This is a genomic window from Xanthomonas graminis pv. graminis (genome assembly GCF_030168915.1).
GTDB classification, from domain to species: domain Bacteria; phylum Pseudomonadota; class Gammaproteobacteria; order Xanthomonadales; family Xanthomonadaceae; genus Xanthomonas_A; species Xanthomonas_A translucens.
Genome location: NZ_CP076255.1, coordinates 1,543,543 through 1,658,062, shown reverse-complemented (window position 1 = coordinate 1,658,062; position 114,520 = coordinate 1,543,543). Strand labels below are relative to the sequence as shown.

100 protein-coding genes and 4 pseudogenes (2 of these 104 running past the window's edge) are annotated in these 114,520 nt (G+C 69.6%); 55 read left to right on the top strand and 49 right to left on the bottom strand.

Going from position 1 to position 114,520, the window contains the following annotated elements; all coding sequences use genetic code 11:
* The 7 genes from KHF85_RS07210 to KHF85_RS07180 all read right to left on the bottom strand — a co-directional run.
* A protein-coding gene (locus KHF85_RS07210) for a J domain-containing protein (RefSeq protein WP_284569054.1) crosses the window boundary here: on the bottom strand, positions 1-213 show its start. 945 nt of this gene lie to the left of the window's left edge; 213 of the gene's 1,158 nt are visible here — the first part of the coding sequence; the start codon lies at positions 211-213; its stop codon lies off the left edge, out of view.
* The gene (rsfS, locus tag KHF85_RS07205; protein ID WP_284569053.1) at positions 206-616 is read right to left on the bottom strand and encodes a ribosome silencing factor; all 411 of its coding nucleotides are present in this window, start codon (positions 614-616) and stop codon (positions 206-208) included. Before rsfS ends, KHF85_RS07210 begins: the two co-directional genes overlap by 8 nt.
* Positions 617-675: 59 nt before the next feature.
* A complete protein-coding gene (gene nadD / locus KHF85_RS07200; protein ID WP_409976669.1) occupies positions 676-1,512 on the bottom strand; it encodes a nicotinate-nucleotide adenylyltransferase in 837 nt (278 codons plus the stop codon).
* Positions 1,509-2,543, bottom strand: coding sequence for a DNA polymerase III subunit delta (gene holA, locus KHF85_RS07195; protein ID WP_284569051.1), 1,035 nt, complete (start codon positions 2,541-2,543; stop codon positions 1,509-1,511). The genes nadD and holA overlap by 4 nt, the downstream gene beginning before the upstream one ends.
* An 83-nt stretch (positions 2,544-2,626) precedes the next feature.
* Entirely contained in the window at positions 2,627-3,229 is a 603-nt protein-coding gene (locus KHF85_RS07190; protein ID WP_237653460.1) for an LPS-assembly lipoprotein LptE, read from the bottom strand.
* Positions 3,230-3,371: 142 nt separating this feature from the next.
* Positions 3,372-6,014 carry a leucine--tRNA ligase gene (gene leuS / locus KHF85_RS07185; RefSeq protein ID WP_284569050.1) on the bottom strand — a complete coding sequence of 881 codons (2,643 nt, stop codon included), beginning with the start codon at positions 6,012-6,014 and terminating at the stop codon, positions 3,372-3,374.
* A 265-nt stretch (positions 6,015-6,279) separates the two neighbouring features.
* Entirely contained in the window at positions 6,280-6,903 is a 624-nt protein-coding gene (locus tag KHF85_RS07180; protein ID WP_284569049.1) for a DUF998 domain-containing protein, read from the bottom strand.
* A gap of 199 nt (positions 6,904-7,102) precedes the next feature.
* Between KHF85_RS07180 and trxA the strand changes: the two genes are divergently transcribed.
* From trxA to KHF85_RS07155, 5 genes are all read left to right on the top strand, one after another.
* On the top strand, positions 7,103-7,966 hold the full coding sequence (trxA, locus tag KHF85_RS07175; RefSeq protein ID WP_284569048.1) for a thioredoxin: 864 nt from the start codon (positions 7,103-7,105) through the stop codon (positions 7,964-7,966).
* A gap of 147 nt (positions 7,967-8,113) precedes the next feature.
* The gene (locus KHF85_RS07170) at positions 8,114-8,563 is read left to right on the top strand and encodes a DUF4442 domain-containing protein (protein WP_284569047.1); all 450 of its coding nucleotides are present in this window, start codon (positions 8,114-8,116) and stop codon (positions 8,561-8,563) included.
* Positions 8,564-8,732: 169 nt separating this feature from the next.
* Positions 8,733-9,410 (top strand): DUF502 domain-containing protein, encoded by a 678-nt coding sequence (locus KHF85_RS07165; RefSeq protein WP_284569046.1) that lies wholly within the window; start codon positions 8,733-8,735, stop codon positions 9,408-9,410.
* Positions 9,411-9,415: 5 nt separating this feature from the next.
* Entirely contained in the window at positions 9,416-10,189 is a 774-nt protein-coding gene (locus KHF85_RS07160) for a queuosine precursor transporter (RefSeq protein WP_409976668.1), read from the top strand.
* 291 nt (positions 10,190-10,480) lie between these two features.
* On the top strand, positions 10,481-12,370 hold the full coding sequence (locus tag KHF85_RS07155; protein WP_284569045.1) for a DUF885 domain-containing protein: 1,890 nt from the start codon (positions 10,481-10,483) through the stop codon (positions 12,368-12,370).
* A 164-nt stretch (positions 12,371-12,534) separates the two neighbouring features.
* Here KHF85_RS07155 and mmuM read toward each other — a convergent pair whose 3' ends face one another.
* Positions 12,535-13,488 (bottom strand): homocysteine S-methyltransferase, encoded by a 954-nt coding sequence (gene mmuM, locus KHF85_RS07150; protein ID WP_284569044.1) that lies wholly within the window; start codon positions 13,486-13,488, stop codon positions 12,535-12,537.
* A gap of 219 nt (positions 13,489-13,707) precedes the next feature.
* On the opposite strand from mmuM, the gene gloA2 reads away from it, so the two are divergent.
* The 16 genes from gloA2 to KHF85_RS07070 all read left to right on the top strand — a co-directional run bounded on the left by gloA2 (position 13,708) and on the right by KHF85_RS07070 (position 28,366).
* Positions 13,708-14,097 (top strand): SMU1112c/YaeR family gloxylase I-like metalloprotein, encoded by a 390-nt coding sequence (gene gloA2, locus KHF85_RS07145; RefSeq protein WP_284569496.1) that lies wholly within the window; start codon positions 13,708-13,710, stop codon positions 14,095-14,097.
* A gap of 253 nt (positions 14,098-14,350) precedes the next feature.
* Positions 14,351-14,803: a DUF2147 domain-containing protein gene (locus KHF85_RS07140; RefSeq protein WP_284569043.1), complete on the top strand. Its 453-nt coding sequence runs from the start codon at positions 14,351-14,353 to the stop codon at positions 14,801-14,803.
* Positions 14,804-15,000: 197 nt separating this feature from the next.
* Complete coding sequence (metG, locus tag KHF85_RS07135; RefSeq protein ID WP_284569042.1) at positions 15,001-17,073, top strand: methionine--tRNA ligase; 2,073 nt, start codon at positions 15,001-15,003, stop codon at positions 17,071-17,073.
* Between the two features lie 79 nt (positions 17,074-17,152).
* On the top strand, positions 17,153-17,743 hold the full coding sequence (locus tag KHF85_RS07130; RefSeq protein WP_284569041.1) for an HAD family hydrolase: 591 nt from the start codon (positions 17,153-17,155) through the stop codon (positions 17,741-17,743).
* A 43-nt stretch (positions 17,744-17,786) separates the two neighbouring features.
* A complete protein-coding gene (gene rnfB / locus KHF85_RS07125; RefSeq protein WP_284569040.1) occupies positions 17,787-18,227 on the top strand; it encodes an Rnf electron transport complex subunit RnfB in 441 nt (146 codons plus the stop codon).
* Positions 18,228-18,477: 250 nt separating this feature from the next.
* Entirely contained in the window at positions 18,478-19,266 is a 789-nt protein-coding gene (locus KHF85_RS07120) for a hypothetical protein (RefSeq protein ID WP_284569039.1), read from the top strand.
* Positions 19,267-19,354: 88 nt separating this feature from the next.
* On the top strand, positions 19,355-19,726 hold the full coding sequence (locus KHF85_RS07115) for a DUF4345 domain-containing protein (protein WP_284569038.1): 372 nt from the start codon (positions 19,355-19,357) through the stop codon (positions 19,724-19,726).
* Positions 19,727-19,784: 58 nt separating this feature from the next.
* A complete protein-coding gene (locus KHF85_RS07110) occupies positions 19,785-20,342 on the top strand; it encodes a sigma-70 family RNA polymerase sigma factor (protein ID WP_284569037.1) in 558 nt (185 codons plus the stop codon).
* The gene (locus tag KHF85_RS07105) at positions 20,339-21,121 is read left to right on the top strand and encodes an anti-sigma factor (RefSeq protein WP_284569036.1); all 783 of its coding nucleotides are present in this window, start codon (positions 20,339-20,341) and stop codon (positions 21,119-21,121) included. The genes KHF85_RS07110 and KHF85_RS07105 overlap by 4 nt, the downstream gene beginning before the upstream one ends.
* A 387-nt stretch (positions 21,122-21,508) precedes the next feature.
* The gene (locus tag KHF85_RS07100) at positions 21,509-22,492 is read left to right on the top strand and encodes an acyl-CoA desaturase (RefSeq protein ID WP_284569035.1); all 984 of its coding nucleotides are present in this window, start codon (positions 21,509-21,511) and stop codon (positions 22,490-22,492) included.
* Entirely contained in the window at positions 22,489-23,751 is a 1,263-nt protein-coding gene (locus KHF85_RS07095; RefSeq protein WP_284569034.1) for an NAD(P)/FAD-dependent oxidoreductase, read from the top strand. Before KHF85_RS07100 ends, KHF85_RS07095 begins: the two co-directional genes overlap by 4 nt.
* Positions 23,748-24,611 (top strand): DUF1365 domain-containing protein, encoded by an 864-nt coding sequence (locus KHF85_RS07090; protein ID WP_409976667.1) that lies wholly within the window; start codon positions 23,748-23,750, stop codon positions 24,609-24,611. Before KHF85_RS07095 ends, KHF85_RS07090 begins: the two co-directional genes overlap by 4 nt.
* A complete protein-coding gene (locus KHF85_RS07085) occupies positions 24,608-25,939 on the top strand; it encodes an SAM-dependent methyltransferase (RefSeq protein WP_284569033.1) in 1,332 nt (443 codons plus the stop codon). The genes KHF85_RS07090 and KHF85_RS07085 overlap by 4 nt, the downstream gene beginning before the upstream one ends.
* A complete protein-coding gene (locus tag KHF85_RS07080; protein ID WP_284569032.1) occupies positions 25,936-26,487 on the top strand; it encodes a DUF2878 domain-containing protein in 552 nt (183 codons plus the stop codon). The genes KHF85_RS07085 and KHF85_RS07080 overlap by 4 nt, the downstream gene beginning before the upstream one ends.
* On the top strand, positions 26,484-27,266 hold the full coding sequence (locus tag KHF85_RS07075; RefSeq protein WP_206711754.1) for a DUF1295 domain-containing protein: 783 nt from the start codon (positions 26,484-26,486) through the stop codon (positions 27,264-27,266). Before KHF85_RS07080 ends, KHF85_RS07075 begins: the two co-directional genes overlap by 4 nt.
* A gap of 23 nt (positions 27,267-27,289) precedes the next feature.
* Entirely contained in the window at positions 27,290-28,366 is a 1,077-nt protein-coding gene (locus tag KHF85_RS07070) for an SAM-dependent methyltransferase (protein WP_284569031.1), read from the top strand.
* Here KHF85_RS07070 and KHF85_RS07065 read toward each other — a convergent pair.
* From KHF85_RS07065 to KHF85_RS07055, 3 genes are all read right to left on the bottom strand, one after another.
* Complete coding sequence (locus KHF85_RS07065; RefSeq protein ID WP_284569030.1) at positions 28,345-28,575, bottom strand: hypothetical protein; 231 nt, start codon at positions 28,573-28,575, stop codon at positions 28,345-28,347. The genes KHF85_RS07070 and KHF85_RS07065 overlap by 22 nt on opposite strands.
* A 236-nt stretch (positions 28,576-28,811) precedes the next feature.
* Positions 28,812-29,156, bottom strand: coding sequence for a RidA family protein (locus KHF85_RS07060; protein ID WP_284569029.1), 345 nt, complete (start codon positions 29,154-29,156; stop codon positions 28,812-28,814).
* Positions 29,153-29,746: a DUF998 domain-containing protein gene (locus KHF85_RS07055; protein WP_284569028.1), complete on the bottom strand. Its 594-nt coding sequence runs from the start codon at positions 29,744-29,746 to the stop codon at positions 29,153-29,155. The genes KHF85_RS07060 and KHF85_RS07055 overlap by 4 nt, the downstream gene beginning before the upstream one ends.
* Before the next feature lie 373 nt (positions 29,747-30,119).
* Here KHF85_RS07055 and mprF point away from each other — a divergent pair, with 373 nt between their 5' ends.
* Positions 30,120-32,684 carry a bifunctional lysylphosphatidylglycerol flippase/synthetase MprF gene (gene mprF, locus KHF85_RS07050; RefSeq protein ID WP_284569027.1) on the top strand — a complete coding sequence of 855 codons (2,565 nt, stop codon included), beginning with the start codon at positions 30,120-30,122 and terminating at the stop codon, positions 32,682-32,684.
* Between the two features lie 93 nt (positions 32,685-32,777).
* Here the strand turns inward: mprF and KHF85_RS07045 are convergent, their stop codons facing one another.
* The 5 genes from KHF85_RS07045 to KHF85_RS07025 all read right to left on the bottom strand — a co-directional run bounded on the left by KHF85_RS07045 (position 32,778) and on the right by KHF85_RS07025 (position 36,542).
* The gene (locus KHF85_RS07045) at positions 32,778-34,184 is read right to left on the bottom strand and encodes a virulence factor family protein (protein ID WP_409976696.1); all 1,407 of its coding nucleotides are present in this window, start codon (positions 34,182-34,184) and stop codon (positions 32,778-32,780) included.
* Between the two features lie 175 nt (positions 34,185-34,359).
* Positions 34,360-34,548 (bottom strand): oxidoreductase-like domain-containing protein, encoded by a 189-nt coding sequence (locus tag KHF85_RS07040; protein WP_284569026.1) that lies wholly within the window; start codon positions 34,546-34,548, stop codon positions 34,360-34,362.
* A gap of 70 nt (positions 34,549-34,618) precedes the next feature.
* Positions 34,619-35,224, bottom strand: a complete 606-nt coding sequence (locus KHF85_RS07035; RefSeq protein ID WP_284569025.1) for an HD domain-containing protein — start codon at positions 35,222-35,224, stop codon at positions 34,619-34,621.
* A complete protein-coding gene (locus KHF85_RS07030) occupies positions 35,221-35,862 on the bottom strand; it encodes a 2'-5' RNA ligase family protein (protein ID WP_284569024.1) in 642 nt (213 codons plus the stop codon). The genes KHF85_RS07035 and KHF85_RS07030 overlap by 4 nt, the downstream gene beginning before the upstream one ends.
* A gap of 224 nt (positions 35,863-36,086) precedes the next feature.
* Positions 36,087-36,542 (bottom strand): PA2169 family four-helix-bundle protein, encoded by a 456-nt coding sequence (locus KHF85_RS07025; protein WP_284569023.1) that lies wholly within the window; start codon positions 36,540-36,542, stop codon positions 36,087-36,089.
* A 671-nt stretch (positions 36,543-37,213) separates the two neighbouring features.
* Here KHF85_RS07025 and KHF85_RS07020 point away from each other — a divergent pair.
* Complete coding sequence (locus KHF85_RS07020; protein WP_284569493.1) at positions 37,214-39,454, top strand: methyl-accepting chemotaxis protein; 2,241 nt, start codon at positions 37,214-37,216, stop codon at positions 39,452-39,454.
* Between the two features lie 881 nt (positions 39,455-40,335).
* Here KHF85_RS07020 and KHF85_RS07015 read toward each other — a convergent pair.
* Positions 40,336-40,617 carry a hypothetical protein gene (locus KHF85_RS07015; protein ID WP_284569022.1) on the bottom strand — a complete coding sequence of 94 codons (282 nt, stop codon included), beginning with the start codon at positions 40,615-40,617 and terminating at the stop codon, positions 40,336-40,338.
* Here KHF85_RS07015 and KHF85_RS20600 point away from each other — a divergent pair.
* Positions 40,537-41,136 (top strand): tetratricopeptide repeat protein, encoded by a 600-nt coding sequence (locus tag KHF85_RS20600; protein WP_409976695.1) that lies wholly within the window; start codon positions 40,537-40,539, stop codon positions 41,134-41,136. The two genes, KHF85_RS07015 and KHF85_RS20600, sit on opposite strands and share 81 nt — an antisense overlap.
* On the opposite strand, the gene KHF85_RS07005 is transcribed toward KHF85_RS20600, so the two are convergent.
* Positions 41,133-42,341, bottom strand: coding sequence for an MFS transporter (locus KHF85_RS07005; protein WP_284569020.1), 1,209 nt, complete (start codon positions 42,339-42,341; stop codon positions 41,133-41,135). The two genes, KHF85_RS20600 and KHF85_RS07005, sit on opposite strands and share 4 nt — an antisense overlap.
* Before the next feature lie 330 nt (positions 42,342-42,671).
* On the opposite strand from KHF85_RS07005, the gene KHF85_RS07000 reads away from it, so the two are divergent.
* Positions 42,672-43,760 (top strand): alkene reductase, encoded by a 1,089-nt coding sequence (locus tag KHF85_RS07000; protein ID WP_284569019.1) that lies wholly within the window; start codon positions 42,672-42,674, stop codon positions 43,758-43,760.
* Positions 43,761-43,815: 55 nt separating this feature from the next.
* Here KHF85_RS07000 and KHF85_RS06995 read toward each other — a convergent pair whose 3' ends face one another.
* The gene (locus KHF85_RS06995) at positions 43,816-44,157 is read right to left on the bottom strand and encodes a zinc ribbon domain-containing protein YjdM (RefSeq protein WP_284569018.1); all 342 of its coding nucleotides are present in this window, start codon (positions 44,155-44,157) and stop codon (positions 43,816-43,818) included.
* A gap of 171 nt (positions 44,158-44,328) precedes the next feature.
* Here KHF85_RS06995 and KHF85_RS06990 point away from each other — a divergent pair, with 171 nt between their 5' ends.
* The 8 genes and pseudogenes from KHF85_RS06990 (at position 44,329) to KHF85_RS06955 (ending at position 49,555) form a co-directional block, all read left to right on the top strand.
* Complete coding sequence (locus KHF85_RS06990; protein ID WP_284569017.1) at positions 44,329-44,799, top strand: FKBP-type peptidyl-prolyl cis-trans isomerase; 471 nt, start codon at positions 44,329-44,331, stop codon at positions 44,797-44,799.
* Positions 44,800-44,995: 196 nt separating this feature from the next.
* Positions 44,996-46,354 carry an Hsp70 family protein gene (locus KHF85_RS06985; RefSeq protein WP_284569016.1) on the top strand — a complete coding sequence of 453 codons (1,359 nt, stop codon included), beginning with the start codon at positions 44,996-44,998 and terminating at the stop codon, positions 46,352-46,354.
* 239 nt (positions 46,355-46,593) lie between these two features.
* Positions 46,594-47,274, top strand: coding sequence for a class I SAM-dependent methyltransferase (locus KHF85_RS06980; RefSeq protein WP_284569015.1), 681 nt, complete (start codon positions 46,594-46,596; stop codon positions 47,272-47,274).
* A complete protein-coding gene (locus tag KHF85_RS06975; protein ID WP_009583597.1) occupies positions 47,271-47,603 on the top strand; it encodes a YkgJ family cysteine cluster protein in 333 nt (110 codons plus the stop codon). The genes KHF85_RS06980 and KHF85_RS06975 overlap by 4 nt, the downstream gene beginning before the upstream one ends.
* Positions 47,604-47,619: 16 nt before the next feature.
* Complete coding sequence (locus KHF85_RS06970; protein ID WP_064539716.1) at positions 47,620-47,820, top strand: hypothetical protein; 201 nt, start codon at positions 47,620-47,622, stop codon at positions 47,818-47,820.
* A 100-nt stretch (positions 47,821-47,920) separates the two neighbouring features.
* The gene (locus tag KHF85_RS06965; RefSeq protein WP_284569014.1) at positions 47,921-48,715 is read left to right on the top strand and encodes an EAL domain-containing protein; all 795 of its coding nucleotides are present in this window, start codon (positions 47,921-47,923) and stop codon (positions 48,713-48,715) included.
* A 75-nt stretch (positions 48,716-48,790) separates the two neighbouring features.
* Positions 48,791-49,126, top strand: a pseudogene (locus KHF85_RS06960) (mechanosensitive ion channel family protein); the annotation flags it as partial.
* 156 nt (positions 49,127-49,282) lie between these two features.
* Complete coding sequence (locus KHF85_RS06955) at positions 49,283-49,555, top strand: DUF2789 domain-containing protein (RefSeq protein ID WP_009583593.1); 273 nt, start codon at positions 49,283-49,285, stop codon at positions 49,553-49,555.
* Positions 49,556-49,588: 33 nt separating this feature from the next.
* On the opposite strand, the gene KHF85_RS06950 is transcribed toward KHF85_RS06955, so the two are convergent.
* Together KHF85_RS06950 and KHF85_RS06945 are read right to left on the bottom strand one after the other, a co-directional pair.
* Entirely contained in the window at positions 49,589-49,855 is a 267-nt protein-coding gene (locus KHF85_RS06950) for a DksA/TraR family C4-type zinc finger protein (protein WP_284569013.1), read from the bottom strand.
* A gap of 312 nt (positions 49,856-50,167) precedes the next feature.
* On the bottom strand, positions 50,168-50,701 hold the full coding sequence (locus KHF85_RS06945; RefSeq protein WP_053835133.1) for a DUF2058 domain-containing protein: 534 nt from the start codon (positions 50,699-50,701) through the stop codon (positions 50,168-50,170).
* A gap of 105 nt (positions 50,702-50,806) precedes the next feature.
* On the opposite strand from KHF85_RS06945, the gene KHF85_RS06940 reads away from it, so the two are divergent.
* Positions 50,807-51,313, top strand: a complete 507-nt coding sequence (locus KHF85_RS06940) for a YgjP-like metallopeptidase domain-containing protein (RefSeq protein WP_284569012.1) — start codon at positions 50,807-50,809, stop codon at positions 51,311-51,313.
* Between the two features lie 70 nt (positions 51,314-51,383).
* Positions 51,384-52,094 (top strand): rRNA pseudouridine synthase, encoded by a 711-nt coding sequence (locus tag KHF85_RS06935; RefSeq protein ID WP_284569011.1) that lies wholly within the window; start codon positions 51,384-51,386, stop codon positions 52,092-52,094.
* 276 nt (positions 52,095-52,370) lie between these two features.
* On the opposite strand, the gene KHF85_RS06930 is transcribed toward KHF85_RS06935, so the two are convergent.
* Both KHF85_RS06930 and KHF85_RS06925 read right to left on the bottom strand, forming a co-directional pair.
* Positions 52,371-53,174: an SGNH/GDSL hydrolase family protein gene (locus KHF85_RS06930; RefSeq protein ID WP_284569010.1), complete on the bottom strand. Its 804-nt coding sequence runs from the start codon at positions 53,172-53,174 to the stop codon at positions 52,371-52,373.
* 192 nt (positions 53,175-53,366) lie between these two features.
* Positions 53,367-54,503: a sensor histidine kinase gene (locus tag KHF85_RS06925; RefSeq protein ID WP_284569009.1), complete on the bottom strand. Its 1,137-nt coding sequence runs from the start codon at positions 54,501-54,503 to the stop codon at positions 53,367-53,369.
* A 392-nt stretch (positions 54,504-54,895) separates the two neighbouring features.
* Here KHF85_RS06925 and KHF85_RS06920 point away from each other — a divergent pair, with 392 nt between their 5' ends.
* Entirely contained in the window at positions 54,896-56,635 is a 1,740-nt protein-coding gene (locus KHF85_RS06920) for an outer membrane protein assembly factor BamB family protein (protein ID WP_284569008.1), read from the top strand.
* 176 nt (positions 56,636-56,811) lie between these two features.
* Here the strand turns inward: KHF85_RS06920 and KHF85_RS06915 are convergent, their stop codons facing one another.
* The 5 genes from KHF85_RS06915 to KHF85_RS06895 all read right to left on the bottom strand — a co-directional run bounded on the left by KHF85_RS06915 (position 56,812) and on the right by KHF85_RS06895 (position 67,538).
* On the bottom strand, positions 56,812-57,558 hold the full coding sequence (locus KHF85_RS06915) for a FadR/GntR family transcriptional regulator (protein ID WP_284569007.1): 747 nt from the start codon (positions 57,556-57,558) through the stop codon (positions 56,812-56,814).
* 243 nt (positions 57,559-57,801) lie between these two features.
* Positions 57,802-61,020 carry a glycoside hydrolase family 2 TIM barrel-domain containing protein gene (locus KHF85_RS06910; protein WP_284569006.1) on the bottom strand — a complete coding sequence of 1,073 codons (3,219 nt, stop codon included), beginning with the start codon at positions 61,018-61,020 and terminating at the stop codon, positions 57,802-57,804.
* A 140-nt stretch (positions 61,021-61,160) separates the two neighbouring features.
* Positions 61,161-63,020: a glycoside hydrolase gene (locus tag KHF85_RS06905; protein WP_284569005.1), complete on the bottom strand. Its 1,860-nt coding sequence runs from the start codon at positions 63,018-63,020 to the stop codon at positions 61,161-61,163.
* 53 nt (positions 63,021-63,073) lie between these two features.
* Entirely contained in the window at positions 63,074-64,516 is a 1,443-nt protein-coding gene (locus KHF85_RS06900) for a tryptophan halogenase family protein (RefSeq protein WP_284569492.1), read from the bottom strand.
* A gap of 205 nt (positions 64,517-64,721) precedes the next feature.
* A complete protein-coding gene (locus KHF85_RS06895) occupies positions 64,722-67,538 on the bottom strand; it encodes a TonB-dependent receptor (protein ID WP_284569004.1) in 2,817 nt (938 codons plus the stop codon).
* A 456-nt stretch (positions 67,539-67,994) separates the two neighbouring features.
* Between KHF85_RS06895 and KHF85_RS06890 the strand changes: the two genes are divergently transcribed.
* The 3 genes from KHF85_RS06890 (at position 67,995) to KHF85_RS06880 (ending at position 70,724) form a co-directional block, all read left to right on the top strand.
* Positions 67,995-69,395 (top strand): trypsin-like serine peptidase, encoded by a 1,401-nt coding sequence (locus KHF85_RS06890; RefSeq protein ID WP_284569003.1) that lies wholly within the window; start codon positions 67,995-67,997, stop codon positions 69,393-69,395.
* A gap of 136 nt (positions 69,396-69,531) precedes the next feature.
* The gene (locus KHF85_RS06885; RefSeq protein WP_164914505.1) at positions 69,532-69,684 is read left to right on the top strand and encodes a hypothetical protein; all 153 of its coding nucleotides are present in this window, start codon (positions 69,532-69,534) and stop codon (positions 69,682-69,684) included.
* 551 nt (positions 69,685-70,235) lie between these two features.
* Complete coding sequence (locus KHF85_RS06880) at positions 70,236-70,724, top strand: pyridoxamine 5'-phosphate oxidase family protein (protein ID WP_064539706.1); 489 nt, start codon at positions 70,236-70,238, stop codon at positions 70,722-70,724.
* 292 nt (positions 70,725-71,016) lie between these two features.
* On the opposite strand, the gene KHF85_RS06875 is transcribed toward KHF85_RS06880, so the two are convergent.
* The 4 genes and pseudogenes from KHF85_RS06875 to KHF85_RS06860 all read right to left on the bottom strand — a co-directional run.
* Positions 71,017-72,114: an HDOD domain-containing protein gene (locus tag KHF85_RS06875; protein ID WP_284569002.1), complete on the bottom strand. Its 1,098-nt coding sequence runs from the start codon at positions 72,112-72,114 to the stop codon at positions 71,017-71,019.
* 236 nt (positions 72,115-72,350) lie between these two features.
* A pseudogene (locus KHF85_RS06870) lies at positions 72,351-72,956 on the bottom strand (methylmalonyl-CoA mutase family protein); the annotation flags it as partial.
* Positions 72,957-72,962: 6 nt separating this feature from the next.
* Positions 72,963-73,919, bottom strand: a complete 957-nt coding sequence (locus KHF85_RS06865; protein WP_284566649.1) for an IS1595 family transposase — start codon at positions 73,917-73,919, stop codon at positions 72,963-72,965.
* Positions 73,920-73,959: 40 nt separating this feature from the next.
* A pseudogene (locus KHF85_RS06860) lies at positions 73,960-77,055 on the bottom strand (methylmalonyl-CoA mutase family protein); the annotation flags it as partial.
* Positions 77,056-77,285: 230 nt separating this feature from the next.
* Here KHF85_RS06860 and KHF85_RS06855 point away from each other — a divergent pair.
* The 3 genes from KHF85_RS06855 (at position 77,286) to KHF85_RS06845 (ending at position 79,761) form a co-directional block, all read left to right on the top strand.
* Positions 77,286-77,603: a YXWGXW repeat-containing protein gene (locus tag KHF85_RS06855; protein WP_053114485.1), complete on the top strand. Its 318-nt coding sequence runs from the start codon at positions 77,286-77,288 to the stop codon at positions 77,601-77,603.
* 243 nt (positions 77,604-77,846) lie between these two features.
* The gene (locus KHF85_RS06850; RefSeq protein WP_284569000.1) at positions 77,847-78,395 is read left to right on the top strand and encodes a hypothetical protein; all 549 of its coding nucleotides are present in this window, start codon (positions 77,847-77,849) and stop codon (positions 78,393-78,395) included.
* A gap of 265 nt (positions 78,396-78,660) precedes the next feature.
* On the top strand, positions 78,661-79,761 hold the full coding sequence (locus tag KHF85_RS06845) for a Glu/Leu/Phe/Val family dehydrogenase (RefSeq protein ID WP_284568999.1): 1,101 nt from the start codon (positions 78,661-78,663) through the stop codon (positions 79,759-79,761).
* Between the two features lie 328 nt (positions 79,762-80,089).
* On the opposite strand, the gene KHF85_RS06840 is transcribed toward KHF85_RS06845, so the two are convergent.
* Positions 80,090-82,933 (bottom strand): S8 family serine peptidase, encoded by a 2,844-nt coding sequence (locus KHF85_RS06840; protein ID WP_284568998.1) that lies wholly within the window; start codon positions 82,931-82,933, stop codon positions 80,090-80,092.
* 191 nt (positions 82,934-83,124) lie between these two features.
* On the opposite strand from KHF85_RS06840, the gene KHF85_RS06835 reads away from it, so the two are divergent.
* The 12 genes and pseudogenes from KHF85_RS06835 (at position 83,125) to pdeM (ending at position 97,722) form a co-directional block, all read left to right on the top strand.
* On the top strand, positions 83,125-84,300 hold the full coding sequence (locus tag KHF85_RS06835; RefSeq protein ID WP_284568997.1) for a thiolase family protein: 1,176 nt from the start codon (positions 83,125-83,127) through the stop codon (positions 84,298-84,300).
* A 123-nt stretch (positions 84,301-84,423) separates the two neighbouring features.
* On the top strand, positions 84,424-84,768 hold the full coding sequence (locus KHF85_RS06830; protein WP_009583424.1) for a hypothetical protein: 345 nt from the start codon (positions 84,424-84,426) through the stop codon (positions 84,766-84,768).
* Positions 84,769-84,976: 208 nt separating this feature from the next.
* Positions 84,977-86,665 (top strand): molecular chaperone HscC, encoded by a 1,689-nt coding sequence (locus KHF85_RS06825; RefSeq protein WP_284568996.1) that lies wholly within the window; start codon positions 84,977-84,979, stop codon positions 86,663-86,665.
* Positions 86,662-88,185 (top strand): J domain-containing protein, encoded by a 1,524-nt coding sequence (locus KHF85_RS06820; RefSeq protein WP_284568995.1) that lies wholly within the window; start codon positions 86,662-86,664, stop codon positions 88,183-88,185. Before KHF85_RS06825 ends, KHF85_RS06820 begins: the two co-directional genes overlap by 4 nt.
* Before the next feature lie 90 nt (positions 88,186-88,275).
* The gene (locus KHF85_RS06815; protein ID WP_284568994.1) at positions 88,276-88,635 is read left to right on the top strand and encodes a hypothetical protein; all 360 of its coding nucleotides are present in this window, start codon (positions 88,276-88,278) and stop codon (positions 88,633-88,635) included.
* A 200-nt stretch (positions 88,636-88,835) separates the two neighbouring features.
* A pseudogene (locus KHF85_RS06810) lies at positions 88,836-90,545 on the top strand (diguanylate cyclase).
* A 204-nt stretch (positions 90,546-90,749) separates the two neighbouring features.
* Positions 90,750-91,295, top strand: a complete 546-nt coding sequence (locus tag KHF85_RS06805) for a bactofilin family protein (RefSeq protein ID WP_284568993.1) — start codon at positions 90,750-90,752, stop codon at positions 91,293-91,295.
* Positions 91,292-91,660: a hypothetical protein gene (locus KHF85_RS06800; RefSeq protein ID WP_064539695.1), complete on the top strand. Its 369-nt coding sequence runs from the start codon at positions 91,292-91,294 to the stop codon at positions 91,658-91,660. Before KHF85_RS06805 ends, KHF85_RS06800 begins: the two co-directional genes overlap by 4 nt.
* Before the next feature lie 288 nt (positions 91,661-91,948).
* Positions 91,949-92,953 (top strand): ligase-associated DNA damage response exonuclease, encoded by a 1,005-nt coding sequence (locus tag KHF85_RS06795; RefSeq protein WP_284568992.1) that lies wholly within the window; start codon positions 91,949-91,951, stop codon positions 92,951-92,953.
* The gene (locus KHF85_RS06790; protein ID WP_284568991.1) at positions 92,950-94,542 is read left to right on the top strand and encodes an ATP-dependent DNA ligase; all 1,593 of its coding nucleotides are present in this window, start codon (positions 92,950-92,952) and stop codon (positions 94,540-94,542) included. The genes KHF85_RS06795 and KHF85_RS06790 overlap by 4 nt, the downstream gene beginning before the upstream one ends.
* Positions 94,539-97,082, top strand: a complete 2,544-nt coding sequence (locus KHF85_RS06785) for a ligase-associated DNA damage response DEXH box helicase (RefSeq protein WP_284568990.1) — start codon at positions 94,539-94,541, stop codon at positions 97,080-97,082. Before KHF85_RS06790 ends, KHF85_RS06785 begins: the two co-directional genes overlap by 4 nt.
* Entirely contained in the window at positions 97,072-97,722 is a 651-nt protein-coding gene (gene pdeM, locus KHF85_RS06780; RefSeq protein ID WP_284568989.1) for a ligase-associated DNA damage response endonuclease PdeM, read from the top strand. Before KHF85_RS06785 ends, pdeM begins: the two co-directional genes overlap by 11 nt.
* A gap of 100 nt (positions 97,723-97,822) precedes the next feature.
* On the opposite strand, the gene KHF85_RS06775 is transcribed toward pdeM, so the two are convergent.
* The 9 genes from KHF85_RS06775 to rlmD form a co-directional block, all read right to left on the bottom strand.
* Positions 97,823-98,779: an IS1595 family transposase gene (locus KHF85_RS06775; RefSeq protein WP_284566649.1), complete on the bottom strand. Its 957-nt coding sequence runs from the start codon at positions 98,777-98,779 to the stop codon at positions 97,823-97,825.
* A 164-nt stretch (positions 98,780-98,943) separates the two neighbouring features.
* A complete protein-coding gene (locus KHF85_RS06770) occupies positions 98,944-100,221 on the bottom strand; it encodes an FAD-dependent oxidoreductase (RefSeq protein ID WP_284568988.1) in 1,278 nt (425 codons plus the stop codon).
* A 98-nt stretch (positions 100,222-100,319) separates the two neighbouring features.
* Entirely contained in the window at positions 100,320-100,526 is a 207-nt protein-coding gene (gene cspE, locus KHF85_RS06765; protein ID WP_003488188.1) for a transcription antiterminator/RNA stability regulator CspE, read from the bottom strand.
* A gap of 89 nt (positions 100,527-100,615) precedes the next feature.
* Complete coding sequence (locus tag KHF85_RS06760; protein WP_409976666.1) at positions 100,616-101,362, bottom strand: S-methyl-5'-thioinosine phosphorylase; 747 nt, start codon at positions 101,360-101,362, stop codon at positions 100,616-100,618.
* Between the two features lie 74 nt (positions 101,363-101,436).
* Complete coding sequence (locus KHF85_RS06755) at positions 101,437-101,991, bottom strand: hypoxanthine-guanine phosphoribosyltransferase (protein WP_003479260.1); 555 nt, start codon at positions 101,989-101,991, stop codon at positions 101,437-101,439.
* Positions 101,991-102,998 carry a beta-N-acetylhexosaminidase gene (gene nagZ, locus KHF85_RS06750; protein WP_284568987.1) on the bottom strand — a complete coding sequence of 336 codons (1,008 nt, stop codon included), beginning with the start codon at positions 102,996-102,998 and terminating at the stop codon, positions 101,991-101,993. The genes KHF85_RS06755 and nagZ overlap by 1 nt, the downstream gene beginning before the upstream one ends.
* Before the next feature lie 151 nt (positions 102,999-103,149).
* Complete coding sequence (locus KHF85_RS06745) at positions 103,150-103,827, bottom strand: DsbA family oxidoreductase (RefSeq protein WP_284568986.1); 678 nt, start codon at positions 103,825-103,827, stop codon at positions 103,150-103,152.
* Between the two features lie 97 nt (positions 103,828-103,924).
* Positions 103,925-104,419 (bottom strand): CYTH domain-containing protein, encoded by a 495-nt coding sequence (locus KHF85_RS06740; protein ID WP_284568985.1) that lies wholly within the window; start codon positions 104,417-104,419, stop codon positions 103,925-103,927.
* A 341-nt stretch (positions 104,420-104,760) separates the two neighbouring features.
* Entirely contained in the window at positions 104,761-106,092 is a 1,332-nt protein-coding gene (rlmD, locus tag KHF85_RS06735; RefSeq protein WP_284568984.1) for a 23S rRNA (uracil(1939)-C(5))-methyltransferase RlmD, read from the bottom strand.
* A gap of 278 nt (positions 106,093-106,370) precedes the next feature.
* Here rlmD and KHF85_RS06730 point away from each other — a divergent pair, with 278 nt between their 5' ends.
* A complete protein-coding gene (locus KHF85_RS06730; protein ID WP_409975869.1) occupies positions 106,371-107,087 on the top strand; it encodes a response regulator transcription factor in 717 nt (238 codons plus the stop codon).
* 145 nt (positions 107,088-107,232) lie between these two features.
* Here KHF85_RS06730 and recO read toward each other — a convergent pair whose 3' ends face one another.
* The 7 genes from recO to KHF85_RS06695 all read right to left on the bottom strand — a co-directional run.
* On the bottom strand, positions 107,233-108,042 hold the full coding sequence (gene recO / locus KHF85_RS06725) for a DNA repair protein RecO (RefSeq protein WP_284568983.1): 810 nt from the start codon (positions 108,040-108,042) through the stop codon (positions 107,233-107,235).
* A gap of 210 nt (positions 108,043-108,252) precedes the next feature.
* The gene (era, locus tag KHF85_RS06720; protein ID WP_009583235.1) at positions 108,253-109,155 is read right to left on the bottom strand and encodes a GTPase Era; all 903 of its coding nucleotides are present in this window, start codon (positions 109,153-109,155) and stop codon (positions 108,253-108,255) included.
* Entirely contained in the window at positions 109,152-109,832 is a 681-nt protein-coding gene (gene rnc, locus KHF85_RS06715; RefSeq protein ID WP_009583233.1) for a ribonuclease III, read from the bottom strand. The genes era and rnc overlap by 4 nt, the downstream gene beginning before the upstream one ends.
* A complete protein-coding gene (locus tag KHF85_RS06710; protein WP_284568982.1) occupies positions 109,822-110,199 on the bottom strand; it encodes a DUF4845 domain-containing protein in 378 nt (125 codons plus the stop codon). Before KHF85_RS06710 ends, rnc begins: the two co-directional genes overlap by 11 nt.
* 23 nt (positions 110,200-110,222) lie before the next feature.
* Entirely contained in the window at positions 110,223-111,023 is an 801-nt protein-coding gene (gene lepB / locus KHF85_RS06705) for a signal peptidase I (RefSeq protein ID WP_009583229.1), read from the bottom strand.
* A gap of 94 nt (positions 111,024-111,117) precedes the next feature.
* The gene (lepA, locus tag KHF85_RS06700) at positions 111,118-112,908 is read right to left on the bottom strand and encodes a translation elongation factor 4 (protein WP_003479232.1); all 1,791 of its coding nucleotides are present in this window, start codon (positions 112,906-112,908) and stop codon (positions 111,118-111,120) included.
* A gap of 214 nt (positions 112,909-113,122) precedes the next feature.
* Positions 113,123-114,520, bottom strand: the 3' portion of a protein-coding gene (locus KHF85_RS06695) for a DegQ family serine endoprotease (RefSeq protein ID WP_284568981.1). The gene runs 171 nt beyond the window's last position; 1,398 of the gene's 1,569 nt are visible here — the last part of the coding sequence; the start codon falls outside the window, past its right edge; its stop codon occupies positions 113,123-113,125.

The window sequence follows — 114,520 nt, the reverse complement described above, 5'->3', positions numbered from 1 at the left end:
CGGCTCCACCTGCTCGTGATAGCGCTGCTCCCAGCGCGGCAGCGCCTCGCGCCATGCCAGCAGTTCCAGACGGTAGCGCTCCAGGCGCCGGACCAGCGTATCGAAGCGCTTGCGCGCAGGCGTCATAACGCTTTGCGCCGCGTCCTGCGCGCGCAGTTGCATGGACTGCGCAGCGCCGCGGTCGGCGCTCGCGGCATCGTGCCGCTCAGGCATCGCGTTCGTCGTCCGCGTCGCTAGGCGGCTGGTCGCCGACCGTCCACAACCGCTCCAGCGCATAGAACTCGCGCACCCGCGGCAGCATCACGTGCACCACCACGTCGCCGAGATCGACCAGCACCCACTCGGCCTCGCGCTCGCCTTCCACGCCCAGCGGCATCACGTCCAGCTTCTTGGCGTGCTTGATCACTTCGTCGGCGATCGACTTGACGTGGCGGGTGGAGGTGCCGGAGACGACGATCATGTAGTCGGTGACGCTGGACTTGCCGCGCACGTCGATTTCCACCGCGTCCTTGGCCTTGAGCTCGTCGAGCGCGTTGCGGACATGGGCGAGCAGGACCGGCAACGACGGCGGCGGGCTGGGCAGTTGGGTCTTGATGACGTGGGCTTGAGTGGACAAAGGCGCGAACTCGATGGAATGGGCGAATTATAGGGAACTACGCGAAGACGCGTATTCAGCTAGCCGGCGCGGGGGGCCGCAGGGGCCGCGGCATACAGTCCGGCGGCACGGATGTAGTCCGCGACCGCGGCCGGCACCAGCCCGGCCCAGTCGCCGCCGGCGGCGATGCGCGCGCGCACCTGGCTGGCCGATTCGCTGCGCAGCGGCTGCCGCAGGCACCACAGCAGGCCGCCCGGCGCGCCCGCCAGCGCCTGCGGCGAGGCGGCCCAGCGCCCGGCCAGCGCCTGCGCCAGCTCGGCCGGCAAGGCGCGCTCCCAGCCGCTGCCGGCACGGTCGGCCACGACCAGATGCGCCGCGTCGAGCAGGCTGCGCCACTCGCGCCAGCCATTGAAGCCAACCAAGCTGTCGGCGCCGATCAGCAGCGCCAGCGGCGCGGCGGCGCCGAGCTCGGCGCGCAGTTGGCGCACCGTGTCGATGCTGTACGAGGCCACGCCCGGCTGCGCCAGCGCGCGCTGCAACTCGTGCCGGTCCAGCAGCAACCCGGCCTCGCCGGCGATCGCCAGCGCCAGCATCGCGCAACGCTGCCGCGCATCGGCACCGGGCGCGTCGCGATGCGGCGGATCGGCGGCCGGCATCAGCCGCACCGGCACCGCGAACGCATCGCGCGCGGCCCGCGCGATCGCCAGATGGCCGTTGTGGATCGGGTCGAAGGTGCCGCCGTAGATGAGGTGGAGTTGGCGGGACTCGGGACTCGGGACTCGGGACTCGGAAAAGCCGGGCGTCGGCGACAACGCCGGTCGCAGAGACTGCTCCGCGCTGCCGCCCACAACGCCCGCACTCGCCGCGATCTTGCCGTTACGAGTCCCGAGTCCCGAGTCCCGAGTCCCGGACTTCATACCACCAACAACCGCACCGCCCGCGCCTCGGCGATCGCCAGCAGCAGGCGCTCCAGTGCGATCCAGGCGTCGCCGTCGGCGCGACCCTTGGCGATGCGGTCGATGCGCCCGGCTTCGGCGGCGAAGCGCTCCCAGCGGCGCGGTTCGGCATGGCGCTGCAGCGCGCGCTTGAACGGCGCCTGGCGCGACTCCCAGATGCCCTGCCCCTTCATCTCGGCGGCCAGGTTGCCGCCGGCCGCCTGGACCTTGGCCAGCGCCGCGGTGCGCAGCAGTTCCTTGATCAGGATCGGCAGCAAGGCCGCCACCGCTTCGCCCTCGGCGCGCAGCCCGGCGAGCATGCGCCCGACCGCCGGCGCCTGCCCGGCCAACGTGGCCTCGGCCAGGCGGAACACGTCGTAGCGCGCGGCGTCGGCGACCAGCGACTCCATCGCCGCCACGTCCAGGCTCTGCCCGTCGGCCAGCAACGCCAGCTTGTCGATCTCCTGCGCGGCGGCCAGCAGATTGCCTTCGACCCGCTCGGCCAGGCGCTGCACCGCGCCGGCATCGGCGCGCAGGCCCTTGCCGCGCAGGCGGCGCTCGATCCAGTCGCCCAGTTCGTGCGGCTTGATCGCCCAGGCCACCGCGATCACCCCGAGCCGGCCGACCGCGTCGGCCCACTTGCCCTGGTGCGCCTTGCTCCATTCGTTGCAGGTGATCAGCAGCACCACGTCCGGCGGCGGATCGGCGCAGAACGCGCTGATCACCTCGCCGCCTTCCTTGCCGGGCTTGCCGCTGGGCAGACGCAGTTCGATCAGCCGGCGCGGGCTGAACAGGCTCGGCGCATTGAAGCTGGAATACAGCTGGCTCCAGTCGAAATCGCGGCCGTCGGCGTCGAACACCTCGCGCTCGCCGATGCCTTCGGCGCGCGCGCGGGCGCGCACCGCGTCGGCGGCCTCGAGCACGCGCAGGGTTTCCGGGCCGGCGATCAGATAGACCGGATGCAGCGGCTGCGCGGCCGGCTGGGTGGCGAGTTGTTCGGGACGCAATTCCATGGCGGCAAGCTAGGCCCTGTTGCGCGCCGCCAGCGGATCGCCCGCTACGGGCGAGCGGCGGGCGGCGGGCGGCGGCCGAGGGATCAAGGCTGCGGCGTGGTCGCCGGCGGCGTGCCGGGGTCCGGCGTGCCTTCGACCGGTGTGCCGGTGGCGGCGGGCGGCGCTGCGTTGACGTTCTTGCCGTCGCGCACTTCGGCGCGCACCACGCTGTCGATGCGGCGCAGCATCGAGGCCGACATCTCGCGGCGCAGCTCGTCGGCGAGGATCTCGCGCTCGGTGGTGGTGCCGGTGGCGTCGGTCGGCGGCGACACGTAATCGCGCGACAGCTCGATCACCTGCTGCGGCACCAGCACGCTGCCGTCGGCGCGGCGGAACACGAAGATCGCCGCGTAGCGCAGGCTGTATTCCTGGGCGCGGCCTTCGGCGTCGAGCGCGATCGGCAGGTCGCCCCAGCGCTCGGACAGCACTTCCAGGCGCGCCACGCCGGTATTGACGTCCTTCGGCGCGATCTCCGCGCCGGCGGCGCGCAGGCCACGCTCGAGCAGCTTCACCAGCTCGCTGTACGGCGCCGAGGAGACCACCTTCACCGAGGGCGTGCCGGCCGGCAGGGTCAGCTTGTCGCGCAGGTGGAAGCCGCAGGCGGTCAGAGTCGTCGCGAAGACGAGGGCGAGCAGGAATCGGGTCATGGACACAGTCTGGAGGAGCCGGCTGGGCGCGGCAACAGGCGGCTAGCCTGCCCGATGCCGCGTGAACGAGGGTTGAGACGTGCCGCAGCGCGGGCCGCCGGCGATCGCGGCGGCGTGTGGCATGCGCCTGCGGCGGTGCGGTTCACGCCGCCACCAGGTTCACGATCTTGCCCGGCACGATGATGATCTTGCGGATGCTCAGGCCTTCCAGGAACTTGGCGGTGTTCGGCTCGGCCTGGGCCAGCACCTCGATCTGCTCGCGCGGGGTGTCGGCCGCGACCTCGATGGTGCCACGCAGCTTGCCGTTGACCTGTACTGCCAGGGTCAGCGCGTCGCGCACCAGCGCGGCCGGGTCGGGCTGCGGGAACGGCAGGTCTTCCAGCAACGTCGGCGCGTGGCCCAGCGCCTGCCACAGCGCATGGCTGGCATGCGGGGTGATCGGGTTGAGCAGCAGCACCGCCGCTTCCAGCGCTTCCTGGCGCACCGCGCGGCCCTGGTCGCCTGCGTCGTCGAACCTGGCCAGCGCGTTGGTCAGCTCCATCACCGCGGCGATGGCGGTGTTGAAGCTGTGGCGGCGGCCGTAGTCGTCGGCGACCTTGCCGATGGTCTCGTGGGTCTTGCGCCGCAGCGCCTTGTGTTCGGCGCCCAGCGCGGCCGCCTCTAGCGCCGGGGCGGCACCGTCGGCGACATGCTTGTGCACCTGCGCCCACAGCCGGCGCAGGAACCGCGCCATGCCGTCCACGCCGGCCTCGTTCCACTCCAGCGACTGCTCCGGCGGCGCGGCGAACATCGAGAACAGGCGCACCGTGTCGGCGCCGTACTTGCCGACCATCGCCTGCGGGTCCACGCCGTTGTTCTTGGACTTGGACATCTTCTCGGTGCCGCCGATCTGCACCGGCTGGCCGTCGGCGATCAGGCTGGCGCCGACGATGCGGCCGCGCTCGTCGCGCTGCACCTCCACCTCGGCCGGATTGATCCAGTCCTTGGAGCCGTCGCCGTTGTCGCGGTAGTAGGTCTCGGCGATCACCATGCCCTGGGTCAGCAGGTTGGTCGCCGGCTCGTCGCTGTCCACCAGGCGCGCGTCGCGCAGCAGCTTGTGGAAGAAGCGGAAGTACATCAGGTGCAGGATGGCGTGCTCGATGCCGCCGATGTACTGGTCCACCGGCAGCCAGTAGTTGCCGCGCTTGTCGACCATGTCCTTGGCGCCGGGCGAGGTGTAGCGCGCGTAGTACCAGCTCGACTCCATGAAAGTGTCGAAGGTGTCGGTCTCACGCTCGGCCGCCGCGCCGCATTGCGGGCAGGTGGTCTTGCGCCATTCCGGATCGGTCTTCAACGGCGAGCCGGTGCCGCTCAGCGCCACGTTCTCCGGCAGCAGCACCGGCAGCTGGTCTTCCGGCACCGGCACCGCGCCGCAGCTGGGGCAATAGATCACCGGGATCGGGCAGCCCCAGTAGCGCTGGCGGCTGACGCCCCAGTCGCGCAGGCGGTAGTTGATGCGGCGCTGGCCCTGGCCCTTGCGCTCGAAGCGCTCGGCCAGCGCCTCGAACGCGCCCTGGTAGTCCAGGCCGTCGAACTCGGCCGAGTTGACCAACTCGAACTCGCGGCTCTTGTCGGCGTACCAGTCGCGCCAGACCTTCGACTCCCAGGTGCGCTCCTCGTCGTTCTTCGGCGCCGTCAGGGCGATCACCTGGCGGATCGGCAGCGCGTACTTGTTGGCGAACTCGAAATCGCGCTGGTCGTGGCCGGGCACCGCCATCACCGCGCCGGTGCCGTAGCCCATCAGCACGAAGTTGGCGACCCACACCGGGACCTGCTCGCCGCTGACCGGATGCACCGCCACCAGGCCGGTGTCCATGCCGCGCTTTTCCTGGGTCTCCAGTTCCGCCTCGGAGACGCCGCCCTGCTTCAGCTCGGCCAGCAAGGCGGCCAGCTGCGGGTTGGACCTGGCCGCGTGCAGCGCCAGCGGATGCTCGCTGGCGATGGAGACGAAGGTCACCCCCATCAGCGTGTCCGGGCGCGTGGTGAACACGCGCAGCGGATCCAGCGCCGCGCCGGCGGCGTCGCGCACCTCGAACTGGATCTCCAGGCCTTCGGAACGGCCGATCCAGTTGCGCTGCATGGTCTTGACCGACTCCGGCCAGCCCGGCAGCTGGTCCAGGCCGTCGAGCAGTTCCTGCGCGTAGTCGGTGATGCGCAGGAACCACTGCGGGATCTCGCGCTTCTCCACCAGCGCGCCCGAGCGCCAGCCGCGGCCGTCGATGACCTGCTCGTTGGCCAGCACGGTCTGGTCGACCGGGTCCCAGTTCACCACCGCGTTGCGGCGGTAGGCCAGGCCCTTGCGCATCAGCCGGGTGAACATGCGCTGCTCGTGCACGTAGTAGTCGGGACGGCAGGTGGCGAATTCGCGCGACCAGTCGATCGCATAACCCAGCGACTTCAGCTGGCTGCGCATGTGCTCGATATTGGCGTACGTCCACTTGGCCGGCGCGGTCTTGTTCTTGATCGCGGCGTTTTCGGCCGGCAGGCCGAACGCGTCCCAGCCCATCGGCTGCAGCACGTTCTTGCCGTTCATGCGCTGGTAGCGGCTGATCACGTCGCCGATCGTGTAGTTGCGCACGTGGCCCATGTGCAGCGCACCGGACGGGTACGGCAGCATCGACAGGCAATAGAACTTGGGCTTGTCGGAGGTCTCGTTGACCTCGAAGGCGCGGGTGGCGTCCCAGAACTGCTGGGCGGACGATTCGACCAGCTGCGGGTCGTAGGCGGTGGGCTCGACGGCGGACATGGAAACGGGCAAGGGCCAGGCGGCAACAAAGCAGACAAGGGTACCGCAGCGCAGCAGGCGGCTCCAATCGCGGCGACGAGCGGTGCCGGCGCCGCTCGCTTGCGCCTGGCCGGGGGAGCCGCGTGCGGATCGCGGCCAGCGCGACGGATACGGGGAAAACCGCGCTCGCCAGGCCGGCCGGCGCGGCGGAAAGACCGCGTAACGGCCTCGCACCAGCCGGGTTCGATGCTGCCGGAACGGCGCCAATTGCGCGGCAGCGGCCGTCTCAGCCGCGCCGCGGCAACGCCTGCGGCCCGCGCCAACAGGCCAGCAGCGCCAGCCAGGCCCACCACAGCGCGAACACCAGCCGCTGCGCCAGCGCCGCCGACAGCAGCGCATCCAGCGCAAAGGCGCCGAGCGCGGCCAGCACCGCCACCGCCAGCGCGGCCCACGCCCAGCCGCGCGCGCCGGGCTGGCGCCAGGCGCCGACGCCCAGCAGGCTGGCCGCCGCCACCAGCGCCACCACCCACAGCAGCCAGGCGCTGGCATGCAACTGGGTGGCGCGCGATTCCAGGTCGGCCGGGTCCAGCGGCAGCAGGCCCATGCCGGCGAAGGCCAGCCCGGCCAGCAACAGCAACTGGCCGCCGACGCGCAGCGACCAGGGCGCAGCACGGCCGCTGCGCTGCAACAGGCGCAGCGCCAGCGCCACCGCCAGCGCTCCGGGCAGCACGAAGGCCAGCAGGTCGAACACCCAGGCGTGAGGGATGCCGCTGGCACCGAGCAGCGCCAGCGGATGCGACCACGGCAGGTAGCCCGGCAGGGCCAGTCCGAAGCCCGCCACCGCGCCCACCGCGACCAGCGCCAGCAGCGGCCCCGCGTAGCGCAACGCCTGATCGTATCGGTTCGCCATCGTGTCTCCCGGCCGCTGTGCCGCCACGCCACCGCGGCGCGCCAAACGCCTATTGTCGCCGTTACCGCCGCGGCTGGCACGCTGCGCACCCGGCACGGCACGAAGGCCGCGTGGCGCCGGCGTCGGCCTGTGCACCCTTGCGTCGCCGCCGGTCTGCCACCATAGAACTGACTCTTCTTCGCCAGCCACGATGCCCCCCATGTCCGACATGCCCCACGTTTTCGACGCCAAGACCGAGACCTTCGAAGCCGAGGTGCTGCAGAAATCGTTGCAGACGCCCGTGCTGGTGGACTTCTGGGCGCCCTGGTGCGGCCCCTGCAAGACCCTGAGCCCGATCCTCGAGAAGCTGGCCGCCGAGTACCACGGCGCGTTCGAACTGGCCAAGGTCGATGTGGACCAGGAGCAGCAGATCGCCGCCGCGTTCCAGATCCGCTCGGTGCCGACCGTGTTCCTGGTCAAGGACGGGCAACTGGTCGACGGCTTCCCCGGCGCCATGCCCGAGGGCCAGCTGCGCGAGTTCCTGACCCAGCACGGCATCGCGCCGCTGCCGGCGCCGGCCGAGGTGCAGGAGGACGCGCCCGCCGCGCCGCTGGATCCGCATGCCGAGGTGCTGCGCCTGCGCGAGGCGGTGGCCGCCGAGCCGGACAAGGACGAACTGAAGCTGGACCTGGCGCTGGCGCTGGTGAAGACCGGCGCTGCCGCCGAGGCGGAGACGCTGATCGACGCGCTGCCGGCCAACCTGGCCACCGACGAGCGCGCGGCGCGCGCGCGGGCGCGGCTGGGCTTCGTCGGCGCGCTGCAGTCGGCGCCGCCGCTGGAGACGCTGCAGGCCACGCTCGCGCAGAATCCGGCCGACCTCAAGGCGCGCTACCTGCTGGGCGTGCGCCAGCTGATCGCCGGCGACGACGCGGCGGCACTCGAACACTTCCTGGAGATGCTGCGCCAGGACCGCAGCTTCGAAGACGGCCTGCCCAGGAAGTCGCTGATCGACGCGTTCCGGGTGATCGAGGACGAGGACCTGGTCGGCCGCTACCGGCGCAAGATGTCGGCGCTGTTGTTCTGAAGCGCGCGCGCAAGACGCCGCCCGTGCCTGCGCGCCAGGGCGGGCGGCCGCTGCCGGCGTTGCGGGCAGCGCAACGCCGCGCCCGGCACTCGCCATACCCATGCGGATGGTAAGCTCGCCCTCCCCTGGCGCTGCCCACCGTCCGCAATGAAAGCCTCCCTGTTCCGCCTGGGCCTCAACCTGTGGCCGCCGTTCCTGTTCGCCGGCATCCATCTGGTGGAGCTGAGCCCGGACTACCGCTACGCGCGGGTGGAGCTGCGCATGCGGCCATGGAACCGCAACTACGTCGGCACCCATTTCGGCGGCAGCCTGTTCGCGATGACCGATCCGTTCTGGATGCTGCTGGCGATGCAGAACCTGGGGAGCGCCTATTATGTCTGGGACAAGGCCGGCAGCATCGAATTCGTGCGCCCCGGGCGCGGCAAGGTGAGCGCGCAGTTCCGTCTCGACGATGCGCTGCTGGACGAAATGCGCGCCGCCACCGCCGGCGGCGACAAATACCTGCGCTGGTTCGACAACGAGATCCTCGACGCGCAGGGCGAGGTGGTGGCGCGCACGCGCAAGCAGCTGTACGTCAGGCGCAAGCCGGCGCGGTAATGCGGGCGAGATCGATCGCTGCGGCGCGCGCGACACGATGCGTGGCACGCACGATGCCCAGCCATTTACCGCGCCTTGCCACACCGCTTGCCCCATCGCATCTGCACGGAGTGCACATTCTTGGCCACCGGCCGCAGCGCCAGGCGCAGCGCGCCGCTACACTAGGCGGATGTCGCCCGATACCCCCGCTCCGCACTCCCGCCCGTCCCTGCAACGGCTGTTCTTCACCGGCCTGCTGACCCTGCTGCCGATCTGGCTGACCTGGGTCGTGGTCAAGTTCGTGTTCGTGCTGCTGTCGGGCATCAGCAGCCCGTGGGTGGTGCCGCTGTCGGCGCGCATCGCCGCCTCGTTCCCGCACGAGATGTGGTGGGTCACCGCGCTGTGGGTGCAGAACACCATCGCCCTGGCCGCCACCCTGGGGGTGATCCTGCTGGTCGGCATCCTCAGCCGGCGCGTGATCGGGCAGCGCCTGCTGCGCTGGTTCGAGGCGGTCATGCGCCGCATCCCGCTGGCCAGCGTGGTCTACGACAGCGCGCGCAAGCTGCTGGACATGCTGCAGACCCAGCCCGGCAGCACCCAGCGCGTGGTGCTGATCGACTTCCCGCACCGCGACATGAAGTCGGTGGGCCTGGTCACCCGGGTGATGAAGGAACAGGGCACCGGCCGCGAACTGGCCGCGGTGTACGTGCCGACCACGCCGAACCCGACCTCCGGCTACCTGGAGATCGTGCCGGTGGAGCTGCTGACCCCCACCGACTGGAGCGTGGATCAGGCGATGAGCTTCATCATCTCCGGCGGCGCGGTGGCGCCGGACAGCGTGCCGTTCACCCGCACCGTGGATCGCTGACGCGCATGCGCAACGGCACGCTCGACGATCGCGCGGTTCGCCTGTTCATCGGCCTGGCGGCGTTCTTCTGCGTCAATGCCGCGCTGGCCGAATTCATCGGGGTCAAGATCTTCGCGCTGGAAGACACCCTGGGCATCGCGCCGCTGAACTGGAACCTGTTCGGCCAGACCGGCTCGATGAACTTCACCGCCGGCACCTTGCTGTGGCCGCTGGTGTTCATCCTCACCGACACCATCAACGAATTCTTCGGCCGCCGCGGGGTGCGCTTCATCTCCTGGCTGGCGGTGGCGCTGATCGGCTACGGCTTTCTGTTCGCGTTCGCCGCGATCGCGCTGGCGCCGGCCGCATTCTGGGTCGGCGCGGCGCAACAGCAGGGCGTGCCGGACTACCAGGCCGCGTTCGCGGCGGTGTTCGGCCAGGGCCTGTGGACCATCGCCGGCTCGCTGGTCGCGTTCCTGGCCGGGCAGCTGATCGACGTGGCGGTGTTCCACCGCATCCGCAACGTCACCGGCGAAAAGCACGTCTGGCTGCGCGCCACTGGCTCCACCGCCGCGTCGCAGCTGATCGACAGCTTCGTGGTCATCTACATCGCCTTCGTGCTCGGCCCGCAACACTGGTCGATCCCGCTGTTCCTGGCGGTGAGCACGCTCAACTACATCTGCAAGATGCTGCTGGCGGTGCTGCTGATCCCGCTGCTGTACCTGATGCGGCGGCTGATCACCGACTACCTGAGCCCCGAACGCGCCGAGCAGCTGCGCGAGGAAGCCGCGGCCGACTGAGTGCGCGCCGCGGCCGCGCCGGCGCAGCGGCGGCCGGATCTGCGCATGTCGGCGCGTACGCTGTGCGCGCCAGCGACATCGCGGCGGCGGCGGTGCGGCCGCCGAGGCAGCGCCCGCGCAGGTGCCGCAGAGCACCGCCCGGCCTGGCCCGCGCCCTGCCGCACGCGTGCCGCAGCGGCGGCGGCCGCCATCGGCCTCACCGTCTTTTGGCTGACCGCCGGTACGACGGTGGGTGGCCTCCACGATGCGGATCGGGCAAGCTCGCGTGCTTGCTTGTCGTTGGAGCCCGTAATGCCGCCCAGCTTTCCCCGCCTGTTGTCGCTCGCCATCGCCACCGTGCTGAGCCTGTCGCTGGCCGCACCGGCGGATGCGGCCAAGAAGAAGACCGCCAGGCAGCAGACCGCGCAGACCCGCGCCAAGGCCAGCAAGGCCAGGCAGGCGCGGCCGGCGCCAGCGCCGGTGGTGCTGAGCAAGGCGCAGCAACTCAACCGCCTCTATGACGACTACTGGGAAGCGTCGCTCAAGCTCAATCCGCTGCAGGCCACGTTCCAGGGCGACAGCCGCTACAACGACCAGCTGCCGAACTTCCTATCGGCCGCGTTCCGCCAGCAGTCGCACGATTTCACCGTGCTGTGGCTGGGCAAGGCCGAGGCGATCGGCAAGGACGGGCTGAGCGGGCAGGACCTGCTCAGCTACGAGATCTTCGTCAGCGATGCGCGCACTGCGCTGGAAGCGGAGAAATACCCGAGCTGGATGCAGCCGGTGAACCAGTTCTACAACATCGGCAGCATCATGGTGATGCTCGGTTCGGGTACCGGCGCGCAGCCGTTCCACACGGCCAAGGACTACGACAACTGGTCGCGGCGCGCGTCGGGCATCCCCGCCCTGTTCGACCAGGCCATCGCCAACATGCGCGAAGGCATGAAGGCCGGCGTGGTGCAGCCGCGCGCCTTGATGGAAAAGGTGCTGCCGCAGCTGGACGCGATCATCAAGCCCACCGCCGAGGAAAGCTTGTTCTGGGGCCCGGTGCGCAACCTGCCGGCGGACCTGCCGGCGGACCTGCCGGCGGCCGACAAGCAGCGCATCAGCGCCGACTACAAGCGCCTGATCGAGTACCGGATCATGCCGGCCTACCGCGCGCTGCGCGGCTTCATCGCCTCCGAATACCTGCCGGCCACGCGCAGCACCGCCGGCGTCGGCGCGCTGCCCGGCGGCGCGGACTGGTACGCCTACAACGTGCGCCAGAGCACCACCACCACGCTGAGCCCGGCGCAGATCCACCAGATCGGCCTGGACGAGGTGGCACGCATCCAGGCGCAGATCCAGGGGGTGATGAAGCAGGTGAAGTTCCGCGGCTCGATGCCGAAGTTCTTCAAGTTCATGCAGACCGACAAGCGCTTCACCTTCAGGAGCGAAGACGAACTGCTGAGCTATTACCGCGGCCTGGAGTCGCGGGTGAATGCCGCGGTGCCGCGCCTGTTCGCGCTGAAGCCCAAGGCTGCGTTCGAGATCCGCCCGGTGGAGCCGTACCGCGCGCAGACGGCGGCCGGCGGCTCGTACATGCGGCCCAGCGAGGACGGCACGCGCCCGGGCATCTTCTACGTCAACACCTACGACCTGCCCAGCCGCAAGACCTGGGATGCGGAAGACCTGTACCTGCACGAGGCCATCCCCGGCCATCACTTTCAGCTCGGCCTGCAGCAGGAACTGAGCAACCTGCCCAAGTTCCGCCGCTTCGGCGGCGAGACCGCCTACATCGAAGGCTGGGGTCTGTACACCGAATCGCTGGGCAAGGAACTGGGCCTGTACCAGGATCCCTACAACTACTTCGGCTACCTGCAGAACGAACTGTGGCGCGCGATCCGCCTGGTGGTGGACACCGGCCTGCACAGCAAGGGCTGGAGCCGCGAGCAGGCGATCGACTACATGCTCGAGAACTCGGCCACCAACCGCACCGATGCCGAAGCGGAAACCGAGCGCTACATGGCCATCCCCGGGCAGGCGCTGTCCTACAAGATCGGCGAGATGAAGATCCTGCAGCTGCGCGACTACGCCCGCACCCAACTCGGCGCCAAGTTCGACATCCGCGAATTCCATGCCGAGATCCTGAAGGACGGCTCGGTGCCGCTGGACGTGCTGCAGGAGAAGATCGAACGCTGGGTGGCGAGCAAGAAGGGCTGACGCAACGGCACAGCGCCTGCAGGAGAGGCTCAGCCCCGACCGGGCGTTACCGGTAGAAGCGGTCGGGGCTGAAGCCCCTCCTGCATTGGATTGCCTGCGCTGCGAGCCAGCCTGCATTGCGCCCGCAGAGCCGACGCCGGCACAGCGACGACGCGCTCGCCGGATCAAGCATCCTGCAACGCGTTCGCACGCAACCGCTGCGCCAGCTGCGCGATATCGCGGGGCGTGGTGCGGCAGCAGCCGCCGATCAGGCGTGCGCCGGCAGCGCGCCAGGCATCGACACGATCGACCAGACCGCAGGCATCGGCGCCGGCGCCATCCCAGTGCTTGACTGCGGCGTCGTAGTGCTCGCCGGAGTTCGGATACACCACCAGCGGCAACCGGGTCAGCGTGGCCAGATGCTGCAGCGCTGCGCTGCCCAGTTCCGGCGCGATGCAGTTGACGCCGAGCGCGACGACCTGCGGATGGCCGTCGAGCAGCGCCACCACCTCGCGCAACGGCGTGCCGTCGCTGAGGTGCATGGCATCGCGCAGGGTGAACGAAAACCATGCCGTGCTCTGCGGAAATTCCTGCAGCAACGCCAGCAGCGCGACGATCTCCGCCGCCGACGGCTGCGTCTCGCAGGCCAGCAGGTCCACGCCCGCTTCGACCAACGCGGCGATGCGCGGACGGTGGAAATCCAGCATCGCCGCCTGCGGCAGCGCGTAGTCGCCGCGGTATTCCGAGCCGTCGGACAGATAGGCGCCGTAAGGCCCCACCGAGCCGGCGACCAGCAACGTGCCGGCATCCGCATGCGTGGCCAGATAGGCATCGCGGGCCTGCAGCGCGAGCTGCGCGCTGCGTGCGATCAGTTGCCGCGACTGCGCCGGATCGATGCCGCGCGCAGCGAACCCCAGCGGCGTGGCCTGATAGCTTGCGGTGATCGCGCATTGCGCACCGGCTTCGAAATAATCAAGGTGCACTTGGCGGATCAGCTGCGGCTGCTCGATCAGCACCTTGGCCGACCACAGCGCATCGCCGAGGTCGCAGCCATGCGCTTCCAGCTCGGTGGCCATCGCACCGTCGAGGACGATGCAACGGCCGTCGGCCAGCAACGCGGTCAAGGGATTGTGCGGCATGATCGCGACCTCGGAGGGCAAACGTGATGCCGCCATTGTGTCAGCACCAGCCACAGCGCGCGACAACGCAGACGCACGGACAGCGTGTCGCCTCGCAGCCATCCCCGACAGCCGCCATGCCGGGCGCAACATGACTGCAAGCCGGACGCTGCGCTATGCTCCGCGCATGGCTTGCCCCCCTTTCTTCCTGCAGTTCGGCCAGGCGCTGTGCCGATGCCGCTGACCCTGCGCGGCGTGCACCACGTGGCGATCATCGCCTCAGACTACGCGCGCGCGAAGGACTTCTACTGCCGCATCCTCGGCCTGCGCGCGATCGCCGAGGTCTACCGCGAAGCGCGCGACTCCTGGAAACTGGACCTGGCCCTGCCCGACGGCACCCAGATCGAACTGTTCTCCTTCCCCGCACCGCCGCCGCGGTCCAGCCGCCCGGAAGCCTGCGGCCTGCGCCACCTGGCGCTGCGCGTGGACGACCTGGACGCCGCCGTCGCCCACCTGCAGGCGCACGGCGTGGTCACCGAACCGATCCGCATCGACGAATACACCGGGCGTCGCTTCACCTTCTTCGCCGACCCGGACGACCTGCCGCTGGAACTGTACGAGATCGGGTAAGCGACGCAAGCCCGCGTCGATTCGACTGCGTTCTCCTATTGCGCTGGAGTTGCGTCGCCCTCTACGCAAGCGACGTCCAGGGGCGCAGCGACCACGTAGCGGCAACCCGGTGTCGACTGTCGGATCTGAAGGGCGCCGGCGACCCGCTGAACCGCCTGCAGCCGGCGATTCCCAGCGCCATACGCCTGGGTATACAGTCGGTCCCAGGTCGGCATCGCGCCGACCGCTTCGCACACACCCTGGGAGGGGACACATGCGCACCACCTTCAAGACCCAGATGCTGGCCCTGCCGCTGAGCCTGGCCGCGTTCGTCGCGCAGGCCGCCGACACCTCGCCGGTCGGCCGCTGGCGGACCATCGACGACGAGACCGGCAAGCCCAAGTCCATCGTGCAGATCGAGCAGGCCGGCAACGGCACGCTGAGCGGCAAGGTGATCGAGATCCTGCAATCGAACAAAGGTCCCAACCCGCTGTGCGACAAGTGCGACGGCGCGCAGAAAGGCAAGCCGATCAAGGGCATGACCATCCTGTGGGGGCTGAAGCCGGACGGCACCGCGGTGTGGAGCGGCGGTTCGGTGCTGGACCCGGCCAAGGGCAAGACCTACAAGGCCAAGCTCACCCTCAGCGACGGCGGCAAGAAGCTGCAGATGCGCGGCTACATCGGCATCGAGGTGCTGGGGCGGACGCAGATCTGGATCAGGGAATGAGGCCGGGACCCGGGACCCGGGACTCGGGACTCGGGACTCGGAACAGCCGCTTGAAGCAGGCGCTGGCGACGCAGTTCCAAAATCAAAAAAGGCGCCGCAAGGCGCCTTTTTTGATCCCGAGTCCCGAGTCCCGAGTCCCGAGTCCCCGCTCCAAGACTAATGCGATAATCGCGATCCCCCACGGATCGCCGTTCGCCATGACCCGCACCGCTCTCGTCACCACCGCCCTGCCTTACGCCAACGGGCCGCTGCACCTGGGCCATCTGGTCGGCTATATCCAGGCCGACATCTGGGTGCGCGCGCGGCGGCTGCGCGGCGACCGCACCTGGTTCGTCTGCGCCGACGACACCCACGGCACGCCGATCATGCTCGCCGCGGAGAAGGCCGGGGTCACCCCGGAGAACTTCATCGCCAACATCCAGGCCAGCCACGAGCGCGACTTCGCCGCGTTCGGCGTGGCCTTCGACCATTACGACTCGACCAACTCGGCCGCCAACCGCGCGCTGACCGAGGCGTTCTACGCCAAGCTCGAGGCGGGCGGCCACATCGCGCGGCGCTCGGTGGCGCAGTTCTACGATCCGGCCAAGGGCATGTTCCTGCCCGACCGCTACATCAAGGGCATCTGCCCCAACTGCGGCAGCGCCGACCAGTACGGCGACAACTGCGAGGTCTGCGGCGCCACCTACGCGCCGACCGAGCTGAAGGAGCCGAAGTCGGTGATCTCCGGCAGCACGCCGGAACTGCGCGACTCGGAGCACTTCTTCTTCGAAGTCGGCCGCTTCGACGGCTTCCTGCGGCAGTGGCTGGCCGGCGACGTGGCCCTGCCCGGGGTCAAGGCCAAGCTGATGGAGTGGCTGGACAGCGAGGGCGGGCTGCGCGCCTGGGACATCTCGCGCGACGCGCCGTACTTCGGCTTCGAGATTCCCGGCCAGCCGGGCAAGTATTTCTACGTGTGGCTGGACGCGCCGATCGGCTACCTGAGCAGCTTCCAGAACCTGTGCGCGCGCCTGGGCGAAGCGTTCGAACCGCACCTGGCCGCCGGCACCGCCACCGAACTGCACCATTTCATCGGCAAGGACATCGTCAACTTCCACGGCCTGTTCTGGCCGGCGGTGCTGCACGGCACCGGCCACCGCGCGCCGACCCGGCTGCACGTCAACGGCTACCTGATGGTGGACGGCGCCAAGATGTCCAAGTCGCGCGGCACCTTCGTGATGGCGCGCACCTACCTGGACGTGGGCCTGGAACCGGAAGCGCTGCGCTACTACTTCGCCGCCAAGTCGTCCGGCGGGGTCGACGATCTCGATCTGAACCTGGGCGACTTCGTGACGCGGGTCAACGCCGACCTGGTCGGCAAGTTCGTCAACCTGGCCAGCCGCTGCGCCGGCTTCATCGACAAGCGCTTCGGCGGCAAGCTGGCCGACGCGCTGCCGGACCCGGCGCAGTACGCGCGCTTCGTCGCCGCGCTGGCGCCGATCCGCGAGGCCTACGAGCGCAACGACGCGGCCAGCGCGATCCGCCAGACCATGGCCCTGGCCGACGAGGCCAACAAGTACATCGACGCGCACAAGCCGTGGGTGATCGCAAAGCAGGACGGCGCCGACGCGCAACTGCAGGCGGTCTGCACGCAAGGCCTGAACCTGTTCCGGGTGCTGGCCGGCGCGCTGAAGCCGGTGCTGCCGCGCACCAGCGCCGAAGCCGAAGCCTTCCTGTCCGCGCCGCTCACCGCCTGGGACGACCTCGACGCGCCGCTGCTGGCGCACGTCATCCAGCCCTACGCGCCGCTGTTCACCCGAATCGACCCCAAACTGATCGACGCCATGACCGACGCCTCCAAGGACACCCTCGCCCCCGCCCCGACCGCGCCGATGCCTGCAGCGAAACCCGCGCCCTCCGCTCCTGCTGCTGCCGGTCCCGGGTCCCCGGTCCCCGGTCCCGCCACCATCGGCATCGACGACTTCGCCAAGCTCGACCTGCGCATCGGCAAGGTGCTGGTCTGCGAATGCGTCGAGGGCTCGGACAAGCTGCTGCGCTTCGAACTGGACGCCGGCGAGCTGGGCAAGCGGCAGATCTTCTCCGGCATCCGCGGCAGCTACGCCGAGCCGGAAAAGCTGGTCGGCCGCAGCGTGGTGTTCATCGCCAACCTGGCCCCGCGCAAGATGCGCTTCGGCCTCAGCGAAGGCATGATCCTGTCGGCCGGCTTCGACGGCGGCGCGCTGGCGCTGCTCGACGCCGACAGCGGCGCGCAGCCGGGCATGCCGGTGCGTTGAAGGCCGGGAATGGAGCATCGGGAATCGCAGAACGCCTGCTACTGCGATGCCCATTGCCGTTTCTCCATTCCCCATTCCCATGCACTTGGCCCTCTTCGACTTCGATCACACGGTCACCACCACCGATACCTATGCGCGGTTCCTGCGTCGCGTGGCCACGCCGCAGCAATTGGCGCGGGCGAAGTGGTCGGTGGGGCCGTGGTTGGCCGGCTATCGGCTGGGCCTGGTGTCGGCGCAGTCGATCCGCAGGCGGGTCACGCGGATCGTGTTCGCCGGCCGGGCCGCGGGAGAGATCGCCGCGCAGGCCCGGGCCTATGCGCACGAGGTGCTGCCGACGCTGCTGCGGCCGCAGATGATGCAGCGCATCGCCTGGCACCAGGCGCAGGGCGATAGCGTGGTGCTGGTGTCCGGGTCGCTGGACCTGTACCTGCAGCCCTGGTGCGAACAGCACGGGCTGGCGCTGATCTGCAACCGCCTGGAAGCGCGCGACGGCCAGCTGACCGGGCGCTATGCCGATGGCGATTGCGGGCCGCACAAAGCGCGTCTGATCCGCGCGCGCTACGATGTGGCCGCCTATCGGCGCGTCTACGCCTACGGCGACAGCCGCGAAGACCGGCCGATGCTGGCGCTGGCCCACGAGCGCTGGTACGGCGGCCGCCGCGTCGCCTGACCCTCGCCCTGCAGCGCGCCGCATCCGACGCGCCGAATCCGCCATGAAACCCGCCCACGACAACCTGCTCGAACGCCTCGATCGCCTGCTGCCGCAGACCCAATGCGGCCAGTGCGGCTTCGACGGCTGCCGCCCGTACGCCGCAGCGATGGCGCGCGGCGCGGCGCAGGTGGACCGCTGTCCGCCCGGCGGCGACGCCGGCGCGCGCGCGCTGGCGCACGTGCTCGGCACGCGGCCGCTGCCCTACGACCGCAACCGCGGCACGCACAAGCCGGCGCAGGTGGCGTTGGTGATCGAGGCCGACTGCATCGGCTGCACCAAGTGCATCCAGGCCTGCCCGGTCGATGCCATCGTCGGCGGCGCCAAGTACATGCACACGGTGCTGGCGCCGCTGTGCACCGGCTGCGAGCTGTGCGTGCCGGCCTGCCCGGTGGATTGCATCGCGCTGCGTCCGGTCCAGGGCATGCCCTCCATTGCCGAGTAGGCTGCGTCGGGTCTGTCAGGCCGCCAGCGGCTGCCGCGTGGCGCAGCGCCTGACGGCTGGCCAGGTCACGCCGCACGGTGCCGGCTGGCGGTCAGACCGTAGCGCCACGCCTGCGCGTGCACGCTGCCGTGAACCCGCATGCACGGCAGTGGCGCGAGCGGCTCGGGGAGGGATGCCACGCACCAAGGCGCATCCGGATCGGCGCCAGCCGCGTATCGCTAGCTGTCACCCTCCTGCGGAAACGCTGCGCATGCCCACGCCGATCGCCCCTGCCCCGCTCGCCCGCGCGCGCCTGCCGCTGGCGGCCAGCCTATGCATCGCCGTGCTCGGCGCGGCCGCCCCGGCGCAGGCCATGCTGCACTACGACGGCCTGGCTTATGCGCCGGACGGCCAGCAACTGCTGTACCGCGAGAGCCACTGGCTGCGCGACGACGGCGCGCGGCTGGTGCTGTACCGCTGCGCCGACGGCAGCGCGTTCGCGCGCAAGCGCATCGCCGACGGCAGCATCGCTCCGGATTTCGAACTGGTCGATGCGCGCAGCGGCTACCGCGAAGGCGTGCGCCATGCCGGCAAAGGCCGGGTCATGTTCAGCCAGCGCGACGGCCAGCCCGAGCGCAGCGCGCCGTTGCCGGCGACGGCGGCGCCGCAGGTGATCGATGCCGGGTTCGACGCCTATCTGCGCCTGCACTGGGACGCGTTGGGCCAGGGCACGCCGCAGCGCGTGGCCTTCGTGCTGCCCAGTACGTTGCGCACGCTGGATTTCCAGATCAAGCCCGCGGCGGCGGACGCCGGCGTCCAGCGCTATACGCTGTCGGTGGACGCCTGGTACGGCGGCGTGCTGCCCAACATCGCCGTGGCCTATACGCGCGGCGATCGCCGCCTGCTCGAGTTCCGCGGCATCGGCAATGTCCGCGACGCGCGCGGCCGCTATACGCAGGTGCGCATCGAATTCCCCGAGCGCCTGCGCGGCCAGGCCGACGACGACGCCTGGAACCAGGCGGTGCAGCAACCGCTGGTCGCGCAATGCGCCGCGCGCTGACCCGCGCCGAGCGCGCATTCACGCCGGCCTCCGGCGCGGACGCTACAAACATGCAGCGGCATCGCCCCTCCCACGACAAGGAACATCCATGGCCAAGGCTTACCTGTGGTTCAACGCCGCGCTGTACGCGGTCCTGGCGATCTGGTGCACGCTGCTGCCGGCGCAGACCGCCGCGGCGGTCGGCTATATCGGCCTGGACCGCTCCGGCCAGTCCGAGTACTTGGTCATCTATGGCGGCCTGCAACTGGGGATGGCATTCCTGTTCGGCTATTTCGCGCGCAGCGGGCAGATCCGCACCGGGCTGCTGCTGGCGCTGGCCTTCTACGTGCCGATCGTGCTCTACCGCAGCGCCAGCCTGCTGTGGCTGTGGCCGGTCGGACCGACCACCACCGGCCTGGCCGGTTTCGAAATCCTGCTACTGCTCGCCGCGCTCGCCCTGTGGCGCGGGCAGCGCCGTTGAGCGACGCGCGCGGCGAAAGCCTGTAGCATCGCTGCCACCTTCGCCACCGCTCCCCGGCATGACCGAGACGCCCGATCACGACGAAGCAGGACAGTTGCTGGTCGCCACCGCGGCCGGCGACAGCGCCGCGTTCGAACGCCTGTACCGCAGCACCGCGCCGCGCCTGTTCGGCGTCTGCCTGCGCATCGTGCCGCAGCGCGGCGAAGCCGAAGACGTGCTGCAGGAGGTGTTCACCTCGGTCTGGCGCAAGGCCGCGCAGTTCGATCCGCAGCGCGCGCGCGGCCTGACCTGGCTGACCATGATCGCCCGCAACAAGGCCATCGATCATCTGCGTGCGCGTGCGCCGGCGCGGCAATCGGTGGCGCTGGACGACGCCGGCGAACTGCACGACGACGGCCGCGATCCGCTGGCCGAGACCGAATGGCGCGTGGCCGGGCGGCGCCTGGACGTGTGCATGGGCGAACTTGAGCCGCCGCGCGGCGAGCTGATCCGCACCGCGTTCTTCGAAGGCATTACCTACGAGGAACTGGCGCAGCGCAGCGGAACGCCGCTGGGTACGGTCAAGAGCTGGATCCGGCGCGGCCTGGCCAAGCTGAAGGCGTGCCTGGAACGATGAACGCATCCGTGCCCGATCCGCAGGAAACCCCGCCGCCGCGCGACGTGCTGGCCGGCGAATACGTGGTCGGCGTGCTCGACGCGCCCGAGCGCCGCGCCGCCGAACAGCGCATCGACAGCGATGCCGCGTTCGCCGCGGCGGTGACGCAATGGCAGCAGCACCTGATGCCGTTGGCCGACGAAATCGCGCCGGTCGCGGTCCCCGAGCGCGTGTGGGTGCGCATCCGCGCGTCGCTGGGCCTGGATGCGCCGGCACCGCGCGCGCCGACGGCGGCGCCTGGCTTCTGGGAAAGCGTACGCACCTGGCGCTGGCTGAGCGCCGGCGGTTTCGCCACCGCCGCGGCCTGCATGCTCGCCTTGATGGTGGCGCGCCCGTCGCTGCGGCCGCAAACGCCCACGCCGCCGGTCGCCACCGCGCCAGCGGACAGCGGCATCGCGATGACCTCGACGCTGATGCAGGACGACGGCAAACCCGGCTACGTGGTGCTGATGGACGCCGACAAGCAGCGCATCACCCTGACCCCGCTGGCCGGTAGCCACGACGCCGCGCGCGTGCCAGAGCTGTGGCTGATTCCTGCAGACGGCAAGGCACGCTCGATGGGCGTGTTCGACGACGCGCAGGCGCGCGCAGCGCGCATTCCCGACGCGCTGATGCCGCTTCTCAGCGACGGCGCGTTGCTGGCGGTGACGATGGAACCGCCCGGCGGTGCGCCCGGCGGGGTCGCCACCGGCCCGGTCGTGGCCAAGGGCGGCATCAGCACGCTGCGTCTGGCGCCGTAGACAACTTCCCACAGGGCGCACTGCATCCCGTCTCCTTTCGGACCGCGAGACGCTTGACGCCGGCCCCTCACCTCAACCCCGCTCCCGGTGGCAGGGGTTGAGGTTTCTCGCGCTGCGCGTGCGGCACATGCGGCAACGCGCACCCGCACATTCACCCGGCCACCACTCGCGCGTAGGCAGCATCGCCGCAGCCGTCGCACATGCGCCGTGTAGCCGATCCTCCGACGATTCCGACCTGCGTGAACGCTGCCTCCGGCGGCGACCGCGATGCGCTGCCACGGCCCTTCATGCCGTGCCTGCAACGCCGCGCAGCGACGCCGCGGCGCGAGTGCATCCGTCTTCCGGCTTTGTCCGTATCGCTATCCGAATCCCCCACGAGATGCGCTTGTGCCGAGCCCCGTTCCGGACCATCCCCGCACCCCCGCCGCAGCACTCGCACCGCAGCGCGGCCGCGTGGCGCGCACGCTGCGGCGCTGGTTCGACACCAGCGCGGAGATCGAACTGGAGGAGGCCCGCGCCGATCGCATCGACTGGCTGCGCGCCGCGCCCTATTTCGGACTGCACCTGGCCTGCCTGGGCGTGTTCTGGGTCGGCGCGTCGTGGTTCGCGGTGGGCATGGCGGTGGCGATGTACGCGGTGCGGATGTTCGCGCTCACCGGTTTCTACCACCGCTACTTCGCACACCGCGCATTCAAGACGTCGCGCGTGGTGCAGTTCCTGTTCGCCGCGCTCGGCGCGACCTGCGTACAACGCGGCCCGCTGTGGTGGGCCGCGCACCACCGCAACCACCATCGCCACACCGATACCCCGGCCGATCCGCATTCGCCGCGCCAGCATGGTTTCTGGTGGAGCCATAGCGGCTGGTTCCTGACCCCGCGCGGCTTCCGCACCGACTGGGAGGCGATCCCGGATCTGCGCCGCTTCCCGGAACTGCGCTTCCTCGACCGCTTCGATCTGCTGCTGCCGGTGCTGCTGGCGCTGGCGCTGTTCCTGCTCGGCGGCTGGCTGCAACGCCACTATCCGCAACTCGGCACCGACGGGCCGCAGTTGCTGGTGTGGGGCTTCTTCGTCTCCACCGTGGCCCTGTTCCATGCCACCTTCACCATCAACTCGCTGGCGCACCGCTTCGGCAGCCGCCGTTTCGACACCCGCGACGATAGCCGCAACAATGCCTGGCTGGCGCTGCTGACCTTCGGCGAGGGCTGGCACAACAACCACCACTTCTTTCCGGGCGCGGCGCGGCAAGGCTTCCGCTGGTGGGAAATCGACCTGACCTGGTATGGCCTGAAGGCGCTGTCGTGGACCGGCCTGATCCGCCAGCTGCGGCCGGTGCCGGCGGGGCTGGTGCGGGCGCAGGCGCGCGCACGATGAGCCGCATCGCGGTGGTGGGCTCGGGCATCGCCGGGCTGGGCTCGGCATGGCTGCTGTCGCAACGGCACGATGTCACCCTGTACGAGGCCGCCAACTACCTCGGCGGGCACACCCATACCCATGCGCTCGAACTGGGCGGCGTGGCGTACGCGGTGGACAGCGGCTTCATCGTGTTCAACCCGCAGCATTATCCGCTGCTGAGCAAACTGTTCGCGCAGCTCGGTGTGGCCGCGCAGCCGACCACGATGAGCTTTTCGGTGCACGAGGCGCGCAGCGGGCTGGAATACAACGCCGGCAGCCTCGGCGGGCTGTTCTGCCAGCCCGGCAATGTGGCCAGCCCGCGCTTCTGGCGCATGCTGTGCGATCTGCGCCGCTTCTACCGGCAGGCGCCGCAGGTGCTGGCCGACGACGCGCAGGCGCAGCTGACGCTGGGCGAGTTCCTGCAGCGGCACCGCTATTCGCAGGTCTTCCGCGACGCGCATCTGGTGCCGATGGCGTCGGCGTTGTGGTCCTCGCCGTCGCAGCAGATCCTGCAATTTCCGATGCGCCAGCTGATCGGCTTCATGGCCAACCACCACATGCTGCAGGTCAGCGGCCGGCCGCAGTGGCAGGTGGTCGCGGGCGGCTCCAGCAGTTATGTGCACGCGCTGCGCAGCCGCTGGCGCGTACACGAGCGCATCGGCACGCCGGTGCGTTCGGTGCAGCGGCTGTCGCAGGGCGTATCGGTGCTGACCGATGCCGACAGCGACGCCGATGCCCAGCACTACGATCATGTGGTGCTGGCCTGCCACGCCGACGACGCGCTGCGCCTGCTCAACGACGCCAGCGCCGCCGAGCGCGAGATCCTCGGCGCGATCGCCTACCAGAACAACGACACCGTGCTGCACACCGATGCCCGCGTGCTGCCGCGCAATCGCCGCGCCTGGGCGGCCTGGAACGCGCACGTGCCGGCCGATCCGGACGCGCCGTGCACGGTCAGCTACTGGATGAACGCGCTGCAATCGATCGCCTCGCCGCAGCCGTTCATCGTCAGCCTCAACCGCAGCGACGACATCGATCCGGCCAAGGTGCTGCGGCGCATGCGCTACCGGCATCCGTTGCAGACCCATGCGTCGGTGGCGGCGCAGGCGCGCAAGGGCGAGATCCAGGGCCAGCGCGGCACCTGGTTCGCCGGCGCCGGCTGGGGCTTCGGCTTCCACGAAGACGGCCTGCGCAGCGCGGTCGACGTCGCCGCCGGGCTCGGGGTACCCTGGCCGTGAACCTGCTGCGCAGCGCTACCGTGTCCGCCCCGCCGGCTGGCGCCGTCTCGACAACGCCGGCGGCGGCGGGCACGACCACGCCGGGACTGCACAGCGCGCTGTACGGCGGTTGGGTCCGGCACCGCCGCTACGCGCCCAAGGCGCTGGCGTTCCGCTATCCGATCTTTCTGATGTACCTGGATCTGGCCGAACTCGAGCAGGTGTTCGCGCGGCGCTGGTTCTGGTCGGTCGGCCGCCGCAACCTGGCCGAATTCCGCCGCACCGACTACCTGGGCGATCCGGCGCAAGCGCTGGACGAAGCGGTGCGCGACCGCGTGCAGCAGCACTGCGGCGAACGCCCGCTCGGCCCGGTACGCATGCTGACCCACCTGCGCTACTTCGGCCACTGCTTCAACCCGGTCACGTTCTACTACTGCCACGACGCGCAGCAGCGCCTGCACAGCATCGTCGCCGAGATCACCAACACGCCGTGGAAGCAGCGCCACGCCTACGTGCTGCCGGTGGCCGCCGCGCGCAGCCACGGCAGCGTGCACGCCTGGCGTTTCGACAAGCGCTTCCACGTCTCCCCGTTCATGGCGATGGCGCACGAATACGCATGGCGCTGCAGCGAGCCCGGCGCGCAGTTGCGCGTGCACATGGACGTGCTCGACCCGCAACCGGCAGCCAGGCGCTTCGACGCCACCCTGGTGCTGCAGCGGCGCGAGATCTGCGGCGCCAGCCTGGCGCGCGCGCTGCTGCGCTATCCGGCGATGACCGTGCAGGTCGTGGCCAAGATCCACTGGCAGGCGTTGCGCCTGTGGCTGCGCGGCAATCCGGTGCACGACCACCCCGACCATTCCCTTCCGCGAGAACGCCGATGAACGCTCCGCACGCGCCCTCCTCCGCTTCCGTCGCGCTGACCCCGGCCGCGGCGCCGCTGCGCGGCCTCGACCGGGTGCTGCGGCGGCGCCTGCTGGTCACCCTCGACGGCTTGCGCGACGGCCAGCTGCGCATCGAGGAAGCCGGCGCGATCACCACGTTAGGGAGCGCCACCTTGGGCAGCGCCACCCAGGCCGATGGCGCACTGCACGCGCACCTGCGCATCCACGATCCGCGCTTCTACCGCCAGGCCGCGCTGAACGGCAGCGTCGGCGTCGGCGAGGCGTACATGGACGGGTTGTGGGAATGCGACGACCTGGTCACGCTGGTGCGCCTGCTGGTGCGCAACCGCGAGCGCCTGGACGCGATGGAGACCGGCCTGGCGCGCCTCGGCGGCATGGCGATGCGCGGCCTGCACGCGCTGGCGCGCAACACCCGCGCAGGCAGCCGCCGCAACATCGCCGCGCACTACGACCTGGGCAACCCGCTGTTCGAACTGTTCCTGGACCGCAACCTGATGTATTCCTCGGCGATCTTCCGCGACGAAGACGCCACGCTCGGCGATGCCGCGCTGGAGCGCGCCGCCGAACGCAAGCTGCAGCGCATCTGCGCCAAGCTTGACCTGCAGCCGCACCACCACGTGGTCGAGATCGGCAGCGGCTGGGGCGGTTTCGCGCTGCATGCGGCCAAGCATCATGCTTGCCGCGTCACCACCGTGACCATCTCGCGCGAGCAATACGACCTGGCGCGCCAGCGCGTGGACGCGGCCGGCTTGTCCGAGCGCGTCGAGGTGCTGCTGCGCGACTACCGCGACCTCGACGGCCGCTACGACCGGCTGGTCTCGATCGAGATGATCGAGGCGATCGGCCACCAGTACCTGGACACCTATTTCGGCAAGGTCGGCAGCCTGCTCAAGGACGATGGCCAGGCGCTGATCCAGGCCATCACCATCGAGGACCACCGCTACGCGCAGGCGCTGAAATCGGTGGACTTCATCAAGCGCCACATCTTCCCCGGCAGCTTCATTCCCTCGGTGGCGGCGATGACCGGCGCGATCGCGCGGGCCAGCGACCTGCGCCTGTTCAACCTGGAAGACATCGGCCCCAGCTATGCGCTGACCCTGCGCGCCTGGCGCCAGCGTTTCATGGCCAACTTGCCGCAGGTGCGCGCGCTGGGCTACGACGAGCGTTTCATCCGCATGTGGGAGTTCTACCTGGCCTATTGCGAAGGCGGCTTCCTGGAACGCTCGATCGGCGACGTGCACCTGTGGCTGAGCAAGCCGGGCGCGCGCCCGGCGCAGTTCGCGCCGGCGTTGGCGCACGACGCATGAGCAACCTCGCCAACTACGTCGCGTTGCAACTGCTGTGGCTGGCGGCGGTGATGGGCGCCGGGCACGGGCTGGCCTGGGCCGGTCCGGCGGCGTTGGCGCTGTTCGCGCTGTACCAGTTGCAGCCGCGCCGCCGCGCGCGCGGCGATGCGGCGCTGATGGCGCTGGCGTTGCTGCTCGGCGCCGGCGTCGATACCGCGCTGGCCGCGGGCGGTTGGGTGCGCTACGCCGCAGCGCTGCCGCCGGCGCCGTGGGCGCCGTTGTGGATCCTGGCGCTGTGGGCCGGCTTCGCACTGACCTTCAACCATTCGCTGGCCTGGGTCATGCAGCGCCCGTGGCGCGCGGCGCTGTTCGGCGCGGTGTTCGGCCCGCTCGGCTATGTGCTGGCCGCGCGCGGCTGGCAAGCGGTGACGCTGGGCGCGCCGCTGCTGCACGCGGTGCTCGCGCTGGCGCTGGCCTGGGCCGTGGCGCTGGCCGTGCTGAGCGTGGCGACGCGGCGCCTGTCCACGACCGCGCAGCCCATACGCCGCATCGCCGGAGCTGCGTCATGAACGCCTGGCCGCTGTTGCATGTGGGCGCGTTCACCGCGCTGGCGATGCTGGCCGGCTGGGCCTGGCAGCGGCGCAGCCGCAACGCCGGCGTGGTCGATGTGCTGTGGGCGGCATGCATGGCGCTGGCTGCGCTGTACTGCGCCTGGCGCGCCGACGGCGCCGCGTTGCCGCGCGTGCTGACAGCGGCGATGGGCGGGCTGTGGGGCGCGCGCCTGGCCTGGCACCTTGGCGTGCGCGTGTTCGGCGATGCGCATGAGGACGGCCGCTACCGCGCGCTGCGCGAACACTGGCACGGCGACCAGCGCCGCTTCCTGCTGTTCTTCCTCGGCCAGGCGCTGGTGGTGGTGCTGTTCGCGCTGCCGCTGTCGATCGCCGCGCACAATCCGCTGCCGCAGTGGAGCGTGTGGACCACGCTGGCGCTGGCGACCTGGCTGCTGGCGGTGGGCGGCGAAAGCCTGGCCGACCGCCAGCTGGCCGCGTTCCGCGCCGATCCGGGCAACAAGGGCAAGACCTGCCGCCGCGGCCTGTGGCGCTACTCGCGGCATCCGAACTACTTCTTCGAATTCGTGCATTGGTTCGCCTACGTGTTCCTCGCCGTGGGCAGCGGCGCGCTGTGGGTCGGCGTGGCCGCACTGGGGCCGCTGCTGATGTTCGCGTTCCTGTACCGCGTCACTGGCATTCCCTACACCGAACAACAGGCGCTGCGCTCGCGCGGCCAGGACTACGCCGACTACCAGCGCAGCACCAGCGCCTTCTTTCCGTTGCCGCCGCGGCAATGACCCCGTTTCCAGGAGATCCGCCGATGTCCAGCGCCCTCGCCACTTCGCCTCCCCCCGTGCTGCCGGCCGAACCGTTTGCCACCCGCGTGGCCGAATCCGGCCTGCTGCCCGACGCGCTGCTGCGCGCGGCGATGCGCAAGCTGTGCGCGCAACGCCTGCGCGATGAGCGCAGCGGCGGCGCCGACGCCGCCTGGGAACGCCAGCGCGTGTTCGTCGAGGCCTTGCGCGGCAGCGCCATCGCGATCGAGACCGAGGCCGCCAACCGCCAGCACTACGAACTGCCGCCGCGCTTCTTCGAGCTGTGCCTGGGCAAGCGCCTGAAGTACAGCAGCTGCTACTGGGACGCCGGCACCAAGGACCTCGACGCGGCCGAGGAGCGCATGCTGCACCTGTACGCCGAACGCGCGCAGCTGCGCGACCGCCAGCGCATCCTCGAACTGGGCTGCGGCTGGGGGTCGCTGACCCTGTGGATGGCCGAGCACTACCCCGGCGCGCGCATCACCGCGGTGTCCAACTCGCGGCCGCAGCGCGAGCACATCGAGGCGCAGTGCCGCGCGCGCGGGCTGCGCAACGTGGAGGTCATCACTCACGACGCCAACACCCTGAGCCTGCCGCATGCGAGCTTCGACCGCGTGGTGTCGATCGAGATGTTCGAGCACATGCGCAACTACCGCGAACTGCTGGCGCGGATCGGCCAATGGCTGATGCCGGGCGGCCGGCTGTTCGTGCACATCTTCTGCCACCGCGACCTGGCCTACCCGTTCGAGGTGCAGGGCGAGGACAACTGGATGGGCCGGCACTTCTTCACCGGCGGACTGATGCCGGCCGCCGACACCTTGCTGCAGTTCCAGGACGACCTGACGCTGGAACGGCGCTGGCTGCTGTCCGGCGAACACTACGAAAAGACCGCCAACGCCTGGCTACGCAACCAGGACCGGCATCGCGCCGAACTGATGCAGGTACTGCAGGGAACCTACGGCGCCGACGCGAAGATCTGGTGGCAACGCTGGCGCATGTTCTGGATGGCCTGCGCGGAACTGTTCGGCTACGAACAGGGCCAGCAGTGGGGCGTGGCGCATTACCGGTTCGTCAGGCGCTGAGGCGGCGGGACTCGGGACTCGGGACTCGGGACTCGGGACTCGGGACTCGGGACTCGGGACTCGGGACTCGGGACTCGGGACTCGGGACTCGGGACTCGGGACTCGGGACTCGGGACTCGGGACTCGGGACTCGGGACTCGGGACTCGGGACTCGGGACTCGGGACTCGGGACTCGGGACTCGGGACAGCAGGATGATGTCCCGGTGCATATCGATGTCAAGCGATTTGATGCAAAAAGGGCCAATTTTTTTTAAAAAAAAGCGGCTTTTTTTGCAGCTCCGTCGCAGCTGCTTTTTTGTAGGAGGGGCTTCAGCCCCGACGCCTTACCGGTAACGCGTCGGGGCTGAAGCCCCTCCTACAGAAAGGCACAAAAGCTGCGAACTTGCGAAAATCCCGAGTCCCGAGTCCCGAGTCCCGAGTCCCGAGTCCCGAGTCCCGGCCCCACTCACACCGCCGCCGTGATCACGATCTCGATCTTCCACTCCGGGTTGGCCAGCCTGGCCTGCACCGTGGCGCGCGCCGGGGTGCTGCCCGGGCAGACCCAGGTTTCCCAGATCTTGTTCATCTCGGCGAACTCGGCCAGGTCGGTCATGTAGATCTCCGCGCGCAGGACCTTGCTCTTGTCGGTGGCGGCACGCGCCAGCAGTTCGTCGATCGCCGCCAGGACCTGGCGGGTCTGGCCGGCGATGTCGGCGCTGGCGTCGTCGGCGATCTGCCCGGCCAGGTAGGCCACGCCGTTGTGCACGGTCATTTCCGACATGCGCGGGCCGGTATCGAATCGCTGGATCATGAGGCAGTGTCCTGAAGAGGGGAAACCCGGGCATTGTCGCGCGATTGCGCCTCGCCTGCAGGCCGCCACAGCCGGTAGGCGACCAGCAGCAGCCAGGCCAGAATCAGCGCGATCGCCAGCTTCTGGGTCAGCCCGCGCGGCGGCGCGCGCCACAGCACGTGCACCCACAGCGCCACGAACGCCGCCACCGCCAGGGCCGACAGCGTGCCGGCACGGCCCTGCCACGGCGCCTGCCGGCGCAGCCAGGCGCTCTGCAGCAGCATCGCGCTGGTCGCGCACAGGAACGCGGTCTGCGCGAACAGCCCGTGCAACAACGGCGCCAGCAACGGTGCGCGCTGCGGCAGGTAGCTGTCGCCGATCGCCACCCCGCACAGGCCCAGTGCGGCGACCGCGAACAGCAGCAGCGGCGCGGCGCTGCGTGCCCGCGGCGGCGCCTGCGCATACAGGCCGGCGGCCAGCGCGACGATGCTCGCCGCCAGCAGCACGTAGACAATGCGCAGCAGCAGTCCGCCGGGGCCGTGCAGGTACAGGCTCAGCGTCGCCTGCTGCCAGTGCAGGTCCGCGCGCAGCAGTTGCAGCGCCAGCGCCACGCCGAGGAACAGCAGGCATAGCAGCGTGGCGAGGGCGCCGGCGGCGCGCGGCCAATACGGCGGCGCGGAGGCGGGGCCAGGGGCGAGGGCATGGGATCGGCTCCGGGTCGTAGCGGGAAACACGATGCGCAGCGCGCATCGACGCCGGCACCCTGCACGCACGCCGACGCGGTGCCGACGTGCGATTCCACTATGATGCGCGTCGCCGGTGCCGCCGGTACAGCCCCAGGCCAGCCGATATCGCGATGCACCAACCCCTTTCCGCCTGCCGGCGCACCACCGCGATGACCCGCACCGCCAACGCCGTAAGCCGGCGCGATGCCGCCGGCGTCTGCGCACAGTTCCCACCCTTCTTCGCTTACGCTGCCCTGCAATGACCGACACCGCATCTCCCGCGTCCCCCTCTCCTGCCGGCTGGCGCCGTGCGCTGCCGGTGGTGTTCAGCCTGGCGATCCTGGCGCTGGCGCTGCGCGCGCTGGCCACCGAGTTCAGCACCCACGGCTACGCCGCGATCCGCCATGCCTTCAACCAGCTCGGCGTCGGCCAGATCGCACTGACCCTGGTACTGGGGCTGAGCAGCTATGCCTGCCTGATCGGCTTCGACGCGGTCGGCCTGCACCGCAGCGGGCGCAAGCTGCATCCGATGCGGATCGGCGTCACCGCGTTCCTGGCGCATGCGGTCGGGCAGACTCTGGGCTTCGCCGCGCTCACCGGCGGCGCGGTGCGCCTGCGCGGCTATGGCCGGGCGGGGCTGGGCCTGGCCGAGATCGGCCAGGTGGTGCTGATGAGCACGCTCGGCTTCGTGTTCGGCGCCTGGCTGTTGCTGGCCTTGGCGCTGACCCTGGAACCGACGTCGGCGGCGCTGGCGCTGCCGCTCGGCGGGCAGGCGGTGCGCGCGTTCGGCATCGCGCTGCTGGCCGGCTTCGGCCTGATGCTGCTGCTGGCCGGGCGCGAAGGCCGCACGCTGCGCTGGCGCAGCCACGAACTGTGGTTGCCGGACCGGCGCACCGCGCTCGGCGTGACCGCGCTCAGCGTGGTCGAACTGGGCCTGGCCAGCGCCGCGTTCTACGTGCTGCTGCCGAACGAATCGGGGATCGAGTTCGTCGGCTTCGTCGGCCTGTACCTGGTCGCGGTGGTGGCCGGGTTGATGTCCACCGTGCCGGCCGGGCTGGGCGTGTTCGAGTGGAGCCTGCTCAAGCTGCTGCCCGGCGTGGCCCCGGCCGCGGTGCTGGCGGCGGCGCTGATCTACCGCATCACCTACTACGTGGTGCCGCTGCTGCTGTCGGTGCTGATGGCCGCGGCCTCGGGCCTGCGCCGGCCGCTGGCGGCCAGCGCCGGCGGGGTGCGCGTGGCCTGGGGCACGCTGCGCCCGTGGCTGCCGCAGATCATCGCCATGGCGGTGTTCGCGGTCGGCGCGGCGCTGGTCATCGACGGCACCCTGCCGACGCCGAAACGGCGCCTGGGCATGGCACCGCTGTCGATCGTGGAAACCTCGCACCTGCTGTCCAGCCTAGGCGGCGTGGTGCTGCTGCTGATCGGCCAGGGCCTGCAGCGGCGCAGCCATGCGGCGTGGGTGCTGGCGATCGGTATCTGCGTATTGCTGCCGCTGCCGGCCTGGCTGCGCGGCGGCCACGCCTCGGTGGCGCTGTCCTCGCTGGTGGTGGCGGCCGGGCTGTGGGGCGCGCGCCGCGAGTTCTACCGGCAGGGCGCGCTGCTCGACGAGGCCTGGTCGTGGCCATGGATCCGCAACCTGGGCCTGGTGCTGATCGCGACCATATGGCTGCTGTTCTTCGTCTACAGCCACGTCGAATACCAGAACGAGTTGTGGTGGCAGTTCGCCACCTCGGCCAATGCGCCGCGGGCGCTGCGCGCGGTGCTGCTGGTCAGCGTGGCGGTGGTGGTGTTCGGGCTGGCGCGCTTGCTGCACAGCACGCGCTCGCCGCTGCCGGCGGCCGATACGGCGCAGTTGGACGCGCTGGCGCCGGTGCTGGCCGTGGCCACCGATACCCAGGCCTGCCTGGTGCTGACCGGCGACAAGGCGCTGTTGCCCGACGAGAGCGGCCAGGGCTTCGTGATGATGCAGCGCTACGGCGGCTCGCTGGTGGCGATGGGCGATCCGGTGGGGCCGCCGGAGGTCGCGCGGGCGCTGATCTGGCGGTTCCGCGAGGAAGCCGACCGCCTGGGCCTGCGCCCGGTGTTCTACCAGGTCGGCGAGCAGCACTGGCAGACCTACCTCGACCTGGGCCTGACCCTGGTCAAGCTGGGCGAGGAAGCGATGGTGTCGCTGGAAGACTTCCACCTTGAAGGCCGCGACCGCGCCGACCTGCGCCAGGCCTGGAACCGCGGCAAGCGCAGCGGGCTGAGCTTCCGCATCGTGCCGCTGGAGGAGATCGACACGCTGATGCCGGTGCTGGCCGACGTGTCGCAGCAATGGCTGGAGGAAAAGGCGGGCGAAGAGAAAGGCTTCTCGCTCGGCAGCTTCGACCCGGCCTATCTGCGCCGCTTCCCGATCGCAGTGGTCGAGGCCGAGGGCAAGGTCGTGGCCTTCGCCAACCTGTGGCAGGCGCCGGCCGGGCATGAGCTATCGGTGGACCTGATGCGGCACATCGCCGATGCGCCGAAGGGCACCATGGATTTCCTGTTCATCGAGCTGTTCCTGTGGGGCCGCGAACAGGGCTACAAGCGCTTCTCGCTGGGCATGGCGCCGCTATCGGGCCTGGCCCAGCACCGCCTGGCCGGGCGCTGGAACCGTTTCGGCAACCTGATCGTGCGCCACGGCGAGCGTTTCTACGGCTTCACCGGCCTGCGCCGCTTCAAGTCCAAGTTCGCCCCGGCCTGGCGCACCCGCTACCTGGCCGCCCCCGGCGGCATGCACCTGCCGGCGGCGTTGCTGGACGTGACGCGGCTGATTTCGCTGGATCCGAGGAAGCCTGAGTAGACGGGACTCGGGACCCGGAAAAGCAACAGCAAAAGCGGTTGGCCTTACCGAGAAACGTTCTCCCGGTCCCGAGTCCCGAGTCCCGAGTCCCGACTATTTCGCCCCGATCCGCTGCACTATCTGCCTGGCCAGTTCCGCGTAGTCGCCCTTGAAGTGGTGGTCGCCGGGCAGCTTCACCAACTGCGCGCCGCCGTGCGGCAGGTCCGGGCAGACGCTGTCGTCATCGTCCTCGCCGTAGATGCACAGGGTCTGCGCGGCCGGCATCTTCGCCACGTCCGGGGCGATCGGCAGGCCATCGTCGCCGGAACTGATCCAGTTGGAGACGTGGAATTCGTAGTCGGCGGTCTTGCCCAGCGACAGCAGCGCGGTGGTCTGCACCTGGGCGCGCATCGTCGGCGGCAACTGGTTGTAGGCGGCCGGCAAGACGTCGGCGCCCTGCGAGAAACCGATCAGCACCACCCGCCCGCGCTGCCACAGGTGGCTGTAGTGGCGGTAGATGCGGTCCAGGTCGGTGGCGAAGCCCTGCGGGGTGCGCTCGCTCCAGAAGTAGCGCAGCGAATCCACACCGACCACCGGGATGCCGGCCTGGGCCAGCGCGCCGGCGACCTGCTGGTCGAGTCCGGCCCAGCCGCCGTCGCCGGAGATGAAGATCGCGAACACCTGGTCGTGGTCGTTGTCGGCGGCCGCGGCGCCGGCGGCGGCAGGCACCTCGACCACCGGCAGCCCGGCCAGATCGACCGGCGTCGGCGGCAGGCTGACCCCGCGCTGCGCGCCAAGCGAGCGCACGGCCGCACGCAGCCCTGGCAAGGCATCGCCGCTGGCGCTGCGGCGGAACTGCTGCGCCTGCGGCACCTGCTGCACGAACGCATCGCTCTGCTGGGTGCAGCGGCCCTTGCCCGGCGCATCGATCGCGCTCAGCCACGGCAGCGGCAGCGCCGCCGGCTGCAGCGCACGCGCCGGCGCGGTGATGCCGGCACCGCAGATCTGGTCGTCGAGCACCTGCACCGGGCAGAAATCCTCGGTGACCAGGCCGGCCAGCAGGTGCTTGGGCGCCTGCGCCGCGACCGCATAGGCCAGCGCGGCGCCGTCGCCATCGCCGACCAGCAGCGGCAGGCGGTAGGTCGGCACGTGGTAGTAGGCCTGCACGTAGCGCGAGAAATTCTCCACGTCGCCGGCGGAAAAACCGCAGGTGCCGGGGATCTTGGCCAGCACCGCCTGCAGGTGCGCAGCGTCGATCACCACCACCATCGCGCCGTCGTCGCGCAAGGCCTCGATCTGGCGCATGCGCGCGGCCGCGCCGTGTTTGCCGCCGGCGAACCACAGCACCACGCGCTGCGCTTCGCCCTGCGGCAGCAGCACCGGGACCTGTTCGAAGCGACCGTGGCTGAGTTTTTCCGGGACCGCGGGCGGTGTCGCCGCTGGCGCGGCAGGCGCCGCCGCGGCGGCGGCCATGGCGGTCAGCCCGGCCAACGCACATCCCCACATCCATCCGCCACGCATTCGCATCATCTGGCAATCCTGAAAAGACATGTCAAAGATAATCCCGAACGGCGGTCGCGCGAAGCACGGCGCGGACGCCGGTTCATGCGGGGTACGTCGGAAGCTCGCCGGCCGGCCGCCGCAACTCGCGCAGATAGCGGCGCCAGCGCAGGCTGCGGCAACCCGCGGCGGGCGCTCACGCGCCCGGGCCGGCCTCGGGATGGCGCAGCCGCCACGCCGCCAGCGCCTGCCGATAGCGCGCCACTTCGTCGTTGTACAGGTCGTGCACGCACAGCGGACACCCGCTGTTGCAGCAATCGCTGGGCAGCGGCGGCTGCGGCGCTTGCGGGCACGGATCGGCAGGGGCGGAATCGGGATCGGACATCACGGTGCGCAGCGGGTGGCACGCCAGCGGCGTGAACAGGCGCGCATTGTAGAACGCCGGCCCGGCCGGCTCAGCCGACCGCCTGGCCCAGATTGGCGCGCGCCGCCGCGTCGTAGCGCGCATGGAACCAGTCGCTGAGGAAGATGCGCGGCTGCGCCAGCACCGTCTGCAGGAACGCGCGGCGCTTGCGCCGGTACAGCCAGCCCGGCACCACGCCGCGGTACTCCTCGGCGATGGCGCGATCGTAGGCGGCGAATCCGGCGGGATCGGCGCCGAGGATGGCCATGTCGCAGTCCAGGAACAGCGCCGCCTCGGCGTCCACCGCCGCGGCGGACAGTCGCCCGTGACGCGCGGTCAGTTCGATCAGCGCAGCCACGCGTGCCGCATCCAGCCCGGCGTCGGGCAACCACTGCGCGATCGCCGCCTGCGCCAGGCGCGCCGACTGCGCCTCGTTGTCGCTGCGCCAGGCCTGATACACCGCATCGTGATAGAGCACCGCCAGGTAGACCTCGCGCGGCTGCAGCCAGCCCAGCACTGCGGCGACCTCGGCGTAGTGGCCCAGCACCGCCTGCACGTGGCCGAAATGGTGGTAGGCGCGCGGCGGCGTGGCATAGGCCGCCTGCAACTGTTCCCACTGCGCGGCGGGCAGGGCCAGCGGCGGCGCCGGTTCGCTCATCGCATCGCCCTGCCGCCGGCAGACGCAGGCCCGGCCGCATCCGCCGACAGCGGCCAGGTCGCTTCGTGCGCATAGCGCCCCTGCCCTTGCACGCTGCGGATCAGGCTCAGCGTGGCGACCGTGCAGCGCAGCTCCGGCACGGTTTGCGGCGGCACTGTCTGCTCGTCGTAGCTGAGGGTGATATGCGGGAGATAGGCCGCGTCGGCGCGCGTGGCCACGCCCTGGCGGGCTAGTTGCTGTTGCAGCGCCTCGCGCAGTCGACGCAGCGCGGGCGGCTCGCCGTCGCCAAGCAATACCAGCGGCCGCGTGCGGGCACGGCCGCCGAAGCTGGCGACCCGATCGAAACACAGCTCGAACGGCGCCGCCGTCAGTGCCTGTCCGGCCGCATGCGCCTGCCGCAGCAGCTGCGGCGGAATGCCGGCGTACTCGCCGAGATAGTGCAGGGTCAGGTGCAGACGTTCCACCGGCAGCGCGCGACCGCGCAGGCCATGTTCGGCACGCAGGCGCTCGCCCAGTGCGAAGGCGCGCTGTGCGGTGGCCGGGTCCGGCAGCACAGCGAAGAACAGGCTCTCGCGCGGCGCCGGCACAGCGAAGCCGAGCGAGAACTGCGCGTTTGCGGAAGAAGGATCGTGGGCCATCGGCAGAGGGCGAAAGCCGCGGGCGCTGCGGCGACGGGACAGGGACCGTCATGGTAGCAAGCGCGTTGCGCCAGGCGCGCGACCGCTCGCTTCGAAAACGCAAAAGGCCGACCGGACGGAATCCGGTCGGCCTTTGCGCCTTTCAGCGTCGGCAAGTTGCGATCCGCGCGAATCGCAACGTGCCTTGCCGTCGATGACGGCCGGACGCGAGTCCGGCCTGCGGCTCAGGCCGCGTTCTTCATCGCCAGCTTGCGGTTGCGCATCACGTCGTGACACGCGCGCACTTCCGGCAGCAGCTTGGTGGCGGCATCGCGTGCGGCGACCGGGGTATCGCTGTCGGCGATGGTCTCGTTGAACGCCTTCAACAGGCGATCCTCGGACTCTTCCAGCTCGGCCACGTAGCCGTACTTGGTGTCGCCCAGCGTCGCGCGCACCTTGCCGTACATCTGCTGCATGCCGCCGACCAGCGTGCCGTGCTCGTCGGGCTTGCCGCCGACCGCCTGGACCACCGCGCTCAGGCTGCTGACGATGTCGGACTTGACCCCGGCAATGCGCAGGAACAGCGCCGACAACTCGGTATCGCCGACCTTCTGCGCCGCTTCTTCGTAGAACTCATTGCCGTCGCGGGAGATGGCGATGAGGTCGTTGAGGCTGTGGGTGGTCTTGCTCTGAATGCTCATGGATGGAACTCCTTCTGCAATGGGCCGGCGAACATCGCGCAACGGGCAAGTCGGGTCGTGTTCCCTGGATTTCGCTCGGCCGCGGTATGAAGAGTCTTGCCGCGTTGCGTCGTGGGAAGGATGCTGGACGCCTGGGCATAAAGTGCACGTGAGCCGAAACGCTTGCGTCCTCACGCGGTGCTGGCAGGCATGAACAGGCATTCATCGCCGATGCGCAGACGACGCCACGCTGCATGCAGGCATCCGTTCGGTGCTGGGCGCGTCTTCTGCAGCTGCTCGCAGAAGCGAGCTTGAGGTCGGGATCACAGGTGGCATCAACGCCAATGCCGCAGTACGCGACAGTATGGCGAATCCTGTTACTGCCCGATTCTCGCTAGATTCCGGCGCGTTTCGGCCCAAGCCGCAGCGCTTCTGGCCACGCGCCGAGCAGTGCGCAACGTCGCCCGGCAACGATGTCGAAGAACTTATCCATTAAGAATCGAACATGGCCGCCGTTATCTTGTTTAAGCCTCGACAAGACGCAGTGCGCACCGAGACTTGGCCTTGCCAGTCGCTGCAATGCCGCCGCTGCGAGTCTCTGCACCCGCCGTCGCCCGTTATGTCCGAGCTCGGCTCACGCGACTTCCGGGTCGCCGCGCACACCTCACCTCACCCTTTTTTGGGAACTACGAATGAACGGACTCCTCCAGCGCTACAACGTCGGCACGCGCCTTTCCTCTGGCTTCGGCCTGCTCATCCTGCTTTCCTGCGCACTCGTCGTTGCCGGCCTGGTGACCCTGGCGCAAGCGCGCGAGCGGCTGGACAGCATCGCCAATCGCAACATCACCATCCTTCAATACACCAACGACATGCTGCAGGCCAGTTCGGTCATCGCCGTCAACCTGCGCAACATCGTGCTGCCGACCACGCAGGAGCAGAACATCCAGTTCGCCAAGGTCGTCGAGCAGCAACTGAAGGGTTACGACGAAGTCCACGATCGGCTCTATGCGATTCCGGCCACCAACCCGATTGGCCAGGAAATGCGCAAGCAGATCGATCTCGCCTACGCGCAATCGCGCGCGGCCAACCAGGAAGTGTTCGACCTGGGGATGAACGGCAAGTCCGACGAGGCGCTGTCTGCACTGATGAAGCGCGCCGCTCCGGCGACCCAGAAGTGGCAACACGCCCTCACCACGTTTTCGGATCGGCAGCGCGCGCTCGCTGCCACGGCGTATGCCGAAGCGAATACGGCGATGGACCACGGCCGTGCACTGCTGATCGCCGGTGGCCTCGCGGTGGTGCTGGTCAGCATTGCGCTGGCGCTGCTGATCACCCGCAGTCTGGTGTTGCCGCTGAACCGAGCCACCCGCGCTGCCGAGGCCATCGCCGGCGGCAAGCTGGACAACGATGTGCAGACCCAGGCCACCGACGAAACCGGCCGCCTGCTCGGCGCGATGCATGGCATGCAACAGCAGATGCGCAGCCTGATCGCCGCGCAGATGGACATGGCCAAGCGCCACGAGGCGGGCCAGATCAGCTATCGCATGGACGCAGCCGCCTTCCCCGGTGATTACGGGCGCATGGCGGCGGAAACCAATGCCGTGGTCGGCTCGCATGTCGAAGTGCAGCTGCAGCTGGCGCGGATCATGGGACGCTATGCGGTCGGCGACCTCAGCCACGACATGGACCGCCTGCCCGGCGAGAAGGCGACGTTCACCCAGACCATGGACGAGGTGAAGGTCAACCTCTCGGCGATGAATGGCCAGATCAAGCAACTGGCGCAGTCCGCCGCCGACGGCGACTTCAGCGCCCGCGGCGATGCCGAGCGCTTCCAGTTCGATTTCCGGGTCATGGTCGAAAGCCTCAATCAGCTGATGACTACGGCCGACGGCAACCTGCAATCCTTGTCGGCCTTGCTGCAATCCATCGCCGCCGGTGACCTGACCGCGCGCATGCACGGCGAGTTCCATGGCGTGTTCGCGCAGATGCGCGACGACGCCAACGCCACCGCCGAGCAGCTGTCGGAGATCGTCGGCCGGATCAAGCATTCGGCGGTGTCGATCAACGCCGCGGCCAGCGAGATCGCCGCCGGCAACGACGACCTGTCGCGCCGCACCGAACAGCAGGCCGCCAGCCTGGAAGAGACCGCCGCCTCGATGGAGGAATTGACCTCCACCGTGAAGCAGAACGCCGAACATGCGCGCCAGGCCAATCAGCTCGCAGCGGGCGCCGGCTCGGTCGCGTCGCAGGGCGGCGAGGTAGTCGGCCAGGTGGTGACCACGATGAGCGGCATCGAGGCCTCCTCGAAGAGGATCGCCGACATCATCAGCGTCATCGACGGCATCGCCTTCCAGACCAACATCCTGGCCTTGAATGCGGCGGTGGAAGCGGCGCGTGCCGGCGAGCAGGGCCGCGGCTTCGCCGTGGTCGCCTCGGAAGTGCGCACCCTGGCGCAGCGTTCGGCCAGTGCGGCCAAGGAGATCAAGGAACTGATCGACGACTCGGTCAGCCGCGTCGCCGAAGGCTCGGCGCTGGTCGGCCAGGCCGGCAAGACCATGCACGAGATCGTGTCCTCGGTGCAGCGCGTCACCGACATCATGGGCGAGATCTCCGCCGCCTCGCAGGAGCAGTACGCCGGCATCGAGCAGGTCAACCAGACCGTGACCCAGATGGACGAGAGCACCCAGCAGAATGCGGCCCTGGTGGAAGAGGCCAGCGCCGCGGCGCGCTCGATGGAGCAGCAGGCGACCGAACTGACCCAGGCGGTGGCCCTGTTCAAGCTGGATGAACGCACCGCGCCGGTGCGCGCGACGCGCGCCGCGGCAACAGCGACGCCAAAGCGTGTCGCCCGTACGGACGCGGCGCCGGCCGCAGCGCGGCGCCTGCAGTCCGTCCCCGCGTTGGCCACGGACAAGGACTGGCAGGAGTTCTGATCGGCGAGCGCCGCATTGGCCGCCCTCCGCCGCGAGGGCGGCCATAAAGGGGCATACGCGGCACCTGCGTCTGTTCTATGCCGCGCCTGGAGACCGGGCCGGGACGGGACGGAGCGGGCAATCGGGAACCGGGTGTAGCGCCTGTTTTCGCCACTGGCAGGCACATGCCTTCGCGAGGGCGTCTACCGAACGCTTCCGCAGCACACGATGCCGCGTGCTGCAGCGGCTCCGGCCGGCCTTGCGCCGCTGCCCACGACAACGCGACCGAAACGGCACACGGACGGCCTGGCGATATTTTCGCCAGGCCGTCTGCGCATACTGGCACAGCACGCTGCAGCGAGGTTATCCACATCCTTGCCGCGCATCCATCCACAGCCGCTGTGGATGAATACGCGGCATCGGCCTGCCGCAAGCCGCGTCGCGATCGACTGCGTCTTCCGGCAGATCCAGCGCGCCGGCAAAGGGCGATAGTTGCGCCGCGACCCTCCCATTCCGGGTCGCCGCGAGTGCGCCATGTTCGGTTGGACCGCGTTCGCCCTGGTCGCTGCCACAGCGATCGCGCCACCACCCGCGCCGCCCGCGGCGGACCAGATCATGCGCGTCCCGCCTGCGCTGCATGCGCTGATGCGACAGCGCGTCGATCTGCGCGTCCCGTGCGAGCAACGCCGCAGCAACTGGTGAAGTTCGCCTTCGATGCCGACGCCCTGGATCTGCAGTACGACGCCAAGGCCACCCACAGCATCGCCGAGACCTACGCCACGCACCGCGTCAATTGCCTGTTCTTCACCCTGCTGTTCGTGGCCATGGCACGCGACGTCGGGCTGGACGCGCAGGTGGAAGAAGTGGGCCGGGTGCTGAGCTGGTACCAGGACGGCTATGCGCTATACAACGCCGGCCACGTCAACGTCGGCGTGCGTCTCGACGGACGCCATGCCAGCATCGACCTGGACCGCAGCGTGCTGATGGACCGGCGCGGCCCGCAGCCGATCTCCGACCGCCGCGCGCTGGCCCACTACTACAACAACCGCGGCGCCGAACTGATGGCCGACGGCGACCTGCCCGCCGCGCAACAGCATCTGGCGATGGCGCTGCAGATGGACCGCGACTTGGCCGCGGCCTGGAACAACCTCGGCGTGCTGGCGCTGCGCCAGGGCGATGGGCAAGCGGCAGCGCAGGACTACGCGACCGCGCTGGCGGTCGACCCCAACCCTGTATCCGCACTGTCCAACGCCGCCATCCTGTACCCCGGCGCCTGGGCGATCGCCGGCGCGAGGCGGCGATGCTGGCGCGCCTGCAACGCGTGCAGCCGACCGACCCGCTCCATCAGTATCTGCTCGGCAACGAGGCGGAGCGGCACCAGGACTACGCTGCGGCGATCGGCGACTACCGGCATGCGCTGCGGCTGTACGACGGCGCGGACCTGCGCTATTTCGCCCTCGCCCGCGCGTATCTGCTCAACGGCGATGCGCGCCGCGCGAACACGGCGCTGCAGCAGGCGCTGGCGCACGCCGACAAGACCGCGCAGCCGCGCTATCAGGCCAAGCTGGATGCGTTGCGGCGGCTGTCGCACAACACGCAGGCGCAGCGCTGAGCCACGCCTAGCGCGTCAGGCACGGGCGACCGCGTCGCCCGTGCAAGCAGTCAGGCGCGCGTCAAGTCGAAACGCGCACTTACTCGCTTAGCCAGCGGTCGCCAAGCGCTGCGCACGGCGCGCGTCGTGGCGCGCCCACAGGTACACCAGCAGGCCGCCCAGCGCCGCCGCCGCGCCGACGTAGCCGGTCGAGGTCCAGCCCAGCCCGGCGCTGATCGCAATCCCGCCCATCCACGGCCCCAGCGCGTTGGCCAGGTTGAACGCGGCATGGTTGGAGGCCGCGGCCAGGGTCTGCGCTTCGCTGGCCACATCCATCAGCCGGGTCTGCAGCACCGGCGCCAGCGCGCCCATCGTGCCGACCGCGACCACTGCCGGCAGCACCGCCCACGGCGAGTGTGCGGCCAGCGGCCAGGCCAGCAGCACGGCCATCGACCACAGCAACACCAGCGGCACCGCACGGAACTGCAGCCGGTCGAACAGCCAACCGCCGGCGAGATTGCCGAGCAGGCCGCCGAAGCCGAACGCGCACATCGCGAACGGGATCCAGCGCTCGGACACGCCGGTGACCTGGATGAGGGTCGGCGCCAGATAACTGAACACGCAGAACATGCCGGCGAAGCCGACCGAGCCGATGCCCAGCGCCAGCCACACCTGCGGACGGTTGAACGCGCGCAGCTCGCGCAACGGCCGCTGCCGCGGCTCGTGCGGATCGGCCGGCAGCAGGCGCATGACAAGCACCACGGTCAGCACCGCGATCGCCGCCACCAACGCGTACGCGTAGCGCCATTGCGCCACCTGGCCGAGCCAGGTCGCCAGCGGATTGCCGATCAGTACCGCCAGGTTCAGCCCAAGCAGCACCCGGCTCACCGCCGCGCCGCGCTGGTCGGGGCGGCTGATCGACGCGGCGACCAGGGTGGCTACGCCGAAATAGGCGCCATGCGGCAGCCCGGCGATGAAGCGCACCAGCAGCATGCTGTGGTAATCCGGCGCCAGCGCACTGGCCAGGTTGCCGACCGCGTAGAAACCCATCAGCGCCAGCAGCAGGGTGCGCCGCGGCCAGCGCGCGCCGACGATCGCCAGCAGCGGCGCGCCGACCACCACGCCCAGCGCGTAGGCGCTGATCAGGTGCCCGACCTGCGGCGCGTCGATCGCCAGCCCGCGCGCGATGTACGGCATCAGGCCCATCGTGGAGAACTCGCTGGTGCCGATCGCGAAGCCGCCCATCGCCAATGCGAACAGGATCAGCACGTAGCCGCGGCGCGACAGCGGCGCCTGGGGAGTGACGGGAGTGGACATGCCCGGGACCTGGTCGAGGGCCGCCCATTATTGTGCATCGCAGCATGCAAGGGCACCCATGCGCGTGCAACAGCGCGTTGCGCGCGGTCGTCGCCTGCGTCGCGCTGACCGTATCAGCCGTCCGCCTTCGATCTGGCGCGCCAGCCGCCGCCGGCCGCGCAGCGCCTCCAACACGGCGCCGCCTTTGCTGGCGAGCCTGCCGCCAGCAACGCACTGTCCCATCGCGGCCACGCGCAACCGCGGTGACCATCCCCATGTTTAGCGGGAGACGACCGGCGCCTTCGGCGCTGCGCTGTCCCTGCCCCCATTCCTCGTTCGAGACACGTACCGATGACCGCTACCGCTTCCCCCTTGTTCGCCCCGCTGCGCCTGGGCGCGATCGCACTGGCCAACCGCATCGTGATGGCGCCGCTGACCCGCAATCGCGCCGAAGGCGAAGGCCGCATCCCCTCGCCGCTGGCACCCGAGTACTACGGCCAGCGCGCCAGCGCCGGACTGATCGTCGCCGAGGCCACCCAGATCAGCCCGATGGGCCAGGGCTACAGGGATACGCCCGGGATCTACAGCCAGGCGCAGGTCGCCGCCTGGAAAAACGTCACCGCCGAGGTGCACCGCCGCGGCGGCAGGATCGTGCTGCAGCTGTGGCACGTCGGCCGCATCTCCCACGTCAGCCTGCTGCCGGACGGCGCCGCGCCGGTGGCGCCGAGCGCGCTGCGCGCCAACGCCAAGACCTTCACCGCCGAAGGCTTCAGCGACGTCTCCGAACCGCGCGCGCTGCGCCTGGACGAGATTCCGGCGCTGCTCGAGGACTTCCGCCACGCCGCGCGCAACGCCATCGCCGCCGGCTTCGACGGCGTGGAAGTGCACGCTGCCAACGGCTACCTGATCGACCAGTTCCTGCGCGACGGCAGCAACCGCCGCGACGACGCCTACGGCGGCAGCATCGAGAACCGCACCCGGCTGCTGTTCGAGGTGGTGCAGGCGGTAGCGCAGGAAATCGGCGCCGAGCGCACCGGCGTGCGCCTGTCGCCGGTGACCCCGGCCAACGACGCGCACGACAGCGACCCGCAGCCGCTGTTCGAGCGCGCGGTCGAGCGCCTGGATCCGCTCGGCCTGGCCTTCCTGCACGTGATCGAGGGCGCCACCGGCGGCCCGCGCGACAACATCGCCTTCGACTACGCCGCGCTGCGCGCCAGGTTCCGCGGACCGTGGCTGGTCAACAACGGCTACGACAAGGCGCTGGCCGAACGGGTCATCGCCGCGGGCACTGCCGACGCAGTCGCATTCGGACGCCCGTTCATCGCCAATCCGGACCTGGTGGAACGGCTGCGCCGCGATGCGCCGCTCAACCCGCTGGATGCGGACACGCTCTACGGCGGCGGCGCCAAGGGCTACACCGATTACCCCACGCTGGACTGAGCCGGACACGCGGCGGCGGCTGGTATCTGCCGTCGCCGCAACCCGCGCCCACGGTTCAGGCCTTGCGCAGAAAGCAGGTCTTCAACACCAGGCCCTTGATCTTGTCCGAGTTGCCTTCGATGTGCTCGGCATCGTCCTCGACCAGGCGGATGCCGCGGATCACCGAGCCCTGCTTGAGCGGGATCGACGAACCTTTGACCTTCAGGTCCTTGATCACCACCACCGTGTCGCCGGCCTGCAGCACGTTGCCGTTGCTGTCGCGCACCACCGTTTCCGCAGTGGAGGCGGTATCGGCCGTCGCCGGCCACTCGTAAGCGCAATCGGCGCAGGTCCACAGCGCGCCATCCATGTAGGTGTTGTGCAGGGTGCATTGCGGGCAGGCGGGTGCGGCGGACATGGGGTTCCTTGCTGCTGCGACGACGGGGCGAACGGCCATTGTAACCGCCCGCTCCGCTGCACCGACTTGCGATCCGCCGGCGCTTTTCGTTAGGGTATTCGGGTAGCACCTTGCATCGCGCTGTGACTGTGCCGGCGTATCCCACTTCTAAATGAATGAATGAGGTTTCCCATGGAGATCGCCAACGGTCTTGTCGCCACCATCCACTACACCCTGACCGACGATGCGGGCGAGGTGATCGATCAATCCTCGCCGGACAATCCGCTCAGCTATCTGCACGGTGCCGGCAACATCGTGCCGGGGCTGGAAAAGGCGCTGACCGGCAAGCGCAGCGGCGAGCGCGTGCAGGTCGACGTGATCCCGGACGAAGGCTACGGCCCGCGCCACGAGCAACTGCAGCAGGAGGTGCCGCGCAGTTCGTTCCCGGACGCGGACAGCCTCGCCGCCGGCATGCAGTTCCAGGCGCAGACCGACCAGGGTCCGCTGCTGGTCACGGTGGTCGAGGTCGGCCCCGAGCTGGTGACCATCGACGGCAACCATCCGCTGGCCGGGCAGGTGCTGCATTTCGCGGTGGAAGTGGCCGGCGTGCGCGAGGCCACCGCACAGGAAACGGACCAGGGCCACGCGGGCGCGGCGCTGTAACCGCCTGCATCCCGGCTGCAACCGCACGAGGCCCGCAATCGCGGGCCTCGTGCGTTGCGCGGGGATACCGGCCATACCCGCAACGACGCTGCCCGAGCGCTGCCACGCATGCTGATGCAGCACCGGCGCCGGCCGGCTTGCGCCACGCAGCGGCTTGCCGCACAGTGCCCGGCCCCCTGCCCGGCCCCGCAGCGACATGAGACTCGGCATCGATTTCGGCACCAGCAACTCCGCCGCCGCCGCGGTGATCGATGGCCGCGTGGTGCCGATCGGCTTCGGCGACCAGCACCAGTTCCGCACCACCGTGTACTTCCCGGAGGTGATGCGCGACCCGTCCGATTTCGAGCTGACCCCGGCGCTAGAGCGGCAGGTGGACGAGCTGATCGAATCCGGCCGCCGCGATGCGGCCGCCGCCGGCCGCACGCGCAGCCGCGACGACTTGCGCCGCGACGCGATCCGCGTGGTACGCCGGCAATGGATGGAAGCGCAGATGCGCGAGCCGCGCAGTTCCGCGGCGCTGCTGCAGAACGCGGTGTACGGCGACGCCGCGCTGGATGCGTATTTCCTCGAAGGCGAAGGCAGCCTGGTGCAGAGTCCGAAATCGATGCTCGGCTACAACCTGCATCCGCGCGCCAGGCAGACCATCACCGGCATCGCCACCCACATTCTCGAACACATCCGCCTGACCGCCTCGCAGCAACTGGGCCTGCAGGTGCGCAGCGCGCTGCTCGGGCGCCCGGTGCAGTTCCGCAGCTCGATCGGCGAGGCCGGCAACGCGCAGGCGCTGGAGATCCTGCACAGCGCCGCGCTCGCCGCCGGCTTCGACGATATCGCGTTCCTGGAAGAGCCCGCCGCCGCGGCGATGCACTACCACGCCGGCAGCGAAGCCCGCCACGACGCGGTGGTGGTGGACATCGGCGGCGGCACCACCGACATCGCCCACGCCAGCGTCGGCGGCGACGGCGCGCCGCAGGTGCACCGCGCCTGGGGCATCGCCCGCGGCGGCACCGACATCGACCTGGCGCTGAGCCTGGCCAGCTACATGCCGCTGTTCGGCCGCGGCAGCACCCGCGTGCCGGCGCACCACTACGTCGAGGCGGCGATGGTGCAGGACACCACCCGCCAGCGCGATTTCCGCCAGCATCGCTACGACGAGGTACCGCGCCCGTACGACACGCGGCTGCAGGCGCTGCAGGACACCGGCAACACCGCGCGCCTGTACCGCGCGGTGGAACGCAGCAAGATCCGCCTCAGCGACAGCGAGCAGCACGCGGAGCCGCTGGACTACATCGAAGCCGGGCTGCAGGTGCAGGTGCGCGCCGACGAACTGACCCATGCCGCACGCAGCTATCTGGAAGCCTTCGGCGAACTGCTGGCGCAGGTGCGCAGCGACATCGGCCGCGAGCCGGCGGCGGTATTCCTGACCGGCGGCATGTCGCGCGCCGGCTACATCCAGCAGATCGCCGCCGCCGCGTTCCCGCAGGCGCGCCTGGTCCACGGCGATCCCTCGTTCGGCGTGGTCCAGGGCCTGGCGCTGGCCGCCGCGCAGCGCTGAGCGCCGCAGCCCCGCACCGCGACGTGCGACCGCGGCGCGCACCGGCGCGACCCGGCAGACACAGGCGCTAGCGCAGCTTCCGTTCATACGCAAGAGGGGCGACTGGCGTAATATGCGCGGTCACGCTTCAGCGCCACGTTTTTACACGCGTCTCGTCCGGCCGTTCTCTGTCGCCCGACTCGCCCCTCTTCTTGCGCCAGCCTCCGTCCCGCTTCGGGCCGGACCCACCGGGAGCGCCTGTGTCCGGCTACACCACCCAGATCAACACGCTCAACCTGGGCGGCCAGGACTATCGCATCCGTTCGCTGCTCGATACCCAACAGTTCTCCGATCCCGACGCGCAGGCCGAAGCGGCCGGCATCTCCTCGGCGCAATGGAGCCTGTTCGGCAACGTGTGGCCGGCCGGGCGGCTGCTCGCCGAAACCATGGCGCTGTTCGACATCGCCGGCAAGCGCATCCTCGAGATCGGCTGCGGCCTCGGCCTGGCCAGCCTGGTGCTGCGCCGCCGCGGCGCCGACATCGTCGCCAGCGACCGCCACCCGTTGACCGAAGTGTTCCTGGCCTACAACGCCGCGCTCAACGAATTGCCCGCGGTGCCGTACCGCCGCCTCGACTGGGACCAGCCCAATCTCGAACTGGGCCGTTTCGAGGTGATCATCGGCAGCGACGTGCTGTACGAACACCAGCATCCGGGCATGCTCGCCGAACTGCTGGCGCGGCACGCCACGGCGAGCGCGGAAGTGCTGATCGCCGATCCGGGCCGCGGCAACAGCGCCGCGCTGACCCGCGCGCTGACCACGCAGGGCTATGCGCTCAGCGAACAGCGCGAGCTGCAGCTCGGCCCCGACGACCTGCCGCCGTATCGCGGCCGCGTGCTGCGCTTCCAGCGCACCGCCACGGCCATCGGTGACGCCGCTTGAACGCCCAATCGACGCCCCGCGCCACGGCCGAAAAATCGGTCAGCTGCGATCGCTGCGACGCGATCTGCTGCCGCCTGACCGTGCTGCTGATGCCCGACGACAAGGTGCCCGAGCATCTCACCGAGCACACCGCGCAAGGCCTGCACGTGATGGCGCGCGACGAGGACGGCTGGTGCGTGGCGGTGGACAGCAAGCGCATGTGCTGCTCGATCTACGAACAGCGCCCGGCGATCTGCCGCAAATTCACGATGGCCGGCCCGTATTGCCGCGACATCCGCCGCATCCACAACGATCAGTTGGCGCGCGGCATTCCCCTGACGATGTACTGACTGCAGGAGATTCACCATGGCACGTCCCACCAGCAAGACCCCGCCCCCGACCGCCAAGACCGCCCGCAGCGGCGCCGGCGGCGACAAGGCGCAGAAAGGCCTCAGCCGCGAGCGTATCGAGGCCGACATGGCCGCGTTCCGCAAGGCCGGCGGCCGCGTCGAAGTGCTCGGCACCACCCGCGTGCTGAAGAAAGTCGACGAAGCCGAAGCCAGCTGAGTCCGCGCGTCGCGGCAGCGCCGCACGCGATGTCGGCGCCGTCTTCACGGCGCCGGCCGATACTCCTACTCCAGACCTCTTCCTGCGGTAGCCGCACTGCATGCTCCTGCGATCCCTGTCCGCCGAACTGGGCCAACCGGCCTGCGGCAATTGCCGTGATGGCGAACTGCTCGACTTCGGCGTGCGCATGGCGTTCCAGCCGATCGTCGATGCCGATGCGCGTACGGTCTACGCCTACGAGGCGCTGGTGCGCGGCGAGGACGGCAGCGGCGCGGCCGCGGTGCTGGCACGGGTGCGCCCGCAGCAGCTGTACCGCTTCGACCAGACCTGCCGGGTGCAGGCGATCGCCACTGCGGCACGGCTGGGCCTGCGCACCCGGCTGTCGATCAATTTCATTGCCAATGCGGTCTACGATCCGGCGACCTGCATCCGCCTGACCCTGGCCGCGGCCGAGCGCTACGGCGTGCCGACCGGCGATCTGATCTTCGAGATGAGCGAGTCCGAGCGCATCCGCGACCTACCGAAGGTGGTGCGGATCCTGCGCGACTACGCGCAGCGCGGCTTCCTGACCGCGATCGACGATTTCGGCGCCGGCCACTCCGGGCTCAACCTGCTCGCCGATTTCCAGCCGCATCTGCTCAAGCTGGACATGGCCCTGATCCGCGACATCGATAGCAGCGCACCGCGCCGGCATATCGTCGCCGGCATCGTCGGCATGGCCGCGGCGCTGGGTTGCCGAGTGCTTGCCGAGGGCGTGGAAACGCCGGCCGAATACCGCGCGTTGCGCGCGCTGGGCATCGGCCTGTACCAGGGTTTCCTGTTCGCGATGCCGGCGCTGGAAGCGCTGCCGGAGATTCCCGCCGAACGCTGGGACAGCCTGCAACAGGATCCTTGAGCGGCGCGACCCGCACCTGCCCGATACCGCGACGACTGCGGCCATCGCGCCTCACGCGCCACGCCGACACCGCCGATGTCCTCGCTCCACGCCATGCTGCCGCCCTGGGCCCACCGCTGGCTGGATCGGATCGTGCCAGGTGCGCAGATCGCACTGATCGTGCTCGCCGTGTGGTTGTTGCGCACGCGGCGGCGGCGGCGCCTGAGCGAGCACCCCGCATTGCCGCCCGAACTGACGATGCTGGCGCGCCGCGGCAGCGGCTTGGCGATCTACAGCACGGCGCTGCTGCTGATCCTGGATCGGCTCGGCGTGTCCGGCACGGTGCTGTGGACCGCGTTCACCGGCTGCGCCGCGGTGGCGGCGCTGGCGTTCTTCGCGGCCTGGAGCGTGCTGTCCAACATCTTCTGCACCCGGTGCCGCCGGGACTCGGTTAGCGCCGATCGACAGGCGGCAGGCACGGCGCAAGCGCACGTCCTAACAAGACACTGATCGCGCGGACGCTATGGTGTCCGGCCACGCACGCCGCCGCAGCGCGACGCGCGCCCTCCCCCGCCGACAAGGTGACCCATGGAACAACCTGTCCACCCGTTCGCCGAACTGTTCGCGCAATTGGGCCTGCCCAATACCGAGACCGAGATCCGCCAGTTCCTCGCCCGCCATTCGCCGCTGCCGGACACGATGCGGCTGGAAGAAGCGCCGTTCTGGACGCCGGCGCAGGCGCAGCTGCTGCGCGAGGAGCGCCTCGACGACGCCGACTGGGCGATGGTGGTCGACCAGCTCAACATCGCCCTGCACGCGCGGCCGGTGCCGCCGGTCAGCATCGCCGCCAACGACGACTGATCCCCAGGGCGCGCCAGGAATCGGCGACATGCCTTAGCGCAGCTGGCTGTCCTTGCTGCCGCGGCGGTTGTAGCCGCTGTGCTCGTGCTGCTCGCGGTCCTGCGCTTCCTGGCACGCCACGCACAGGCGCACGCCGGGCAGCGCCTTGCGCCGCGCCTCGGGAATCGGCGCATCGCAGGCCTCGCACTGCGCCGGGCTCGGTCCCTGCGGCAACTGGCGGCGCGCACGCTTGATCGCATCTTCGACGGTAGCGTCGATCTGCTCCTGCACCGCGCCGTCGTTCGCCCAGCCTGTGGCCATGATCGTCTCCAAACGATTCGTCAGGTCCCGATGATGCGGCCGCGGCCGGCAATTGCAATGCACACCGGTTTCACATTCGCCGGCATGTTCATGACCGGCGCGCGGCAACGCCATTGGCCGAGCAGGAGCGCCAGCGTTGCAGGGCCTGGTCCGCGAACAGGGGACACAGGCGCGCGCAGAACGCCTCGGACGGGCGAGGCCGGCGCACGCCGCCTGCAGGCGCTGCGGTGGCGGTGGCGCGCAGCCGCTGGCGGCGCGTAGTGCGGGTGCAGGCACCGCTGTGCAGCGCTCGCAAAACCGCAGCGCAGCCGGCTACCAGATCAGGTCGTCCGGCACCTGGAAGCGGCTGTAGTACGGATCGTCTTCGCCGCTGGCGGCCGCCGCCTGGGTGGTGTCGAGCACGATCGCAGCCGGATCGCGGCTGGCCACCTTCTCCACCACCGCACGCGGGATCGGCGCATAGCCGGCGTCCAGCCGCGCGATTGCCACCGCGCCGCTGATCAGCTGCGCGCGCAGCGCCGCATCCACCCGCAGCCGCTGGATCTTGCCGGCGTCGGTGAAGTGGTAGTCGATCTCGCCATCGGCCTTGAGCTTGTGGCTGTCCACGATCTGCCGCGCCTGCGCGCGCTGCTCCTGCGCGCGCGCCTGCGCGTTGCGCTCGGCGGCCAGCGCGCGGTCGCGCTCCACCCGCTCCAGCCGCAAGCGCTCGCTCTCCAGCTGCTCGGCGCTGGGCGGCGGCGGCGCCTTGCCGTGGCGCGCCTTGGCCTGCTCGCGCGCGACCTGCGCCACCTGGTTCTTCTTCACCAGGCCGGCCTTGAGCAGCTGTTCCTGCAGGGGATTGCGCATCGGGAAAATCCAGTCGATCCAAGACGTTGGCCGCTATCTTACCCGCTGCGGCCGCCCCCTGGCCGCGGCCGTGCGGCGGCGGCCACGGCGCGCTATCGTGGCGCCATGCAAGCGCTGAAATACCTCGTCGGCTATCCGCCGCATGTGCAGGACCAGGTCCGCGAACTGATCGCGCGCGATCGCCTCGGCGAATGGCTGCGCAAGCGCTACGACACGCCCAATCCGGTGCGCAACGACCGCCAGCTGTACGCCTACACGCTTGCCCTGAAGGACCGCCACATGCGCAGCTCCGAGCCGCTGCACAAGGTGATCTACGACAACCGGCTGCAGGCGGTGAAGCACGCGCTCGGCACCCATACCAGCGTCTCGCGGGTGCAGGGCAGCAAGCTCAAGGCCAGCCGCGAGATCCGCATCGCCGGCGTGTTCCGCGACGCGCCGGCAGCGTTCCTGCAGATGATCGTGGCGCACGAACTGGCGCACCTGAAGGAAAGCGCGCACAACAAGCCGTTCTACCAGCTGTGCACGCACATGGCGCCGGACTACCACCAGCTGGAATTCGATCTGCGCCTGTACCTGACCCAGCTCGATCTCGCCGGCGCCGCGCCCAGCTGAGCGGCCTGGCGCGTGGCCGTGCGGCGACGCCTGCACGTACACTGCCCTGCCCTGATCGCCGAGCCATTCGATGTCCGCCCCTACCCGCCTCGACAAATACGTGGCCGCCATGCTGCCGTGCTCGCGCAGCGAAGCGCAGCAGTACATCGAGGGCGGCTGGGTCAGCGTGGACGGCGTGGTGGTCGAGGAACCGCAGGCGGCGGTGACCACGCAACAGGTGACCCTGGCCGCCGATGCGCAACTGGGCGCGGTCGAGCCGGCCACCTTGCTGCTGCACAAGCCGGCCGGGCTGGACCTGGACGCCGCCCTGGCCCTGGTCGGGCTGGACACGCGCAGCGCGTTGGACATGGCCAATGTCCGCGTGCTGAAGCGCCACTTCCTGCGCCTGCACGCGCCGCTGCCGCTGGAAGACGCCGCCAGCGGCCTGCTGGTGCTGAGCCAGGACGGCCGCGTGCTGCGCCGCCTCACCGAAGACGCGACCTCGATCGAACAGGAATTCGTGGTCGAGGTGCGCGGCGAACTGCGCCCCTACGGCATGCTGCGGCTGGCGCACGGCCTGGTCTACCGGCAGCGCAGCCTGCCGCCGTGCAAGGTCAGCTGGCAGAACGAGGACCGCCTGCGCTTCGCGATCAAGCACGTGCAGCCCGGGCAGCTACAGCACATGTGCGCCGAGGTCGGGCTGGAAGCGATCAGTCTGCGGCGCCTGCGCGTGGGCCGCATCCCGCTGGGCAAGCTGGCACCGGGCGAATGGCGTTATCTGCCCGGCGGCGAGCGCTTCTGAGCAACGGCATTCGGGACCGGTGACGCGCCGACCCACGGCGCGCGCAGCCGTACCGCCGCGCACGATTGAGCCTGGCGGCGCGAAGCCCCCCGTCTTGCGGCCTATTGCGCGCGTCGCGGCTGGCGGCAGACACTCGCCGCGGGCATAAGGGGACGGACATGATCGCAACGATGCTGGTAGCGGCACTGGCCTTGGCGCCGACCGATGCAGCGGCGGCGCGATCAGGATCAGGATCGAGCCATCCGAGCGTGTCGAGCGCGCCTGTGCGGCAACGCGCTACGGCTGCGCCAACGCGCGCTCCACCGCTTGCTGCGCCAACGGCGCCATCATCGCGTAGCCGGCGACGGTGGGATGCACGCCATCGTAGGCCAGCGCCTTGTCCATGCCGCCCTGCCGGTTGCGCAGCTTGCTGTGGTAGTCCAGGTACACCGCGCCGTGGCTTTGCGCGTACTGCTTGATCCAGGCGTTGAGCGCGCGGATCTTTTCCGCCGGCTGCAGGCCCGGCCGCCATGGGTAGTCGCTGACCGGCAGCACCGAGGCCAGCACCAGCTTGATGTGGTTGGCCTGCGCCAGTTCCGCCATCGAGCGCAGGTTGTCCTCGATCATGCGCTGCGTGGACAGGCCGGTGTTGCCGGCCAGGTCGTTGGTGCCGGCCAGGATCACCACGGCCGCCGGCTTCAGGTCGATCACGTCCTGGCGGAAACGCACCAGCATCTGCGCGGTGGTCTGCCCGGAGATGCCGCGGTTGACGTAGGGCTTGCCGGGAAAGAACGTCGTGCCTTGCATGCGTCCCCACGCGTCGGTGATCGAATCGCCGTAGAACACCACGCGCTGTTCGCCCGCAGCCGGCGCCGCCAACGCGGCGTTGTCGGCGCGGTAGCGGCCCAGCTGCGCCCAGTCCAGCAGGCGCTGCTGCAATTCGGCCACCTGCTTGGCCTGCACGGTGTCCGGCGCTTGCGTATACAGCGCATCCACCTTGCCCTGCAGCGCGTCGGCGGCAGGCGCGGCGGTTTGCGCGAACGCGGGAGCGACGGCACTCAGGCACAGCGACAACAGCGCTACATGCGACGACTGTTTCACGATCCACCTCCAACTCAGGGAAACGCATCACCCTAATCCAAATCGGGCGCAGCCGCGCGCACCCCACTTCCGCGCGACGCTTCGCGCCGGACCCTCGCCCCTCTCTCCCCCCGGGGACTTCCTTCGGTCGCCGGAGGGAGAGGGGCTTCATGGCTGCGGTGGGAGGGCTGCTGCGAGCCGGTCCGATCTCGCTCAGCCGCTGGCGGGTGCGTGCCGCGGTAGCGTCGCCAGGAAACGGGTGCCTTCCTGCTGCGAGGAGCTGACCTCGATACGCCCGCCATGCGCGCCGACGATCCGGTCGACGATGTACAGGCCCAGGCCCAGATTCGCGCCGGCAATCTGTGGCGTGCCGTCGGCGTGCGCGGTCGTGGTCAACGGCTCGAACACCGAGGCCAGCATCGTCTCGGGAATCGGCGGCCCCAGGTTGTGCACGCTCAGGCCCACCTCGTCCGCCGCCAGGCCGTTCAATGCGATGGTGATCTGCTGATCGCGGCTGCCGTACTTCAATGCGTTGCTCAGCAGGTTCGCGATCACCCGGCGCAGCCGCATCGCGTCCCAACTGCCGTGCAGATCGCCGACCGTGATCACCTGCATCGCCCGTTTCGGATAGATCGTGGCCATCTCGTCGACGACGTCCTGGGCCAGCGCCTCCAGGCTGGCCGCTTGCGGGCGTACCGCCACCGACATGCCCAGATTGTCGCCGGTGAAGTCCATCAGGTCGTCCAGGATCGCCTTCATCTGCATGGCGCTGCGCAGCAACACGCGCGCCTGCGGCGCTTGTTGCTCGCCTTGCCCCAGCATCAGCTCCGCGCAACTCATCACCGCCGACAGCGGGCCGCGCAGGTCGTGGCCGAGGATGCCCATGAACAGGTGCTGGGTCTGCGCCACGCTCTCCATGAAGGCGCGCACCGAATCGGCCAGGATCTGGTCCAGCGCCTCGTTGAAGCGGCTCATGTCCGGCACATCCTGCACGCCGGGGGTATGTTCGGACCGACTCCACAGGCGCATCACGCTGGCGCGCAACGCGCGGAATTCCGACACCAGCTGCATCATGCCGAAGCCGTGCTTGACCCGTTGCCGGGCATGCAGGCTCGCGGCGCCGTCGGTCTCGAATTGCTCCGAGCCGGCCTCCAGCGACCTGAGCCGCAGCTCCGTCGCGCTCATCGGCGCGCGCATGTCGGCGACGATTTCGGCCAGCAGTTGCGCGGCGTGATCGCGCAACTGGAATGTGCTCATCGCCTCGCCTTCGGCACCGCGGCTACGCGCGAACGCGATCCAGTCGTCGCACAACGGCCCGATGTTGGCCTCGATGAAATCGGCCAACTTCATGCCCACACCCTCGCACGCGGGCGGCCGCACCATCGCCGCCGAGCGCGCCCATTCGCCGCGAGCACGGCCCCCGCGCCGCTCGCCGTGGTCGCCGCGCGGCCTTCCAAGCAAAACATCCCCATTGCGTCAGCCCCCAGCGTCGATACGCCAGCTTAAGCATTCCAGTTTGAATGCGTATACCTGGACCGTACGGGAACGGGCGAGGCGATGCCATGCGTGGTCGCCACCGCCTGCGCGACGCCATGCGCGCGATTGTTTTTCGCTATTCATGCAACTTTTTCGCGGTCCCTAACTTTTTTGTGCGTACATGACACGCGCGTTGTTTCCTACCTACCATTGCGTCGGTAGCAAAGGGGGGGGGGGTCTCCACTCCAAGCCCCGAAGGACACCGCATGAACAGGCATTACGCGCACCGGAAACTCTCTCTGCTTTGGCTGGCGCTGGCTCCCGGATTGATGCTCGCCAGCGCGGCGTCGGCACAATCCGCAAGCACTGCCCCGGCGCAGGCTCCGAACGACAGCGCAGCGTCCGCCAGCCCACAGGGCGGCAGCGGCAGCGACGGCGACAATGCAAGCTCCCGGTCCACCGCTGCCGATGGCACGGCGCTCGGCGGCGGCGCGCCATACGCCACCGGCAGCAGTTGGGAAAACGCCGGTGGCGGCTATCGCAACACCCGCTTCGCCCCGGCCGAGTGGCAGATCAACCCGTTCAACGCGGCGCGGCTGAAGACCGCCTGGACCTTCACCACCGCCGGCGACGTGTCCGCCACGCCGACCGTGCAGGGCAGCGCGCTGTACGTGCCCGACTGGGGCGGCCAGCTGTATCGCATCGACACCACGCTGGGCAAGGCGGTGTGGCAGGTGAAACTGTCCGACTACACCGGCAATGCGGCCTCGCTGTCGCGCAACAGCCCGGCGATCACGCGCAACAGCGTCCTGGTCGGCGACCAGGCCAGCGGCACGGTCGTGGCGATCGACAAGAACACCGGCAAGCTGCTGTGGAAGACCCTGGTCGAAGCCAATGCGCAGGCGCGCATCACCGCCTCGCCGGTGGTCTACGGCGATCGCGTCTATGTCGGGGTGTCGTCCGGCGACTGGGGCGGGCTGAGTCGGGGCTACACCTTCTCCTTCCGCGGCAGCGTGGCCGCGCTCGACCTGAAGACCGGCAAGCTGCTGTGGCGCTTCCAGACCGCGCCGGAAGGCTATACCGGCGCCTCGGTGTGGGGCACGCTGGCGCTCGACCCGCAACGGCAGCGCGTCTACGCCACCACCGGCAACAACTATTCGGTGCCGCTGGACGTGGCCCGCTGCGTCAAGAACGCCAATGGCGACAAGACCGCACAGCTGGCCTGCCTGGCGCCGGACAACTACGTGGACTCGGTGCTGGCGCTGGACATGCGCAGCGGCAAGCCGGTGTGGACGCGGCGCCTGCAGGGCGCCGATGCGTGGTCGCTGTCGTGCCTGATCGCACCGACCGCCGGCGTGTGCCAGGAACCGCAGGGGCCGGATTACGACTTCAGCGGCGGCGGCGCCAACCTGTTCACCGCGGTCCGCAACGGCAAGCCGCAGGCCCTGGTCGGCGCCGGGCAGAAGAGCGGCGTGTACTGGGCGTTCGATGCCGACAGCGGGCGCACCGTGTGGTCCACCCAGGTCGGTCCGGGCGGCACCGCCGGCGGCATCGAATGGGGCTCGTCGGTGGATCCGCTCAAATCGCGCGTGTACGTGGCCATCAACAACAGCAACCACACCAGCTACACCCTCGCTCCCGGCAATACCGAGACCTGGAACGCCGGGTCGTGGGCGGCGCTGGACGCGGCCAGCGGCAAGATCCTGTGGCAGGTGAAGGTGCCGGGCGTCGATCCGGTGCAGACCGCGTTCGGCGCAGGCGGCCGCGGCCCGCTCGCGTCCTCGCCCGGCCTGGTCTATGCGGGCGCGATGTCCGGCGCGATGACGGTGCTGGACGCCGAGACCGGCAAAACCCTGTGGAGCTTCGATGCCGGCGGTTCGGTGTCGAGCGCGCCGGCGGTGGTGGACGGTGCGGTGTACTGGGGCGCGGGTTATAGCCGCTTCAACTTCGGCACCGGCATCCACAAGCTGTACAAATTCGTCCCGGCCACCTCGCGCGGCCACTGATCGCCCGGCAACGCGGCAGCGACAGGCTTGCCCCGACAGTTCCTCCTGCGCATGCAGGAGGGCTGTTTTTGTAGACAATGCATCTGTTGCCAGGCCGCAGGTCGCGGCAGCAGGGGTGCAGTGGCGCTTCCGATCGGCACGCACCCGCGCGGCCAGGCAGCGCCTGCGCTGCGGCGTTACGTCGGCTTCTTTTTCGCTTCCCGGCTTTCTTCGCCGGCAATCAACGACAGCACATCGTGGATGATGATGAACATCGCCGCCTGCGCCTTGTCTGCATCGCCGCTCTTGATCGCCTGCAGCACGCCCCGGTGCGCCGGGATGCTTGCGGTATGCCCGCGGATGCGGTTGGTGAACTGGATCGAAAAACTCAACGCGGTGTTCACCAGTTCGTGGAACTGCATGTAGAACGGATTGCCGGTCGCGTCGAGGATCGCGACATGGAAGGCCACGTCCGAGGACAGGTGATCGTCTTCGCCGCGCTCGGCCGCGATCATGCGTTGCAGCGCGTGCTCGATCTTGCCGATCGCCTCGGCATTGCCCTGCTGCGCGGCCAGCTTGGCCGCCATCGGCTCGATGCCCTGGCGCATTTCGGTGAACGAACGCAGCAGGCTGTGCGAGAACTTGCGTTCCAGCATCCAGCGCAACACGTCCGGATCGAGCAGGCTCCAGGTCTGCTCGGGCCGGACCACGATGCCGCTGCGCGGGCGGGCGGAAAGCAGGCCCTTGGCGGTCAGCATCTTGATCGCCTCGCGGGTGACGCTACGGCTGGTGGCATACGCCGAGGAGATCTCCGCCTCGGTGGGGAAACTCTGCAAACCGTAGATTCCGGCCACGACATCGCGCCCAAGCGCATCGAGCAATTGCGAGCTGAGCGTGGTGCTTCCGAACTGTCGCCCTCCCTTGCCCAGATCGTGCGGTTTCATTGCAGGCAGCCGTTTTTACCAGGAAAGATCGAGAGTAGCACGGCGATTTCGGCGCGGAAGTCTTGATTTTTTCACGGTAAATCTGCTGTCCCGCGAGATGCGCGACCACGTCCTTGACAGCGCGCGGACACGCGTGACGGCGTCCGCCCGGCGGCCCACGGCGATCGTCAGGAAGCGGCCAGGACATGCCAGGCGACGGGCGCGCAAGAGGCGCCTTGCAGTGCTGCGTCGCCCGGCCTTCGCTCATTCGTCGCGCCCGGGCGCCGCCTGCTCGGCAAGGCTGTCCGGCGTCGCGGTCGGCTGCAGGCGGAACTGATAGCTCGCCGGCTGCAGCGCGATGCGATACGCCGCGTGCGGCTGGCCCCATTTGCTCCACTGGTCGTCGCCACCCAGGCCGATCTGGCGCTCGTCGATCAGCAACGCCACCCGGCCATGGGCACGCAGATCGGAACTGTGCGCGCTGCCGACCGGCCTGCGCTCCAGATCGGAATACGGGAACGCAAGCGCGTTGACCGACAACGGCGTGGGCCCGCTCACCGTCAGCGCCGCGCCCTGCTCCGGCGCCAGCCGCAGCCAGCGCACGCCGACCTTGTTGCCGGTTTCCTGCGGGCGGATGTAGTCGTGGTGCTGCTCGGCGATCTTCCCCGCATAGAGTGCGATCTCGCCGCTGCTGTAGCGATCGGCATAGGTCTCGTGCGGCCCGCGGCCATACCAGGCCAGATCGACGAACCGGCTAGGCATGGTGAACGCCAGCCCCACGCGCAAGGGATCCGGCAGGCCGACATAGCGCGGGTCGAAGCGCGCGGTGACCTGCACCGAGCCGTCGCGCGCCATCAGGTAGGCCACGTCGTAGCGCACGTCGGCGGTTGCACCGTCGCCGCCGAGATCGAAACCGACGTCGATCCTGGCGCTGCCGTCATCGCGCTTGCTGGCGACCACGGAACGGACCCGGCGCGTTTCCGACAAGGTCTTCCACACCAGATGCGTCGCATACAGGCCGGTGCCGATGTCGTTGTCGGTCGGCGCGCGCCAGAAGTTGGGCGCACCGCCCTGCAGCAATTCCTGGTCACGATAGGCATAGCGCGCGACCAGCCCGGTGCCGCGGTCGATGCGCAGTTCCGCACCCGCCGCGCGCAGGCTCAGCTCGCCCGCCGTTTCGCGCAGCACGACCGCGGCGCCGTCCGCGCGCGGCACGGCCGGCGCCGGCGGCGACGCCAGCGCGAACTGCTCCCAGGCCACCACATGCCCGGCAGGCACCAGCGGGATCGTGCCGGCGCGCGCGTGGGCGCGCACGCTGATCAGGTACTCGGCGCCGGCTTTTTTCTGGAATGCGGGCAGGTCCAGCTGCAGCTCGCCGGCGGCGCCGGCAGCGATCGCCAGATCCGGCGCGCGGCCCTCCTGCACGACCCGCCCGTCCTGGCGGATCTGCCAGTCGAAAGCGAATCCCGACAGGTCGATGAAGGCATGCCGGTTGCGCACCAGGAAGCGCCCGCGATCGGCGTCGATGGCTTCGAACTGGATCGGGCCGTAGACCTTGGCCAACTCGTGCAGATGCGGGTTCGGGGTGCGATCCGATTGCAGCAGGCCGTCGCCGAACTCGATCGCGCTCTGGCCCGAGGGGTTCGGCCCGTAGTCGGCGCCATAGCCCCAGTACGGCCGGCCGTCGGCGGTCTTCAGCAGCGTGCTCTGATCCACCCAGTCCCAGATGAAGCCGCCCTGCAGGCGGTCGTGCGCATAGATGGCGTCCCAATAGGCTTTCAGGTCGCCCAGGCTGTTGCCCATCGCATGCGCGTACTCGCACATGATCAGCGGCTTCTGCGCATACTCGGTACTCGTCGCGTAATCGACGATGCGCGCCACCGAGTCGTACATCGGCGCGTAGATGTCGGCATAGGCGTTGGGCGCGTGCTGCGCGTACAGCGTGCCCCAGCCCAGGTAGCTCACCAGGCGGGTCGTGTCGCGCGCGTGCAGCCAGTTGGCGGCCTTCTCGAAATTCGGGCCGATGCCGGCCTCGTTGCCCAGCGACCAGAAGATGACCGACGGATGGTTCTTGTCGCGCTCGAACATCCGCTGCACCCGCTGCAGGTGCGCCTGTTCCCATGTCGGGTCGTAGCCGAGCTGCACCTTCTCGCGCGGGCGCATGCCCTCGTTGCCGGCCTCCATGTAGGCATGCGATTCGATGTTCGCCTCGTCCATCACGTACAGGCCGTATTCGTCGGCCAGGGCGTACCACAGCTCCGCGTTCGGATAGTGCGAGGTGCGCACGGCGTTGATGTTGTTCTGCTTCATCAACGCGATGTCGCGCCGCATCGAGGCTTCGGAAATCACGTGGAAGGTCTGCGGATCGTGCTCGTGCCGGTTCACGCCGCGGATCTTGACCGGCTTGCCGTTGACCTTGACCAGCCCGTCCTTGATTTCGACGGTGCGGAAGCCGATGCGGCTGGCGCTGGCCTGGAGCAGGTGCGCGTCGGCGTCGTGGACCTCCAGCAGCAAGGTGTACAGATTCGGCGTTTCCGCGCTCCACGCACGCACTTTGTCGATCGCCCCGGACAGCGTGAGCGCCTGCTCCTGTTTGGCCGCCGTCACCGTCGCCTGCCGCACCAGCACCGGCGTGTCGCCGTCCAGCAGCGTGGCGGTGACCCGCGTGCCCTTGGCCGCATGCAGCAGGCCGACATCGACATCGAGGGCGCCGCCGACGTAGCGCGCATCCAGCGTGGCGCGGGCGAAGAAATCGCGCAGCCAGGTCTGCGGCGTGGCCAGCAGGTAGACATCGCGCTCGATGCCGTTGACCCGCCAGAAATCCTGGTCCTCCAGATAGCTGCCATCGGACCAGCGATAGACCTCGATAGCGACCGAGTTGCGGCCCGGACGCAGCTGCGCGGTCACGTCGAATTCGGCCGGCAGCTTGGAATCCTCGCTATAGCCGACCCGCTGTCCGTTGACCCAGACGTAGTAGGCCGCGCCGGCCGCACCGATGTGCAGCAGTACCCGGCGCCCGTCCCAGCCTTGCGGCACCTCGAACTCCCGCCGGTAGGAGCCGACGCTGTTGATGGCGTGGGCGATGAACGGCTGGTTGGCCGGGAATGGGTACTGGATGTTGTTGTACAGCGGCTGCCCGTAGCCCTGCGCCTGCCAGTCGGACGGCACCGCAATGGTCTTCCAGGCCGACACATCGTAATCGTCGCGGTAGAACTGCGCCGGGCGCTGCTCCGGCGTGGGCGAGAACATGAAGCGCCAGTCGCCGTTGAGCGAGAGGTGGTAACGCGAGTCGGCGATCCGGCCGGCCTTGGCCAGTGCCACCGATTCGTACGGGAAGGACGTGGCCCGCGCCGGCAGCCGGTCGATCTCGTTGATCTCCGGGCGCTCCCACTCCGGTCGCTGGGCGTCGCCGGCCCAGGCCGTGGCCATGTGCAGGCCGAGCAGCAGCAAGACGCTTGCGTTGGCCAGGAGTCGTTGTCGCACTGTCGGTTTCATCGAAAGCCCCTCATGTACAAAACAGCCGATCGGGTTGCACTGCAGCGGCGATTCCCGGTGTCGGGACGCAGCCGCCGGCACTGCAACGCGTGAACGTTTGCGGCCACGCGCCTGGGCGCGGGCCGCCCTCATTGTTTGCGCAAGACCACGGTGACCACCGACTGCGGCGGCGGCAGCGCCGCTTGCGCACCGGGCACGGCCGCGCGGCGGCAACCGGTTTCGGCGCGCAGCGCGGCCGAGGTGACCACCACCTGTTGCGACCACGCGCCGGCGCCCAGCGTCTGCGGCGCGATCGCCAGCCGCCGCGCCACCAGCCCGGCGTTGACGTGCACGAACACCAGTTCGCGCCCATCCGCCGACAGCGCCGCCACCGTATCCGCATCATCCACCTGCAGCAGGCGCATGCCCGGCCGCAGATAGCGGCTGAAATTGGCCATGGCCCAGTACTTGCGGGTCACCTGGAAGGGATGCTCCGCCACCGCCGCGGTGCTCAGGTCCATCCGGATCAGGCCCCAATGGCCAACCGCACCGGGCTTGTCGGCCGCGGAGGTCTCGATCGCCTGCCAGAACACCCACGCCGACGGCTGCAGGCGCTTGAGGTCCAGGACCATGTGCTCGGCCAGCGCCAACGCCGGGCGCATATCGTCCACGTCTCCCGCCACCTTGGGCGGCGCCAGGTCGCTTTCCGACATCCACAGGCGAATGCCGCTGGCGGCGGCGATATCGCGCACGCCGGTCTGCCCGGTGCTGTCGTAGCTGTGCACGTTGAGCTGGCCCAGTACCGCCTTGGTGGCATCCGCATAGCCGGCCCAGTTGTGGATGAAGCCCAGCGCGCTGGTTTCGTCCATCGCCGCGACCCGGGTGCGCAGGCCGCGCGCGCGCAGCGCGCGGTCGCTGGCCTGGAGGATGCGTTCCTGCGCCGGCACGCTCCAGTGCGCGCCTTCCTGGGTGTTGCTGGCGAACCAGTAGGGCGTGCCCGGCTCGTTGACCGGCGACAGGGTGCGGAAGGCGATGCCGTGGCGACGCTGCAGTTCGTCCACCACCCGCGCCAGATACGCCGCGAACGCCGCCTCCTGCCCGGGCCGCAGATTGTCGTCCAGCCCATGCTCGGCGCCGGAGACGCGCCCGCTCACGGTCATGAACCACGGCGGCGAGTTGGAGAACGCCTCGAAGATGCGCAGGTCCGCGGGCACCCGCGCGCGGATCGCGTCCAGCCACCAGCGCTGGCCCTGGTCGGCCGACCAGTCCCACAACGCCGGATCGTCCGCACGCCACCAGTCCCTGCCCGATGCGCCCGCCGGCTGCCGCCAGAACCCCGGTATCGCCGCACCGGGGCGCAGATACGGCGGCGTGTCCGCCGCATTGCCGCCGCCGATGTTGTAGCGGGCGATCACCCAGCCCAGGCCGTCGCGGCCATACAGCAGATCGGCCAGGCGGTTGCGCAGCGGATCCGGATAGGCGCCGGTCACGTTGGCGAACCAGGCCAGGGCCGTGCCGAAGCCCTCGAAGCGCGTCTGCGGCGATTGCAGATCCGCGTGCAAGGTGACGCTGACCGGCGCGTCGGCGTCGCACTGTGGCGCGCCCAGGCACGGCAGCGCCAGCGTCGCGACTGCGATGCCGCCGAGCCAGCGGCGGCGCAGCAGCGCACGCCACGCGCCCGGCATGCGCAGGCGATGTTGCGCCCTGCCGCGCGCGCCTAGCTTTTCCGCGAACGCCAGGTTGGCGTTGGCGCCGGTGACCAGGAACCGCTCAGGCCCCACTTCGGCGACCAGCACGCGGCCGTTCGGCGCCGCGTTGCCCTGCCCGCGCTGCCCGCCGTAGCCATCGCGGCCCTCGCAGAAGCGCACCGCGACATCCCGGAGGTACAGCGGCAGGTCGTAGGCGGCCTTGCCCGCCGCGGCGACCGCCTGGATAAGGACCCGCACGAACGCACTGCAGTGCAGGCGGCGCCAGAAGCGCATGCGGGTCGTGTTCGTGGCCGATGGCATCTGCATGGCGTGCGTGCGGTCTCCGGGTCGATTCGGTGGGGGCCTGCCGGCGCTCAGGTCGCGGCGCAGTGGGCGCGGATGAAGTCGGCGTGCGTGGGCATCCGCTCCACCGCCATCGCCGCCGCCGCAGCGACGCGTTGCAGCCGCGCCGCGGCCTCCGCGTCCGGCATCGCCGCCGCCAGCGGATCGAACCCGCGCGCGCTCAGGCCCTGTCCCTGCATCACCGCCAGCCAGCTGGTCTTGCTGAAAAGCTCGTCGGCCTCGCGGAACACCCGGCCCGAGTGCGCGAAGATCTGCAGGCGTTCGGCCAGGCTGTCGGGGATCGGCATCGTGCGCGCACGTTCCCAGTACGCGCCGGGCCGCGCGGTGGCGTGGAAGTGCAGGATGATGAAGTCGCGGATGCTGTCGAATTCCTGCGCCATCAGCCGGTTGTAGCGGCCGATGTCGGCCGGGTTGCCGGCGCGATCGGGCAGCATCTCCAGGAAGCGGGCGATGCCGGCCTGGATCAGGTGGATGCTGGTCGATTCCAGCGGTTCCAGGAACCCTGCCGCCAGCCCCAGCGCCAGGCAATTGCCCGACCAGAACAAGCCGCGCCGGCCGGCACGGAAGCGCAGCGTGCGCGGCTCGGACAGCGCCTGCTCGTCCAGGTTGGCCAGCAGCGTCGCCGTGGCGGCATCGTCGGACAGGTAGTCGCTCGAATAGACGTAGCCGTTGCCGGTGCGATGCTGCAACGGAATCCGCCATTGCCAGCCCGCTTCGCGCGCGGTCGATCGGGTGTAGGGCATGAACGCCGACGCACGCGCCGATGGCACCGCCACCGCACGGTCGTTGAACAGCCAATGCGACCAGTCGACAAACCCGGCGCCGGGCGCGTCCTCGATCAGCAGGCCGCGAAAGCCGGAGCAGTCGATGAAGAAATCGGCGTCGATGCGCGTGCCGCACGCGAGCACGATCGAGGCGATGGCGCCGTCGGGCGAACGTCGCAGCACCTGCTCGACCTTGCCCTCCAGCCGCGTCACGCCGCGGCCCTCGGCGTACTCGCGCAGCAGCCGCGCATACAGCGCGGCGTCGAAATGGAAGGCGTAGCCCAGCCGCGACAGCAGCGCATCGCCTTGCTGCGGCCGCATGAAGCGCCCGCGCATCGCCGCCAGGGTATTGAGCGAATACGCCGCCAACGGCGCGGCCTGGCCGTCGCGGTGCATGCGCCGCCACAGGCCGTCGAACGGCACGGTGCCGAAGTCGGCGCCATAGGTGCCGAACGGATGGAAGTAGCGCTGTCCCGGCTGCAGCCAGTCGACGAATTCGATGCCCAGCTTGAAGCTGCCCTGGGTCGCGCGCAGGAACGCGTTTTCGTCGATGCCGAGCAAGGCGTTGAACAATGCGATCGGCGGAATCGTCGCTTCGCCCACGCCGACCGTGCCGATCGCCTCGGACTCGACCAGGGTGATGCGCGTGGCGCCTGCGCCGAGCACGCGCACCAGGGCCGCGGCGGCCATCCAGCCCGCTGTGCCGCCGCCGACGATCGCGATGTGGCGCAACGGCTCGCCGGCATTCACGTGCGCGGCCACCGGCGGCGCCGCGCGGCCGAGCGTGAGGGCATGTGCGTCGCTCCTTCCCCGCGCATCGGTTGCAGCGGCCCGGCCCATGCAGGCATGGGCCGGAGGCAGCCCGCTTCAACCGCCGAAGCGGGCGCCCAGCGCATCAATACGTGATCCGTGCCGAGAACCCATAGCGGCGGTCGTTGAGTTCGTACCGCAACGGCGCGCTCGCCGTGCCGATGTAGACCTCGTTCATGCGATTGTTCAAGTTCACCGCATCGAACGACAGCGCGACGTGGTCGTTCACGTTGTAGCTGACCGAGGCATCCAGCGACGCGTAAGGCTTCTGGTACTGCGGAATGCCGTTGGCGCCGCTGCCCTGAGTGGTGTCCAGGTACTCGCCACGCCAGCTCCAGGCCAGGCGCGCGGTGTAGCGGCCCTTCTCGTACAAGGCCACCGCGTTGTAGCTGTGCTTGGACAACTTCTCCAGCGGCACCATGGCCGGAATGTCGGACCCGGCGGTGGCGAAGGGATTGGACACGCTGCTGTCCACGTAGGTGTAGTTGAACTGGAACCCAAGGCCGCTCAGCCAACCGGGCAGGAAATCGTAGAACTGCTGGTAGGCGAATTCGGCGCCGCGAATGGTGCCGTTGCCGGTGTTGAGCGAGGTGCTGATGTCGTAATCCACGCCATTGTAGTTGCGCACCACGGTGCCGCTGGCCAGGAAGCCGTTCACCTTCTTGTAGAACACGCCGGCGGTGAGCGAGCCGGCAGGCGCGAAGTACCATTCCAGCGTCGCATCGTAGTTGTCCGACTGCACCGGACGCAGGAACGGATTGCCCGAGGAGCCGCCGGGTCGCCCGGTGATCGGATTCAACTGGTTCGACGCGCCCAGCGAGACATTGGTCGACATCTGGTCGAAGTTGGGCCGCGCGATCAGCTGCGAATAGGCCAGGCGCGCCTGCAGGGTGTCGCTCAGGTGCGCGCGCAGGTTGAAGCTCGGCAGCACGTCGTTGTAGGTGCGCTCGACCGACAGCGGAGTGACGCCGCCGCCATCCATGAACACCGCGCCGTCCGAGCCGGTGGTGGTCTTGAGCAGGCGCACGCCGATGTTGCCGTCCAGGCGCAGCCCGGCCAGCTCGGTGTCGTAGTCGGCGGTGAAATAGCCGGCCCAGGTCTTTTCGGTCTGGTGGTTGAGATCGCTCGGCTTGAACGCGGTCTGCGGCGCGAAGCCGAACAGCGCCTCGGTGCGCGTGGTGCGGTCGAACAGGCCATTGCCGCGGGCGAACTCCGGATACAACACGCCGCCGGTCAGGGTCTTGCCGTCGAAGAAGTCGGGCGACGGCCCGCTGCGCACCATTTCCGGATGCGCCGAGACCGACGGATAGACCAGGCTCGTGCCGCAGTCGGGATCGGGCCCGTCCACGCCCAGGCAGGCGGCGTTCCAGGTGCCGCGCAGGTCGATGCTGCTGTCGGCGTAGCGCACGCCGGCGCTGAGCTTGGTGAACAGACCGCCCTCGGTGAAGTATTCCACGTCCGATTGCAGCGCCAGCTGGTCGGCGTCGTTGCGGGTCAGCGCATCGGCGATGTAACTGAAGCCGTAGTTGTTGGGATTGGCCAGCAGCGCCGGATCGCGCACGTTGAAGCGCGGGTTGCCGCCGCGCAGGTCGAAGTCGGCGATCGAGCGGTTGAGCGCCGTGCTGCTGTCCTCCGAGGCGCGGTCGTAGAGCGAGACCACGAAGCCGTTGCGATCGGCATCGTAGTTCGAGGTCAGGTATTGCGCGTCGAACGTCACCGCCAGCTTCTCGCTGGGATTCCAGCGCAGGTTGACGCTGTAGTTGGTATTGGTCGAGGTGAGGGCCTGGTCGTAGCGCGCCGACTCGAACATCTGGTTGTCCAGCGCGCCGGAGGTGGCATAGCCGTTCTTGTCGAAGGTGAAGTCCGCGCCCGCCAACGGCGAGGCCGCTTCGCGCCGGTTGGCCTGGTAGAAGTACTTGCCCTGGCGGTAGAAGTCGTAGGTCGTACGCAGGAACTGGCCGGTGACCAGCACCGTATCGGACGGTTTCCACTGCAGCGCGGCCGCCGTGCCCAGGCGCTTGCGATCGCCGCCATCGTCGTAGATCTGGAAGCCGGAGGGAATCTGCGCATTGCTCGGCGCGCCGGCGATGATGCCGTCCGGCACTGCGAAGAACGGGCCGGTCAGGATGCCGTCCTGGCGATAGCTGGAGCGGCCATAGCCGACGTTGAACAGTACGCCGACCTCGCCGAGGTCGGTAGTGAAGCGGTCGCTGTACAGGCCCGAGGCCGAGCCGCCGGTCTTGTCGGCGCGGTCGTAGTAGTTGCCTTTGGCGGTGGCGCTGATGACCCGGCTGGGCGCGTCGAACGGCAGCCGGGTGCGCAGGTTCACCACGCCGCCAACGCCGCCCTCGATGAGGTTCGCCGGCGGATTCTTGTAGACGTCGATCCCGGACAACAGTTCCGGCGGAATGCCTTCCAGGTCCAGGGTGCGGCCGCCGGACGCGGAGAACGTATCGCGGCCGTCCAGGAAGTTGCGCACCTGGGTCAGGCCGCGCACGGTCACAGCCGGCTGCGTGCGGTGATCGAAATCGGTGGCGCCCTCGCCGTAACGGCGCTGGATCTGCACGCCGGTGATGCGCTGCAGCGCTTCCACCGTATTCGCATCCGGCAGCTTGCCGATGTCCTGGGCCTGCACCGAATCCACGATCTGCGTCGCGTCCTGCTTGATCGCCTGCGCCGAGCGCAGGCTTTCGCGCACGCCGGTGACCACGACGCTATCCAGCGTCTTGACGTCGCCGCTGGCCGGCTGCGCAGCGCCGTCCTGCGCGCTCTGCTCGGCCGCGGTGGCGGGCTGGGCTTGTCCCCACGCCAGAACCGGGGTCAGCATCGCCAGCCCCAGGGCGCTGGCGAGGGGATTCCTGTGCTTCGGGTACTTACGTTTGAAGGGCGCACGACGTGTCATTGCGAATTCTCTCCGGTACTGACGAAATTGACCCTCGTATCGACACCGACAGCGGCCTTGAAACTGCGCGCGATGGACAGCGACGTTCATGCCGGCGTTGGCGACGACTACAGCGAAAGCACGCGAGGACGTTTCAACTTATGTTCATATTTATATGACAATTAGGCAGGACGCACGTTGCATCGCAACACGGTCTCTGCGCCGGCGTACGCAACGTCGTGCACCTCCAGCAGGCGTCGGCGCAGCCTCGCAGGCCTGAAAGGCCGGCCCGCAAGATGCGGGGGACGGCGCAGCGCAACGCCGCGCATGTTTACAAAATCGGCCACTCCAGTGTGACACAACGCACGCAATCGCTGTGCCGGCAATCGTACCCTCGGCATGCACCGTGGAAGTGAGTGCAACCGCATCCGGTCCCCTGCCGGATGGTCCAGTCGTCTTCTAGCAAAAGGAATATCCATGCATTGCAAGAACGCGCTGTATCTGGCCTTGTTCGCCGGCATCTCCGGCCTTTCCCCCATCGCCATGGCCGCCAATCCCCCCGCGGCGCAGATGGACTCCGTTCCCGTCGAAGCCAGCCCCAATGCCGCCGCACTCGGCGGCGCCGAACTGCGCAGCCTCGCCACCGGCAGCGCGCATGCGCCGCGGCTGATCGAACTGGGCGCGCCCGATAGCGCCCAGGCCACGACGATGAAGCAGTTGCGCGGGCAGCAGGTCAAGCACGGCCAGCCGCTGCAGATCGGCTTCTCACGCATCATCGCCAAGCCGGCGATCAACCTGCGCCGGCTCAGTTGGCACAGCCTGCCCAACGGCGCCCAGGTCACCAGCTTCGAGATCGTCTCCACCGGCGCGGCAGCGCTGCGCGCGGCATTGCAGCTCAGCGGCAGCGGCGCCCAGCCGGGCGATCCGGGCAAGGCCACGCTGCGCTTCGCCGGCGACGACGGCCGCGTGTTCGAACAGAGCGGCGCCGACTTCGCCGGCAGGGCGCCGGGCTGGTCCGCGGCGGTGTCCGGCGCGCGCCTGGTGGTGGAGATCGAACTGCCTGCCGGCCAGTACCCGCAGGACTTCGCGCTGAAGATCCCGCAACTGTCGCACATGGACATCAATCCCGCCGCCAGCGAGCAAATGATGCGGCCGATGATCGGCGAGAGCGATTCGTGCGAGCACGACATCGTCTGCCGCGCCAACCCCAGCAGCGGCTTCACCTCGGCCGCCAAGTCGGTGGCGCGGATGGTGTTCAGCACCAGCAGAAGCACCTACATGTGCACCGGCACCTTGCTCAACAACAGCAACTCACCGAAGAAGTACCTGTTTTGGACTGCCGCGCACTGCATCAGCACCCAGGCCTTGGCCAACACCCTGCAGACCTACTGGTTCTACGACGCCGCCACCTGCAACGGCTCCACAGTCAGCGCGGCCGCCACCACGCTCAACGGCGGCGCCTACCTGCGCTATGCCAACACCACCCGCGACACCGCGCTGCTGGAGCTGAAGACCGCCCCGCCCAGCGGCGCCTTCTATTCCGGCTGGAGCAGTTCGCCGATCGGTGCCACCGGTACCGCGATCGAGGGCATCCACCACCCCGCCCGCGACGTGAAGAAATACTCGCTGGGCAGCGTCACCGCGCTGTCGTCCTCGGTCGACGGCAAGTCGCCGCTGTACCAGGTGGTCTGGAACACTGGCATCACCGAACCCGGCTCCTCCGGTTCGGGCCTGTTCACCGTCAATAGCAGGGGCGCCTACCAGCTGCGCGGCGGCCTGTACGGCGGCACCTCGTACTGCAGCGCGCCCAGCGCCCCGGACTACTACTCGCGCTTTTCCGACGTGTATTCCACCATCCAGCCCTACCTGAGTCCGTAAGCCCAAGCCCGGGAGGACCGTACTCCCGGACCCGGGCAGGCCACGCCGCGCGCGTGGCCTGCCCGTAAGGCCCGCCACCGCCCCGGCACGCAGGGGTTACACTGGGGGCCCCTTCTCACATACGGCAGGCATCCACTTGGCAAAGCCCAACTATTCCTTCGAAAAACGTCAGCGCGAAATCGCCAAGAAGAAACAGCAGGACGAGAAGGACGCGCGCAAGCGCGAAGCGCGCGAGGCGGCCAAGGCCGCAGCGGACGCCGAAGCGAAGACGCCCGACAGCGGCAACTGAGCAGCGCCGGCGGAACCGGTCCCGCGCCGGCTCCCGCCAATGCGTGCGGTTTTACAAGCCGACGGCCGCCGATATGCCGGCCTGTCGATGCGCGGCAGCGCATGTACATGGCGGCTGCGCGAGGCAGTGTCGATGCACCACGATCACCCACTCGCCATAGCGCCGCAGCGCGCGATCTGCGCGGGTCGTCGAGCGTATCGTCGGCGCTGCCAGGCAGCGCTGCAGGCGCCGGATGTGCAACGTGGCGGGCACTGGCGGCTTGCCTGCGCCACTCAACGGCACCAGCGTTGAAATGGAAGGCGCACGCAGACCGCGCGCACCAGGCCTGTAGTTGGCATTGGCGGGCGTGACAGGTATTCGATCCCGATCCCATAACCGCCACACGGCCACGCTTGATCTACCGCGGCGAGCAACCGCGCGCATGCTCGCCGCCGCCATCGGGCGGCACCATCCACCGTGCCCTACACGCTTCGTCAACGTGTCCGTCACGGCGCGCGCGCGCGTGTCGCGGCACAGTGGCGACAGACATTCACGCCCGATCGGAGATCCGCATGGCCAGCCCGCAGGAACTGGAAGAAAAATTCTGGAAGGCGCTCAAGTCCGACCGCACGGTCATGCTCGGCCTGGACGGCGTCGAAGACGGCCATGCGCGGCCGATGACCGCGCAATTCGAAGGCGAGCGTGGCGGCCCGATCTGGTTCTTCACCTCCAAGGACAACGCCCTGGTGCAGAAGCTGGCCCAGAGCCAGCGGGTGATCGCCGCGTTCAGCGCCAAGGATCACGACCTGTTCGCCAGCATCAGCGGCACGCTCAGCGTGGACAACGACCAGGCGGTGATCGAACGCCTGTGGAATGGCTTCATCGACGCCTGGTACGAGCAAGGCAAGGACGATCCCAAGCTGGCGCTGCTGCGCCTGGATCCGGACCACGCGCAGATCTGGCTCAACGGCTCCAATCTGGTCGCCGGGATCAAGGTGCTGTTCGGCATCGACCCAAAGCGGGACTATCAGGACAAGGTTGCGGACGTGCCGCTGCGCTGAGCGGCAGCTTGACCTTGCTGCGCAACGCGGTTGGCGCTGCCACGCTTTGCGCAGTCGCTCCGTTGCGCCGAACCACGCTGGCGCAACCGCTCATCTGCAGCACCTGCATCCTCTGTTCTTCTGCATCCACCCGCCGTCGTAGAGCTTGTTTCTCTTGTGGATGTGCAAGGTCATCAGGCCCAACCCGCCCGCCATGATCGGCACCCGGAGCGCGCTTTGCATCGGTGCGACTCATTGCTGGCTGTCTGGTTGGCGTACGCCGCCCTGCGCCTGCATCGCTTGCCGTGCTGTTTCATCGCGCCTCGGCTTCGCGCTGGCGCTCGTACAGCGCCACCATGTCGCCAGCCGCCAGCGCGCGCTGGCGGCGCAGCGCGCGCGCCAGTGCATCGCCAGGCTGCAGCGCCGCCGCATCGCCCCGCTCCTCGAGCGCCCGCTGCATCAGCGAGGAAAGCCCCCAATCGGCCGAGATGGCCTTCGCGCACGGCGCCGACCACGTGGCGAGCATGCCGGCGACCAGGTCCGGATCCGGAGGTACTCCGGCATGCCTGGCATACGCATCGCGCAGCACCTGCAGCACCGCGACCGCGCCCAATCCGTACAACAGCGCCAGCAGCTGCGCCGCCGAGGCATCCTCGCGCGCCGCATCCTCGGCATCGCGTGCCGTGGCCTTGGCCGACAGCAAGGTGTGCTCCCACAGCAGCGCGGCGCAGCGGCCGAACACGCTGCCGTCGTCGGCGATGACCGGTTGCAGCAGCGCCGCCAGCACGATCTGGCGCAGGCCCTCGGTGCCGAGCAAGGCCACCGCCCGCTCCAGGTTCTCGACCGGTTCGGCCTGGCGGCGGTAGGCGCTGCTGTTGGCGATGCGCAGCAGGTTGCCGGCCAAGGCCGGATCCTGGCCGAGAATCGCGGCGATGGCCTGCGCGCCGGCATCGGGGTCGTTGATCGCGCGGGTGAGCTGCGGCAACAGCTGCGGGCGGCGCGGCGTATAGCGCGGATGCGCGTCGATGCGCGCCAGCACCGCCACCACCGTAGCGGCGATCTCGGCCTGCGCGGCGCGCGATGCCGCGCTCGGTTCGGAAGCAGGCGCGTCGGCGAACGCCAGCGCGTACAGGCGCAGCAGCAGCGCGGCTTCCTGCTCGGGCGCGAGTGCGGCGGCAGGCACGACGGCGGCGTGGTCGGTATCGGTCGCCGCGCACGCCGTGCCTGCGCCGGCGGCTTCGGTGGCGATGGCGTCGCCGGCAGCCGCCGTATCCCTGCGCACGACGCCGATCGGCGCCGCCGGTCCGCGCCGGCGTCCACGCCGCCACAGCCAGCCAGCGACGCCCAGCAGCACTACGATGGCAACGCCTGCAATCCACATCGACGGCACGATCATCATCCACAAGATCACCAGGTCCCCCACCCGGCCGGAAGCGCATCCACGGCCAGGCGCGCCACGCCATTCAAGCATGACGCACGGGTTGCTGCTTGAACGGCGGCGCCGGCCTGCACGCGTACCTGCCGCGACTGCGCAGCGCCGCTGCCGTGGACGTTCGGCGCGCCGGGCAGCGGCATGGACCGACACGGCATGGGCCGCATGCACCGTCAGCACGCGCGCGGCAGCGCCCTTGGACACTCCGGCGGCGGCTACATGTTGCGCCGGTATTCGCCGCCCACCTCGTACAGGGCGTGGCTGATCTGTCCCAGGCTGTGGGTCTTCACCGCCTGCATCAGCGCGGCGAAGACATTGCGGCGCTCGCGCGCGGCACGCTGCAGATAGCCCAGGCCCACTGCATCGCCAGGAGCCGGCAGGCCCGACGCGTCGGCCTGTTCCGGCTGGGCCGGCACAATGCCGTTACGGCGCTGCTGCCAGTCGTGCACGTTGGCGATCTGCTGGCCCTTCTCTTCCTCGGTGGAGCGGATCAGCTCGATCTGGGTCGCGGTCTCGCCGGCGTGCTGCTTGGGCAGGAAGGTGTTGACCCCGACCAGCGGCAGGCTGCCGTCGTGCTTCTTGTGCTCGTAGTACAGGCTCTCTTCCTGGATCTTGCCGCGCTGGTACATGGTGTCCATCGCGCCGAGCACGCCGCCGCGCTCGCTGATCGCCTCGAACTCCTTGTACACCGCCTCCTCCACCAGATCGGTGAGCTGCTCGACGATGAAGCTGCCCTGCCACGGGTTCTCGCAGAAGTTCAGCCCCAGCTCCTTGTTGATGATCATCTGGATCGCCACCGCGCGGCGCACGCTTTCCTCGGTACCTGATTAGCGCTGTGTCTCAGCTGTCGTACGCAGTTGCTGCTCTGTGAGCCTTCCCGCGCCGGCCAGGGCACTGGCCAGGCGCGGCACCATGGCGGCCAGGTTGAAGCGGCGATTGAAGCGGTAGGCATGCGCATGCAGGTAGCGCGCGCCGTATTTGGGGAAGTCCACCGCATGGTGGGTGCCGCTAAGCGCCGTTTTGAGATTGCCCAGGATCGTATTGACCCAACGCAGACGAGGCTGCTGGACGCCTTTGCGGCCGCTTCCGGTCACGATGGCATCGTGGGTCAGGCCTGCCCAGCCCACACCGGTGAACGCTGTCAGCCCATCACTGACGACATGGGTGCCCGGTGCCAGTGCCTGCTGAGCCCACGTGTGCACGACGCTTCTTCGGAAGCTGGAGACCACATCCAGGCGGAGATAGCGCGGGCGCCCTTGATGCAGGGAAACCGCTGCAATAAACGGCACTTTATTGCGCCACTGCGGTTGGCCTGGACCACCGGCGCGTTCGCCGCCCAGATAGGCATCATCGATCTGGACCTCTCCGTCGAGCCGGCGTGACTGCTCACGATCGGCCATCGCCGACATCACTTTGTGCTTGATCCGCCATGCAGTGCGATAGCACACGCCCAGTTGCCGAGCCAGTTCCAGCGCAGCAATTCCGTTCTTGGCTTGGCTCACCAGATAGATGGCCAGCCACCACACCCGCAAGGGAAGCTTGGTGTCTGCCATGGGCGTGCCGGCGGTCAAGCTGGTCTGTACCCGGCAGCGCGCGCACTGCCACAGGTGCTGGCGTCCCCGCTCAAAGCCACTGGCATGCGTGTGTCCGCACTGCGGACACACGAAGCCATTGGGCCACCTGGCCTGAACCAAGGCCTCGACACATTGCGCCTCGGAGCCGTAGCGGCTCAGAAAAGCCGGAATCGAAAGCCCCTTTTGGAACTGGATCCGATTGAGCGTCATCGCCGTATCTCACTGAAGAACCTGCATTTCTAAACCAAGGCAGCATCACCAGCTGAGACACAGCGCTAATCAGGTCCTCGGTAGGGGTGGTGATCGCCTCGTCGTAGGCGTTGGTGTGCAGGCTGTTGCAGTTGTCGAACAGCGCGTACAGCGCCTGCAGCGTGGTGCGGATGTCGTTGAACTGGATCTCCTGCGCATGCAGCGAGCGGCCGGAGGTCTGGATGTGGTACTTCATCATCTGGCTGCGTTCGTTGCCGCCGTAACGCTCGCGCATCGCCCGCGCCCAGATGCGCCGCGCCACGCGGCCGATCGCGGTGTACTCCGGATCCATGCCGTTGCTGAAGAAGAAGCTCAGGTTGGGCGCGAAATCGTCGATGCGCATGCCGCGCGCCAGGTAGTACTCGACGATGGTGAAGCCGTTGCTCAGGGTGAAGGCCAGCTGGCTGATCGGGTTGGCGCCGGCCTCGGCGATGTGGTAACCGGAGATCGACACCGAATAGAAGTTGCGCACCTTGTGCTCGACGAAATACTGCTGGATGTCGCCCATCATGCGCAGCGCGAACTCGGTGCTGAAGATGCAGGTGTTCTGCGCCTGGTCCTCCTTGAGGATGTCGGCCTGCACCGTGCCGCGCACGCTGGACAGGGTCTGCGCCTTGATCTGCGCATAGGTCTGCGCGTCGACCAATTGATCGCCGCTGACCCCGAGCAAGGCCAGGCCCAGGCCGTCGTTGCTCGGCGGCAGCGCGCCGTGATAGCGCGGCCGCTGCCGGCCCTCGAACAAGGCATCCAGGGTCTGCTCGGCCTGCGCCCAGCGCTGCGCATCGGCCTTGAGGTATTTCTCCACCTGCTGGTCGATGGCGGTGTTCATGAACATCGCCAGGATCATCGGCGCCGGGCCGTTGATGGTCATCGACACGCTGGTGGTCGGCGCGCACAGGTCGAAGCCGGAGTACAGCTTCTTCATGTCGTCCAGGGTGGGAATATTGACCCCGGAATTGCCGATCTTGCCGTAGATGTCCGGGCGCGGCGCCGGGTCCTCGCCGTACAGGGTGACGCTGTCGAAGGCGGTGGACAGGCGCGCGGCCGGCTGGCCCACGCTCAGGTAGTGGAAGCGGCGGTTGGTGCGCTCCGGCGTGCCTTCGCCGGCGAACATGCGGATCGGGTCCTCGCCGGCGCGGCGGTACGGATACACGCCGCCGGTATAGGGATAGCTGCCGGGCAGGTTCTCCTTGCCGAGGAAGCGCAGCAGTTCGCCCCAACTCTTGTAGCGCGGCGCGGCGATCTTCGGGATCGGCTGGTGGCTCAGCGACTGGCGGTAGTTCTCCACGCGGATCGCCTTGCCGCGCACTGCGTACTCGGTGACCTCGTCGGTGATCGACTTCAGCCGCTGCGGCCACTCGCGCAGCAGCTTCAGCGACGCGCTGGACAGCGTCTGCAACGCGTCGTTATAGCGCTGGCGCAACAGCAGCAAGGTCGCATCGACAGCGGCGCCGGCCATGGCAGGCGCATCAGCGCTGCGAGCCGGTGGCTCCAGTTCCTCGACTGCGTAAAGCTCCAGCTGCTTCGGCAACTGCGGGTCCTGCAGTTCATGCAGCGACTGCCAGAACGATTGCGCGCGATCCGCGGCCTCGGCCTGGCGTTCGATGCCGGCGTTGAGCGCGCGGCCCTGCTCGGCGATCTCGGCCAGGTAGCGCACACGCGCGCCGGGAATCAGCACCGTGGCGCGCGGCTCCTTCAGCGTGGTGTCCAGCTGCCGCAGGAAGTCGCACTGCAGGGCCGGCGCGATGCGGCCGGCGCCGCCAGCCGTTCCGGCGTCGGTCACCGCCGGCCCGAGACCCAGCTTCGCGCGCAGCAAGCGGCACAGATTGACGAACATCCAGCTGATGCCCGGGTCGTTGAACTGGCTGGCGATGGTCGGATACACCGGCACCGCCGCGTCCTCCAGCTGGAACGCGGCGCGGTTGCGCCGCCATTGCTTGCGCACATCGCGCAGCGCGTCCTCGGCGCCGCGCCGGTCGTACTTGTTCAGCACCACCAGCTCGGCGAAGTCGAGCATGTCGATCTTTTCCAGCTGGCTCGGCGCGCCGTAATCGCTGGTCATCACGTACACCGGAAAATCCACCAGATCCACGATCTCCGAATCGCTCTGGCCGATGCCGGCGGTCTCCACGATCACCAGGTCGTAGCCGATGCCTTTCAGGAACGCGATGCAGTCCTTGAGCACCCGGTTGGTGGCCGCATGCTGGCGCCGCGTGGCCATCGAGCGCATGTAGACGCGCGGGCTGCGCAAGGCGTTCATGCGGATGCGGTCGCCGAGCAGCGCGCCGCCGGTGCGGCGCCGGCTCGGGTCCACCGATACCACGGCGATGCGCATCTGCGGGAAGCCGGCCAGGAAGCGGTTGAGCAGTTCGTCGGTGACCGAGGACTTGCCGGCGCCGCCGGTGCCGGTCAGGCCGAGCACCGGCGCTGCGCGCCGTGTGCGGGACTCGGGACTGGGGACTCGGGACTCGGAGGTGCCTGCCTGGCCCGACTGCCACTGTTTGCGCAGCAGGGCCAGCTCGGACTCGGAGAACGCGCCATCCTCGAGCGCCGACAACACCCTGCCGATGCCGATCTCGTCGTCGATGTGCGGCAACAGCGCGCCGGCTTGTTCCGGGTCCCGAGTCCCCAGTCCCGAGTCGCGCCCGCGCGAAGCGCGCGCCACCACATCCTCGATCATCTCCACCAGGCCCATCTTCATGCCGTCGTTGGGGTGGTAGATGCGCTCCACCCCATAGGCCTGCAGCTCGGCGATCTCCTCCGGGGTGATGGTGCCGCCACCGCCGCCGAACACCCGCACATGGCCGGCGCCGCGTTCGCGCAGCATGTCCACCATGTACTTGAAGTACTCGACGTGGCCGCCCTGGTAGGACGACAGCGCGATCGCATCGGCGTCCTCCTGCAGCGCCGCGCGCACCACGTCCTCGACGCTGCGGTTGTGGCCGAGATGGATCACCTCCGCGCCCTGCGCCTGGATCAGCCGGCGCATGATGTTGATCGCCGCGTCGTGGCCGTCGAACAGGCTGGCCGCGGTGACGAAGCGCAGCGGGCTGGTGTCGGCTTGCGGCAGCGGCGCGCGGGACGCGGGAATGCTCATCGGGACGACATCGGCAAGAGAATGCCGCGATTCTAGGCGGCCCGCGCAGCACGGGCAGGTTGCGCTGCAACATGCGGCGGCGATCGCGCCGCCGGCCACCAGGCGGCAACGCCGCGCCACGGGCACCAGCTATCCGCTAGATGAATGCGACGGCGCGGCGCGTCAACAGCGGCGGCGCCTGCCGCGTTTGCGTTGGCGTCGGCACCCCGCCGATGTCCCTGGAGAACCGCATGTCCATTCGTCCTTTGTTGCTGGCCTCGCTGCTCGGCAGCGCGCTGGCCGGCGGCCTGCTGGCCGCGCCCGCGCAGGCGCGCCCGGTGCTGGAACTGTCGGTGCGCAGCGCACCGCCGCCGCCGCGCTTCGAACGCGTGGTGGTGCGGCCGGGCTACGTCTGGGCGCCGGGCTACTGGCATTGGAACGGGCACCGCCATGTCTGGGTCGGCGGGCGCTACGTGCGCGAACGCCCGGGCTATGTCTACGTCGGCCCCCGCTGGGAACATCGCGGCCCGGGCTATCGCTTCCATGACGGCTATTGGCGCCACCGCTAGCGCCTGGCCTGGCGGCGGCCGCGGCCGCCGCCGACATGTTGCGTGGCGACGTGACCGCCTCCTCCCGCTTTGCGATAGTGTGCGTATCGCCGCACCCGGCCGGTTCTCGAGAACACGCATGTCCAGGCATCCGCGATCGCATGCGTGCTTCCCGGCGTTGCCGGGTGCGCCTGCCATGCGCGCGAGCGCCGGGACCGCGCCGCTCGCGCGGAGCGCACGCCGGCTGCGCCTGGGCCGCTAGCGATGCCGTGGCGCGCGCCGCCGGGAACCTATGCGATCGCGATCACCGTGGTGGGGGTGGCGATCGCCAGCGTGGCCGCTTGGCGCGAACGGCCCACCGACGCGGCCTCGGCCCGCGGACTCGGCGACGCCATCGGCCACACCGCGGCTGCGGTCGCGGCGCGTAGCACCGCCGCGCCCATCACCGCCAGCGCGCCGGCCGCGCCCACTGCCGCCCGGATCGGCGACGCACCCCACTTCGACGGCCACGGCCAGCTGCTGCCGGACCCGGCCTTGCGGCGCTATCTGGATCGCTACCTGACTGCGCTGGACGCACCGGCGCTGGCGACCCAGCGCCGGCGCCTGGATGACGACCTCGCCATCGCCATGCCCGCCGCACAGGCGCAGCAGGTGCTTGCCTGGTTCGATCGCTACGCCGCCTATCTGCGGGCCGCCGCCGCGGCGTCCGCGCGCGGCGCCGGTTCGGCGCAGCACGCGCAGGCGCTGCGCGAACGCCTGCTCGGGCCGCAAGCGGCCGCGGCCTTCTTCGCCGACGCCAGCGCCACCCGCTGACGCCGCACCGCGCCGGCCGTGCGGCGGCGGCGCCACGACCTTGGCGCCCCTTCCCACGTCGCAAAAGGTACCGAGATGCCCGTGGCGCATGGCGCGGCGCCAAGCCCAAGGCGGCTGCGCGACACGCCGACAATTGCTTTAAAATGCGCCTATCGCGACGATCAGGACCCGTTCCGGAACCCGTCGCGTTTTTCGTTTTGCGCACCCTCACTAGGAAGTTCCTGGAACTAAGGTGTCCCACACCTGCAACGCCAGCGGAGCCCCCATGCTTTTCGAAACGCTAGCCACCACCGGCCACGAACACGTCGTCTTCTGCAACAACCGCGACGTGGGCCTGCAGGCGATCATCGCCATCCACAACACCGTGCTCGGCCCCGCGCTGGGCGGCGTGCGCATGCGCCCCTATCCCAACACCGAGGCCGCGCTGCACGACGCGCTGCGGCTCAGCCGCACGATGACCTACAAGAACGCGCTGGCCGGGCTGAACATCGGCGGCGGCAAGGCGGTGATCATCGGCGACCCCAAGGCCGACAAGTCCGAGGCGCTGTTCCGCGCCTTCGGCCGCTACGTGGATTCGCTGGGCGGGCGCTACATCACCGCCGAGGACGTCGGCACCGACGTTAACGACATGGAACAGATCTACCTGGAGACCGAATACGTCACCGGCGTGCACCAGGTGCACGGCGGCTCCGGCGACCCGGCCCCGTTCACCGCCTATGGCGCGCTACAGGCGCTGATGGCGTCGCTGCAGCGCAAGCTCGGCCACGAGGAAATCGGCAAGGCCAGCATCGCCGTGCAGGGCCTGGGCCACATCGGCATGGAGCTGGCGAAACTGCTGAAGGAGCGCGGCGCCAAGCTGTACGTCACCGATCTGGACCAAGCGCTGGTGGATCGCGCGGTCGCCGAATACGGCGCCGAGGCGGTCAAGCCTGACGAGATCTACGACGTGGCCGCCGACGTGCTGGCGCCGTGCGCGCTGGAAAGCGCGATCGACGAAGCCACGCTGCCGCGGCTGAAGGCGAAGATCATCTGCGGCACCGCCAACAACCAATTGGCCAACGCCGCAGTGGGCGAAGAATTGCACCGCCGCGGCATCCTCTACGCCCCGGACTACGCGGTCAACGCCGGCGGGGTGATGAACGTGTCGCTGGAGATCGACGGCTACAACCGCGAGCGCGCGATGCGCCTGATCCGCAGCCTGTACCACAACCTGGGCAAGATCTTCGACCTGTCCGAGCGCGACAACATCCCGCCGCAGCAGGCCGCCGACCGCATCGCCGAAGCGCGCATGCACGCCATCGGCAAGCTCAAGCTGCCGCTGGGCCGCACCGCCCCGCGCTCGATGGGGCATCTGCGCGGCGAGTAGGCGAGCGAACAGCAGAACCTCCCGACGCGCAGCGCGTCGGGACTGAAGTCCCTCCCACAAGAGCCGGCATGCCATCGGCATACCGAATGCCCTCTGTAGGAGCGGCTTCAGCCGCGACGAACGAAGTCCAGATCCTGCCGCAATCCAAACGCATCGTGGCCGAAGTCCCTACCACAATAAGCCGGCACGGCATCACCGGACCCGAGTGTCCCTGTAGGAGCGGCTTCAGCCGCGACAAACGAAGAGAGAAACCCAACGCCGCCTCAGCGCATCGAGGCCGCAGCCTCCCCTGCAAACAAAGCGCGGGCCGCAGCACACCCGCACCGCATCAGAACCCCAACCGATACCGCAGCGACAGCGCATGATCGTCGCCACGCGGGCCGAAGCGCCGGTCGTAGCCGACGCCCAGCGCACTGCTGCCCCAGCGCCGGTCCAGGCTGGCGCCGAACAACCCGCCCGACCGCGCCGGCTGCAGATCCACCAGCGGCGCCCAGGCGTCCACGCCGACGAAGCTGGCCTGGCGTTGCAGCCCTTGCGCGGCCAGGGTCTGCTGCCATTCGGCATAGCCCTGCAGCGACCAGCCGCGCCCGCCGTAACCGGCACGCAGGCCGGCCAGGGCCTGGCTGCGCGAAGAAGACGCCGCAGCGGCCATCAATCCGAAGCCGTCGCCGCCCTGCTCGCGGAAGCCGTCGCTGTCGATGCGGCTGTAGTCGGCGCCGGCGTACGGGGTCAGCGACGCCTTGCCGCGCCCGAAGCGGTAGCCGACTTCGACGCTGCTGGACAGGAAGCGTCCGGCGTAGCGGCTGGACGCATCGGCGAGGCTATCGCCGAGCAGCAAGCTGCGGTCGACCTGGCGCCGGTACTGCCCGGTGCCCAGCTGCGCCAGCGCATAGGCATGGCCGGCGACCGCGCCGAGATAGGCCTGGCCCTGCACCTGGCGATCGCGGCTGTGGTCCAGGCCGCCGTCGCCGCCACCGTCGGCGCGGCTCTCGCCGAAGGCGAAGCCGGCCACGCCATGCTCGCCCAGGCACAGATCCTGGCCCATCATCCAGCCGTCGAGCTGGAACTGGCTGCCGGCGAAGCTGCCCTGCCCGGTATCGCCCAGGCGCTGGCTCCACGCGCCGATCGCGCGCGGTTGCGCGACCAGGCTGTCGAGGCGGCCGGACAGCGCGCGCCGCTGCAAGTCGATGCTGTCGAAGGTCATCGCGGTGGCCGCCGCATGCGCCTCGCCGGACAGGCTGCGCAGCGTCGCCGCCGCGGCGGCCGCGCTCGGCGATTGCTGCACCGCGCCGGCCGCCTTCAGCAGCGACGCATCCACCGTCGCCGGATCCCGGCTCAGCTGCGAATCAAGCTGTGCGAACGCCGCGTCCACCCGCGTGGCCGAGGCCAGCGTGGCGGCAGTGACGCTGCCGAAATTCGCCGCCGCGGCGGTGACGCTGAGCGCCTGCACGGTGATCGACGCGCTGGTGCTGTCGTAGGACAGCGACGAGGTCAGGAACACGTTCGACGGCGTGGTCACCGAGGCGAACGTGCCGCTCAGTCCGCCGCTGGTTTCGAGCACCTTGTAGGCGGTGTTGTTGACCACGTAGTCGCGCTTGCCGAGCACGTACAGCGCGCCGCCCTGCAGCGTCGCGGTGCCGGTCACCGAGAGCTTGTCGCCGACCAGCAGCGCCAGCCGGCCGTTGCTGGCCTGCACGTAGTTGCCGCTCAGGCTCAGCGCCGCGGTGCCGACCTGGAAAGTGCCGGCATTGCTGACGTTGCCGCGCAGCGGCCCGGTGCCGATGAAGGTGGCGCCATTGCTGATCGCCACGTTGGAGCCCAGGCTGGCCGCGCTGAGCGTGCCGGCCTGCACCCGGGTATCGCCGCTGTAGCTGTTCTGGGTGCCGCTCAGGGTCAAGGTGCCGCTGCCCTGCTTGATCAGGCCGCCGCTGCCGGCGATGTCGTTGGCCCACGTGGAACTGCCGCTGAAGGACACGCTGACGTCGCCCCAGTCGAACCGGGCCGGCCCCAGCACCGCCTTGCCGACGTTGAGCAGGCCATAGCCGAAGGTGGCATCCACCCCGGGCGTGCCCAGGTCGGTGGCGGTGCCGAGCAGGGTCTGCCGCAGCAGGTCGTTGCTGAAGTAGGGAAACGCCTGCCACACCAGCGCCGCGGCGCCGGAGACCAGCGGCGCAGCGTACGAGGTGCCGCTGCCGTAGTAGTAGCCCGGGTTGGCGGTGGCAGTGGTCGCCTTGGGATCGACGAACACTGCCGTGCCCGGCGCCACCAGGCAGTAGCGCATGGCCACGCCGCAGGCGTTGGAATACGACTCCAGCGTGCTGCCGGTGCTCGCATCCACCGCGGCCACCACCAGCCAGCCGCGTTCCAGGTCCGCCGCCGGATGGCTGCCGCCGGGGCCGGGCTGGCTGGGCAGCGCGGCGATGTCCGACGGATCGGCCTTGGCTTCGTTGCCGGCGGCGAAGACCACCAGCCCGCCATGGCTCAGCACGAACGGACGGTATTCGGCGGCGATCGCATTGGTGGCGGTCGGATCGGTCCAGTAGATGCCGCCCCAGGAATTGTTCATCACCTTGACCCCGGCGTTGATCAGATCCTGGTGCACAGAGGCCAGGCCCAGCGCGCCGCTGGCCTGGTTGCCCTCGCCGCTGCCGTCGTCGTCGGGCGAGGTATCGCTGATGATGCGCGCCGACACGATCTGCGCGCCGGGCGCGATGCCGCCGGGCCACGCGCCCACCGCCTTGCCCGCGGCCAGCTGCGCGACCGTGGTGCCGTGGCCGTCGACATCGTCGACGTTGACGTTGTTCTTGGCCGGATCGACATAGATCAGGCTGGACACCACGCGGCCGGCCAGCGCCGGGTGGTTGCGGTTCACGCCGGTGTCGACCACGCCGATGCGATAGCCGCTGCCGTCGTAGCCGGCGGTGTGCGCGGCCAGCGTATTGGTCAGCGCCAGGTGCGCGTCGAACGCGGGCTGCGGCGGCGGTGGCGAGGTCGGCGGCGACGTGGGCGGGGAGGTCGGCGGCGGCGGCGGTGGCGGCGAGGAGGGCGGCGGCGAGGTCGGCGGCGGATCGCTACGGGTCAGCCCGCCACCGCCACCGCCGCCACCGCACGAGGTCAACGCCACCGCCAGTGCGGTCGCCAGCAGCGAACGGGCCATCAACTTCCGCATCATCTCTCTCCACATAGGCACGGCGGCCGTGTCGGCCGGCAACGATTGGGTTGCAGCCGCAAACCGGCGGCCTGAATCGCCATGAATCTACACCGGAATTCCGTCCCCGCCACCCTCCCCGCCCGCGCGCCGCGATTGGCAGCAGCGGCGCCGAGGCAGATAATCGGGGACTGAATCTTTCGCAAGGGTTTGCCATGACCGAGATCGTGATCGCCGCGGCCAAGCGCACCGCCATCGGCGCCTTCCTGGGCCAGTTCAACGGCGTGCCCACGCCGGACCTCGGCGCCGCGGCCATCCGCGCCGCGCTGGAGCAGTCCGGCATCCCCGCCGCCGACGTGTCGGAGGTGATCATGGGCTGCGTGCTGCCGGCCAACCTCGGACAGGCCCCGGCGCGCCAGGCCGCGCGCGCGGCCGGCGTGCCCGACGCCACCGGCGCCACCACGATCAACAAGGTGTGCGGCTCGGGCATGAAGGCGATCATGCTCGGCCACGATCTGATCAAGGCCGGCTCGGCCAGCATCGTCGTCGCCGGCGGCATGGAATCGATGAGCAACGCCCCGCACCTGCTGCCGCAGTCGCGCACCGGCAACCGCTACGGCAACTTCCAGGCCGTCGATCACATGGCCTGGGACGGCCTGACCAACCCCGACGACGGCCAGGCCATGGGCGTATTCGGCGAGGCCACCGCGGAGAAATTCGGCTTCAGCCGCCAGGACCAGGACGCCTATGCGATCGAGTCGGTGACGCGCGCGCAGGCCGCGCAGCGCGATGGCGCGTTCGATGCGGAGATCGTTGCGGTGCGCGTGGCCACCCGCAAGGGCGAGGCGGTGGTCGCCAGCGACGAGCAGCCGGGCAAGTCCGACATCGCCAAGATCCCCACGCTGAAACCGGCGTTCAAGAAGGACGGCACGGTCACCGCCGCCAGTTCCTCCAGCATTTCCGATGGCGCCGCCGCCACGGTGCTGCTCAGCGCCGACGACGCGGCCCGCCGCGGCGTGGTGCCGCTGGCGCGGATCGCCGGCCACGCGACGTTCTCGCAGGCGCCGGAATGGTTCACCACCGCTCCGGTCGGCGCGATCAGGAAGCTGCTCGAGCAGGTCGGCTGGAGCCTGGACCAGGTCGATCTGTTCGAAATCAACGAAGCGTTCGCGGTGGTGCCGATGGTGCCGATCAAGGAACTGGGACTGGACCCGGCCAAGGTCAACGTCAACGGCGGCGCCTGCGCGCTCGGCCATCCGATCGGCGCCTCCGGCGCGCGGCTGGTGGTGACATTGCTAAACGCGTTGCGCACGCGCGGCGGACGCCGCGGAATCGCCACCCTGTGCATCGGTGGCGGCGAGGCGACAGCGGTCGCCATCGAATTGATTTGATTGGGATTAACCCTTAAAACACAAAAATGAATGCGCGTGCGCTTGACAGCCGACTTTGGCTTGTCATCATGTTGAGGGCGCGCAATAGCGCGTTGCCTAACTAAACGACGAGGATAGACACACATGAGCATCAACAAGCTGCTGATCGCAATGGCCCTGGGCCTGGCCCTGGCCGCGTGCTCGAAGCAGGAGCAGGCGCAGGACGCCGCTGCTTCGGCTAACGAAGCTGCCACCGACGCGCAGGCTGCTGCCGACCAGGCTTCGGCCGCCGGTGCCCCCACCGCCGATTCCGCCCAGGCTGCTGCCGATACGGCCGCTACCGCTGCCAACACCGCTGCCGACGCTTCGGCCGCTACCGCTGCTGCCCCGACCGATGCCGCTGCCGACAAGGCTGCCGACACCGCCAAGGTTGCTGACGACACCGCCGGTAAGGCCAAGGACGCTGCCGAAGAAGCCAAGAAGAAGTAATCACTTCTGGCTTCAGGCATGTCTGAAGAAGCCGCTGGTTCGCCAGCGGCTTTTTCTTTGCCTGCGATTCACCCCACGCAGGCGCGACGCGTGCGGCCTCGCGCTGCACTCGGTTTTCCGCCGACGCTATGATTGTCCGCGGCGTGCCCGTCGGCGCTGCCGCCACTGACACTGGCCCCTTTCGTTTTCGCAACGGACCTGCCCTGCAATGATTGTCGGTATCGACCTCGGCACCACGCATTCCCTGATCGGCGCCTATTCCGAGCACGGCAGCCGCCTGTTTCCCAATGCGCTAGGCGAACTGCTGACCCCGTCGGTGGTCAGCGCCGACGACAGCGGCATCCTGGTCGGCCAAGCCGCGCGCGAACGCCTGGTCAGCCACCCTCAGCGCAGCGTGGCGGCGTTCAAGCGCTGGATGGGCAGCGACCGCGAGACCGTCCTCGGCGAGCATCGCTTCCGCCCGGAAGAACTGTCGGCAATGGTGCTGCGGGCGTTGCTGGCCGATGCCGAAGCCGCGCTCGGCGAAACAGTGCGCGAAGCGGTGATCAGCGTGCCGGCGTATTTCTCCGACGCGCAGCGCAAGGCCACCCGCGCCGCCGGCGAACTGGCCGGGATCCGCGTCGAACGGCTGATCAACGAGCCCACTGCGGCCGCCCTCGCCTATGGCCTGCAGGAACGCCAGGGCCATGGCCGCTTCCTGGTGCTGGATCTGGGCGGCGGCACCTTCGACGTGTCGATCCTGGAGATGTTCGAAGGCGTGATCGAGGTCCACGCCAGCGCCGGCGACAACTTCCTCGGCGGCGAGGATTTCCTGGAACTGCTGCTGCAGGCGTTCCTGGCCGACCACGCGCTCGCGCCGCAGGCGCTGAGCGTGCACGAAAACGGCCAGCTGCGGCGGCGCCTGGAAGCGGCCAAGCGCGCGCTGTCCAGCGCCAGGGAGGCGACGGTGGAGATCGGCGTGGCCGGCCAGGCGCTGCACTGGACGCTGCACGAGGACCGCTTCAACCAGCTGGCCGAGCCGCTGCTGCAGCGCATGCGCGCGCCGCTGGAGCGGGCGATGCGCGATGCGCGGCTGCAGCCGGCGCAACTGGACGAGATCGTGCTGGTCGGCGGCGCCACGCGCATGCCGCTGGTCGCCAGGCTGGTCACGCGCATGTTCGGACGCCTGCCGATGCGCCACATCAATCCCGACCAGGCGGTGGCGCTGGGCGCGGCGGTGGCCGCCGGGATGAAGGCGCGCGACGCCGCGCTGGAGGAAGTGATCCTCACCGACGTGTGCCCGTACACGTTGGGGACCGAGGTCGCCGCGCACGACGCGCAAGGCCAGCTGCGCACCGGCCTGTTCCACCCGATCATCCAGCGCAACAGCACCGTGCCGATCAGCCGCGAGGATACCTTCTACCCGATCCACGACGCGCAGGAACACCTGGTCATCGACGTCTACCAGGGCGAGAGCCCGCTGGTGGCCAAGAACATCAAGCTCGGCGAGCTGCGGATGGCGCTGCCCGGGCACCTGCCCAAGGCCGAGAAAGGCGTCACCACCCGCTTCACCTACGACAACAACGGCCTGCTGCAGGTGGAGGTGACCGAACATCACAGCGGCCGCAAGCATGAACTGATCCTGGAGCAGAACCCCGGCCTGCTCGACCCCGGGCAGATCCGCGAACGGCTGGCCGCGTTGCAGGCGCTGAAGATCCATCCGCGCGAACAGCAGGACAACCTGAGCCTGCTGGCGCGCGCCGAACGCATGTACGAGGAGTGCCTGGACCTGCGCGAACAGATCCAGGCCTGGATCGTCGCCTTCCGCGGCGCGCTCGACACCCAGGACCTGCGCCTGATCGACGAGCACCGCCAGCGCCTCGGCGAGGCGCTGGACGCCCTGGAGCGGCACGCTTGAACTGGGCGTTGCGGTGGCTGCAACTGCCGCCGGATGCCGACGAAACCGCGATCAAGCGCAGCTACGCCAAGCGGCTGCGCCAGCATCGCCCGGATACCGACCCGGACGGTTTCCAGCAACTGCACGCGGCCTACCAGGCGGCGCTGGCCTGGGCGCGCACGCGCGACGCCGACGAGGACGTTGAAGACGTTGAAGACGTTGAAGACGAGGATGCTCGCGCCGCGGCGCAGACCGCGACTTTTGCTGCCAGTCCTGGCGCCAGCGATGGCGATGGCGCGCCGCCGACTCCGGCAGCCGTATCCACCACGCACAGCGATGTCCTCGACGACCAGCGGCCACACCCAGACACCGAGGGTCACGCCCCAGCCCCGACGCAGCAACACTCGCTGACGCCAGCACCGCAGCTCGGCGTGGCTATACCAACCGCGCTCGATCCCGATGCGCTGTGCGACGACCTGCTCGCCCTGGCCACGCATGCCGAACCGCAGGCACTGCAGCACTGGTTGCAGCGGCAGCCTGCGCTATGGTCGCTGCGCGACAAGGCGCAGATCAGCTGGCGGTTGAGCCATCGATTGCAGCAGCGACTGCCGCCCATCCAGCGCGAGAATGTCGCGATCCTGCTCGGCTTCTTCGGCCTGGACGACATCGCCGCCGGCCCCGCAGCGCAGGCATTGCCGATGCTGCAGGAACGCCTGCACCTGGCCTGGGAAATGCAGCCGGAAAACGCCGAGGCGCTGGCGCGGCGGGTGTATCCCACCTCTGCCGACGAATATCGGGTGCCCGCGCTGATGCGCCAGCTGACGCGTCCGTTCGCGTTGCCGCAGGCGCTGTGGGCGAGTCTGATGCCGGGACGGCCGAGCGCATTGCGCCGCTTGCTCATGCGCCTGGACCAGGGCCGTGTCGACGATCTGCCCGCGCCGGTGGACCGGCAGCAGATCGCCTTCTGGATGCGCGCCAGCGAGGCCGGCTACCTGACCCGGGCGCGGCTCTCGGTCGGCCTGCTGCGATGCGCCGCCACCGCGCTGCTGGTGGCCATCGTCGTGCTGCTGGCGAGCGCCGCCAGCGCCTGGTCGCCGGATCCGGTGCCGATGTCCTTGGCGCTGACGCGCAGCGGCCTGGCCGCCCTGGCGATCGTCGCGCTGTGGATGGGGTGGCTGCTCGCCGGCACGTTGCTGCGCTGGCAGGGCGAAGCGGAGTCGGACAATCGCTCGCCGGCGCCGCACTGGCTACGCTGGGCGTTCGTTCCGCTGCTGGCCGGCATCGGCCTGGGCGTGAGCGAGATCCCCGGGCAGCAACTGGCCGGCGGCGTCATCGCCACCATCGCCTTGCTGTCGTCGGTGGTACGGCTATGGCGGCGAAGCGGGCGCCCCTACCGCCCGAACAGCGCCATGCTCTGGCTGGCCTTCCTGGCCCCCAGCATGGCGCAGTCGCTCCCGGTCGCGCTCAGCGCGGCGCTGGCGCTGGGCCTGTGGACATGGGACCTGCTGCGCCACCGCCGACTGCGCTGGCGGCGTTCCTGAACGCGAGCCGCTGGCGATCGCCCGCATTGACACCAACTGCATACGCGCCCGCCTAGGCTGCGCCGCATCAACCAGCAACGGAGAACGCACATGAACAAGACCCCGATCGCGGCAGTGGCACTGCTGGGCGCCCTGACGCTGGCCGCCTGCCAAGGCCCGGAAGCGCAACAGGCGCAGCGCGACGCCAAGGTCGCCGCCGAGCAGACCGGCGAAGCGGCCAAGGAAGCCGCCGACCAGGCCGCGCAGACCGGTCGCGACGTCGCCGCCGACGCCCGCGACGCCGCGCACCGCGCCGCCAACTCCCAAGCCGTGCAGGATGCCTCTGCCGCCGCCAAGGAAGCCGCGGCCGATGCCAGCGAGGCCACCGCCAGCGCGGCGCAGAAGCTCGCCGACAAGGCGCGCGAGAAGGCCAACCAGGATCCGCACAACAGCGACAGCGAAAAGCATTGACGCAATGCCCTCCGCACCCGCGCTCGGCGCGGGATGCGGCGGGCGTGCCCCACACCCGCCGGATCCCGCGCGATGTGGCAAGCACTTGGCACCGCGGCCACCTGGCACCGCGGCGTGCCCCAAGACTCTTTTCCAATATCCAGGCTCGGTCGATTGCAGTACCCAGCCTCGGCGATCCGCTGTCTGGTTACACTCTGTACATGCCGACTTTCCACAGCGTGCGGATCAGAACCCGCCTGGCCCTTCTGTTTTCTGCACTAATCTTCATCTTGATCGGGTTCGGCGTGTTCTCCGGCGCACGGCGTTCGATCTCCGATGCGGCACGCGTGGCCCACACCCAACAGGTGCTGCGCAGCATCGACGAAGTGCAATCGACCCTGCTGCAAACCGAGATCGCGGCGCGCAGCTACGAACTCACCGGCAACCAGGCCTACCTCAGCAACTACCGCGACAGCGCCGAACGCGTGCCGCGGCAGCTGGCGCAGCTGCGCGCACTGATCTTCGACAACCCGGTCCAGATCGCGAACCTGGACATCCTGCAGCGCCTCATGCAGGCACGGCTGACGCAACTGCAGCAGATGCTCGACCTCTACCAGCGCGATGGCCTGGCCGCGCTGCAGCGCGCGATGGCGCCGCGCGTGTTCAAGGACTCCAGCGCAATCGGCGATCACGTGCAGCAGATGACCGAGCTGGAGCAACAGCTGCTGCTGCGCCGCGACCGCTCCAACCAGCGCAGTTCCGATCTGCTGCTGGCCCTGGCCCTGGCAGGCATCCCGTTCGGCCTGGGCAGCGTGGGCGTGGTCTATGCGCTGCTGTTCCGCGAGTTGCGCAACCGCAGCCACGCCGAGCAGGCCGCGTCGGTCGCCAACGACAAGCTGGCCGCCAGCATCCACGACCTGGAGCGCACCAGCGCCGACCTCAATGCGCTCAGCCGCTACACCGGCCTGCTGCAGAGCTGCGTGGACCCCAAGGAAGCGCTGGCGGTGACCGCGCGCATGCTCGCCGCATTGATGCCCGACGCCGGCGGCAGCGTGTAACTGTTGCGCGCCTCCATGGATCGCGCCGAATCCATCGTCGCCTGGGGCGAGCCGCCGGTGCGCAGCGCAGCGGCCGTGGCCCCGGAGGAGTGCTGGGCGCTGCGCCGCGACAAGACCCATTTCGTGCACGCGCTGCGCCACGACGCGGCGTGCGCGCATCTGCGCGACGATCCGCAGGCGGTCGGCGCCAGCAGCGCCTGCATTCCGTTGTCGGCGCAGGGCACGCAGCTGGGCTTCGTGTTCCTGGCCGGTCCCGGCCGCGGACCGCTGCCGCGCATCGCCATCGCCGAGGCCGCGGCCGAGCAGCTGTCGCTGGCGCTGAGCAACCTGCGCCTGCGCGAATCGCTGCGCCTGCAGTCGATCCGCGACCCGCTCACCGGGCTGTTCAACCGCCGCTATCTGGAGGAGTCGCTGAACCACGAACTGGCGCGCTGCGCACGCCGCTCGGTGCCGTTGTCGCTGCTGATGCTGGACGTGGACCACTTCAAGCACTTCAACGATCTGCACGGCCACGGCGGCGGCGACAGCCTGCTCGCCGCGGTCGGGCAGATGCTGGCGTCGCGGCTGCGCGGCGAGGACATCGCCTGCCGCTACGGCGGCGAGGAATTCACCGTGATCCTGCCGGAAACCGACGCCGAGGCGGCGCTGGCGATCGCCGAGCAGATCCGCGGCGCCGCACAGCAAATGCGCACCACGCTGGACGGCAAGGCACTGCCGGGGGTGACGCTCTCGATCGGACTGGCAAGCTATTCGCGCGACGGCGTGGTCGCCACCACCCTGCTGCGCAAGGCCGATGCGGCGCTGTACCGGGCCAAGCGCAACGGCCGCAACCAGGTGCAGCCGTTCGATCCGGCGCTGGACGGAACGGGCTGAGGCCTATCGCGTCGCGATGGCAAGGCACGCCGCGCCTTGCGGCCTGCCGCCCAGGCCGCCGGAGACGGCAACGTGGCCATGCGATCGCGCTGCAGGCCGTGGACCCAATCGCCGCATACGAAGCGCACTTTAGCGATGGTTGTCACAAAACCTGAGCGGTAGAGCGGCGATAGTCGGCGTTCCCCCGACTGGAGACGTCTTCGCATGTCCATCTGGAAAGATCAGGGTACCCCGCGCAAGGACGGCCTGCCGCTGCCCGGCACGCCCGGCAACAGCGCAGTGCCGGAACCGCGGCCGGTCACCGAACCGGCAATCGGCGAGTCCGCGGTCAGCGTCGCCGCGGCCGCTCCCGTCCCCGCACGCGCCGCACCGCCGGCGGCGAAGGAGTCGCTGATCGCCGCCGACATCACCATCGAAGGCAAGATCGAAGGCACCGGCCATATCCGCATCGCCGGCAAGTTCAAGGGCGACGTCAACGTGCAGGGCGACCTGACCATCGAGACCGGCGCCAAGCTCAGCGGCGGCGTGCGCGCCAACAAAGTGATCATCGCTGGCGAGCTGGAAGGCAATATCGAATCGGCCTCGCAGGTGGAACTGCTGGCGTCCGGCGCGCTGATCGGCGACGTCAAGGCCGGCTCGCTGACCGTGGCCGCCGGCGCGCGGATGCGCGGCCAGGCCGATTTCGGCTGGGAAGACGACAAGGGCCGCAAAGGCGGCAAGCCGACGCCGGAGCCTGACCCCGGCGCATGAGCACACCGCGTCCCGGCACCCCGGGGGCGACCCGGACCTGCCCGCACTGCAAGGCCACGATCCTGGAGAGCGCCAGCGTCTGCCCGGCCTGCAAGCACCACCTGCGCTTCGACTCGGCGGTGCTGCAGCAGTCGGCCCCGAGCGCGACGGTGCCGCTGCGCGTGCAGGGCACCATCCAGCATCCTGCCGACGGCACTGCGTGGGAGTACACGGTGGTGGTGACGATCCGCAACGGCCGTGGCGAGGAGATCAAGCGCCAGCTGGTCGGCGTCGGTGCGATGCTGGACGGCGAGGAACGCAGCTTCACCCTGTCGGTGGAAGCGACCCAGGCCAAGGGCGGCGGCAAGCGTGGGACGCGGCATTGAGGTCGGGACTCGGGACTCGGGACTCGGGTACAGCGTAGCCCCTCTGCCGCCGGGAGAGGGGTTGGGGTGAGGGTACGGCGTATACGTTCACTGCAACGCACGCGCAAGCACTACATACATCCGCACATCCGCCTGCGACGTAGCGAATGCCAGCCCCTGCGCACCGGTCAGGCGGCTGCGCACGAACGCACAAGCGCGTAGCGCATCGGAGCCGATCCGCACCCGCGTAGTGAACCGCTCAGCGTGGATTCTCATCTCCTGCACAGTGCCTTGGACACAGTGGCGGGCATGCCGAAACCCGCTTCCCAGGACCTGGTGGTACTGCGCCCGGAAGGACTGTACTGCCCCGCCGGCGACTTCCATATCGACCCTTGGCGGCCGGTGCCGCGCGCGGTCATCACCCATGGTCACGGCGACCACGCCCGCGCCGGCATGGGCGGGTACCACTGTGCTGCCGCCGGCTTGCCGATCCTGCGCTGGCGCCTCGGCGAGCAGGCTTATCACGCCTACGACTACGGCGAGCGCTTCGTGCTGGGCGCAGCGCAGGTGTCGCTGCATCCGGCCGGACACGTGCTCGGCTCGGCGCAGGTGCGCATCGAAGTGGACGGCGAGGTGTGGGTGGCCTCGGGCGACTACAAGCGCCAGCCCGACCCGACCTGCGCGGCGTTCGAAGTGGTGCGCTGCGACACCTTCATCACCGAGGCCACCTTCGGCCTGCCGGTGTACCGCTGGCCGGACACCGCGGCGGTGGCGCGCGAGATCGTCGCCTGGCGCCACGAATGCGCCGCGCGCGGCGAGGCCGCGGTGTTGTTCTGCTACGCGCTGGGCAAGGCGCAGCGGGTGCTGGCCGAGCTGCAGCCGTGGGACGATCAACCGGCGCTGCTGCATGGCGCGGTCGCCGCCGGTGTAGCCGTGTACCGCGACGCAGGCATCGCGATGCTGGACACGCACCCGGTCGCCGAGATGGACAAGCGCGCCGACTACGCCGGGCAACTGGTGCTGGCGCCGCCGTCGGCCGCGGGCAGTCCGTGGCTGCGCCGCTTCCGCCATGCGCAGCTCGGCTTCGCGTCGGGCTGGATGCGGTTGCGCGGCAACCGCCGCCGGCGCAATTACGACCGCGGCTTCGTGGTCTCCGACCATGCCGATTGGCCGGACCTGCTGCGCACCATCGAAGACACCGGCGCGCAGCGGGTCATCGCCACCCACGGCAACACCGACGCGATCATCCGCGCCTTGAACGAACGCGGCGTCGCCGCCGAGGCGTTCCGCACCGACTACGGTGCCGAGGAATGAAGCGCTTCGCCGCGCTGTACCGGCAACTGGACCAGAGCACCGCGACGCTGGACAAGCGCGCCGCGCTGGTCACGTATTTCGAGCAGGCGCCGCCGGCCGACGCGGCCTGGGCGATCTGGCTGCTGAGCGGCGGCAAGCTGCGGCGCATCGCCAACACGCGCGAACTGCGCGAATGGATCGCGCAGGAAAGCGGCCTGCCCGGCTGGCTGGTGGACGACAGCTACGACCACGTCGGCGACCTCGCCGAAACCCTCACCTTGCTGCTCGACGATCCGGCCGAGGCGTCCGATCCGGCGCCGCTGCGCGACTGGATCGAGCAACGGCTGTTGCCGGTCGCCGCACAGGACGAGGCCGCGCGCCACGCCGCGGTACTCGCCGGCTGGCGCAGCCTGGCGTTCGACGAACGCCTGCTGTTCAACAAGCTGCTCACCGGCGCACTGCGCGTGGGCGTGTCGCAGCGGCTGGTGCAGCAGGCGCTGGCGGCGATGTCGGGGATCGACATTGCGCGCATCGCGCAGCGCATGCTCGGCGCCTGGTCGCCAACCCCGGCCGCGCTGGAAGATTTGTTGTCGCACGAAGTGCTGGCCAGCGACCGCCAGCAGCCCTACCCGTTCTTCCTGGCCTCGCCGCTGGAAAACGCGGTGGCCACGCTGGGCGCGATCGACGACTGGCAACTGGAATGGAAGTGGGACGGCATCCGCCTGCAGTTGATCCGCCGCGCCGGCGAGACGGCGCTGTGGTCGCGCGGCGAAGAACGCCTGGACGGCCGTTTCCCCGAGATCGAGACCGCGGCGGCCACGCTGCCGCGCGATGCGGTGATCGACGGCGAACTGTTGGGCTGGCGCGACGGCGACGCCGCGCCGCTGCCGTTCACCGCGCTGCAGACCCGCATCCAGCGCCGCAAACCCGGCGCCAAGACGCTGGCCGACACGCCGGCGCGGGTGCTCGCCTACGACCTGCTGGAGCTGGACGGCATCGACCTGCGCGAACAGCCGCTGGCGCAGCGCCGCGCGCAACTGCAGGCCTTGCTCGACGCGCATGCCGATCCGCGCATCGTGCTGTCGCCGCTGGTGCAGGCCGCGTCGTGGGAGGCGGCCGCGACGCTGCGCGAGGATGCGCGCGAGCGCGGCGTGGAAGGACTGATGCTCAAGCGCGCCACGTCGCCCTACCAATCCGGGCGCCGCCGCGGCGACTGGTGGAAGTGGAAGATCGAACCGCTGACCATCGACGCGGTGCTGCTGTACGCGCAGGCCGGCCACGGCCGCCGCAGCACGCTGTACACCGACTACACCTTCGGACTGTGGGACGGCGCGCAACTGGTGCCGGTGGCCAAGGCGTATTCGGGCCTGGACGACAGCGAGATCCTGGCGCTGGACCGCTGGATCCGCGCGCACACCACCGAACGCTTCGGCCCGGTACGCGCGGTGACGCCGTACCACGTGTTCGAACTCGGTTTCGAGGCGGTGAACAAGAGCAGCCGGCACAAGTCCGGCATCGCGGTGCGCTTCCCGCGCATCCTGCGCTGGCGCCACGACAAGCCGTTCGCCGAGGCGGACCGGCTGACCACGCTGCAGGCGCTGGCGCGATGACCGCGGCGCAGGCGCGCAAGCGCCCGGCCGATGCGCCGCTGTACGCATGGTTCGCCGCGCAAGGCTGGCAACCGCTGCTGTTCCAGCGCGCACTGTGGCGGCACTACCTGGACGGCGGCTCGGGCCTGCTGCACACGCCCACCGGCAGCGGCAAGACCCTGGCCGCGTTCGGCGGCCCGCTGCTGGAAGGCCTGCGCGAACAGGCCGCCCTGCGGGCCACCGCGCGCAAGGCGCCGCGCCGCGGCAAGGCCGCTGCCAGCGCAGGCACATCGGCAGCGAGCACGCGTGCACGCCGGCAGGCGCAGCGCGAGCTGAAAGTGCTGTGGATCACCCCGCTGCGCGCGCTCGCCGCCGACACCTTGCGCGCGTTGCGCGAACCGGCGGAAGCGCTCGGCCTGGACTGGCAGATCGGCCTGCGCACCGGCGACGCCAGCGCGCGCGACAAGCGCCTGGCGCGCAGCGGCAAGCTCGACGTGCTGGTGACAACGCCCGAATCGCTGGCGCTGCTGTTGTCCTATCCGGACACCGCGCCGCAGCTGGCGACGCTGCGCTGCGTGATCGTCGACGAATGGCACGAACTGCTCGGCAACAAGCGCGGCGTGCTGCTACAGCTGTGTCTGGCGCGGCTGCGCGCCTGGGCGCCGGCGCTGCGCACCTGGGGGCTGTCGGCCACGCTCGGCAATCTGGACGAGGCGCGCGACGTGCTGCTGCCGCATGTACCGAACGCGCCGATCGTGGCCGGGGTCAAGCCGCGCACGCTGACCCTGGAAACGCTGACCCCGGCCAGCGGCGAGCGCTTCCCCTGGGCCGGCCACCTCGGCCTGGCGCAACTGCCGCGGGTGCTGGAAAAACTGTTCGCGGTGCGCACCAGCCTGCTGTTCACCAATACCCGCGCGCAGGCCGAACTGTGGCACCAGGCGCTGGACTCGGTGTGGCCCGAGGACACGCAGAGCCTGGCCCTGCACCACGGCTCGCTGGATCCGGCGCTGCGCCGCGCCGCCGAACACGGCCTGCGCGACGGCAGCCTGCGCTGCGTGGTGGCGACCTCGAGCCTGGACCTGGGCGTGGATTTCCCGGCGGTCGATCAGGTACTGCAGATCGGCAGCCCGAAGGGCGTGGCGCGCTTGCTGCAGCGCGCCGGCCGCGCCAGACACCGTCCCGGGGAGGCCGGTCACGTGCTGTGCGTACCCTCGCATGCGCTGGAGCTGGTCGAGTACGCCGCCGCGCGCCGCGCCATCGCCCACGGCCGCATCGAATCGCGCCCTTCCCCGCGGCTGTCGCTGGACGTGCTGGCGCAGCATTGCGTGAGCTGCGCGCTGGGCGGCGGCTTCCGCGCCGACGCGCTGTTCGCCGAAGTGCGCGGCAGCGCCGCGTTCGCCGCGCTCGATGCGCCGACCTGGGCCGCGGTGCTGGAGTTCATCGTGCAAGGCGGACGCGCGCTGGCGCAATACCCGGACTACCGCAAGGTGGTGCTCGACGACGACGGCGTATACCGCGTGCACGACCGCCGCATCGCGCTGCGCCACCGCCTGTCGATCGGCACCATCACCAGCGACGGCAGCGTCGCGGTGCGCTTCCTGCGCGGCGGCCGGCTCGGCGCGGTGGAGGAACAGTTCGTCGGCCGCCTGCGCCGCGGCGACCGCTTCCAGTTCGCCGGGCGCCTGCTGGAGCTGGTGCGGCTGGAGGACATGACCGCCTACGTGCGCCTGGCCAAGGGCGGCGCCGGCAGCGTGCCGAAATGGATGGGCGGGCGCATGCCGCTGTCCTCGGCGCTGGCGCACGAAGTGGAAGCGGTCTTCGCCGAGCCGCGCGGCGAGGAGGAATTGCGCGCACTGGCGCCGTTGCTCGGCCTGCAGCGCGCGTTGTCGGCGCTGCCGTCGCCGCAGCGGCTGCTGGTGGAAAGCGTGCGCGCCCGCGACGGCCGCCACGTGTTCGTCTACCCGTTCGCCGGGCGCCAGGTGCACGAAGGCCTGGCCGCGCTGCTGGCGCTGCGCTGGGGCCGGCACCAGCGCAACACCTTCAGCTTCGCCGCCAACGACTATGGGCTGGTGCTGTCGCCGGCGCAGGAAGTGGCCACCGACGCAGCCCTGCTGCGCGAACTGCTCAGCCCCGAGCACCTGTTCGAAGACCTGCGCGAAAGCCTCAACCTGGGCGAACTGGCGCGGCGCCAGTTTCGCGAGATCGCGCGCGTGTCCGGCCTGCTGCCGCCGAGCCTGCCCGGCGGCACGCCGCGCAGCCTGCGCCAGCTGCAGGCCTCCAGCGGCCTGCTGTACGACGTGCTGAGCCGCTTCGACCCGGAGCATCTGCTGCTGGCGCAGGCCGAGCGCGAAGTGCTGCAGGGCGAGATGGAACTGACCCGGCTCGCCGCCACGCTGCACGACTGCGCCGCGCGCGAACTGGCCGTGCACACGCCGCGCAGCCTGACCCCGCTGTCGTTCCCGCTGTGGGCCGAGAGCATCCGCGGCCAGCTCAGCACCGAGGACTGGAAGGCGCGGGTGATGCGCGCCGCGGCGCAGCTGGAACAACGCCATGCGCGCTGAACTGGACTGGCGCCTGGCCGGCGAGCCGATGACCCTGCTCGGCGAACGCGCGTTGTACTGGCCGGCACGCCGGCGGCTGCTGATCGCCGACCTGCACCTGGGCAAGGCCGACGTGTTCCGCCGCGCCGGCATCGGCCTGCCCAGCGGCGGCACCGCACTCGACCTGCAACGCCTCGCTGCGTTGGTGCAGGCACAGGCGGCGCAGGAACTGTGGATCCTCGGCGACGTGCTGCACGGCGCCGCGCCCGCGGCCGCCTGGCAGCGCGACTGGCACGTCTGGCGCGCCGCGCATCCGCAGCTGCGCGTGGCCGCGATCGCCGACAACCACGACCGCGCGCTGGCCGGCGCCGGATTGGACATCGCGCTGCTCGGCGAACAGGTCGAGGACGGCCCGTTCGCGCTGCGCCACGATCCGGCGCCGCACGCGCAGCTGCATGTGCTGTGCGGGCATCTGCATCCGCTGGCGAAACTACCCGGCATGCGCCAACGCTGGCCCGCGTTTTGGCTGCGCGAACCGATGACCGTGCTGCCCGCGTTCTCGCAGTTCACCGCCGGCGTGGTGCCGGTGCTGGAGGCGGGCGAACGCCTGGTCGCCTGCGTCGAAGGCGCGACGCTGGCGTTGCCGGTGGCGATGCAATGACGCGCCCGCTGGATACACGGATCGCCCGTGCAGGAGGGGTTTCAACCCCCGACGCGTCACCAGTAGAGCGTCGGGGCTGAAGCCCCTCCTACAGGCCTGATTAGCGCTGTGTCTCAGCTGTCGTACGCAGTTGCTGCTCTGTGAGCCTTCCCGCGCCGGCCAGGGCACTGGCCAGGCGCGGCACCATGGCGGCCAGGTTGAAGCGGCGATTGAAGCGGTAGGCATGCGCATGCAGGTAGCGCGCGCCGTATTTGGGGAAGTCCACCGCATGGTGGGTGCCGCTAAGCGCCGTTTTGAGATTGCCCAGGATCGTATTGACCCAACGCAGACGAGGCTGCTGGACGCCTTTGCGGCCGCTTCCGGTCACGATGGCATCGTGGGTCAGGCCTGCCCAGCCCACACCGGTGAACGCTGTCAGCCCATCACTGACGACATGGGTGCCCGGTGCCAGTGCCTGCTGAGCCCACGTGTGCACGACGCTTCTTCGGAAGCTGGAGACCACATCCAGGCGGAGATAGCGCGGGCGCCCTTGATGCAGGGAAACCGCTGCAATAAACGGCACTTTATTGCGCCACTGCGGTTGGCCTGGACCACCGGCGCGTTCGCCGCCCAGATAGGCATCATCGATCTGGACCTCTCCGTCGAGCCGGCGTGACTGCTCACGATCGGCCATCGCCGACATCACTTTGTGCTTGATCCGCCATGCAGTGCGATAGCACACGCCCAGTTGCCGAGCCAGTTCCAGCGCAGCAATTCCGTTCTTGGCTTGGCTCACCAGATAGATGGCCAGCCACCACACCCGCAAGGGAAGCTTGGTGTCTGCCATGGGCGTGCCGGCGGTCAAGCTGGTCTGTACCCGGCAGCGCGCGCACTGCCACAGGTGCTGGCGTCCCCGCTCAAAGCCACTGGCATGCGTGTGTCCGCACTGCGGACACACGAAGCCATTGGGCCACCTGGCCTGAACCAAGGCCTCGACACATTGCGCCTCGGAGCCGTAGCGGCTCAGAAAAGCCGGAATCGAAAGCCCCTTTTGGAACTGGATCCGATTGAGCGTCATCGCCGTATCTCACTGAAGAACCTGCATTTCTAAACCAAGGCAGCATCACCAGCTGAGACACAGCGCTAATCAGGTCCTACAGGGAAGCGCGGGCGCCGCCGCGGCGCAACCGGCCCGCCGATCGCAGGAACAACGTCGGTCGCCAGCTGCACGAACGTGCTGGCTCACTGCACCTGTTCGCCCTGCGCCTGCCCCGCCGCAATCGGTGGCACTGCCGCCGTCTCCGCCAGCGCCTGCAGAAATCCAGGTTCCAGCGGCAGCTTGCCGAACCAGCCGTGCTGGGTGCCGCTCAGCACGCGCAGCATGTGCCCGCGACCGCCCGGCATGCGCCCGGCCGGCAGCATGCCGAGGTCGCGCACGCGCGCCACCAGGTCGCGCTCGGACTGGAACAGCGGGGTCAGCCAGCGGCTCCAGAACTGGTACACCGCCACGTGCGCATGCCGCTGCGCCTGGTAGCGCGCCAACGCCGCGTCCAGGTCCGGCGCCTCGCGCAAGCTCTCGCTCAACACCCACGCGTCCATCAGCGCCATGTTGACGCCCTGCCCCAGCTGCGGGCTCATCGAATGCGCCGCATCGCCGGCCAAGACCAGACGACCGCGATACCAGCGCTGCTGCACCGCGTCGCGATAGCTGGCCCGCGCCAGCTGCGCCGGTTCGCATACCTGCGCCAGGCGCTCGCGCGCCTGCGGCCACAGCTGCGCGACCTCGTCCAGCCACGCGTCCATGCCGCGCGCCTGCCAGGCATCGAAATCGGCGGTGGGCAGGCTCCAGAAGAAACTCATGCGCGGCTCGGGATCGCCCGGGCGGGTGCCGACCGGCAGCAAGCCGATCATCTTGCGCGCAGCCACATAGCGCTGGCGCAATTCATCGGCGAAGCCCCAGTCGCCGCGCGGCAGCAGGCACCACAGCGCGCCCCATGGATAGACCCGGTCCAGGCGCGTGCCCTGCACCTGCGCGCGCAACGCCGAGGCCGCACCGTCGCTGGCGATCACCAGGTCGAACGGGCCATGCCAGCGCCCGTGCTGATCCTGCACCCGGCGCAGGCCGTCTTCGATGGCGACGATGCACGTATCGCGCTGCAACTCGGCGTAACCCTCCCATGCCTGCGCCAGCAGCGAGAACAAGGCGCCGCGCTGCATGCCCAGCCCGAACAGGCGCGCATCCAGGTCGCGGTAGCGCATGTCCATCACCGCGCGGCCGCACGGCGTCTCGCCGTACAGGCGGCGCACCGGCGCGCCGTGCGCCAGCGCCTGCTCGAGCAGGCCGATCCGCCACAGCACCTGCAGCCCGGTCGGCTGCAGCAGGAAGCCGGCGCCGACCGGACCCGGCTGCGGCGCGCGCTCGAACACCTGCACCCGATGGCCGTCGCGCGCCAGCAGCAGCGCCAGCGCCTGGCCCGCCGTGCCGTAGCCGACGATGCCGATCTGCATCCGTTGCTTCATCGCATCCACTGATTGCGGGCGATACCGCTGCGGGTATCGCCATCCATAAAAAACCCCGCCGAAGCGGGGTTCAAAAACAGCTCAGCCGAGCAAGCGATTTACTCGACGGGCGTAATATTGGAGGCCTGCGCGCCCTTCGGACCCTGGGTCACGTCATAGCTGACACGCTGTCCTTCCTGCAGGCTGCGGAAGCCCTTGGAATTGATCGCGGAGAAGTGCGCGAATACATCGGCGCTGCCGTCTTCCGGTGAAATAAAGCCAAATCCCTTGGCGTCGTTGAACCACTTGACGGTACCGTTCGGCATGGTGATGCGAGACCTTGTGCAATGAATGGGTGGTGGTTGTGCGGCATCCCGCACCGGAGGAGTATGCAAAGCTTGCGCAACGAAGACAATCACCCGCGCGCCAGTTCGCCGATCAGCTCCGGCAATCCCGCCGACGCCGCCTGCACGTTCGCCAGCACCTCGGCCAGGGTGATTTCCTGGGCGTCGCCGCAGCCCGCGGCCCAGTTCGCCACGATCGCCAAACACACGTATTCCAGGCCTAATTCGCGCGCCAGGCCCGCTTCCGGCATGCCGGTCATGCCGACCAGATCGCAGCCGTCGCGACGCAGCCGGGCGATCTCTGCAATCGTTTCCAAACGCGGTCCCTGGGTGGCGCCGTAGCAACCGCCATCGACCACCTCGGCACCGGTCACGCGCGCGGCGGCCAGCACCTTGCTGCGCAACATCGGCGAATACGGATGGCCGAAATCCACGTGCAGCACCTCGCTGCCCGGCTCCTCGCTGAGCGTGGACACGCGGCCCCAGGTGTAGTCGATCAGTTGGTCCGGGCAGGCCAGCACGCGCGGCCCGAAGCGCTCGCCGATGCCGCCGACGGTGTTGAGCGCGAGCACCCGGGTGGCGCCGATTTGCTGCAGCGCCGCAAGGTTTGCGCGGTAATTGATCTTGTGCGGCGGCAACGAATGGCCTTCGCCATGGCGGGCCAGGAACGCGACCCGGTGGCCGAGCAGCGTGCCCACCCGGATCGGGCCGGACGGGCTGCCGTAACGGGTGTCGACCTCGCGGGTCTCCACGTCGTCCAGCTGCGCGAGTGTGTAGACGCCGGTGCCGCCGATGACGGCCAGTGCGATGTTGTCCATGCGGATCCTCGAATCGAAACGTGCGCACGCGCCGGCCACGACGGCCGGCGCGCGATGGGAAAAGGCGCCGCGCCTTATTCCTTCATCGCGTAGATCGCCGGCAGGTTGCGCAGGCCTTCGTTGACGTCCATGCCGAAGCCGAACACATAGCGGTCGGGCACGTCCACGCCCACGTAGTCGGCGTTGACGTCGTCCACGCGGCGGTCGTGGCGCTTGACCGTCATCGCCGCGATGCGCACGTCGGTGGCGCCCTGCTCCAGGCACCATTCGCGCACGGCCAGCAGGGTCAGGCCTTCGTCGAGGATGTCGTCGAGCAGCAGCACGCGGCGCCCGTACAGCGCGGTGGCCGGACGGTGCTTCCACACCAGCTCGCCGCCGACGGTCTCGCCGCGGTAGCGGGTGGCGTGCAGGTAATCCAGTTGCAGGTCCTGCCCGCGCGCGCCCAGTTCCAGCGCCAGTTGCCCGGCGAACGGCAGCGCGCCGTGCATGATGGTCAGGTAGACCGGGATCTCGCCGCGGTAGTCGGCGGCGATGGCGTCGGCCATGCGCGCGATGGCCTGGTCGAGGTGCGGACGATCGACCAGCAGGTCGGCCTGGGCCAGGGCCTGGGCGATGGTGAGAGTGGACATCAGGCGGTTTTTCCGAGGGTTGCGAGCAGGTGGGATTGGGTATGGCCGTAGCGGGCATCGGCGAGCAGGCCGTCCCAGCCGAGGGCGCCGCGGCCGATCAGGCCGAGCAGCGCGGCGGTATTGAGCGGGCGCTCGCGCACGGCCTGCAGCGCGTCTTCGACCAGTTCGGGATGGCAGACCAGGACCACGTCGCAGCCGGCGTCCAGGTGCGCGGACACGCGCGCGGCGACCCCGCCGGCGGCGAACGAGGCGGCCATGCCGATGTCGTCGGAGAACACAACGCCGCGGAAGCCCAGTTCCTGGCGCAGGATCTGCTGGATCCAGCGCGGCGAATAGCCGGCCGGTTCCGGCGCCACCTGCGGGTAAACCACGTGCGCCATCATCACCGCATCGGCGCCGGCGGCGATGCCGGCGGCGAACGGCAGCAAGTCTTCCCGGCGCAGCACCTCGAGCGGGCGCGGATCCTCGGCGTTGTCGACGTGGGTGTCTTCCAGCACCGTGCCGTGGCCGGGAAAGTGCTTGAGCGTGGCGGCCATGCCGACGCTGTGCATGCCGCGCACGTAGGCGCCGCTGAACGCGGCCACCACCTGCGGATCGTCGCTGAAGGCGCGGTCGCCGATCGCACGGTTGCCGCGCGCCAGGTCCACAACAGGTGCGAAGCTCAGGTCCACGCCGCTGGCGCGCACCTCGCTGGCCATCAGCCAGGCGTGCTGCTCGGCCAGCGCCAGCGCCGCATCGCGGTCGCGCGCATACAGCGCGCCGAAACCGTGCAGCGGCGGCAAGGCGCTATAGCCTTCGCGGAAGCGCTGCACGCGGCCGCCTTCCTGATCCACGCAGATCAGCTGCGGCCGCGGCGCCGCGGCGCGGATCGCCGCGGTCAGCTCCACCAGCTGCGCCTTGGAGGCGAAATTGCGCTTGAACAGGACCACGCCGGCGACGGCATCGTGCTGCAGCCAGTCGCGTTCCTGGGCGGTGAGTTCGGTACCGGCGACGCCGATCGCGAGCATGCGGGGGATTCTCCTGCCAGCGCTGTTCAGCGCGCCTGGGCGGCATTGTCGCAGATGCCGGGGCCGGCGACAGGCCGCAGCGGCGCCATACGCCGCCAGCGCGTGCCGGTGGCACGCCGTGGCTGCGCCACGTTGCGGTGGTGTGACCGGCCTACACCGCGCAGCCGTCGGGGCCGCCGTCCTGCGCCGCATCCGGCGCAGGCGGCAGCAGGCCGCGCAGGGCAGCGGCGAACACCTCCGGCGGCTGCGCGCCCTGGATCGTGTGGCGGCCGTCGATGAGGTAGGTCGGCACCGCACGGATGCCCATCGCCTGCGCCTGCTGCAGCTGCGCCTGGATCTCGGCCAGGCCCTCGTCGCCGTCCAGCAGCGCCTGCACCCGCGCCGCGGGCAGCCCACCGGCGGCGCCGGCCGCGAGCAGCGTGTCCGTTTCGGCCAGATTGCGCCCCTCGGCGAAATGCGCGTGAAACAGCGCCTCGGCCACCGCCTCGGCATCGCCTTCGCGCGCGGCCAGCCACAGCAGCCGGTGCGCCGGCAGCGTGGTCACCCGCACCTGGCCGCGGTCGAAGTCGAACGGCAGCCCCTCGGCGCGCGCGGTGGCCTGGGTCTGCGCCAGGATCTGCTCGGTGCGCGCAGCGCCGCCGAACTTGGCTTCATAGGCCTTGCGCAGCGGCACCGGCTCGGTGCCGGCGTCGGGATCGAGCAGGTAGGGATGCCAGTGGATCTGCAGCGCCGGCGCATCCGCGCCGAGCGCGGCGATACCCTGCTGCAACCGGCGCTTGCCGATCCAGCACCAGGGGCAGACTACGTCGGACCAGATGTCGAGGCGCATGAGGATCGGGACTCGGGACTCGGGACTCGGGACTCGGAAAAGCATACGGCAGATCGCCGCGAACGCTGCCATGTGGCGGCGGTGCGGTTTGCGGCGCTCAGACGCGCGGCCAGCCGCAGAACGGATGCGAGGCCAGCGCCAGGTTGTAGTAGCGCGCATCGTCGGTGACGTCGGCGCCGATCCAGTCGGGCTTGGCGAAGGCCTCCTCGGCGCTGTCCAGCTCGATCTCGGCGACCACCAGCCCGGCGTTGTCGCCGAGGAACTCGTCCACTTCCCACAGATGGCCCTGGTGCTGCACCAGATGCCGGCGCTTGTCGATCAGCCCGCCCACGCACAGCGCCAGCAGCGCGCGCGCATCGTCCAGCGGCAGCGGATATTCGAACTCCTGCCGAGTGTGACCGAGCGCGCGCGACTTCAGGTTGAGGAACGCTTCCTCGCCCTGCAGCCGGACCCGCACCGAGGCCTTCTGCGCGCCGCTGTCCACCGCCGCCTGATCGTTGATATAGCCCTGCGCCATCGGGATCACCCGATGCGCCGCGGCGCGCCAGCCGTCGCCGGTGACGAGGAATTTGCGTTCGATTTCGATGGGCATGAGGGTGGGGGCTCTGATATCGGGGACCGGGGACCGGGGACCGGGGACCGGGGACCGGGGACCGGGGACCGGGGACCGGGGACCGGGGACCGGGGACCGGGGACCGCAGGATGGTGTCCGAGCGAAAATCGCTGTCAAGCGATCCGATGGAAAAGTGCTAGTTTTTGAAGAAAGAAAAGCGGCATTTGCAGTTCCGACCAAGCTGTTTTTCTGTGGGAGGGGCTTCAGCGCCGACGCGTAATCGATAAGGCGTCGGGGCTGAAGCCCCTCCCACACAAGCGCAAATGCAGCGAACTTGCGAAAACCCCGAGTCCCGAGTCCCGAGTCCCCGGTCCCGAGCCTCACCGCTCAAACACCGCAATACTCTCCACATGCGCGGTATGCGGAAACATGTCCATCGCGCCGGCGGCCTTCAGCACGAAGCCCTGCTCGTTGACCAGGTAGCCGGCGTCGCGCGCCAGCGAGCCGGGGTGGCAGCTGACGTAGACGATGCGCTGGAAGCTGTGCAACGGCAGCTGCCGCAACACCTCGATCGCGCCGGAGCGCGGCGGGTCGAGCAGCAGCTTGTCGAAGCCCTGCTGCATCCACGGCGCCTGGCGCTGGTCCTGGGTCAGGTCGGCGGCGAAGAACTGCGCGTTGTCCAGGCCGTTGCGCTGGGCGTTGTCGCGCGCCCGCGCCACCAGCCCCGCATCGCCTTCCACGCCCACCACCTCGCGCACCGTGCGCGCCAGCGGCAGGGTGAAATTGCCCAGCCCGCAGAACAGGTCGAGCACGCGATCGCCGGGCTGCGCGTCGAGCAGCGCCAGCGCGTGCGCGATCATCTTCTGGTTGAGCGAGGCGTTGACCTGGATGAAGTCCAGCGGCCGGAACGCCAGCTCCACGTCCCACTGCGGCAGCCGGAACGACAGCGCCACGTCCTGCGGGTACAGCGGATGCACGCTGTCCACGCCGCCGGGCTGCAGGAAGATGGCGAAGTCGTGGGCCTGCGCGAACGCCACCAGCGCCGCCTGGTCGTGTGCGCTGAGCGGCTGCATGTGGCGGAAGGTCAGCGCCACCGCGGCGTCGCCGGCGATGAATTCGATCTGCGGGATATCGCGCTTGCCGTCCAGACCCTCGACCAGTTCGGCCAGCGCGCTCACCTTGAAGCCGATCTGCGGGATCACCGTGTGGCACACCGACAGGTCGGCGACGAAGCGCGGGTCGAGCTCGCGGAAGCCGACCAGGGTCTTGTCCTTCTTCTCCACCCGGCGCACCGAGAAACGGCCCTTGCGACGGTAGCCCCAAGGTTCGCCGGACAGCGCCGGCAGCACCGTCTGCGGGGTCACGTGGCCGATCCGCTCCAGGTTCTCGGTCAGCACCCGCTGCTTGGCCAGGATCTGCTGGTCCTCGGCCAGATGCTGCAGCACGCAGCCGGCGCAGACGCCGAAGTGCGGGCAGCGCGGCTGCACCCGCTGCGGCGAGGCCTGCAGTACCTGCAGGGTGCGCGCCTCGTCGAAATGGCGGTTGCGGGCGGTGGGTTCGGCGAGCACCGTCTCGCCCGGCAGCGCGCCGGCGACGAAGGCGACCTTGCCGCCCTCGCCCTCGGGGCGGGCGACGCCGCGGCCGTCGTGGCTGAGGTCGGCGATGTCGGTCTGGAACGGGGTGCGGTCTAGGCGTTTTCTGGATCGGGCCACGTGGCGGCAGGCTGCGGGCGGAAAAGGGCGGCCATTGTCGCAGATGCGCCAGGGCCTGCCGATGCGCCGGGAGCGGCCGTGCTGTGCGCTGGCGCGTGCGCCACGCGGCCCCGCAAGCGCGCGGGCGCGACGCTTGGGGTTGCCCTGGCCTGCGCCGATCCGGCCAGTGGCTCTCGGCGGCGGGCCCGCGACGCCCGCTTGCGGACGCGGCGGCGGCGGCGCAAAGTGGTGCGACGCGTCGGCGGAGCCGCTAAGATGCGCCCAGGCCGCATGGAGGCATAAGGATGGCATCGACTCAGGACCCTGTGACGCGACTTTTGCTGGTCGAGGACGACCCGATCAGTCGCGCGTTTTTGCACGTGACGCTGCAATCCCTGCCCGCGCAGGTCGATCTGGCCGACACCGTCGCTTCCGCCCTTGCCAGTGCGCAGGCCCAGGAACACGACCTGTGGCTGATCGACGCCAACCTGCCCGACGGCAGCGGCGCCGACCTGCTGCAGCGCCTGCAGCGGCAGCGCCCCGGCACCCTGGCGCTGGCGCATACGGCCGACGCCAGCGGCACCGTCCGCGAGCACCTGCTCGACGCCGGTTTCGCCGAAGTGCTGCTGAAACCGCTCAGTCCCGAGCGCCTGCTGCAGGCGGTGCGCCGCTTGCTGGCGCGTGGCCGGGTCGGCGCGGCGCCGGGCGCGGTGGAGGCGGCGGTGGACTGGGACGAGACCACCGCACTGGTCGCGCTCAACGGCGAGCGCTCGCACCTGATCGCGCTGCGCGAACTGTTCCTGGCCGAATTGCCCGGCACCCGCGACGCGGTCGCCTCGGCGCTGCAGCTCAGCGACGAACAGGCGGTGCGTAACCACCTGCACCGGCTGCAGGCCAGCTGCGGCTTCGTCGGCGCCGCCCGGCTGGCGCGCGCGGTGCGCCAGCTGCAGGGCGACCCGGCCTCGTCGCAGGCGCGCAGCCAGTTCAGCGAAGCGGTGGCGGCGTTGTTGCATTGAGGCCGGGACTTGGGACTCGGGACTCGGGACCCGGAAAAGCACGGCATGTCGTTGCCGTGCGCCATCCAGCGCCGGAGTCGCGGCAAAAAACGCGAGCGCCGCGCGGAGTTCCATCCGCTTATTCCCGCCTGCCGCCGTCCACGGACTACGCCGTTCCGGGTCCCCGGTCCCCGGTCCCCAGTCCCGGCCCTGCTGTCCCGAGTCCCGAGTCCCGAGTCCCGAGTCCCGACGTAACCCGGCCCGCCCGCGCCAGATCCTCCAGCATCTCCCACGACTTCAGGCCGCGCCCGCCGAGGTGATGCATCAGCACCACGCGCATGCCGCGGCGCAGGCCGGGCAGGTCTTCGGCCACCGGCATCTCGTCGGCGGCCAGCGCCAGCAGCGCGCGGCCGGTGGCCATGCCGCTGCGCTGGTCGTGGCCGCGGTCGCTGAGCAGGCGGCGCGGGCCGTGTTCGGCGTCCAGCACGTAGCGCGCGGCCGGGTCGATCGGCTCGCCGTCGCCGTCGTGGCGCAGGTCGAACCCCACACCCAGCGCGTCCAGCAGATCGCGCTCGAAACAGCGCAGCGTCCACGCCAGCGGCGCCTCCGCGCCCAGCCGCGCGCGCACCCGCGCGTAGGCCAGGTACAGGTCCGGCGCAGGATCGTCGCGCGGCGCCAGGCGCAGGGTCAGTTCGTTGATGTAGAAGACGGCGAGCATGCCGTCGCCGCTCAGGCGCGGCGCCGTGTCCACCGCCTCGGCCGCACGCAGCTGGGCCAGCTCGCCACGGCGCTGCGCGCTGAAGCGGATCGACTGCAGCGGCTGCAGCGCGGCGCGCAGCGGCTGCTTCTTCGGCCCCTGCACGCCCCGCGCCAGCACGCCCAGCCGGCCGTACTGCGCGCTCAGCACTTCGACCAGCAAGCTGGTCTCGCGCCAGGGGCGCGCGTGCAGGACGAAGGCGGGTTCATGTTCTATCACGGCCGGGACTCGGGACTGGGGACTCGGGACTCGTAAAGGCAGAAGCGGATGACGCCACTCAAGCGCCACGCAATCGATCGACCCAACCTGTGGCCAAACTCAAGGCCCATGAGACCCGTCCCGAGTCCCGAGTCCCGAGTCCCGAGTCCCGAGTCCCGAGTCCCGAGTCCCGAGTCCCGAGTCCCGAGTCCCGAGTCCCGAGTCCCGACCTTACTCCCCGTACCCGAACGCCTTCAGCGCCGCCTCGTCGTCCGACCAGCCCTCGCGCACGCGCACCCAGGTCTCCAGGAACACCTTGGCGCCGAACAGGCGCTCCATCTGCTGCCGGGCCTTGGCGCCGATGTCCTTCAGGCGGGTGCCGCCCTTGCCGATCACGATCGCCTTCTGGCCCTCGCGTTCGACCCAGATCACCGCGCCGATGCGCAGCAGCGCGCCGTCCTCGGCGAAGCGCTCGATCTCCACCGTGGTCGCGTACGGCAGCTCTTCGCCGAGCTGGCGCATGAGTTGCTCGCGCACCAGTTCGCCGGCCAGGAAGCGCTGGCTGCGGTCGGTGATCTCGTCCTCGCCAAACATCGCCGGGGCTTCCGGCACCAGCGCCAGCAGGTCGCGCACCAGCGCTTCCAGGCCCTTGCGCTTGAGCGCGGAGATCGGGTGCACCGCGGCGAAGCTGCGGCCCTCGCTGACCTGCTGCAGGAACGGCAGCAGCGCGGTCTTGTCCTTGAGCCGGTCGACCTTGTTCACCACCAGCACCACCGGGATGCCGGAATCGCTGAGCACCTTGAACGCCAGCGTGTCCTCGTCGTCCCAGCGCCCGGCCTCGATCACCAGCAGGCCGGCGTCCACGCCTTCCAGCGAGCCGCGCGCGGCGCGGTTCATGACCCGGTTCATCGCGCGCTTCTGCTCGCGGTGCAGGCCGGGGGTGTCGACCAGCACCAACTGCCCTTCCGGGAAGCTGGCGATGCCCAGCAAGCGGTGCCGGGTGGTCTGCGGGCGGTTGGAGACGATGCTGACCTTGGCGCCCACCAGGGCGTTGGTCAGGGTGGACTTGCCCACGTTGGGGCGGCCGATCACGGCCACGCTGCCGCTGCGGTAGGGAGACGCTTGCTCGTTCACTTGCTCGAATCCAGTTGCTCGATGGCGGCGGCGGCGGCCTGTTGTTCGGCCAGCCGTCGCGAGGTGCCCTCGCCCTCGGTGACGAGGGCAGGCTCGGCGAGTACGCAGCGTACCCGGAATAGCTTGGCGTGTTCGTCGCCGGTTTCGCTGGTCAGTTCGTAGCTCGGCAGGGTCCGCTGCCGGGCCTGCAGCCATTCCTGCAGGCGGGTCTTGGCGTCCTTCTCCGGCTTGCCCACCGGCAATGCGGCCAGCGCCGTCTCGAACCAGGGCAGGATCACTGCACGGCAGGCCTCGAATCCGGCGTCCAGGTAGATCGCCGCGACCACCGCCTCGACCGCGTCGGCCAGGATCGAATCGCGGCGATGCCCGCCGGACTTCATCTCGCCCGGCCCCAGGGTCAGCCGCTCGCCCAGTTCCAGCTGGCGGCCGATGGTGGCCAGCGAGGCCTCGCGCACCAGTTCGGCGCGGGCGCGGGTCAGCGCGCCTTCGTCGGCCTTGGGCCAGCGCCGGTACAGCGCCTCGGCGATCAGCTGGTTGACAATGCTGTCGCCGAGGAATTCCAGCCGCTCGTTGTGGGGCGCACCGGCGCTGCGATGGGTCAGCGCCTGCGCCAGCAGCTGTGGGTCGGCGAAGCGGTGACCGATGCGGTCGCCGCGCAGGATCGTTTTACTGGCCACCGCGCGTCGTCAGGTCCTGGGTGATGTCGAACTTGCCGACCACGTCCAGGTTGGCGACCAGCGGCTTGCGCACTTCGTAGGCCACATGCATCTTCCAGCCCGAATCCATGCGCTCGAACTTGACGTCGTCCGGCTTCACGTTGTCCGAGTTGTTGATGTCCAGGCGGCGGAACAGCAGCGTCTTGGCCTGCGTCGGATCCATGTCGGCGCTGCCCGGTTCGGCGGCCAGGCCCTTCATCGCCGAACGCACCGCGTAGTACTCCATGTACATGGGGAACAGCTTCATGCCGATGTAGGCGAAGAACCCGACCACCGCCAGCACGATCACGAACGAGGTCAAGGTCATGCCACTTTGCTTGTGCTTCATCGCGCTTCCCCTTACGCCGGACATCACTGGATACCGGTCCCGATCCGCGAGGGATCGAAACTGCCGCTGCAGAACCAGCCTTCGCAATTGAGCCAGACCAGGAACGCCTTGCCGCGCAGATTCTCCTCGGGCAGGAAGTGGGTCTGGGTCCAGAAGCGGCTGTCCTCGCTATTGTCGCGATTGTCGCCCATCACGAAATACTGGCCCGGCGGCACCACCCAATCGCCCTGGCCGGCCGGATTGTTGCGGTCCAGCCACTCCAGTTCGGTGTGGGTGCGGCCCGGCAGGTATTCGGTGAGCAGCGTGGAACCGGTCATCTCCGCGCCCTTGCCCTTGCCGACGTACTCGCCGCGGACCTGGTACTTCATCGGCGTGCCGTTGATGTACAGGGTATCGCCGTGGAAGCCGATGCGGTCGCCGGGCAGGCCGATGACGCGCTTGATCCAGTTTTCGTCGGGCTTGTGCGGCGGCTTGAACACCACCACGTCGCCGCGCTTGGGCTCGCTGGTCGGGATCACCTTCTGGTTGGTGATCGGCAGGCGGAAGCCGTAAGCGAACTTGTTGACCAGGATGAAATCGCCGACCAGCAGGTTCGGCATCATCGAGCTGGACGGAATCTTGTACGGCTCGGCGATGAAACTGCGCAGGATCAGCACCACCGCCAGCACCGGGAAGAACGCCCGCGAGTAATCGACGAGCACCGGCTCGGTATCCAGCAGACCGGCGCGCGCGGCGCGGCGCTTGGCGAAGAACAGCTTGTCCAGCAACCAGACGATGCCGGTGGCGAAAGTCAGGACCACCAGCGCGATTTCAAACCATTTCATTCTTGTTCCTTCGGAATGGGAATCGGGAATCGGCCATGGGGAATCGGAAAGGCAAGAGCGCCCGCTCTTCCCATTCCCTGTTCGCCACTCCCAGCTACTTATCCATCTGCAGCACGGCCAGGAAGGCTTCCTGCGGGATCTCCACGCGGCCGACCTGCTTCATGCGCTTCTTGCCTTCCTTCTGTTTTTCCAGAAGTTTCTTCTTGCGCGACACGTCGCCACCATAACATTTGGCCAGCACGTTCTTGCGCATCGCCTTGACCGTGCTGCGCGAGATGATCTGCGAGCCGACCGCGGCCTGGATCGCCACGTCGAACATCTGCCGCGGGATCAGATCCTTCATCTTCTCGCACAGCTCGCGGCCGCGCCGGTCGGCATGGCTGCGGTGCACGATGATCGACAGCGCATCGACCTTGTCGCCGTTGATCAGCGTGTCCACGCGCACGAACGGGCCGGCGTCGAAGCGCAGGAAGTGGTAGTCCAGCGAGGCGTAACCGCGCGACACCGACTTGAGCTTGTCGAAGAAATCCAGCACCACTTCGGCCATCGGCAGCTCGTAGCTGATCTGCACCTGGCTGCCCAGGTAGTTGATGCCGATCTGGCTGCCGCGCTTTTCCTCGCACAGGGTGATGATGTTGCCGACGTAGTCCGGCGGGGTCAGGATGTTGGCGCGGATGATCGGCTCGCGGATCTCTTCCACGTTGTTCAGCGGCGGCAGCTTGGACGGGTTGTCCATCGGGATCACGCTGCCGTCGGTCTTGAGCACCTCGTAGACCACGGTCGGCGCGGTCGAGATCAGGTTGAGGTCGTACTCGCGCTCCAGCCGCTCCTGCACGATCTCCATGTGCAGCATGCCGAGGAAGCCGCAGCGGAAGCCGAAGCCCATCGCCTCGGAGCTTTCCGGCTCGAAGCGCAGCGCCGCATCGTTGAGGCGCAGCTTGTCCAGCGCCTCGCGCAGGTCCGGGTAGTCCTCGGCATCGACCGGGAACAGGCCGGCGAACACGCGCGGCTGCATTTCCTGGAAACCGGGCAGCGCATGCGGCGCCGGGTCGGCAGCCAGGGTCAGGGTGTCGCCGACCGGCGCGCCGTGCACGTCCTTGATCGAGGCGTTGATCCAGCCCACTTCGCCGGCGCCCAGCGCGGTCAGTTCCTTGCGCTTGGGGGTGAACACCCCGACCTTGTCGACCAGGTGGGTGCGGCCGGTGGACATCACCAGGATCTTGCTGCCCGGCTTGATCTCGCCCTGCATCACCCGCACCAGCGAGACCACGCCCAGGTAGTTGTCGAACCACGAGTCGATGATCAGCGCCTGCAGCTTGTCGGTGTCGCGCGGCTTCGGCGGCGGGATGCGGTGCACGATCGCCTCCAGCACCAGGTCCACGTTGAAGCCGGTCTTGGCGCTGACCGCCACCGCGTCTTCGGCGTCGATGCCGATCACCGCCTCGATCTCGGCCTTGGCGCGGGCGATGTCGGCGGTGGGCAGGTCGATCTTGTTGAGCACCGGCACCACTTCCAGGCCCTGCTCCACCGCGGTGTAGCAATTGGCCACCGACTGCGCTTCCACGCCTTGCGCGGCGTCCACCACCAGCAGCGCGCCCTCGCAGGCGGCCAGCGAGCGGCTGACTTCGTAGGAGAAGTCCACGTGGCCGGGGGTGTCGATGAAGTTCAGCTGGTAGACCTGCCCGTCCTTGGCCGTGTACGGCAAGGACACGGACTGGGCCTTGATGGTGATGCCGCGCTCACGCTCGATCGGGTTGGAGTCGAGCACCTGCGCTTCCATCTCGCGCGCCTGCAGGCCGCCACAGAGCTGGATGATGCGATCGGCCAGGGTCGATTTGCCATGGTCGACGTGGGCGATGATGGAGAAATTGCGGATGTTCCGCATCGAATCAGAGGACATGAGGTGGGCGGCGGCCAGGACCGTCGTCAGGATAACGGGCCATTATCGCATGGCCGGAGGGAGCCAGGCGCCCCGGCGGCGGCACGCAGGCGCTGGCGGCTGCGCGAGCACCGTGCCGAAGAGCAAACTTCAATAAAATCAATGACCGCCAGCGAACCGGAGTTCGCTGGCGGTCATCGGCATTGCGACGCTGGCGCGGTCAGTCGACGCTGATCGCGATGAACTGGCTGGCCGGGCTGCCCGGCGCGCGCACCAGCAGCATCACCACGTCGCCCTTCTTCGCGCCGGCGGTGAGCTTGCGGAACTGCGCCGCGTCGGACACCGGGGTGCGCCCGACCTGCAGCACGATCATGCCCGGACGCAGCTGCGACTTGCTCGCCACCGCGCGGCTCACCTGCGCCACCTGCACGCCCTCGTCCGCGCGCAGCCCGAGCTTCTGCCGCACCGGCGCCGGGATCTCTTCGACGCTGATGCCCAGCGCGCTGCTTTCCGCGGCCTGCGGCGCCGGCGCCGCCCCGCCGCGGCCCGGTTGCTGCGGCCCCATGGCCAGGCCATCGTCGCTGAGTTCGCTCAGGGTCACGCTGACGTCGCGCGGCTTGCCGTCGCGGATCACCGTGACCCGCGCCTTGCTGCCCGGCGGCAGCATGCCCACCAGCGGCGGCAGGTCTTCGCGGGTGTTGATCTTCTGCCCGTTGAAGGCAACGATGAAATCGCCCGGCGCGATCCCGGCCTTGGCCGCGCCGCTGCCCGGCTGCACGCCGTTGACCAGCGCGCCGCGGGTGTCGGTCAGGCCCAGGCCCTTGGCCTCCACATCGGTGATGTTCGGCTGCATGGTCACCCCGAGCATGCCGCGGCTGACCTTGCCGGTCTTCTTGATCTGCTCGACCGCGCTCATCGCCAGGTCGATCGGGATCGCGAAGCTGATGCCCATGTAGCCGCCGGAGGCGGAGAAGATCTGCGAGTTGATGCCGACCACCTCGCCGCGGGTATTGAGCAGCGGGCCGCCGGAATTGCCCTGATTGATCGCCACGTCGGTCTGGATGAAGGGCACGTAGCGCTGGTCGGCGTAGGGATTGCTGCGCCCGGTAGCGCTGACGATGCCGGCGGTGACCGAGTGGTCCAGGCCGAACGGCGAACCGATCGCGACCACCCACTGGCCGGGCTTGAGCAGGTTGGAATCGCCCACGCGCACCGTCGGCAGATTCTTGCCGTCGATCTTGAGCAGCGCCACGTCGTACTGCTGGTCGCTGCCGACCACCTTGGCGGTGAACTCGCGGCGGTCGGTCAGCTTGACCTTGACCTCGCTGGCGCCATCGATCACGTGGTGGTTGGTCAGCACGTAGCCGTCCGCCGAGATGATGAAGCCAGAGCCCATCGAACGCCCGCCGGGGGTGGCGTCGTCGTCCGGCCCCGGCTGGCCGGGCATGCCCGGCTGACCCGGTTGCCCGGGCATGCCTTCCGGGCCGAAGAAGCGGCGGAAGAATTCGGGGATCTGCGCGTCGTCGGGCATGCCGCCGGCGCCGGCGCGGGTGGCCGCGGCCTTGCGGCTGATCGTGCTCTCGACGTTGACCACGCCGGGCCCGACCTGTTCGACCAG

Coding starts and splice junctions, on each gene's coding strand:
- nadD (WP_409976669.1), bottom strand. CDS start 1,512: ATGAAGTCCGGGACTCGGGACTCGGGACTCGGGACTCGTAACGGCAAG.
- holA (WP_284569051.1), bottom strand. CDS start 2,543: ATGGAATTGCGTCCCGAACAACTCGCCACCCAGCCGGCCGCGCAGCCG.
- KHF85_RS07190 (WP_237653460.1), bottom strand. CDS start 3,229: ATGACCCGATTCCTGCTCGCCCTCGTCTTCGCGACGACTCTGACCGCC.
- leuS (WP_284569050.1), bottom strand. CDS start 6,014: ATGTCCGCCGTCGAGCCCACCGCCTACGACCCGCAGCTGGTCGAATCG.
- KHF85_RS07180 (WP_284569049.1), bottom strand. CDS start 6,903: ATGGCGAACCGATACGATCAGGCGTTGCGCTACGCGGGGCCGCTGCTG.
- trxA (WP_284569048.1), top strand. CDS start 7,103: ATGTCCGACATGCCCCACGTTTTCGACGCCAAGACCGAGACCTTCGAA.
- KHF85_RS07170 (WP_284569047.1), top strand. CDS start 8,114: ATGAAAGCCTCCCTGTTCCGCCTGGGCCTCAACCTGTGGCCGCCGTTC.
- KHF85_RS07165 (WP_284569046.1), top strand. CDS start 8,733: ATGTCGCCCGATACCCCCGCTCCGCACTCCCGCCCGTCCCTGCAACGG.
- KHF85_RS07160 (WP_409976668.1), top strand. CDS start 9,416: ATGCGCAACGGCACGCTCGACGATCGCGCGGTTCGCCTGTTCATCGGC.
- KHF85_RS07155 (WP_284569045.1), top strand. CDS start 10,481: ATGCCGCCCAGCTTTCCCCGCCTGTTGTCGCTCGCCATCGCCACCGTG.
- mmuM (WP_284569044.1), bottom strand. CDS start 13,488: ATGCCGCACAATCCCTTGACCGCGTTGCTGGCCGACGGCCGTTGCATC.
- KHF85_RS07140 (WP_284569043.1), top strand. CDS start 14,351: ATGCGCACCACCTTCAAGACCCAGATGCTGGCCCTGCCGCTGAGCCTG.
- metG (WP_284569042.1), top strand. CDS start 15,001: ATGACCCGCACCGCTCTCGTCACCACCGCCCTGCCTTACGCCAACGGG.
- KHF85_RS07130 (WP_284569041.1), top strand. CDS start 17,153: ATGCACTTGGCCCTCTTCGACTTCGATCACACGGTCACCACCACCGAT.
- rnfB (WP_284569040.1), top strand. CDS start 17,787: ATGAAACCCGCCCACGACAACCTGCTCGAACGCCTCGATCGCCTGCTG.
- KHF85_RS07120 (WP_284569039.1), top strand. CDS start 18,478: ATGCCCACGCCGATCGCCCCTGCCCCGCTCGCCCGCGCGCGCCTGCCG.
- KHF85_RS07115 (WP_284569038.1), top strand. CDS start 19,355: ATGGCCAAGGCTTACCTGTGGTTCAACGCCGCGCTGTACGCGGTCCTG.
- KHF85_RS07110 (WP_284569037.1), top strand. CDS start 19,785: ATGACCGAGACGCCCGATCACGACGAAGCAGGACAGTTGCTGGTCGCC.
- KHF85_RS07105 (WP_284569036.1), top strand. CDS start 20,339: ATGAACGCATCCGTGCCCGATCCGCAGGAAACCCCGCCGCCGCGCGAC.
- KHF85_RS07095 (WP_284569034.1), top strand. CDS start 22,489: ATGAGCCGCATCGCGGTGGTGGGCTCGGGCATCGCCGGGCTGGGCTCG.
- KHF85_RS07085 (WP_284569033.1), top strand. CDS start 24,608: ATGAACGCTCCGCACGCGCCCTCCTCCGCTTCCGTCGCGCTGACCCCG.
- KHF85_RS07080 (WP_284569032.1), top strand. CDS start 25,936: ATGAGCAACCTCGCCAACTACGTCGCGTTGCAACTGCTGTGGCTGGCG.
- KHF85_RS07075 (WP_206711754.1), top strand. CDS start 26,484: ATGAACGCCTGGCCGCTGTTGCATGTGGGCGCGTTCACCGCGCTGGCG.
- KHF85_RS07070 (WP_284569031.1), top strand. CDS start 27,290: ATGTCCAGCGCCCTCGCCACTTCGCCTCCCCCCGTGCTGCCGGCCGAA.
- KHF85_RS07065 (WP_284569030.1), bottom strand. CDS start 28,575: ATGCACCGGGACATCATCCTGCTGTCCCGAGTCCCGAGTCCCGAGTCC.
- KHF85_RS07060 (WP_284569029.1), bottom strand. CDS start 29,156: ATGATCCAGCGATTCGATACCGGCCCGCGCATGTCGGAAATGACCGTG.
- mprF (WP_284569027.1), top strand. CDS start 30,120: ATGACCGACACCGCATCTCCCGCGTCCCCCTCTCCTGCCGGCTGGCGC.
- KHF85_RS07045 (WP_409976696.1), bottom strand. CDS start 34,184: ATGCGTGGCGGATGGATGTGGGGATGTGCGTTGGCCGGGCTGACCGCC.
- KHF85_RS07040 (WP_284569026.1), bottom strand. CDS start 34,548: ATGTCCGATCCCGATTCCGCCCCTGCCGATCCGTGCCCGCAAGCGCCG.
- KHF85_RS07035 (WP_284569025.1), bottom strand. CDS start 35,224: ATGAGCGAACCGGCGCCGCCGCTGGCCCTGCCCGCCGCGCAGTGGGAA.
- KHF85_RS07030 (WP_284569024.1), bottom strand. CDS start 35,862: ATGGCCCACGATCCTTCTTCCGCAAACGCGCAGTTCTCGCTCGGCTTC.
- KHF85_RS07025 (WP_284569023.1), bottom strand. CDS start 36,542: ATGAGCATTCAGAGCAAGACCACCCACAGCCTCAACGACCTCATCGCC.
- KHF85_RS07020 (WP_284569493.1), top strand. CDS start 37,214: ATGAACGGACTCCTCCAGCGCTACAACGTCGGCACGCGCCTTTCCTCT.
- KHF85_RS20600 (WP_409976695.1), top strand. CDS start 40,537: ATGGCGCTGCAGATGGACCGCGACTTGGCCGCGGCCTGGAACAACCTC.
- KHF85_RS07005 (WP_284569020.1), bottom strand. CDS start 42,341: ATGTCCACTCCCGTCACTCCCCAGGCGCCGCTGTCGCGCCGCGGCTAC.
- KHF85_RS07000 (WP_284569019.1), top strand. CDS start 42,672: ATGACCGCTACCGCTTCCCCCTTGTTCGCCCCGCTGCGCCTGGGCGCG.
- KHF85_RS06995 (WP_284569018.1), bottom strand. CDS start 44,157: ATGTCCGCCGCACCCGCCTGCCCGCAATGCACCCTGCACAACACCTAC.
- KHF85_RS06990 (WP_284569017.1), top strand. CDS start 44,329: ATGGAGATCGCCAACGGTCTTGTCGCCACCATCCACTACACCCTGACC.
- KHF85_RS06985 (WP_284569016.1), top strand. CDS start 44,996: ATGAGACTCGGCATCGATTTCGGCACCAGCAACTCCGCCGCCGCCGCG.
- KHF85_RS06970 (WP_064539716.1), top strand. CDS start 47,620: ATGGCACGTCCCACCAGCAAGACCCCGCCCCCGACCGCCAAGACCGCC.
- KHF85_RS06965 (WP_284569014.1), top strand. CDS start 47,921: ATGCTCCTGCGATCCCTGTCCGCCGAACTGGGCCAACCGGCCTGCGGC.
- KHF85_RS06955 (WP_009583593.1), top strand. CDS start 49,283: ATGGAACAACCTGTCCACCCGTTCGCCGAACTGTTCGCGCAATTGGGC.
- KHF85_RS06950 (WP_284569013.1), bottom strand. CDS start 49,855: ATGGCCACAGGCTGGGCGAACGACGGCGCGGTGCAGGAGCAGATCGAC.
- KHF85_RS06945 (WP_053835133.1), bottom strand. CDS start 50,701: ATGCGCAATCCCCTGCAGGAACAGCTGCTCAAGGCCGGCCTGGTGAAG.
- KHF85_RS06940 (WP_284569012.1), top strand. CDS start 50,807: ATGCAAGCGCTGAAATACCTCGTCGGCTATCCGCCGCATGTGCAGGAC.
- KHF85_RS06935 (WP_284569011.1), top strand. CDS start 51,384: ATGTCCGCCCCTACCCGCCTCGACAAATACGTGGCCGCCATGCTGCCG.
- KHF85_RS06925 (WP_284569009.1), bottom strand. CDS start 54,503: ATGAAGTTGGCCGATTTCATCGAGGCCAACATCGGGCCGTTGTGCGAC.
- KHF85_RS06920 (WP_284569008.1), top strand. CDS start 54,896: ATGAACAGGCATTACGCGCACCGGAAACTCTCTCTGCTTTGGCTGGCG.
- KHF85_RS06915 (WP_284569007.1), bottom strand. CDS start 57,558: ATGAAACCGCACGATCTGGGCAAGGGAGGGCGACAGTTCGGAAGCACC.
- KHF85_RS06905 (WP_284569005.1), bottom strand. CDS start 63,020: ATGCCATCGGCCACGAACACGACCCGCATGCGCTTCTGGCGCCGCCTG.
- KHF85_RS06900 (WP_284569492.1), bottom strand. CDS start 64,516: ATGGCCGCCGCGGCCCTGGTGCGCGTGCTCGGCGCAGGCGCCACGCGC.
- KHF85_RS06895 (WP_284569004.1), bottom strand. CDS start 67,538: ATGACACGTCGTGCGCCCTTCAAACGTAAGTACCCGAAGCACAGGAAT.
- KHF85_RS06890 (WP_284569003.1), top strand. CDS start 67,995: ATGCATTGCAAGAACGCGCTGTATCTGGCCTTGTTCGCCGGCATCTCC.
- KHF85_RS06880 (WP_064539706.1), top strand. CDS start 70,236: ATGGCCAGCCCGCAGGAACTGGAAGAAAAATTCTGGAAGGCGCTCAAG.
- KHF85_RS06865 (WP_284566649.1), bottom strand. CDS start 73,919: ATGACGCTCAATCGGATCCAGTTCCAAAAGGGGCTTTCGATTCCGGCT.
- KHF85_RS06855 (WP_053114485.1), top strand. CDS start 77,286: ATGTCCATTCGTCCTTTGTTGCTGGCCTCGCTGCTCGGCAGCGCGCTG.
- KHF85_RS06850 (WP_284569000.1), top strand. CDS start 77,847: ATGCCGTGGCGCGCGCCGCCGGGAACCTATGCGATCGCGATCACCGTG.
- KHF85_RS06845 (WP_284568999.1), top strand. CDS start 78,661: ATGCTTTTCGAAACGCTAGCCACCACCGGCCACGAACACGTCGTCTTC.
- KHF85_RS06840 (WP_284568998.1), bottom strand. CDS start 82,933: ATGATGCGGAAGTTGATGGCCCGTTCGCTGCTGGCGACCGCACTGGCG.
- KHF85_RS06835 (WP_284568997.1), top strand. CDS start 83,125: ATGACCGAGATCGTGATCGCCGCGGCCAAGCGCACCGCCATCGGCGCC.
- KHF85_RS06830 (WP_009583424.1), top strand. CDS start 84,424: ATGAGCATCAACAAGCTGCTGATCGCAATGGCCCTGGGCCTGGCCCTG.
- KHF85_RS06825 (WP_284568996.1), top strand. CDS start 84,977: ATGATTGTCGGTATCGACCTCGGCACCACGCATTCCCTGATCGGCGCC.
- KHF85_RS06815 (WP_284568994.1), top strand. CDS start 88,276: ATGAACAAGACCCCGATCGCGGCAGTGGCACTGCTGGGCGCCCTGACG.
- KHF85_RS06805 (WP_284568993.1), top strand. CDS start 90,750: ATGTCCATCTGGAAAGATCAGGGTACCCCGCGCAAGGACGGCCTGCCG.
- KHF85_RS06800 (WP_064539695.1), top strand. CDS start 91,292: ATGAGCACACCGCGTCCCGGCACCCCGGGGGCGACCCGGACCTGCCCG.
- KHF85_RS06795 (WP_284568992.1), top strand. CDS start 91,949: ATGCCGAAACCCGCTTCCCAGGACCTGGTGGTACTGCGCCCGGAAGGA.
- KHF85_RS06790 (WP_284568991.1), top strand. CDS start 92,950: ATGAAGCGCTTCGCCGCGCTGTACCGGCAACTGGACCAGAGCACCGCG.
- KHF85_RS06785 (WP_284568990.1), top strand. CDS start 94,539: ATGACCGCGGCGCAGGCGCGCAAGCGCCCGGCCGATGCGCCGCTGTAC.
- pdeM (WP_284568989.1), top strand. CDS start 97,072: ATGCGCGCTGAACTGGACTGGCGCCTGGCCGGCGAGCCGATGACCCTG.
- KHF85_RS06775 (WP_284566649.1), bottom strand. CDS start 98,779: ATGACGCTCAATCGGATCCAGTTCCAAAAGGGGCTTTCGATTCCGGCT.
- KHF85_RS06770 (WP_284568988.1), bottom strand. CDS start 100,221: ATGAAGCAACGGATGCAGATCGGCATCGTCGGCTACGGCACGGCGGGC.
- cspE (WP_003488188.1), bottom strand. CDS start 100,526: ATGCCGAACGGTACCGTCAAGTGGTTCAACGACGCCAAGGGATTTGGC.
- KHF85_RS06760 (WP_409976666.1), bottom strand. CDS start 101,362: ATGGACAACATCGCACTGGCCGTCATCGGCGGCACCGGCGTCTACACA.
- KHF85_RS06755 (WP_003479260.1), bottom strand. CDS start 101,991: ATGTCCACTCTCACCATCGCCCAGGCCCTGGCCCAGGCCGACCTGCTG.
- nagZ (WP_284568987.1), bottom strand. CDS start 102,998: ATGCTCGCGATCGGCGTCGCCGGTACCGAACTCACCGCCCAGGAACGC.
- KHF85_RS06745 (WP_284568986.1), bottom strand. CDS start 103,827: ATGCGCCTCGACATCTGGTCCGACGTAGTCTGCCCCTGGTGCTGGATC.
- KHF85_RS06740 (WP_284568985.1), bottom strand. CDS start 104,419: ATGCCCATCGAAATCGAACGCAAATTCCTCGTCACCGGCGACGGCTGG.
- KHF85_RS06710 (WP_284568982.1), bottom strand. CDS start 110,199: ATGAAGCACAAGCAAAGTGGCATGACCTTGACCTCGTTCGTGATCGTG.
- lepB (WP_009583229.1), bottom strand. CDS start 111,023: ATGAAATGGTTTGAAATCGCGCTGGTGGTCCTGACTTTCGCCACCGGC.
- lepA (WP_003479232.1), bottom strand. CDS start 112,908: ATGCGGAACATCCGCAATTTCTCCATCATCGCCCACGTCGACCATGGC.